67 protein-coding genes (1 of these 67 cut by a window edge) are annotated in these 90,359 nt (G+C 57.7%); 29 read left to right on the top strand and 38 right to left on the bottom strand.

Going from position 1 to position 90,359, the window contains the following annotated elements; translation table 11 throughout:
• On the top strand, positions 1–637 hold a 637-nt coding region (locus XX99_RS26630), incomplete at its 5' end, for an IS481 family transposase (protein ID WP_082125370.1).
• Here the strand turns inward: XX99_RS26630 and XX99_RS28595 are convergent.
• The 3 genes from XX99_RS28595 to XX99_RS08025 all read right to left on the bottom strand — a co-directional run bounded on the left by XX99_RS28595 (position 592) and on the right by XX99_RS08025 (position 2,774).
• A complete protein-coding gene (locus tag XX99_RS28595) occupies positions 592–834 on the bottom strand; it encodes a bestrophin family protein (protein ID WP_050058846.1) in 243 nt (80 codons plus the stop codon). The two genes, XX99_RS26630 and XX99_RS28595, sit on opposite strands and share 46 nt — an antisense overlap.
• 204 nt (positions 835–1,038) lie before the next feature.
• Positions 1,039–2,094 (bottom strand): aldo/keto reductase, encoded by a 1,056-nt coding sequence (locus XX99_RS08030; protein WP_050058845.1) that lies wholly within the window; start codon positions 2,092–2,094, stop codon positions 1,039–1,041.
• Between the two features lie 287 nt (positions 2,095–2,381).
• A complete protein-coding gene (locus XX99_RS08025; protein WP_156185860.1) occupies positions 2,382–2,774 on the bottom strand; it encodes a hypothetical protein in 393 nt (130 codons plus the stop codon).
• A gap of 254 nt (positions 2,775–3,028) precedes the next feature.
• Between XX99_RS08025 and XX99_RS28755 the strand changes: the two genes are divergently transcribed.
• Complete coding sequence (locus XX99_RS28755) at positions 3,029–3,418, top strand: hypothetical protein (protein ID WP_050058843.1); 390 nt, start codon at positions 3,029–3,031, stop codon at positions 3,416–3,418.
• Here the strand turns inward: XX99_RS28755 and XX99_RS08015 are convergent.
• Together XX99_RS08015 and XX99_RS08010 are read right to left on the bottom strand one after the other, a co-directional pair.
• Positions 3,406–4,815, bottom strand: a complete 1,410-nt coding sequence (locus tag XX99_RS08015) for a glycoside hydrolase family 30 protein (RefSeq protein WP_082125369.1) — start codon at positions 4,813–4,815, stop codon at positions 3,406–3,408. The genes XX99_RS28755 and XX99_RS08015 overlap by 13 nt on opposite strands.
• Before the next feature lie 457 nt (positions 4,816–5,272).
• Complete coding sequence (locus XX99_RS08010; RefSeq protein ID WP_050058842.1) at positions 5,273–7,636, bottom strand: winged helix-turn-helix domain-containing protein; 2,364 nt, start codon at positions 7,634–7,636, stop codon at positions 5,273–5,275.
• A 753-nt stretch (positions 7,637–8,389) separates the two neighbouring features.
• On the opposite strand from XX99_RS08010, the gene XX99_RS08000 reads away from it, so the two are divergent.
• Both XX99_RS08000 and XX99_RS07995 read left to right on the top strand, forming a co-directional pair.
• Positions 8,390–12,736 carry a protease pro-enzyme activation domain-containing protein gene (locus XX99_RS08000; protein WP_184084653.1) on the top strand — a complete coding sequence of 1,449 codons (4,347 nt, stop codon included), beginning with the start codon at positions 8,390–8,392 and terminating at the stop codon, positions 12,734–12,736.
• Between the two features lie 166 nt (positions 12,737–12,902).
• Positions 12,903–15,263 carry a kelch repeat-containing protein gene (locus XX99_RS07995; protein ID WP_050058839.1) on the top strand — a complete coding sequence of 787 codons (2,361 nt, stop codon included), beginning with the start codon at positions 12,903–12,905 and terminating at the stop codon, positions 15,261–15,263.
• Positions 15,264–15,770: 507 nt separating this feature from the next.
• Here XX99_RS07995 and XX99_RS07990 read toward each other — a convergent pair.
• The 7 genes from XX99_RS07990 to XX99_RS27665 form a co-directional block, all read right to left on the bottom strand.
• Complete coding sequence (locus tag XX99_RS07990; protein ID WP_050058838.1) at positions 15,771–17,201, bottom strand: NapC/NirT family cytochrome c; 1,431 nt, start codon at positions 17,199–17,201, stop codon at positions 15,771–15,773.
• An 8-nt stretch (positions 17,202–17,209) separates the two neighbouring features.
• On the bottom strand, positions 17,210–17,533 hold the full coding sequence (locus XX99_RS07985; RefSeq protein ID WP_050058837.1) for a c-type cytochrome: 324 nt from the start codon (positions 17,531–17,533) through the stop codon (positions 17,210–17,212).
• A 56-nt stretch (positions 17,534–17,589) separates the two neighbouring features.
• A complete protein-coding gene (locus tag XX99_RS07980; RefSeq protein ID WP_050058836.1) occupies positions 17,590–20,181 on the bottom strand; it encodes a hypothetical protein in 2,592 nt (863 codons plus the stop codon).
• Positions 20,182–20,275: 94 nt separating this feature from the next.
• The gene (locus XX99_RS07975; RefSeq protein ID WP_082125367.1) at positions 20,276–21,202 is read right to left on the bottom strand and encodes a DmsE family decaheme c-type cytochrome; all 927 of its coding nucleotides are present in this window, start codon (positions 21,200–21,202) and stop codon (positions 20,276–20,278) included.
• Between the two features lie 507 nt (positions 21,203–21,709).
• Positions 21,710–22,624, bottom strand: a complete 915-nt coding sequence (locus XX99_RS07970) for a universal stress protein (protein WP_050058834.1) — start codon at positions 22,622–22,624, stop codon at positions 21,710–21,712.
• A gap of 123 nt (positions 22,625–22,747) precedes the next feature.
• Positions 22,748–23,350, bottom strand: a complete 603-nt coding sequence (locus tag XX99_RS27670; protein ID WP_184084656.1) for a Crp/Fnr family transcriptional regulator — start codon at positions 23,348–23,350, stop codon at positions 22,748–22,750.
• 505 nt (positions 23,351–23,855) lie between these two features.
• A complete protein-coding gene (locus XX99_RS27665; protein WP_231581201.1) occupies positions 23,856–24,509 on the bottom strand; it encodes a M15 family metallopeptidase in 654 nt (217 codons plus the stop codon).
• A gap of 247 nt (positions 24,510–24,756) precedes the next feature.
• Here XX99_RS27665 and XX99_RS27660 point away from each other — a divergent pair, with 247 nt between their 5' ends.
• The 3 genes from XX99_RS27660 to XX99_RS07950 are packed head-to-tail and all read left to right on the top strand — an operon-like array spanning position 24,757 to position 28,053.
• Positions 24,757–24,930: a hypothetical protein gene (locus tag XX99_RS27660; protein WP_184084659.1), complete on the top strand. Its 174-nt coding sequence runs from the start codon at positions 24,757–24,759 to the stop codon at positions 24,928–24,930.
• Positions 24,923–25,276: a PadR family transcriptional regulator gene (locus tag XX99_RS07955; protein WP_050058832.1), complete on the top strand. Its 354-nt coding sequence runs from the start codon at positions 24,923–24,925 to the stop codon at positions 25,274–25,276. The genes XX99_RS27660 and XX99_RS07955 overlap by 8 nt, the downstream gene beginning before the upstream one ends.
• On the top strand, positions 25,273–28,053 hold the full coding sequence (locus tag XX99_RS07950) for an ABC transporter permease (RefSeq protein WP_231581200.1): 2,781 nt from the start codon (positions 25,273–25,275) through the stop codon (positions 28,051–28,053). Before XX99_RS07955 ends, XX99_RS07950 begins: the two co-directional genes overlap by 4 nt.
• A 220-nt stretch (positions 28,054–28,273) precedes the next feature.
• Here the strand turns inward: XX99_RS07950 and XX99_RS07945 are convergent, their stop codons facing one another.
• From XX99_RS07945 to XX99_RS07935, 3 genes are all read right to left on the bottom strand, one after another.
• Positions 28,274–30,880, bottom strand: a complete 2,607-nt coding sequence (locus tag XX99_RS07945; protein ID WP_231581199.1) for a zinc-dependent metalloprotease — start codon at positions 30,878–30,880, stop codon at positions 28,274–28,276.
• Between the two features lie 372 nt (positions 30,881–31,252).
• Positions 31,253–32,353 (bottom strand): glycerophosphodiester phosphodiesterase family protein, encoded by a 1,101-nt coding sequence (locus XX99_RS07940; protein ID WP_231581198.1) that lies wholly within the window; start codon positions 32,351–32,353, stop codon positions 31,253–31,255.
• A 142-nt stretch (positions 32,354–32,495) separates the two neighbouring features.
• Entirely contained in the window at positions 32,496–32,936 is a 441-nt protein-coding gene (locus tag XX99_RS07935) for a MarR family winged helix-turn-helix transcriptional regulator (RefSeq protein WP_050058830.1), read from the bottom strand.
• A gap of 61 nt (positions 32,937–32,997) precedes the next feature.
• Between XX99_RS07935 and XX99_RS07930 the strand changes: the two genes are divergently transcribed.
• The gene (locus XX99_RS07930) at positions 32,998–33,729 is read left to right on the top strand and encodes an SDR family oxidoreductase (RefSeq protein WP_050058829.1); all 732 of its coding nucleotides are present in this window, start codon (positions 32,998–33,000) and stop codon (positions 33,727–33,729) included.
• 44 nt (positions 33,730–33,773) lie between these two features.
• Positions 33,774–34,379 (top strand): protoglobin domain-containing protein, encoded by a 606-nt coding sequence (locus XX99_RS07925; protein ID WP_050058828.1) that lies wholly within the window; start codon positions 33,774–33,776, stop codon positions 34,377–34,379.
• A 45-nt stretch (positions 34,380–34,424) separates the two neighbouring features.
• Here the strand turns inward: XX99_RS07925 and XX99_RS07920 are convergent, their stop codons facing one another.
• Positions 34,425–35,315, bottom strand: a complete 891-nt coding sequence (locus XX99_RS07920; RefSeq protein ID WP_050058827.1) for an SDR family oxidoreductase — start codon at positions 35,313–35,315, stop codon at positions 34,425–34,427.
• 112 nt (positions 35,316–35,427) lie between these two features.
• Between XX99_RS07920 and XX99_RS07915 the strand changes: the two genes are divergently transcribed.
• Positions 35,428–36,465, top strand: a complete 1,038-nt coding sequence (locus XX99_RS07915) for an AraC family transcriptional regulator (protein ID WP_231581197.1) — start codon at positions 35,428–35,430, stop codon at positions 36,463–36,465.
• Here XX99_RS07915 and XX99_RS07910 read toward each other — a convergent pair.
• Both XX99_RS07910 and XX99_RS07905 read right to left on the bottom strand, forming a co-directional pair.
• The gene (locus tag XX99_RS07910) at positions 36,462–36,959 is read right to left on the bottom strand and encodes a methylated-DNA--[protein]-cysteine S-methyltransferase (protein WP_050058826.1); all 498 of its coding nucleotides are present in this window, start codon (positions 36,957–36,959) and stop codon (positions 36,462–36,464) included. The genes XX99_RS07915 and XX99_RS07910 overlap by 4 nt on opposite strands.
• Before the next feature lie 184 nt (positions 36,960–37,143).
• Positions 37,144–38,661 carry an alkaline phosphatase family protein gene (locus tag XX99_RS07905; protein WP_050058825.1) on the bottom strand — a complete coding sequence of 506 codons (1,518 nt, stop codon included), beginning with the start codon at positions 38,659–38,661 and terminating at the stop codon, positions 37,144–37,146.
• Between the two features lie 136 nt (positions 38,662–38,797).
• On the opposite strand from XX99_RS07905, the gene XX99_RS07900 reads away from it, so the two are divergent.
• The 7 genes from XX99_RS07900 (at position 38,798) to XX99_RS07870 (ending at position 44,882) form a co-directional block, all read left to right on the top strand.
• The gene (locus XX99_RS07900; RefSeq protein WP_231581196.1) at positions 38,798–40,576 is read left to right on the top strand and encodes a multicopper oxidase family protein; all 1,779 of its coding nucleotides are present in this window, start codon (positions 38,798–38,800) and stop codon (positions 40,574–40,576) included.
• Between the two features lie 29 nt (positions 40,577–40,605).
• Positions 40,606–41,181: a shikimate kinase gene (locus tag XX99_RS07895; protein WP_050058824.1), complete on the top strand. Its 576-nt coding sequence runs from the start codon at positions 40,606–40,608 to the stop codon at positions 41,179–41,181.
• Complete coding sequence (locus XX99_RS07890; RefSeq protein ID WP_050058823.1) at positions 41,178–42,260, top strand: AI-2E family transporter; 1,083 nt, start codon at positions 41,178–41,180, stop codon at positions 42,258–42,260. Before XX99_RS07895 ends, XX99_RS07890 begins: the two co-directional genes overlap by 4 nt.
• An 82-nt stretch (positions 42,261–42,342) precedes the next feature.
• Complete coding sequence (cyoE, locus tag XX99_RS07885) at positions 42,343–43,365, top strand: heme o synthase (RefSeq protein WP_082125363.1); 1,023 nt, start codon at positions 42,343–42,345, stop codon at positions 43,363–43,365.
• 58 nt (positions 43,366–43,423) lie between these two features.
• Positions 43,424–43,969, top strand: coding sequence for a DUF420 domain-containing protein (locus XX99_RS07880; protein WP_050059333.1), 546 nt, complete (start codon positions 43,424–43,426; stop codon positions 43,967–43,969).
• 7 nt (positions 43,970–43,976) lie between these two features.
• Positions 43,977–44,318, top strand: coding sequence for a hypothetical protein (locus tag XX99_RS07875; protein ID WP_231581195.1), 342 nt, complete (start codon positions 43,977–43,979; stop codon positions 44,316–44,318).
• Positions 44,319–44,411: 93 nt separating this feature from the next.
• On the top strand, positions 44,412–44,882 hold the full coding sequence (locus tag XX99_RS07870) for a single-stranded DNA-binding protein (RefSeq protein ID WP_050058822.1): 471 nt from the start codon (positions 44,412–44,414) through the stop codon (positions 44,880–44,882).
• 45 nt (positions 44,883–44,927) lie between these two features.
• Here the strand turns inward: XX99_RS07870 and XX99_RS07865 are convergent, their stop codons facing one another.
• Together XX99_RS07865 and XX99_RS26615 are read right to left on the bottom strand one after the other, a co-directional pair.
• On the bottom strand, positions 44,928–45,635 hold the full coding sequence (locus XX99_RS07865) for an SDR family NAD(P)-dependent oxidoreductase (protein WP_231581194.1): 708 nt from the start codon (positions 45,633–45,635) through the stop codon (positions 44,928–44,930).
• Positions 45,636–45,741: 106 nt separating this feature from the next.
• A complete protein-coding gene (locus tag XX99_RS26615) occupies positions 45,742–46,893 on the bottom strand; it encodes a helix-turn-helix domain-containing protein (protein WP_184084662.1) in 1,152 nt (383 codons plus the stop codon).
• Positions 46,894–46,926: 33 nt separating this feature from the next.
• Between XX99_RS26615 and XX99_RS07855 the strand changes: the two genes are divergently transcribed.
• The 6 genes from XX99_RS07855 to htpG all read left to right on the top strand — a co-directional run bounded on the left by XX99_RS07855 (position 46,927) and on the right by htpG (position 55,141).
• Entirely contained in the window at positions 46,927–47,178 is a 252-nt protein-coding gene (locus XX99_RS07855) for a helix-turn-helix transcriptional regulator (RefSeq protein ID WP_050058819.1), read from the top strand.
• A gap of 178 nt (positions 47,179–47,356) precedes the next feature.
• Positions 47,357–49,123: a sensor histidine kinase gene (locus tag XX99_RS07850; RefSeq protein ID WP_050058818.1), complete on the top strand. Its 1,767-nt coding sequence runs from the start codon at positions 47,357–47,359 to the stop codon at positions 49,121–49,123.
• 438 nt (positions 49,124–49,561) lie between these two features.
• Positions 49,562–50,074 (top strand): beta-class carbonic anhydrase, encoded by a 513-nt coding sequence (locus XX99_RS07845; protein ID WP_050058817.1) that lies wholly within the window; start codon positions 49,562–49,564, stop codon positions 50,072–50,074.
• 140 nt (positions 50,075–50,214) lie between these two features.
• A complete protein-coding gene (locus XX99_RS07840; RefSeq protein WP_050058816.1) occupies positions 50,215–52,500 on the top strand; it encodes a nitric-oxide reductase large subunit in 2,286 nt (761 codons plus the stop codon).
• A gap of 3 nt (positions 52,501–52,503) precedes the next feature.
• Positions 52,504–53,037 (top strand): hypothetical protein, encoded by a 534-nt coding sequence (locus XX99_RS07835; RefSeq protein WP_050058815.1) that lies wholly within the window; start codon positions 52,504–52,506, stop codon positions 53,035–53,037.
• A gap of 238 nt (positions 53,038–53,275) precedes the next feature.
• Entirely contained in the window at positions 53,276–55,141 is a 1,866-nt protein-coding gene (gene htpG / locus XX99_RS07830; RefSeq protein ID WP_050058814.1) for a molecular chaperone HtpG, read from the top strand.
• Between the two features lie 803 nt (positions 55,142–55,944).
• Here the strand turns inward: htpG and XX99_RS07825 are convergent.
• Positions 55,945–56,340, bottom strand: coding sequence for a DUF3592 domain-containing protein (locus XX99_RS07825; RefSeq protein WP_050058813.1), 396 nt, complete (start codon positions 56,338–56,340; stop codon positions 55,945–55,947).
• A gap of 362 nt (positions 56,341–56,702) precedes the next feature.
• Here XX99_RS07825 and XX99_RS07820 point away from each other — a divergent pair, with 362 nt between their 5' ends.
• A complete protein-coding gene (locus XX99_RS07820) occupies positions 56,703–57,593 on the top strand; it encodes an aldo/keto reductase (protein ID WP_050058812.1) in 891 nt (296 codons plus the stop codon).
• 64 nt (positions 57,594–57,657) lie between these two features.
• On the opposite strand, the gene XX99_RS07815 is transcribed toward XX99_RS07820, so the two are convergent.
• Positions 57,658–59,013: a hypothetical protein gene (locus XX99_RS07815; RefSeq protein WP_050058811.1), complete on the bottom strand. Its 1,356-nt coding sequence runs from the start codon at positions 59,011–59,013 to the stop codon at positions 57,658–57,660.
• Positions 59,014–59,146: 133 nt separating this feature from the next.
• Positions 59,147–59,359, bottom strand: coding sequence for a hypothetical protein (locus XX99_RS07810; RefSeq protein WP_156185859.1), 213 nt, complete (start codon positions 59,357–59,359; stop codon positions 59,147–59,149).
• A gap of 393 nt (positions 59,360–59,752) precedes the next feature.
• On the opposite strand from XX99_RS07810, the gene XX99_RS07805 reads away from it, so the two are divergent.
• Positions 59,753–68,419: a discoidin domain-containing protein gene (locus XX99_RS07805; protein ID WP_082125361.1), complete on the top strand. Its 8,667-nt coding sequence runs from the start codon at positions 59,753–59,755 to the stop codon at positions 68,417–68,419.
• A 65-nt stretch (positions 68,420–68,484) separates the two neighbouring features.
• Here XX99_RS07805 and XX99_RS07800 read toward each other — a convergent pair whose 3' ends face one another.
• Positions 68,485–69,249, bottom strand: a complete 765-nt coding sequence (locus XX99_RS07800; protein WP_050058809.1) for a fused MFS/spermidine synthase — start codon at positions 69,247–69,249, stop codon at positions 68,485–68,487.
• A 2-nt stretch (positions 69,250–69,251) separates the two neighbouring features.
• On the opposite strand from XX99_RS07800, the gene XX99_RS07795 reads away from it, so the two are divergent.
• On the top strand, positions 69,252–69,443 hold the full coding sequence (locus tag XX99_RS07795) for a hypothetical protein (RefSeq protein WP_050058808.1): 192 nt from the start codon (positions 69,252–69,254) through the stop codon (positions 69,441–69,443).
• Here XX99_RS07795 and XX99_RS28585 read toward each other — a convergent pair.
• Positions 69,434–69,922 (bottom strand): anti-sigma factor family protein, encoded by a 489-nt coding sequence (locus XX99_RS28585; protein ID WP_082125360.1) that lies wholly within the window; start codon positions 69,920–69,922, stop codon positions 69,434–69,436. The two genes, XX99_RS07795 and XX99_RS28585, sit on opposite strands and share 10 nt — an antisense overlap.
• Before the next feature lie 428 nt (positions 69,923–70,350).
• Here XX99_RS28585 and dinB point away from each other — a divergent pair, with 428 nt between their 5' ends.
• Both dinB and XX99_RS07785 read left to right on the top strand, forming a co-directional pair.
• Positions 70,351–71,448 carry a DNA polymerase IV gene (gene dinB / locus XX99_RS07790; RefSeq protein ID WP_231581193.1) on the top strand — a complete coding sequence of 366 codons (1,098 nt, stop codon included), beginning with the start codon at positions 70,351–70,353 and terminating at the stop codon, positions 71,446–71,448.
• A 501-nt stretch (positions 71,449–71,949) separates the two neighbouring features.
• Entirely contained in the window at positions 71,950–72,381 is a 432-nt protein-coding gene (locus XX99_RS07785) for a response regulator transcription factor (RefSeq protein WP_156185858.1), read from the top strand.
• Positions 72,382–72,540: 159 nt separating this feature from the next.
• Here XX99_RS07785 and XX99_RS07780 read toward each other — a convergent pair whose 3' ends face one another.
• The 10 genes from XX99_RS07780 to XX99_RS07735 all read right to left on the bottom strand — a co-directional run bounded on the left by XX99_RS07780 (position 72,541) and on the right by XX99_RS07735 (position 83,912).
• The gene (locus XX99_RS07780; RefSeq protein WP_082125358.1) at positions 72,541–73,386 is read right to left on the bottom strand and encodes an amidohydrolase family protein; all 846 of its coding nucleotides are present in this window, start codon (positions 73,384–73,386) and stop codon (positions 72,541–72,543) included.
• The gene (locus XX99_RS07775) at positions 73,383–74,810 is read right to left on the bottom strand and encodes a dipeptidase (RefSeq protein ID WP_184084665.1); all 1,428 of its coding nucleotides are present in this window, start codon (positions 74,808–74,810) and stop codon (positions 73,383–73,385) included. Before XX99_RS07775 ends, XX99_RS07780 begins: the two co-directional genes overlap by 4 nt.
• Before the next feature lie 117 nt (positions 74,811–74,927).
• Complete coding sequence (locus XX99_RS07770; RefSeq protein WP_050058806.1) at positions 74,928–76,100, bottom strand: hypothetical protein; 1,173 nt, start codon at positions 76,098–76,100, stop codon at positions 74,928–74,930.
• Positions 76,101–76,147: 47 nt separating this feature from the next.
• A complete protein-coding gene (locus XX99_RS07765) occupies positions 76,148–77,389 on the bottom strand; it encodes a hypothetical protein (protein ID WP_156185857.1) in 1,242 nt (413 codons plus the stop codon).
• A gap of 20 nt (positions 77,390–77,409) precedes the next feature.
• Positions 77,410–78,399, bottom strand: coding sequence for a hypothetical protein (locus tag XX99_RS07760; protein WP_156185856.1), 990 nt, complete (start codon positions 78,397–78,399; stop codon positions 77,410–77,412).
• A 288-nt stretch (positions 78,400–78,687) separates the two neighbouring features.
• A complete protein-coding gene (locus XX99_RS07755) occupies positions 78,688–79,251 on the bottom strand; it encodes a hypothetical protein (protein ID WP_050058803.1) in 564 nt (187 codons plus the stop codon).
• Positions 79,252–79,253: 2 nt separating this feature from the next.
• Complete coding sequence (locus XX99_RS07750; RefSeq protein ID WP_050058802.1) at positions 79,254–80,594, bottom strand: hypothetical protein; 1,341 nt, start codon at positions 80,592–80,594, stop codon at positions 79,254–79,256.
• Between the two features lie 27 nt (positions 80,595–80,621).
• The gene (locus XX99_RS07745) at positions 80,622–81,575 is read right to left on the bottom strand and encodes a hypothetical protein (protein WP_050058801.1); all 954 of its coding nucleotides are present in this window, start codon (positions 81,573–81,575) and stop codon (positions 80,622–80,624) included.
• Positions 81,576–81,621: 46 nt separating this feature from the next.
• The gene (locus XX99_RS07740) at positions 81,622–82,611 is read right to left on the bottom strand and encodes a hypothetical protein (RefSeq protein WP_050058800.1); all 990 of its coding nucleotides are present in this window, start codon (positions 82,609–82,611) and stop codon (positions 81,622–81,624) included.
• A 269-nt stretch (positions 82,612–82,880) separates the two neighbouring features.
• Positions 82,881–83,912 carry a YncE family protein gene (locus tag XX99_RS07735; protein WP_050058799.1) on the bottom strand — a complete coding sequence of 344 codons (1,032 nt, stop codon included), beginning with the start codon at positions 83,910–83,912 and terminating at the stop codon, positions 82,881–82,883.
• Positions 83,913–84,099: 187 nt separating this feature from the next.
• On the opposite strand from XX99_RS07735, the gene XX99_RS07730 reads away from it, so the two are divergent.
• Positions 84,100–84,861, top strand: coding sequence for a ThuA domain-containing protein (locus XX99_RS07730; RefSeq protein WP_231581192.1), 762 nt, complete (start codon positions 84,100–84,102; stop codon positions 84,859–84,861).
• Positions 84,862–84,885: 24 nt separating this feature from the next.
• On the opposite strand, the gene XX99_RS07725 is transcribed toward XX99_RS07730, so the two are convergent.
• From XX99_RS07725 to XX99_RS07715, 3 genes are all read right to left on the bottom strand, one after another.
• Positions 84,886–87,834, bottom strand: coding sequence for a glycosyl hydrolase family 28-related protein (locus XX99_RS07725; RefSeq protein WP_050058798.1), 2,949 nt, complete (start codon positions 87,832–87,834; stop codon positions 84,886–84,888).
• A gap of 81 nt (positions 87,835–87,915) precedes the next feature.
• Positions 87,916–89,115 carry a tetratricopeptide repeat protein gene (locus XX99_RS07720; protein WP_050058797.1) on the bottom strand — a complete coding sequence of 400 codons (1,200 nt, stop codon included), beginning with the start codon at positions 89,113–89,115 and terminating at the stop codon, positions 87,916–87,918.
• Positions 89,116–89,211: 96 nt separating this feature from the next.
• A protein-coding gene (locus XX99_RS07715; RefSeq protein WP_050058796.1) for a carboxypeptidase-like regulatory domain-containing protein crosses the window boundary here: on the bottom strand, positions 89,212–90,359 show its final stretch. The gene runs 2,278 nt beyond the window's last position; 1,148 of the gene's 3,426 nt are visible here — the last part of the coding sequence; its start codon lies off the right edge, out of view; it ends in the stop codon at positions 89,212–89,214.

Below are 90,359 nucleotides of genomic sequence, written 5' to 3'. Positions count from 1 at the left end.
TCCCGCGTCGGTCAGCCGTATCCTGCGCCGGGCCAGGCTGAGCCGATGGCGCGATCTGAATCCGCCGCCGCCCGTGGTTCGCTATGAGCACCCTTGCCCGGGGGATCTGCTGCACCTGGACATCAAGGGCATGACGCGCTTCGGGGAGGTCTCGCTGCGTGGCGATGGCAGGCTGCGGGGCAAAAAACAGCATCCAGGCTTTTTGGCACTGCACGTGGCCGTGGATGACCACTCCCGGCTGGCCTTTACCCAGATACTGCCTGATCAGAAGGCACACACCACCATCGGCTTCCTGCGCGATGCCCTCGCCTTCTTCGCCACACACGGCGTCACCGTCAGATCGCTGCTCACCGACAACGGCTCCAGTTACCGCTCTCAGATATTCCGCCAGGCCTGTGCCGCCATGCAGCTCACTCACCGACGCACCCGACCCTACACTCCAAGAACAAACGGCAAGGCGGAACGCTTCATACAGACCGCCCTCAGAGAATGGGCCTATGCAAAACACTGGCTCAACTCCGCTCAAAGAGACCTACACCTCAAACCATGGAACGACTTCTACAACCTAAAAAGACCCCATGGTAGCCTCAACTACAACTCGCCCATCAGCCGTATCGGTAATGAAACAACCTCTTGACCTTCTACAGGCACGCCAAGCAGCGTAAACGGCGCAACCGTCCATCCGCGTAGCACCACCGCATATCGGCTGTTCGCCCATGTTACGAAGAAGGACCACACCAGGACGCTCGCGATCTGAGGCGCAATGCGGCGAAGTACTGAAAGCCGCCACATGGCAACTAGCTCCCAGAAGGTTGGCCTATCCCGAACGATCATCAAACACTCCTCATTTGAGGATAGCCAAGATAGGAGGCGGCAGCCAGGAGCGCGTTAGAGTCGCTGTTTACTACCGGCCGGCTTGAACCAAGCCGGCCGGCATCTTTCATTCAGAATCAACTATTGTCCTGGGTCGCCTTGTTCGAAAACAAGAAGACCCAGTCTTTCTAGCTGGTAGAAGACGCGTCCTTAACCGGACCTGTTTTATTTGGTTTCGGTGCCGGGACGCACGACGTTGGGGTCGAGCCGGTTTGCTCCTTGAAACGGCAGCATCCACCCAGGGTATTCCGGCGGGAGTTGGCTGACCTGGTTGAGCTGCTGCAATTCCTCAAGGCTGAGCTTCACATTCACCGCGGCGAGATTGTCCTGGAGCTGATCCGGACGCTTTGCTCCGATGATCACAGATGTGACGACCGGTTGATGTAACAGCCACGCGAGCGCAATGCGAGCCGGTGAGCAGCTGTGGGCTTCGGCGATCGGTCGCATGATATCGAGGATGCGCCAAGCGCGCTCCTTGTCGACCACGGGGAAGTCAAACTCCGACCGGCGCGAATCTTCAGGTTTCTGATTCTCACGGCTGAACTTTCCGGAAAGCAATCCGCCGGCGAGCGGACTCCAGACGAGCAGGCCCGTTTTGGTGTGCTGGAACATGGGTACGAATTCGCGTTCCAGATCGCGGCCAGCGATCGAGTAGTAAGCCTGCAGAGTGTCTAAGCGAGCGTAATCTTTCAGTTCAGAGATGGTGATCGCGCGGGATAGTTTCCACGCCTCCCAGTTGCTGGCCCCGATGTAGCGGACCTTGCCCTGCTGGACGAGGGTGTCCAAGGCGCGAAGTGTTTCTTCAACAGGCGTGACGGCGTCGTTTCCGTGGATCTGGTACAGGTCGATGTGATCCGTGCCGAGTCGTTTGAGGCTGCCCTCTACCGCGTCCATTATGTGGCCGCGGGAGGCGCCCACGTCGTTGCGGCCGGGGCCGGTGCGTCCGAAGACCTTGGTCGCGATGACGACGTCTTTGCGGGCGATGCCGAGATTCTTGAGCGACTGGCCGAGAGTCTTTTCGCTTTCGCCCTCGGAGTAAACGTCCGCGGTGTCGAAAAAGTTCACGCCAGCATCGATGGAGCCTTTAATGAGTGCATCTGCGCCTGCCTGATCGACTTGGCCAATCTTGCTCCAAAAACCAGAGCCGCCGTGAAACGTCATGCAGCCGAAGCAGATGGTGGAAACAAGCAGGCCGGTGTCGCCGAGTGTCTTGTATTGCATGTAGGAGATCCTTGAGCCGATGAAGTCGGCTGGCTAATTCGATGCCAGACGGACGCCGACGATTCGGTAGCTTTGAGAGCGATAGCTGCCGCCGTTCAGGGCGTCTCGCCGGTCGACGCGATCGGTCCAAGCACGGCGAACCCATGTCGCAACATATCCCCACCCGTGAGGATGCTACATTATCGTGAATTGAAGTCAGGTTCGAAGGATCACTCGTTGGCCGTATCAAAAAAAAGGGCCTGCGCCGGAGCATGCCGGCACAGGCCCTGTGACGAGTGTTATTGTACTTACTGGCCGCTCACCAGAGCCACTAAGCTGCCCGCATCGTGGCGTCTTGCGGGAGCGTCCAGTCTTGAGGTGATCCGGGACCCGAGCTGAACGGTACGCAGCTCATGGGTGCCACCGAGATCATCGAACTTCATCTGAAGGGGTTTCTCGATCGCCATTTCATCGGCAGGCGAGACTACCCAGACAATGGCTTCCTTCGGATCTGCAATGTTGCGCAGTGTGAGAACGCTCTTGTCCATATCGAGCGAAGCGTCGTACTCGCCGGCAGGAAACCAGATGCCGTGAGTTTCGAAATTGAAAGGGACGTTCACCACTGCTCTATCTGCAGCGAAAGCAGCAGTAGCGCAGAGGGCGACGGACATGAAAGCGATAGACCGGAGCATAGAACGCATAGCGTTTTCTCCTACGAGAAAGACACTAGCGGTTACACAACAGAGCTGTCGTTAAATCCGCATCCAATAGCTATCAAATTTGCAAACTTCTGCGATTGCGTCAGGCAATGCGAATCAATACCTACTCGGAACATCCTCCTTCCGAAAAAAGCTACGTGCTCCCATCGACATTGGCGCGCTGGCCTGCAACCGTTTGCACGAAGTCGATGAAGGCCCGCAGCTTTGCCGGAGGCAATGTGCGCGAGGGATAGAGCATGTTGAGAGGGAATGTTTCATCGGGCCAGTCTTGGAAAAAGATTGATAAGCTTGCCGGCTTTGAGCAGTGGCTGAATTTCAAGGTTCATCACTCGCGCGATTCCGACGCCAGCAAGACAGGCCGCCAGCAGAGTGCCCACGTCCGTCAACGTAAGACGGCTATTGGTTTTGACTGGAACGACTTTGCGGCCCCGATGAAACTCCCATTCATACGGTTGTCCGGTGGCGGAATTCCCGAATTGAAGACAATTGTGGTGACTAAGATCTGCGGGCCGACTGGGGCGACCGAATCGTTTGATATAACCGCCCCTCGCGCTCACGCAGAACAGGTAGCAGACCTGTTCTGCGACATGCTCCGATCATTTACACGGCAGCCTTACCAGACATAGGTGCCGACAGCTCCCGACTTGAGCGACGTTGCAACGGATCTGCCGTGGTAGCGGATTTCAAAATCCTGCGCGGTGCTCCCTGGGTTCGCGACGATCACAACACGCTTTCCATTTGGAGCGCTGAATGCGACGTTAGGCAAGTCCACCGAAGAACTGGAGGCGATGCGAATGGAACCGGGAGGTACAAATTTCGAAGCCTGCGCGACGGTATAGTAGGCGAGGTTGCGTGTAATCCTGTCGCCGTCCAGCGTGATCGCGCCCTCACATACCGGGCAGCCTCCACTATCGGTGTGAGGGCCAAAACCGGGATCCGCAGCGAGATTCCACAAGAGCACATTGCGGCTCCAGTTACGCGGAGCCGCAACTATAAGCCGCGCAACCGCTCGCGCAACTTCAAGGCTCGGATCATCTTTCCGATCGACGGTCATCTGCTCGGTAAAGTAGAGGTTCTTCTTTGGATAGGCCTCATGCACTTGAGTCAGCGCACTCATCTCGCCTTCATAGAGATGGAAGGCCGAACCATCGACATAAGCCTGCGCTTCTGGGTCCTTCAGAATAGTGAGCGGATAGTCGGGCCGGTCGCAGTTGTGATCATAGACATTGATCTTGGTCTTGATGTCTGCTTTGTGAAAAGCCGGTCCAAGCGCTGTTTTGATGAAGACGGCCTGATCTTCTGCCTGCATCACCATACTGGGCGTGTTGTGCGGATTCAGCGGCTCGTTCTGCACGGTAATTGCGTCGATGCGAATTCCCTGCTCCTTCACCGTCTCGATGTACTTCACGAAATACTGAGCGTAGGCGGTGTAATACTCCGGCTTGAGGTTGCCGTTTTTAAGAGCGCCATTGGTCTTCATCCACGCGGGCGCAGACCACGGAGAACCGAGAATTTTGATAGAAGGCTGAATGCCAAGGATTTCCTTCAGGATCGGGATAACAGTCGTACTGTCGGGACCCAGATTAAACTTTGCCAGCGAGGGATCGGTCTCTCCCGCAGGCAGATCGTCATACGTGAAGGCGTGGTCATTCATGTCAGAAGAGCCGATGCTGACACGCAGATAGCTCACCGCAATGCCGTTGTTTTCCGAGCCGAAAAGCTCATGCAACAGATCGTTTCGCTGCGCAGCGCTCATGCGCATGAGCAGTTGCGCGCTGCCTCCGGTAAGTGCGAATCCGAAGCCGTCCATCGATTGGTATTTCTCCTTATCGTTCACCTCGATAACTTGCAGATTCGTGCCCGGCTTGTGGAAACGCAGAGGCTCCGGCTGTTTCGCAAGCAATGACGTTCGATCTGCCGTGGTAAGCCATAAGGAGACGGTTTTTCCATGTTGCGCCTGCAACGTAATCACCGAGAGCATCCAAACCGGAAGCGCAATCCAACGAAGAAACCTGAAGCCCATTCGCCCTCCTTGAACAATGGCTGTTGATCGGCTTTATTTCCATGTTAGTGCCAGTGAGATTCTGACTCTCTTTATGCAAAGCCAGAGATCCTCTTGAAACAGATAACGGGAAGAGACGGCGTTCTTCCGCCGTCTTTTCCCGGAAAGATTACATTTTATGAATGAGAAGAATCGGCCATAGAGCTGAATCTGTCTTCCACCGGAAAGGCAGGCATGTAATTTTCCTCCGATATCTGTAGAGTGGCAGCGATCCTGCACGTCTACCCCTTCAATATCGAATGAATCGCGAGGCGAAGCAATTACCTCGCAGGTAATCGTCGATCAATGAGCAGGCATGCCTAGATATTCACGGTAGGGCTGTCGAAACTGAGAAGCCACCTCAGCGAGCGCTAAATCGCCAAATGCTTCATTGCTTCGCCAATTCCTCGGCGCCTTCCTGCTTCTCCAAGCCGATTCGCTATGAGGTTCCTTTACGCAGAGGGAGGAAGTCCGGGTCTGCGTGCTGCCACGCTTGCTTCGCCTGGCGTTCGGCTTTGGCCGCGTTCGGTGCGTCACCCATCCGGTGAAGTACTCTGGCCAGCTGAATTGCGGCCAGCGGGATATAAGGCGAGTCCGGCATCAGCCCGAGGTACCCGATTACGCTGCGAAATTCAGCCGCAGCCTTATCGGGGTGCCCGGCATCCTGGTAGGCCAGACCGCGATAGTACGCCGGAGCCAGGTTCAGAGCGCTGCACGCGTCGTAAGGCCGCGCCCGCTCGAGCGCTTGAATCGCTGCCTGCGGGTTATGCTTTGCAAGCTGGACCGCGGCTCGTATCGAGGGCAGCTGGGCATCGTTGAGAATGGTGTCGAGTGGGGCTTGCGCGGCGGCCTTTGCCGCTTCGGATTCAGCCAAAGCGGTGTCCCCGCTGCGACCCAGAGCCAGCGCCGCCCCGGCCTGGATGCTCAAACTCTGCGGCGCCAACCGCAGCGCGTCGAGCGCCAGCATGCGCGCTTCGCGCCGATAGCCGCAGTCGACCTCGAGAAGTGCTTCATCCACGTCGATGGTTGCCGCCAGCTCTGAGAATCCCTGGGCCAGCGCCGTCTGCCGGGCATGCGCGAAGAGCTTTCTTCCCGCGTTGAGCTTTCCCTGGTACATCGCAACCCATGCCACGTCGTCCAGCAGTTCGCTCTCTGCCGCGTTCCCGCGCGACCAAAGGATCTGCTCCTGCATTGCGGCCTCGTCGTTGCGCAAAAAAGCGAGCAGGAAACAGGATTCGTGCAGCATGGCGCTGTCGCCCTTCCCGCCCTGCACATGGCTGCACAGGGTTTGCAACTGCCCTTGTTCGCCGGTCTCGAGGTACATGCGTGCCAGCGCGGCCTGCGACATTGACGACGCTCCATCAAGCTGCACCGCGGTGCGCGCCACGTCCGCTGCCTTTTCCGGTTCGCCCAGGTCCAGATACTCCAGCGCGAGATTCTGGTACGGCGAGGCGTCCCGGGGATAGAGCGACCGCCACAGCTCGTAGGCTTCGATCGCCCGCTGGATCTGCCCTGAGATCAGGTAGTAGTGCGCAGCAATGTAAAGCCGTTCACGGTCGGTAGTATGCTCCCGCAGGTCGAATGCCTTCTTGAAATAGTCGGCGCTCTGCGTCTGCTCGGCGGCGTTCGAGTAAATGGCCCCCAGGCGAGCATAGGCCATCGCAAACTGCGGGTCGAGATCGACCGCAAGCTTGTAATCCGGGATGGCCTCAAACTCCTGCCCGCTGTCACGCTTCTCTTCGCCGAGCGTAAAGGCCCTGAGCGCCGCCAGGGACGAGGTCGTGGCCTGAGCGAGCGGCATGTTGAACCTCTGCAGAGAAGCGCCGGATTCGCCGAGGCTTCTGCGCATCCGGTTCGTCGCCTGGTCCAGGGCCGCAAGCACCGTTTCCCGGCTCTCTGCTTTCGCTTTTTCAGTGGTCAGCAAGCTGCCGTCGGTGCAGCTTCGAGCCGCCGTCGTCACTTCATATCCTGTCGATCGGGCCATAATGGCGCCGGTGATCAGCACCTTGCCGCCCAACGACGCGCAGCCTTTGAGGAGTTGCTTGAGCGGAGCGGAGGCCGGCTCGGGAACAGTTCCCAGGAAGCTTTGTTCGGGTATCAAATTAAGGTAAGGCGACTCTTCAAGCTTGACCCGGAAAGCATGTCCCATGCCGTTGTAGGAGTCGTCCCCGGAATTGTTGATGAAGCCGCCGAGCACGACCGGGTCCGAGCTGTCGGCCAGCGGCCTGTGCCGGTGAGGATAAAACCAGACCAGCCCGGCCGCCGATACGATCAGCACGGAGAGAGCAAATGCGGCGATCCGGATCGAGCGCCGGTGCAGGAAGCTTTCCGTCTTTGCCGCTTGTTCCAGATGGTTGGGTGGATCGTCACGCCCTGCATCGTCCGGCACAGCCTGACCCGAAGCGACGGCGGCATCGCCGAAGGCGGTATCGGTCCCCATCCCGAAAGCTGGTGAGAAGATGGGCTCTACGCTGCCATTGAACCGATACCCTCGCCCCCGGATGGTCTCGATATGCCGTGCGGTTGCGCCAGCCTTTTCTCCGAGCGCTTCACGCAGCTTAGCGGCGGCCACGTGCAAGCCATTGTCCAGCTCCCCGAAAATCCGGTCGCTCCACAGCCGGCTGCGCAGCGTTTCTTTGGAGACCACTTCGCCCGGAGACTCGAGCAGTACCAGCAGAAGCTGAAAGGGCAGCTCTTCGATTTTTATCCGCTTTTCGTCGCGCAGCAGCACGCCGTTCCTGATTCGTACCTCGAACCGGCCGAACCGGTAGCCGTCGTACGCGGGTTGGATCGTTTCAGTCAAAAATGGCGATTTCAGGATAACAAAGCGTTAAAATTTCTCCCCCCGCCGGCAGGTAAGGAGATCGAGGTCGTTCTCCAGGTTTCGGTGGGTCGGTTACAAGTTGATGAAATAAATGAGCTTATTGGTTAAGAATTGCTTAAGCATAAGTTTTGTTGACTTTGCTGCAACAAAACGTTTTTCTGGCTTCAGTTTCCTCCCTGCTGGCACCTCGTAGTCTTCAATTCGCTTTCCGCCCTCGGTTTCGGGAGGTGGAGTCGTTCGCCCGGTCTTTTTGTCATTGTTCATACGCCTTTGCCCAGCCAGTCAGACTGGTTTGCGTTGGGGTGTTTCTTCAGAGCTTCGCAGTCCTTCACGGAGATCAATGTGACGTATCCGAGATCCATCAACCTTACCCTGGCGTCCGCCCGCGTCTGCCGGGCACAGGATGTGGTTCAGGGTATGGAGACTTCCCAACCCAGCCAATCTCCCCGGCTGACGCGGCGGTACATATCCGTCGTGCGCCCGATGGACTAGAAGCCGTCTCGTAATCCGCGACTCGATGACTGCGCAGAGCCGGCAGTTTCCAGGCATCGTGGGAATTTTCACCTGGCCATCCCGGCCTCTTTAGAACTCACGCCGCTTTTACGGATGGATGCCGCTCCGTCATACGGAGTTCCATCCTCCGAAAAAGCCCCGACTCCAACATCGCTTCAAGGCGCCTGTTCCCATCTCCAGACGACGCCGAACACTTATCTTTCGCCGAGGATCAACAACGTGAAGCCTGCTTTCTTCAGTGTGCGATTTGTCCGTTTTTATATGGGAATGGCGTTGTTTGCCGCTTCTGCCCTGGCCCAATCCAGCGCTCCGTCTCTTCAAACCGCCGCTGCGGCCGCCGCCCCGCTTGATCGCGTACGCGGGCCTGTGACTGTCGCACGCACGCCATTAAAAGGGCAGACGCGGCCGCTGGATCGTTCCGCCATCGATCTCGGCCAGGTGCCGGACTCCATGTCCACCGGACGCATGGTCTTGTGGCTTCGCCGAAGCGCCGTGCAGCAGGCCCAGCTCAGCCAATTTCTCAGCCAGACGCAGAACAAGAACTCGGCAAGCTATCGCCATTGGATGACGCCGGAAAGTTATGGCGCGGCGTATGGAATCTCGGATCACGATCTGGCCGCGGTGCAGCAATGGTTGGAGGCGAGCGGTCTCAAAGTGGAGCGGATCTCCGCCGCGCGCAACGCCATTCTGTTCTCCGGCACCGCCGGCTCGCTGACCAGCGCCTTCAACACCAGCATTCACAGCTACCGCGTTGGCCAACAGACGCGATTCTCAAACGCTGCGGACCCTGAAATTCCTGCCGCGCTCGCCCCGGTCATCTCCGGTGTTTCGCCCATGAACGATTTCCATGCCCGGCCCCTGCATGTGCTTGGCAGCCCCGCCCACTACGACGCCACGACCGGGCATCTTCGCTCGGCCTTGACCGTCGGTGGCAGCCAGCTCTATGTGACGCCCGCCGACGCCTCGATCATCTATGACACCCCGAATCAGAACTTCAATCCCGCGGCGACGCAGACGCTGGATGGAACCGGGGTGACCATCGGTATTCTCGGCTATTCGGCGCTGGCCATGGCCGATGTGCAAAATTACCGCACCGCCTTTCTGCCTGCAAGCGCGGCTGCCAATCTGCCTCAGCCAATCCTCGACGGCGGCGTGGACCCGGGTGTCATGCCTGGAGATGCCGGCGTCGAGTCTCTGCTGGACGTCGAAATCGCAGGCGGTCTTGCGCCCGGCGCCAGCATCGACTACTACTACGCTGCTTCCACCGATCTATCCGATGGACTCATCCTGGCCGGTCTGCGCGCTCTCGAAGAGAACAAAATCAACATCCTGAGCGTGAGTTACGGCAGCTGCGAACAGGATCTGGGAGTGGGCGGCAACCTATCCTGGTCAGAACTATGGCAGCAGGCTGCGGCACAGGGAATCACGGTAACGGTATCCACCGGCGACTCCGGCTCGGCCTCCTGCGACGGTGATAACGAGGAGCCGCCGCTATCGGCATCGCGCGGGCTTTCCGTCAGCGGAATCGCATCGACCCCGTACAACATCGCCGTGGGCGGCACCGATTTTTACTCGCTGGCCGGGAACAACTTCAGCACCTATGTCAACTTCACCGGGAGTTATCCCTACTACGCCAGCGCGCTCGGCTACATCCCTGAGAACCCCTGGAATGACTCGTCGACGGTAGTGGCTAACAGTTACCAGGAGAACCTTCCCACATACAATCTTGCCGGGGCAACGAACATCATCGGCGGCGGTGGCGGGCTCAGCAGCGCGGCGGTATGCCTGGGATCGGTGGACGACCAGGGAGATTGTATGCAGACCCCGACGGGCTACATTCAGCCTCCCTTTCAGACCGGCTTCCAGGGACCGAATCTGGTCCGCTCTCTGCCCGATGTCTCCCTGCTTTCGGCTAATGGATTCTACGGCGCCGGCTGGGTCTACTGCTCCGATTCGACGGTCGACGACCAGGGCGGTCTTTATACCGACTGCCAGGTAGACGCCAATGGCCAGCTGATTAACGATCAAAATGTCGGAGTAATCGGCGGTACTTCGGCTGCGGCTCCCGCCTTTGCCGGCATGCTGGCCATGATCTCGCAGTCGCAGGGCGGCGCTCGTCTGGGACAGGCCGATACAGTCCTCTATAACCTCGCGCAGGACTACGATCCCGACCCCAACAATCCCGGCAAATACCAGCGGTCGTTTCACGATATTTCCATCGGCAACAACTCCGTCTACTGTGCTACCGGCTCGCTGGACTGTTTCAGCAACAACTTCCTCGAGGGCTACGACGCCATACCCTTCTATGACATGGCCACCGGCCTCGGCAGCGTCGATCTTTCCCAGCTGGTCAGCCTCTGGACATCAACCAATTTTGCCAGCACCAGCAACACTCTCGCAGCCGGCACTTCCTCCGGAACGCTCTCGGCTGCGCCGATCAGCGTGGTGCATGGCACACCCTTATATTTCGGGATGACCGTCACACCCAGCGATGCAACCGGTCAATTCAGCCTGGTCGCGACCAACAACGAAACCGCAGCTAGCTCCTCTGACTTCGCGCCGCTGTATAGTCCCGGCGCCGGCAGCCTGACCACCAATGACCTGCCCGGTGGCACCTACACGGTCAACTCCTACTATGCCGGCGACACCAGCCATACCGGCAGCCAGTCGTCGAGCGGCATCAACGTCACCATCACCGCTGAGCCCAGCACCACCACGCTTTCCTTCAGCGACTATGATCCGATCACCTTACTCATTAGCGAAGGTGTCAGCACGCTGCCGTATGGCGTGAACTCGTTCCTCAATGCGCAGCCTTTTGGAAACAACTCCGCCGTTGGATTTCAAGGAAACCTGATCCCCGACGGTGTCGCGACCGGCAGCGTGACCTTCACCTCTAACGGGACGACGCAGTCGGCTGCCATCAACAGCCTGGGGATCGCCCAGATATCGGCCAGCTCTTTTCCGCCGGGAACCTACGCCTATCAGGCGTCCTACCCCGGTGACGCGAGCTTTGCCCCCAGTACCAGCTCGACTCAGACGCTGACCATCACCAAGGGGACCACCACTTTCGTGGTGCAATCCAATGGAGCGGCGGTAAATCCGGTTGGCCAGGTGAATTTGACGGCAGTTCTCGAAACCGACAGCGTTGCGCTCTATCCCACCGGAAGCGTTTCGGCGACCGCCAATGGGCATACTTATCAACCAATTATTGGCACCCAGACGCAGGCAAACGGTGCCAATGCGATTGTCTTCACCTTTTATATTTCTGCCGCCGATTTGGCAGCCGGCTCCAACACCGTAGGCGTCAGCTACAGCGGCGATACGAATTATCTGGCGTCCAACGGCAGCACCAGCGTAACCCTCGCCGGCGTGCAGGGCAGCTATACCCTGACCGGACCCAGCCAGCCGGTAACCGTCGAAGCATCAGGGGAGGCCTCGGCCGTCATCTCGATTGTCCCGGCGAATGGCTTTACTGGGATTGTGAGCATGGCCTGCACCGTAAGCGCGGCCGCTTCGGGACATACGCCAACCTGCGTAGCCCTTCCCGCCACGGTGTACGGAAGCTCCGGAGCAACATCGGCGGTTACAGTCGCCTCCTATGCCGACACACCAGCCGGTACTTACACCATCACCGTCACCGGAACCAGCGGTCAACTGAACCAGTCCGTGCAGGTACCGCTGCAGGTGACCTCAGGCCCGGGCTTCACTCTGGTCGCCGCCAATAGCTCGCTTTCCATCGCCGCGCCCGGTCAGGCAGCGACCGACGCCCTTACCATCACGCCCACCCAGGCCTTCACCGGAACCGTTGCCCTCAGCTGCTCGGTTGCGCCTGTGCCTGCCAATGGCACCGCGCCTGCCTGCACGCTGCCCAACAGCGTTCTCTTCGGGACGGCCGCTTCGACCGCCTCACTGCAGGTGACCACTGACAGCACGACTCCACCGGGTTCCTATAACGTCTCGGTTTCAGCGATATCCGGAGTTCTCCAGCAGACGCTGACCGTCCCGGTCACCGTTCAACAGGTGGCCGCTACGCCTACCTTCGGTCTGACAGCGGCTAGCAGCGCGATGTCGATCGCGGCCTCCGGCCAGTCCGTAACCGACACGCTGACCATCAGCCCTGCCGGTGGGTTTACCGGCGCGGTTCAGCTGAGCTGCGCCATCTCAGGCGGAGCTTCCACCCCCGCCCCGGCGTGCGTTGTCCCCGCAACGGCCTCGGTAACGGGAACAGCGCCAGTGAACGCGATGCTGACAATCGATACCACCGGCGCTACAGCGGCCCTCGTTCCTGCAGACAGGCGGCCGTTGCAGGAACGCCTCGGAGGGGTTGCGCTGGCCTGCCTCGTTGCGTTCATGCTTCCGCGGCGCAGGGTCTGGGCTGCTCTGGCATTTCTTGTTCTCACGCTGGGAACGCTGGGTATCACCGGCTGCGGTGGCGGCTCGCACGTGACGACCGCGACCGGAACCAGCAGTTCCCCGGGAACCCCGGCCGGCAGCTACACGGTGACGGTCACCGCGACCAGCGGCTCAATCAGCACCACCACCCAGATTGCGCTGACGGTGCAATAGCAGACGAGTGCGGCGGACGGCCAAATGCGGTCGGGAGTCTCATTCTCGAGCCTCTCGCCCGGGAAGACCTCAGGTCTGGCTGGCCGGAACAAGACAGGGATGGACGCTCACAGCCCCTCCGTTGCAGCGGTCGAATTGAATTTCTTTGGGAAAGGTCATAAGCGAGATGAGAAGTGGGACAAGGTTCGGTACCTCCACCCTGTTGACGATTGGCCTGTCGGCGATGGCATTGGTAGCAGCGACCGGCTGCGGCGGAGGGGAAAAATCGACGCCCCTGCCGCCCGCCAGCTTTACCATCGGCGGTACGGTAGCCGGGCTTACCGGCACAGGGCTGGTGTTGCAGGATGACGGCGGCAACAATGTCACCGTGAGCGCCAACGCCACCAGCTTTTCCTTCGACACGCCGGTCGGCAGCCACGCCCCCTACAGCGTGACCGTGCTGGCCCAGCCTGCCGGCGAGAGCTGTACGGTAAACAACGGCAGCGGCATGGCCTCGGCTAACGTCACGAATGTGAGTGTCGCCTGTATTCAGCTTTATGCCATTGGCGGCACGATCTCTGGCCTCACAGAGTCGGGACTGGTCTTGGAAGATAACGGCGGCAATAGCCTGGCGGTGAATGCCGGCGCTTCCAGCTTTGCTTTCCCCGCTCCGGTCGTCGCTGGCAGCACGTACGCGATCACCGTTCTCACTCAGCCGCTCGGGGAGAACTGCGCGGTGACCGGCGGCAGCGGCACGGCTACAGGGAATGTCACCAGCGCGAGCGTTGCGTGTACGCAGCAGTACGCCGTCGGCGGCACCATCAGTGGGCTCGCCCAAATGGGACTGGTCCTTCAAAATAACGGCGGCAACAATCTGATCGTGAATGCCAACGCGGCCAGCTTCGCTTTCACCGCTCCGGTCGCCAGCGGAACCCCATATAGCGTCACCGTATTCGCGCAACCTGCCGGCGAGAACTGCGCGGTGGCCAACGGCAGCGCCACGGCCATCGCCAATATCACCAATGTGAATATTGTTTGCACCGGCGACTGGATCTGGGTGGGAGGCAGCAGTTCTGTGGGCCTCAACAGCGGCCAGCCCGGTGTCTACGGCGCCCTCGGCACACCCGATCCAGCCAATCTCCCCGGAGCCCGCGAGGAATCCGCCATCTGGAAGGATGCTTCGGGCGTTATCTGGCTTTTCGGAGGAAATGGCCAGGATTCGCTCGGAACGATTGGGGATCTCAACGACCTCTGGAAGTTCGATCCCAGGCTGGGCGCAAGCGGTGAATGGACGTGGATAGGCGGCAGCCCCACCGAGGCTTCCCCGGAAACAAGCTACGATACCCATGGTCAACCCGGCGTCTACGGCACCCTGGGCGTGCCCTTGTCTTCGAATAGTCCCGGTGGACGGGAGCAGTCGGTGAACTGGATCGACGCGGCCGGCCATCTCTGGCTCTTCGGTGGAATTGGCGTCGATGCGGCCGGAAACTACGGAGTTCTCAACGATCTGTGGGAGTTCGATCCGAAACAGGGTGCGTCCGGCGAGTGGACGTGGATGGGCGGCAGTTCTACCGTTCCGCCCGTTATTGAATCTCCACAAGGCGTAGCGGGAACGTATGGCACGCTGGGTACGCCATCTCCGACGAATATTCCCGGAGCGCGATATGGCGCCTCCGCCTGGACGGATGCGCAGGGAAATTTCTGGCTCTACAGTGGCAACGGCTACGACGCGAACGGGACCAACGGATATTTGAACGACCTGTGGAAGTACACTCCGGGCACGAACTTGACTCCGGGGAGCTGGACATGGATGGGAGGCAGCGCTACCGTCCCGCCCAATCACTACCTTCCTGGCGCTCAGACTGTTCTGCCCGGGGTCTATGGCACGCTGGGTACGGCAGCCTCCACGAATATCCCCGGAGGAAGATCCGCCGCCGTGGCCTGGACCGACGCTTCAGGAAACTTCTGGCTCTTCGGCGGCACAGGCGGCGACTCCACTGCAACGATTGGATTCCTCAATGACCTGTGGAAGTTTGACCCCACGCTCGGCGACACCGGCGAGTGGACCTGGATGGGCGGCAGCAGCACCATTCCCGGAGCCAATCTCGGCCAGCCTGGCGTCTACGGCATCGTGAAAACGGCATCCTCCACAAGCACCCCCGGCGGACGATACAGTCCCGCAAGCTGGATCGATGCATCGGGAAATTTCTGGATCTGCGGCGGACAAGGTTACGACTGGACCGGCAAGGTGGGATATCTCGATGATCTGTGGAAGTACACGCCGGGCGCCGCTGGAAACATAGGCCAATGGACCTGGATGGGTGGCAGCAACGCCGTCCCGTCGATTTCCGCCCTGGGCACTGAATATGGCCCATCCGGTGTCTACGGCACGCAGGGTGTGCCCGCTGCCGCAAATATTCCGGGAGGACGATACGGCGCAGCAGCCTGGGTCGATGCGTCAGGCAATGTCTGGCTCTTCGGCGGCCAGGGTGACGACGCATCCGGAGCGCTAGGGTATCTCGACGATCTGTGGAAGTACCAGCCGTAGAAAAGTTGTGTCCAGAAAAAACAAACGTTCGCAGCGCACAGATAGCAGATATACGGCGTACTGCAATCTCTCGACTTGGGCGAGGAAATCAGCAGGCAGCAGTACGCCGTCATCGGGCACAGACAATCATGGAAGCTCCGGAATGAAGCTCAAAAGATTCGCGGCTTAGCCTACGCCAGATCGCCGGATGCCGATGCAGACCAGGTCCTTAGAATTCTGGTGCGGTGGACACCATCGGATGTTCCTTTGATTCCCAAGCAATTCTACGCAGGACAGAACTTTTACCACTTCGATCCGACGCCAGGGCGATCATTGCAGCCGGCATCAAGTAGAAGCGTTCCGGCAACGTCACCGCATCAAAAGTAGCATTGCAAAGAAAGAAAGGCAGAGCTGTCTCGCGAAAACTGCAAACCTACCCTACGTCGGGATAACCTGCTTCCGGCCTTCACAGATTTTGTTGAATTGATTCGTCGCGAAGGGATTGAAGCCCGTGAACGATTTCAGGCCCTACTGCAGTCCGAGGTCTGCCATCTGTTTTGGGTTCGGCTCGTCGGTTGCGATTAGGTTATGGCAGGTGGAGCAGTCGTTAGTGATGCTCTTCCCTCCCTTCGCATTGTGCCCCCCGTCATGGCAACGGAAGCAGCCCGGATAATTATTGTGGCCGATATTGTCCGGGTGCGATCCCCAGGTCACCTTCATGAAGGGAAAAACATTCCTGCTGTAAATCACGGAGAGCGTCTTCGCGGCCTGATCGATCTGCGCACGCTGACCGTTCCATATGGCCGGATACTGCGAGCGGTAGAAGCTCTCAAGTCCCGAACCGATTTTGGAGGCAGCGTCCTCCTGAGACTTGTAGTCAGCTTTGAGAAGAAGAAGCCCTTGTTTATGGATGAATGGCAGCGACGCGCTGGGACTGCCCTGCGACATGTCTCTGTTCAGCACCTCTTCCGGCGTGTCGAAGGAGTGGGCCGCACGATTGTGGCAATCGATGCAATCCATCACACGCTTTTTGCCTGTAATCGGCCCCTTCGCGTCGGTTGAGACGAACTCGGTCACTGAGCCATCGTCATTTGTTTTGCCGACCCAGGGAATGGTCTGATGGGTTGAATCGGTCGCGATGTACTCGATGTGCCCCATATGGGCTCCATGAATCCCGCTCAGGCGAGAGAAATTATCGCGGCCTCCCACATGCAATAAAATGAGCGAGCGCGTCATCGAGTTCTTCTCGTCATCCCCGTAGGACGTCTTCACGAGGAGCTTGTCGCCGATGTATCTGGCCGGATTGTGGCAGTTCAGACAAGTGAATTTAGCTGCGGGAAGTTTGTCATCTGCCATGATCGGTGTCGGATAGTTGTGAGACATCACCATCATTAGCTGTTTGGTCCCATTCACTTTCGCATGAACGAAGCCTGGAATTCCCGGAGCGATATGGCACTCGGTACACGCCACGCCTGCGTGGTTCGAGACGGGATAGGCACTCGCCTCCGGCGCCATGACGTGACAGGTCCGGCCGCAGAAGTTCGGTGTGTCCATGTAAGCGACACCGCGGTAGGTCGCGGTCCCTACGATCACGAAGTTGATGAACGTCGCGACGATAACAAAGTCGATGCCATGACGGAAAACCGGATCGCGAAGGTCAATCTCCGGATAGATCGAAGGAACTTGTCCAGCCGTCTTCAGCTGCCGCTGCCTCAAGAGCATGCCGAGCGGGATGAGAACGAGCCCGAAGATGAAAACTCCGGGCAAAACCAGATCGAAGATTATGCCGAGATATGGATTCGCCGACCCGCCATGTCCGAAGATGTCGACGACCCAGAAACCAATCAAGACGAGAGCCGAGGCGCTGGTGAGCGCCCCGCCGATCAAGCTGATGCGATTGTTTCCGTAAAAGAAAAACGGCCGCAGCCAGTTTTTCCGCAAATCTTCGAGACCCGCCATCCTCTCCTCTATTTCTTCTGCAACGTGCGAATGTAGGCGATCACGTCCTTAATCTCCGGATCGGTAAGTTTGCCCGAGTATGCAGGCATCTTCCCTTTTCCACTCTTGGTAGCGGATATCAGATCCGCGTCTGCGGCCTTGATCAGATCCGGCGAACTGAACGGTGGCACCTTCATAGCCTTCCCTGCGGGCGTGCCTGCGCCGCCATCTACACCGTGGCACATTGCACACTTGGATTTGTAAGTGTCTGCTCCCGCGGTCTGTGCGAAGACAGGACTCGCTGCGAGCGCAATTGTGATTCCCACGACTGCAACTCTGATTCGATTTTTCATTCGACGATCTCCTTCTTTGATTTGCTAGCAACAACTCAACTGTTCAGCCCCTGCTCTCAAAACTCATAGTGCATTCCGAGGGTCAGGTTATTTGCATGGAAGTTCCGGGGCGCGGTTTCCCCGGCGGGAGATAAGGTAAGACCCGTTTGAAGACCGGCCAGTGTGGGAGAGTTGCATGGAACGACAGGCGCTGGAGAGGCCGGCGTGGGATTTGAGGTACTACAGAATGGAGCCCCGGAAGAACCACCCTCGCCGTAGCCGTAGAATCGGTATTGCGCTTTCCATATCCACCCTTTGTGGACGGTCCAAGCAAGACTCACTTCGGGAGATTGATACGTGGAGACTAGCGAGCCGTTGACATCCCGCGCGTCATTGAAGAAGCGGCTGCCGTTTACAGCGCTGATGGTGTAGCCGATGCTGGAATGGATCGACGTGATGGGAGAGTAGTTGAAAGCGACCGAGCCATACTGCGTAGGAGCGGACATGAAATCTTTGACAGGCCCGAACTCGTAGTAGGTGGTCCCGCGCACGGTGGCTCCGGGACACGCTGTACCAGTCGGAGACGCAGCACCAGGAAAAGCGCTTGATGCCTGGGCGTCGTAGCAGATGTTGGTCGAAGCATAAACATCGCTATAGCCATAATTCAAATCGAATCCATAGCGCTCGTTCGGCAGAAGCTGAGCTCCCACACTCACCAGGCGACTACGATCGACATGGCTGATCGGGCCGGCGTAGGTGGCATCGCCCGCGGCAACACCGGCCTGGTTGTTGTTCGTGTTGTTGTGCCGCTCCAGGTCATTGAATACTCCTGAGAGGGTTACCCAGGGCTTTGGCCTGTACATCGTATGAACTCTGTAATGCTGCGTCTCTCGCGGCGAAACCGGAGTAAAAGCGTTGTCGGCGTAGAGCGTCTCGACGGAGCCATTGATATCCCAGTGAGTCCTGGGACGAACGGTGACGTTAAAGACGGCGCCGTTTTCATGAATGGTCACTGTTCCGTCTGTATCCTCGCCGACAGGTAATGGAGTGTCATGAGGAATGCCCTGGCCGATAGTATGCAGGCGATAGCGCCAGGTGAGCGAGAAGGTAGTACGAGACCAACTATCCCAGGTCGCGGTCAGGTCATTGGTCAGATCCCTCCGGCCAAAGAAATCAGGCAGGGGAACACCGTTGGAGCTTCCTTCAAATGAGACGCTTCCTGGCGTCAGCGCCCCCGCGTAGTTGATCGTCTCGTTTCCCGCAGTCGTTGGAGTACTCGCAGTGATCCCTTTTGAGATATTGGCTGTTCCCGGCTGCTGAACATTCGAGTAGTCGACTTGTTCAGAGAATCGGACTTTCGTTGAAGCATCCCAGACAATCCCGTAGTCGACGGCAGTGACCTTTCGCTTAGCGCTCGCGCTGCCCGTATACGTTGTAGAGCGAATGGCCCCGTCTAAGCCCTGAAAATTCTCATAGTAGTTTGGAAGGTTCATGTTGGCGTCGGTATACCGCACGTCGCCATTCATCGATACATTCCTGATGCTTGAGCTCTGAAAACGAAAAATCTCTGTTGGGTAGAGAATGCGGGTCGGCTGCGAGCGAAGATAACTTGTCGCAACGGAACACGCCGGGTTGATGATTGGTTTTCCGCCCGGAGTTTGCGGCGGCGAGAGGATCGTATAGGTCGCGGCGTTGGTATATCCGCTTCCCATGCTGCTTGTATTGCATGCACCAATTCCGTAGGGCTTAAAGCCGTCCCAGTTGCCCAGAGCCACCGGCGTTCCATCCGCCTCCTGCGCCAGAAAGCTGCCCGGAGCCAGAGTGAAAGACGAGTCGATCTTAATGTGATCGACTTCCTCCTCGAAGGTAAGCCAGGTGTCTCGCACCGGCTTCCAGTCGATCTCCCCCACGAAATCATCACTGCTGTTGCGTTGATACTCCTGAAGCAGAGCATCGTACATGCCAACAGACTCACCAGGACTCAGGCTCGGTCCTTCCATGACATTCTGCGAGTATCCCGCCCGAAACGTCACTTTCGATATTGGAAAAATCGTGAGGCTGGTGTCCGTCATACGGCGTACCGTATTGAAGAGGAACGGCGACTGCTCAACCTGCGGCCATGCAAGAGAGCCCGTAGGGGCGATGGACGAGCCGATAGGAATCGACAGCCCTGAAGGAAGATTCGGATTGGCCAGCAGATCGTAATCAAAATACTCGCGATGTCTGCGGAACATTCCTGAAAATTCATAGAGCTTGCCTTTATGAAAATTCAGCTTGGCGAAGTTGTTCGGATCGCCGCCAAACCCGCTGCTGAAGGCACTCAAAGAATCGACCAGCGAATTCTTCGTTCCAGGAATCGCACGCAACTCAAGCGCCTCACCAAGCACGCGCGGTCCGGACTGAATATTGACTAGCGTGCTGTACATGGCTTCGCTGCCTGTGACGTTGGCAATGTGGCCACCCAGATCGACGGACTCGTGAAGGGTGTAGCCATCCGGAGCAGTCAGATGTGTATCGGCGGCTGGAGCCTGCACGATCGCATTCTGTGCGGTAGCAGCGACACCGGTCATCAACAGGATGGCTACTCCGATGCCTTCAGCGAAGCGTTGCGCCGAGACGGAGTATGACCGTTGATTGGAAAGCTGAAAGAAACAACTCGCCTTTTTCATACAAAGCCTCGCTTGAGAACGTCGCCGCAGCAAAACTCCGGCCTCGATCCGATACGCATCACCCGGGACAGAAGAGGAACCCTATCTTGCACCGTCATTTGAGGAAGGCCGGATGGAGATTGGAGCCATGGATCATGGTGTGGCAGCTGGTGCAGGGCGTCAGCTCTTGAGACCCGGCGTTCATGCTGTGAAACGTGCCTGCGGCAACCTGGCTGTGGCATTGATTGCATAACGTGTTGATCGACGGCATGTTTAGCAGCCGCGCGTTCTGCGAACCATGCGGGGTATGGCACCCAAGGCATCCTTCGCCCTTGACCGCAGCGTGCTCATAGACGAAAGGTCCGCGCGTCTCCACATGGCATTTCGTGCAGATCTTGTTTTGATCGACCGTCGACTTCAGATTATTTTTTGTGAACGTCCCATGCGCATCATGGCAGTCACTGCAGCTCAACGCGCCTTCGTTCACCGGGTGATGGAACGGCATCGCGAACGTTGCCTTCACATCACTGTGGCACTGAAAACATAGCTGCGGCTGGGATACCTTCAGCAGTGCATCCTCACTCTTGAAGCTGTGGACGCTGTGGCAACTTACGCAGCTTACGTTGGCTTTGGCGTGCTCGGAACGTGCGAAGTCTGGATGTGCGCCCGCGTGGCAGCCGAGGCATGTGCCATCGATCTGCTTGGCCGATGCCTGGCTGAATCGAAATATCTTCGTGATGTCCCCGCCGCTCTCGACGTGCGCCTTCCCTGGCCCATGGCAGCTTTCGCAGGTCGCGCCCTTGCCGCCATGCATCAGCGCGAGACTCGAGTGCGGATTGGTGCTGAACTTCTTGGCTTCATCCGCATGGCAGGTCTCGCACATCTCCGACCCGACAAAGTCAGCAAGGTTCGGAGCAGTGGCTCTTTGCGAAAGCGTAGCTTGAGCCTGTGGCTGAGCTTGACCCGCAGCTTCGGCTGGCATGGCTTTCCGAAGCCCGGCGAGCGACGCAATCAACGTCAACCACAAGAGAGAGCGCTTCATTCAATACCCCTAAGGGAAAGTTCGTATGGACGTTTTTGTTCCGCTGATTCGCTAAGCGGCTCATGGAGCATTTGGTTGAGTTCGAGTCAGCATAGAACGAGCTCTTCCCTTTCTTCTGTGACACGAATCACAATCGAAGACTTTTTCACTTTGGAAGAGAAGATATCCGTGTGTGAAGTGGAGCCAGCTAGATCACAAACTATCGGGCACACTGTTCGATCGGGACGATCGATATCACGATTTCGCGCTTGTCTTTCTTGGCAGTGAAAATTTGAGGCAGTGACACAATCGCAGACAAGAGGCCTGGTCGATGCTGATGTTGTATCGGGTAGTTTGCGATATTGCCTGGTAGTTCATCTCCAAGATGGCATAGGAAGAGAATCCGAGTGTTAGTCGTGAACAGGAGCCGGCATCGCGTTTATCAGGAATGCAGAGCTCACCGGCCACTCAGGCGAGATAGTCCGCACAGAGCACGGCCTCTCGCCATGATTGGGCGAGTCATCTCCACTACGCCGCAGGAAGACGGGTCGACCTTCGATAAGCCTCTTCATTGAGCACCAGCACAGGGCACGGCGCCCCACAGATCACGCCATAGGCAGTGCCAGGCATAATATCCGTTCGAAACGAAGCTCCGGATACACCCGCCAGAATAATCAGGTCAAAGCGTCCCTGCCCGGCAATCCGAAGGATCGTCCCAACTACCGAACCTGTCTCAACCATGCAGGAAACAGGTGGTATTTCTCCGGCAATGCTGGAAAGAATCTCCTTGAACCTGCTTTCTGCATAGGAACGAATTCGTATAGCCGATGGATGAGCTTCCGCAATCTCGGGAATGACATGCAGCATCGTAAGTTCGGCATGGTGGATTCTGGCGAAGCGCACAGCAGACTCTGCTATAGACCGTGATTGGCGATCGAGTGCAGTTGCCAGCAAAATTCTGCGTTGCATGGAGGGTTGCATGCCGCGGCGTGCGGCGTGACCAATGGCGAGAACTGGAATATCGATCTCGCGAAAGATGGACTGTGCAATCGAACCCAGGATTTCCTGCCGAAACTTCCGTGGGCCATGAGAGCCAACCATAACCCGATCCGCCCTCCATTCCTTAACCATTCGCACGATGGCCGGCGTAACCGGTCCGCTGCGCACGACCCATGTGCATTTCACGCCTGCTTCCCTTGTCTTCTTTGCAGCCTCTTCAAGAATCTTCTCAGCGCGTTGCCGCGCGTTCTCACCATCATCAGGAACCACGCGGCCGGGATCGGGTGCGCTTAGGTCAGAAAGAACATGGATGAGCTTGATGGCGGCTTTGCATCGCAGCGCGTAGTCGACTCCTTCGGGCAGAATCTGTTTCAGGTCCGTGAGGTCCGTGGCCAGAAGTATTCGGGATGGCAGTATATGAATTCGGCCGGATTGTGCCGGCATAAGGTGTTCCTCCTGAAAGAGGATTCTTGCATGACCCGGCCGGGAGCAATGTGAGCCTCAGCACAGTACCCTGTGACCTGCATCACTATCATGCCGCGGCGTGAACCAAATCACTCGCTGCACTCAGAGCAGCATCTCGAGCGACTCTTTCTTGAGGATCGTCAGTTTCGTCCCTCGAATCGATATGGTGCCGCTACGTCGAAGATTGTTGAGTGCCCTCGTGATAGATTCCCGCGAGCTCCCGAGCATGGAAGCGAGGTCTTCGTGCGTGAGTGGCATGTGAATCTCAGGATGTACATCCTGATCCGTGCCACCCTCAATCGCTAGTTCGAGTAGAAGGTGGGCTACTCTGCCAGCAATGGAACTCGAGAGCGCCAGGCGGCAGGCGTCACTCAGAGCGGTCCTATATTCGTTGCTCAGGCTTTCGGCGGCATGCAGACTGCCCTCCACATGGCGTTGAATAAAGTGAAGAAAATCGCTCTGTTGAAAGTTCTTAATCTGTGCGTGTTCGATCGCCTGTGCAGTTACCTCGTGAGGCGTCTTTGAGAGCGCGGCGCTTAAGCCAAGCACATCACCCGGCTTCGCTATCTTCACCAGCAAAGTTTTTCCATCCTGTGACGACCGCGACAGTTTGATCCGCCCCTCGCAGACCACAGACACGCTGCGCGCTGCTTGGCCCTCTGCGAACAGTATGCTGCCCATCGGCAACATGACGTGAGAACTCATCGCATCATATTCAGCGAGCGCCTGAGGGGCCAGATTGCAAAACCATCCTGGCTTCCTCGCTTTGCATAACAGGCAGTTTTCAGTATGCGTCGACATCGGGCACATTTGCACTACGGTCTCTCTCCTTCTTGAGCGAGGCCGGGCACGCCCATTCGATAAGCACCGGCAATGTTGTACACATTTTCGAACCGTGCCCGTAGATAACCGCCGGAAGCAAACGCTACAGAACCTGTTCGTAACGGCAACGGAACATATGGGACGGCCGCGATGCATTTGGTTCCACCCAACCTGCGTTCCACGGCTCGCCTCTATTCGCAACTTTATAGCGATTGAGGAAGCAGCTGTGTGATGTGCATCACATGTCAATGTGACACACATCACAATTGCAAAATGTAATTTGCTCTGGATCGATCATCAGCTTGGAAATTGGAAACTTCATAAAAGCTCGTGACGGAAGTGGTCGGAAAACAATTCCGTCAGCGAGTGATAAATCATAGGTGGCGCGCTACTGGCCCAGATCCTCGAACTTTACGTTGATGATCGGGTAGAGCTTCCAATCCTTGTAGTCAAAGTGCCACCACTCATCTGGGATCACTTTGAACCCTTGCTTTTCCATGGCCTCACGCAGTAGCGCACGACGGGCGCGCTCATCGGCCGTGCCGCCCGGATAGTCGGCGTAGGCACGATCGGTCATCTCGTCATAGCCGCTCGGCATCTGTACTTCCTCGCCCGTCTTCAGGTCATAGAGCGATAGATCGACAGCGCATCCGCGATTGTGTTTCGATCCATCCGCCGGGTTCGCCACAAACTTCTTCTTGTCGTCCGGCGTTGCATCCCAGAAGATTTTGGTCACATACCACGGACGATATCCATCATGAATAATCAGTCCGTATCCCTGCTTCCTCAATCGGTCATTGACGATCACCAGGGCCTGTGCGGCCGGCCCCTCAAGAAAAGCCCGTGCCTGCGTATAAACCGGAGTACCTAAAAAATTGTTGGCCGTCGCATACCGGACATCCAGTTTTATAGTCGGATCGAGCTTCACAAGCTCCGCCAAGTCCGGTTGCCGAAAAGTCCCTTCTTCCACCGGAGGCGTGGCCTTCAGCGCTTCGACACGCAGTTCTTCCACCGGGCGCAGCGGTGTAATGCGAAAACTCACCTGCTGAGCTTCACTCGGTGGCGTCAGGGAGACCCATAATAGAAAAAGAAACCCAAGAGGTGTGAGGAGCGCGTGCCGAATGCGAGAGTAATCGAGAAATTTTCTCATCGGTTTCATAGGTCCCTTCACAACTCGTGCGATCGGGTCGAATGTATCACCAATCCGAACGCCAAAGTCTCCGGTTATAGAACACAAGTCTGAAAGTGCCGGTTGATCACCTTCTGGCCGCGGAGCAATCCGTCTCTGGTTGCAAATTCGCGTCGATGAGCGCATTGCCCTGCTGAAGTCGATTGAGGTCTCGGTGCTCGATGCGCAGTTTACCCGCAATTTCATCCAGAGCACGATACAGAATGCATCTTCACTTGACATCCAAGTGAAAACGCGCGATTCTGCCTTCCTGGGAGACTACTCGGATGCCTAGTGAAGAAAAGGAACCCCTCCAACTCCTGCAGGGAACGTTGGACCTGATCGTTCTGCGGACGCTGTCGGCCCTGGGAGCTCAGCATGCTTACCAGATCTCCACCCGACTGCAACAGGTCTCGCAAAATCACCTGAATCTCAACCAGGGTACGCTGTACCCCGCTCTTGTTCGCCTCGAACAATATGGGTGGATTAAAGGTGCGTGGGGCCGAACGGAGAGCAACAGAGAAGCGAAATTCTATTCGATCACTAAGGCGGGTGAGCAGGCTCTCAGCAAAGAAACTTTGCGGTGGCGCAGGATGGCGGGGCTTGTGGATCGCCTACTGGTAGAGGATTTTCAATCGTGAGATATCTCCGACGCTTTCTGGCCAAGTGCATCTCCCTTGTTCGCAACCGTTGCGCGGAAGAGGAGCTGAACCGGGAGATCAATGGGCACCTTGCCCTACTGGAAGATGATTATCGCGAAAAAGGCATGAGCGCAGACGAAGCGCACTTTGCCGCGAGACGCGCCTATGGCAACGTCGAGCAGGCAAAACAGTCGCATCGCGAGGAGCGCTCGATTCTCTGGCTCGAACAATTCATGCAAGACATTCGGTACACGATACGGCAGTTCAGAAAATCTCCCGGGTTCGCCATCACCGTAATTCTCACGATTGCCTTGGGAATTGGCGCTAATACGGCAATCTTCACACTCATTCACTCGATCCTATTGAAGTCTTTGCCGGTGGCCGATCCAAAATCGCTCTATCGCGTCGGCGATGTCTACACAGATTGCTGTCTCACCAACGGGCTTGAAAACAGCAACGGGGATTTCGACATCTTCTCCTGGGACAATTACCGGCAGCTTCGCGCCTCGACTCCTGAATTTGAACAACTGGCGGCGATGCAAGCGGGAGAGCAACTGCTGAGCGTCCGTCGCGGCACCAATCCTGCACATTCCAGGCAGGCTGAATTTGTGTCGGGAAACTACTTCAGCACCTTCGGAGTAGCGGCATTTGCCGGCCGCATGTTCACCGACGCTGACGACCAGGCGACGGCGCAACCGGTTGTGGTCATGAGTTACCGGACCTGGCAATCCGACTATGCCGGTGATCCTTCCGTTGTCGACAGTACGTTCTATTTGCAGGGCCAGCTTGTAACTGTAGTTGGCATCGCAGCGCCTGACTTTTACGGGGATCGGATCAGCGCGAATCCACCGTCGTTCTGGGTTCCGTTGTCAGACGAGCCGCTGCTGAATGGCGCGAATTCTGTTCTACATCAACCGATTGCATGCTGGTTATATCTGCTGGGGCGTCTACGCCCCGGCGTTTCAATCGACACGCTACAACAAAAAATTTCGGCCAACCTCCGTCAATGGTTGACAACTGTGGACGGCTATCAGCGCCATGGTTTTCCGGCCCTCATCTCCAAGGTGCATGTCGTGCTGGCTCCGGGCGGAGCTGGCATTGAGCGCCTGCAAGAACAAACCGACAAAAAACTCTATCTGCTGCTTTCCATCTCGTTGCTCGTTCTACTCGTCGCGTGTGCGAATGTAGCGAACCTGATGCTGGCGCGCGGTATGAAGCGGCGGGCAGAAACGTCAATGCGCATGGCGCTTGGTTCCGCGCGATCCAGACTGATTCGTCAGATGCTCACGGAGAGCGTGCTGCTTGGATGCCTTGGCGGCCTTGCCGGGCTTGCCATCGCATACGCCGGAACACAAACCATCTTGGCGCTCGCCTTTCCGGGCGCGCTGCATAGCGCCATCCGAGCTACGCCCTCTCTCGCGGTGCTGGGATTTGCATTTCTGCTCTCGCTTGCAACGGGCATGGTATTTGGCAGCGTGCCGGCATGGATTACCTCCCATGCCGATCCGGCGGAAGCACTGCGCGGCGCGACACGATCGCTTGGAGACCGCGCATCGCTGCCGCAGAAATGGATGATCATCCTTCAGGCGGCTTTCGCCCTGGTGCTCTTGATGGGGGCGGGGCTGCTGACGAAGAGCCTGCAGAATATGGAACGTCAGGATTTCGGTTTACAGACAGCCAACCGGTACGTACTTCATTTTGACCCAATGGGTGCGGGTTATTTACCTGAGGGAAAACTTGCTGATCTGTACAGGAGGCTGGAGCTGCATTTCGCCGCGATCCCCGGAATGCAGAGCGTTGGGCTCGCCATGTATAGCCCTCTGGACGGAAATCAATGGACTGACGGTATCACCCTTCCCGGCAGGCCGCTTCCAGATCCGAACGACGATAACGATGCACTTCTCAATCGGGTCAGCGCGAATTTTTTAGACGCCACCGGACAAACTTTGATCCGAGGCCGCGGCATAAGCCAGGCAGACAATGAACATGGCCCCTTCGTTGCCGTCGTCAACGAGGCCTTCGCCAAGAAGTTTTTCCCCCATGAAGATCCGATCGGCCGCCGCTTTGGCACCTACGAACGGGAGGACACTGGCGCTTACGAAATCGTAGGTGTAGTTGCGAACGCGAAGTATACCGATCCACACGAAGACGCTAAGGCCATGGCTTTTGAGCCGCTCGCGCAGTGGCAGCACAACTTGAAGGATCCAATCTTTGTCTATCTCGAAAAGCAAACGCATATCGCCGGTGCAGTGGCGATGAACTACCGAGGGACGCGGCAGAGTCTTGAACAAGCGATACGCAGCGCCCTGGCAGAAGTCGATCCCAACCTGGCCATTATCAACCTTCGATCACTCGATTCTCAGCTTGCCGGCAACTTCAGCCAGGAGCGGCTGGTTGCCCGCTTGACCGTGCTTTGCGGCCTGCTTGCCCTCGTCCTCACATCTATCGGACTATATGGCACGACCGCCTATCAAACTACACAGCGCACGCGTGAGATAGGACTCCATATGGCGTTCGGCGCGGACCGGTCGCAGGTGGTTGGTATGGTGATGCGCAGAACATTCGGGCAATTGATTTTCGGCCTCGCTTTGGGGATCCCGATTTCTCTCATGGGCGGCCGCATGATGGAGAGCCAGCTCTATTTGGTGAAGTCGTACGACCCCTGGAGTCTGGTTGTTGCAATCTTCGTTCTCGCTTTCGCCGTCGCTGTTGCAGGCTTCATTCCCGCGCGCCGCGCAGCCTCTATCGATCCCCTGCGGGCGCTTCGCAACGAGTGATCGCGGGACAGCATGCTACGGTCGAGTGATAAGTGTCGCTTTCACACTTTCTATGCTCTTGGAAGGATGCATATCTCTGCCTCTCAATTTGTGCTGAATCGCTAATGCAGTCTTTGAGCGGACTGATTGCTTCCGAGAAGCCGGCTTCGGCGGGCTAACCCGGAGAATCCCATCTCAGACGTCACAGACGTGCCTTATTGGATGGAGACTCGAGAAGGCCCTATTCGAAGTCGTCGCCGTCATCGCCGATGGGCATGCCGGGTGGCGCGCCCATCGGTTTCGCGGGGATGAACTTGTCAGGGTTTTTATTGAACTCGTTGATGCGATCGATCATCGCGAGGCGGTGAATCGCTTCGGCAGAGTCGGTCGGTGGCCGGCCGCCGGACCACTGCTTCAGCAAGTCTTCCACGTGATAGCGGGCTATAGCTCGGGCCTGCGAGCTGGCCTGCGGATTAAGGGCCAGGCCGAGCATCCACTCGAGACCACGGAACTCGACGGCGCGCTCGACCTCGGAGCCGACGCTGTGACCAGCGTCAGGACGCTCGGCGGTGGTCTTTGAAACTTTCTCCATCATCACGCGAAGTGATGGGCCCTTGCTGCCGTCGGCGGTATCGCGCATGTGGAATTGCAGCAGGCGTGATGCGCGGGCGGGATCGAAGAGGACCTGGTACGTGAGGTCTGCGGCGGACTCGGCTGCGGAGATCGGGTCAAAGGTGAGGCCGGTTTCGGCCGGGAACGACTCCTGTGTGCGGCCGTAACCCGGCGGTGCGGGCGGCAGCAACTTCAGAATGTTTTCCGGCAGCGTGAGCGTCTCAAATGCGAGCGTCTTGAGCACAGCGTCGAGTGCGGCGTCCTGCTGTTTGAGGCCGACGATCATGGGGCCGGACTGTCCGTCGCCGCGTAGGTTATAGCGATAATCCACGCCACCAATAAGCTTGATAGCGGCCTCTGTCTGGTAGCGGTGCAGCAGGTAGAGGGGCACGAGCGTGTCGGCGAGTTCGGCCATCGGCTCGCCGAGTCTGATGTTGTTTTCGCCGAAGCGCTTGAGCGCGGCTGCGCGAATGTCGAGGACGCGGTTCAGCTCAGCGACGGGGTCTGTGCCATTGTCCCAGAGATGATCGATGGGCGAGGCGGAGCTAAAGGGGCGAGCGTCTTCGTCGGTCATGAAGACAAGACCGGCTTTATCGGAGTCGGCGAGGATTTTATTCAGTGCGGTGGGATCTTCGACCGGCTTCTTGTCCGTATCGAACTCTCGATAACCGTAGCTGATCGCTACTTTGTCCCACACACCGATGCCGACCGGGTAGGCGTGCGACAGGTCAGGAACGCCGCTCTTATCAAGAGTAATCCAAGGGTGAGGATAGTCCATCACGCTAATCGTCTCGTCGGGGTTGGTGTGAGGAAAGGTGGATGCGGCGAAGTTGTGCGCGAGGCCGAGCGTGTGTCCGGTTTCGTGTGCAGCGAGTTGGCGGATGCGCGCCAGGACCATCATGAGCATGGGATTGCCGTCCTTCGCCGAGGAGACATGCCCTTCGGGACCGGCGATGGTTTCACTCTCGTTGAGGAGATTGCCTGCCTTATCGTAAGGAGCAAGCAGTGCTTCGGCGATCATATAGTCCTGGCGGGCGCGGAGACTGCCCAAGGTGACGTTGCCCTTGAGAATCTCGCCGGTGCGCGGGTCGGTGATAGTCGCGCCATAGCTCCAGCCACGTGTGTAACGGTGAACCCATTGGATGATGTTGTAGCGGACGTCCATCGGGTCGGCGCCGGATGGCAGGATGTCGACTTTGAAGGTACCGGGCGCCCAGCCTGCGGCCTGGAAGGCCTGATCCCACCAGCGCGCGCCTTCGAGCAGAGCGGAACGAATGGGCTCAGGTGCGCCATTGTCGACATAGTATTGGATGGGCTTGACCGCGACGCAGGCCTGTGTGCAACTGGGGTCACGCTTGATGAGGCGATGACGCTCGATGAAACGCTGTGTCATATCATCGCCGAGAGGGACGTTGTAGTCGCGGTAGGAGAAGTCGAAATAGCCGGCGCGCGGGTTGAAGCGCCGCGGGACAAAGGTGCCATCGAGCGCGGGGAGCTGCACGAAGCTGACGCGCTCATGCACGGTCATGGCATGCGGGTCGGGTGTGACATCGCGGACGAAGCGACCAGCGGGAGGCACCTCAGTGGTGAAGGTAAGCGTTGCTTCAATCTCGGCATTCTGGGGAAAGGATTTTGTGTCGTCGGGGCTGATAGCAGAGCGCGTGGGGTCGACCTTATAAGTTCCCTGCTTCGTGCTCGTGAGCGTGTCGGCAACCTGGAAGGGATCGTGTAGCAGAAGGTCGGTGGCATCGATGAGTATGGTGTCGTTCTCTTCGGCCGCGACGGTGAAGCCTGCGAGCACAGACGACGGGAACGATTGCGTGACAGGCAGCGCCACAGCGGGTTCCACGTTGCCGGGACGGAAAGCCTGATTCGGCTCAACCATGAGCACTTTGGGACCGACACGTTCGAAGCGGACCACGATGCCGCGCGAAGTTTTGCCACGGTCCAGGCCGAGATCGTTCGAGCCGGTGCCGAAGGGCAGCGAGCTGGTATAGAGCAGATCGGGTGTGCGGCCTCGGGCGTCGACGTGGAGTTCCACGAAGATGTGGCCTGTCTTCGCATCCCAATCGAGCGGCAAGAATCCAGGCATGCGCTGCATACCGTCCGTACGAACCTTGGCCGTGCTCAAAGCTGTTGGTGAATGCGCTTCTTGTGCAAGCAAACAGAACGGCATCGCGACCGTGGCGACGAATAGAGTTAGGTTGAAGCTAAGGCGCATGAGTGTTTTTATCATGCGGAGCGATTAAGCTCCGGCATCTAATTCTCATCAGACAAAGGACGTTGTGGCCTATCCGATCACAACGGCCCCTGGACACCGAGTCGCGTATGACCCCTATTCAACAGACCTATATCGTCCGACTCCCTCCGCTTCCACCATAAATGGCTATCTATTTCCATATCTATCAAGGCAAAGCCGCAGCTCGTACGATCTGCTCGAATCCGGGGCTGAAGCACGATCATTCCAGAGCTCGAGGTGGCACAGCTGAAGCCGTGCCCTCCCTCCCAATACAAAAACACTTTTGTTGAATTCCTACCCTGACCAGACGACTGGGGAGTGGTCTAGCCGTTCGTCTTTCATTCCATTTTCGCGAATCATTTCCGTGAATCAGGGATGGAGAGGTGGGTTTTGCGTGCGCAGCCACTTAAGCAGACCGGCTGGGTCGTCGGTGATGATCGCGTCGACATGTGCATCGGCCAGCTTCTGCCAGCCTTCCGGAGTATTCACAGTGTAGGGCGCGACCTGGAAGCTGTGTTCGTGCGCCCACGTCACTGCATCCGCTGTGGCTAGACTTGCGTCGGGGCTGAAGAAATCCCCTGGACGAAGCTGCGCCGTCTCAGCGATGTGGGCGAAGGTCTTGTCAGTGTCGGTCAGTCCCATCATTTTGTCGTACTGAGCCTGGCCGAAGAGCGCAGAGAGGCGAATCGACGGATCGAGCATGCGCATGGCGCGGAGGGTGCGGAAATCAAAGCTCTGCAGGATCACGCGAGACTCCAGGTGGTGACGCTTGACTGCCTCATCGATCATGGCGACGAAGGCCTCGGGCGTGGGAGTGATCTCCGGCCGGTTGGGGAAGATCTTGGTCTCGACATTGAATTGAAAGGAACCCTGAGGAGCGAGATCGAGCACCTCGTCGAAGGTGGGAATCGGGGTGTGCCGCACGGCCACTTGCGTTGGAAAGGCCGGCAACGCGCGCGCACCGCAATCGTACTGCCTGAGCTGCTCCAGCGTGAGCGAATGGATGTAGGTGCCCGGCGGCAGCGGCGGCCCGTCACAGTGCCGCTCGTTCGCAAGTGCAGCTGAGATTGCAGCCGCGATGCGCGGGTCTTTGGAGATAGTCTCCGGCGCGGGCTGGGTCAGAAAAGGCGAGTGAGAGACGACTAGCACGTTGTCCTTGGTCACGGCGAGGTCAAGCTCGAGAACGTCGGCTCCAACGGAGATGCCGTACTGAAACGATGGAATGGAATTTTCAGGCCTGTAGGCGCGGCCTCCTCGATGAGCATGAACAAGGATGATGCGCGGAGCGTTGGAATCCGTCTGCGCTGCGAGCGAAAGAGTCATGAGAATGGACAGTGCGGCTACTTTGAGCATGTGATCAGCTTCAACGCAGGGAGTTACTGGAGAATGAAAAGGGCCGCCATTGTAGTAGCGGTACAAGATGATTCTCAGTCCTTCCACACCATTGGCCGTGTACGGCAATTGCTGCACCAGTGCTTGTCAGCCTGCCGCATGGCTCGCTCCGCACCCTGAGCTTTAATTGCCTTTAGCACTGCGCGTACTGTCTCGATTTTAGTTTTGTCGAGACTGGCCAGATACGGGCGAAGGTGACTGCAAGCGACGGCCATAATCTTCAGACATCTTCGCCCAGGAGATTGCTCACGCGCACGATGGTCTCAATCTGTTGCTGGCTGAGCCTTGCGAGCAGATTGCGTCGTATGGATTCCGCGTGGATTGGCCTTGCAGCGTCCAGTTTCGCCTTGCCCTGTTTGGTCAACACCACGAGAACGACTCGCTGGTCGGCTTCCTGGCGTTCGATCAGCTGCCTTTGCTGCATGCGCGTCAGATGATGCGAGAGGCGGCTTTTGTCCCAACCCAGGGACTGCGCCAGCACCTGCTGTCGCATTTGTCCCTTTCCCAGGTCGGCCAAACGAGAGAGAACGCCGAAGTCCGCGCCGGAGAGGCCTGTGGCGTCAGAGATATCCCTTCCAACCCGCTCCAGCACATCTTCCCCCATCATCTTGAACGCGTGCCAGATGCGGAGTTCCTGCGGCGACAAAGGCTTGCCGGACATGGGAACAGATTATCAGCCGAGTGGTTGACGCGACAACCAAGCTGCGCATATCCTGGTTGACATGACAACCCACGCCAATAAGAAAACCGCTCTCGTTACCGGCGCCAACAAAGGAATAGGCAAAGCCATCGCTGCGGGACTGGCGCGGGATGGCTTCACCGTCTTCCTTGGCGCTCGCGACTCTGAAAAGGGCCACGCTGCAGCTGCGGAGCTCAAAGCGGAAGGAGACGTACGCTTTGTTCTTCTGGATGTGACGGATTCCGCGTCGGTGCAATCCGCGCGGGAGGCCATCGAATCAGAGACTGATCGGCTGGACGTGTTGGTGAATAATGCCGGAATTGCCTCTGCGCCCGGTTCCCGATTCAAGGAACCTGCTGAGGAGATCGCCGCAAGTATGCGTATTGTCTATGAGACGAATGTTTTTGCCGTGGTTGCCGTTACGAATGCGTTTATGCCGCTACTTCTTAGGTCTGACGCAGGCCGCATCGTGAATGTCACGAGCAAGCGCGGTTCGATTGGCGAAGAAGGAGCGTGGGTGGGAAGGCCCAACATGACGTACTCCAGTTCGAAGACCGCGCTCAACGCAATTACTGCCCATTACGCTCGCAGCCTGTCGGCGACAAACATCAAGGTGAACGGAGCCGCACCCGGCCACGTCGCTACAGACTTCAATGGCTTTCGTGGCACGCGCACACCAGACAAGGGAGCGGAGGTAGCCATTCGACTGGCGCAGTTGGGCAAGGATGGACCGACCGGTGTTGTTTTCGAGGATGACCAGCAACTCGCGTGGTAATGCATTGCGGAGAAACGGTACCTTATCGAACTTGGGGATTGAAAATGAAACAGATTGCGGGTAAGCAAGATGGTTATACCTACGGGGATGAGTCCGTTGAGGTTTCGCCGGTCACCATGGATGAGCTCGAACGACTGAAGGTCTCGGTGGGGTTTACCGATGAGGACCGGCAGTGGCTGAAGGCGGCGGGTGAGGTGCTGGCCGATCAGGTGAAGGCGATCGTGACGCGTTGGCGCAGCGAGATTATTGCGAGCATTCCGCACCTTGCACGGCATTCGCGGTCGCTCAAGGGCGACAAGCTGCCGGGATATCTGGCGCAGAGCAATTTACGGTTTGAGCAGTGGATCTTAGACACCTGCCTGCGTGAGTACGACCAGGAGTGGCTGAACTATCAGCATGAGATTGCGCTGCGGCATACGAGCGCGAAGAAGAACAGGACAGATGGAGTCGAATCTACGGCGTTTGTACCTTACCGCGATATTGCGGCGTTTACGGCGGTGCTGGTTGAAACGATGAAACCGTATCTGGCGGCGAAGGGGCACTCCGAGATTGAAGTGGAGGCGATGCATCGAGCATGGGGGAGATCCTTGCAATTGCAGATTGCGCTCTGGGCACAAGTCTACATAGCATCGCCAGGTAACGAATGGTAAAGCGCACCGGCGCTCCGGGGACGGCGCCGGTGCGGTGCCGCCTACTCAGGCTTGCGTATAGTCCATGTCGTCCAGGTCTGCGATCAGGCCACGCCCTGTTGGCTTCCAATTCAGCTTCTGTTGGGTGAGTGCGCCAGAGGACGGCATATCGCGGCCGGCGAAGTGGGAAAGCCAGCCGAAGTGCGCTTCCGCCTCCCCGGGCTGGATGCTGACCACCGGCACCTTCAGTCCGCGACCGTGCGCTTCGACGATGGCTTTCATCGGTACGCCCTCCTCGTCGACTGCATGGTAGATTGCACCCAGTTCTGCTTTCTCGAAGGCCAGGCGATAGAGCCGCGCTACGTCAGAGACGTGCGCTGCGGGCCAGCGATTGCTGCCGTCGCCGACATACGCGCAGACACCCTTTTGGCGAGCCACGGCGAGGAGATAGGGCACCAGTCCCTGCTTCCGGGTGTCGTGTACCTGCGGCAGCCGTACAACGCAGGTATTCACGCCGCGCGTCGTCAACACCTTCACTGTTTCTTCCGAAGCGACGCGCGGATTCCAAGCAACGCTCGCGCTATCCTCGGTCGATGACTTGCCATCCACATTGGCCACCATCCCCGTCGCCGAGGTGACGACGAACGGCCGGTTCGAACCCAGTAGCACTTCGCCGATCGCCAAAATGGCTGCGCGGTCATCGTCACAGTTCTTCTGTAACTGCGAGAAGTCGTGGTTGAAGGCGAGATGAATGACGCCGTCGGTCTTCCCTGCTCCCTCGCGCAGGCTGTCGAGGTTCTCCAGGTTGCCGTGCTGCACCTCGGCACCGGCCTTGCGCAGAGCTTCGGCTCCGGCCTCCGATCGCGTCAGCCCCAGCACATGGTGTCCTGCCTGAATCAACTCCGGAACGAGCGCCGAACCGATGAAGCCCGTCGCCCCGGTCACAAAGATACGCATGATGATGTCTCCTAAGTCCCACGAATAGGCGGCGAATCTGGTAAGCGACCAACCAGGGCCGTCTTTCACTAGATGGGCTTGGGTCCTGGGACGATCTATACTGAGAGTCCGCATGATCGGTTCAATCGTCCTGCCGCTACACCGCCCCGAGATTCAGGGATTCGAGACGCCGCGTTTGCAGCCGGCTTCAGGATCGAATCAACGTATGGATCCGCTGTCTGAAGTTCTTGCCCTGATGAAACCGCAGGTTTACGTTGCTGGTGGATTTTCGGTGCTGGGCGACGTGGCCGTTCGCTTTCCGAAGCATAACGGCGTCAAGTGTTATGCCATGCTTGCCGGGGATTGCTGGCTGGTTGTTGAAGGCGTGTCCGAGCCGGTGCTGCTTCATGCCGGAGATTGCTTTCTGCTTCCGCGCGGACTGCCATTCCATCTCACCACCGATCTCTCGCTCGAACCGCTTCTCTATTCCGAGGCCTGCGTCCGGCAGCGCATGAGGCACGAAGCCCCGGGTGTTACCGAAGACGCGCGATACATCGCCGGAGGCCACTTCGCTTTGAGCGGCGGCCACGCCGAGATGCTTCTGCAATCATTGCCGCCTATCGTCCATATTCGCCGCGAGTCGGACAAGACCGCGATGCGGTGGTCGCTCGAGCGTATGCGTGAGGAACTCCGCGATCCGCAGCCTGGCGGTTCGCTGATTGCACAGCAGCTTGCCTACATGATGCTCATCCAGGCGCTGCGCCTGCACCTGGCGGACACTGCCAGCGCTCGTTCAGGTTGGCTCTCTGCGCTGTCTGACAAGCACATGAGCATTGCCATCGCCGCCATGCACAATGATCCCGGATATCCCTGGACGCTTCAATCGCTGGCCGAACGCGTCGGCATGTCACGCTCCGTCTTCGCGCTGCGCTTCCGCGAGACGGTCGGCGCTACGCCGATGGAATACCTCATCCGCTGGCGCATGCTGCTGGCTGCCGATCGCCTGACGAACTCCTCTGATGGCCTCTCGTCCATTGCGCAGTCGCTCGGCTATGAATCCGAAAGCGCCTTCGGCAAAGCCTTCCGCCGCGTGATGGGATGCTCTCCAAGGCAGTACACCCTGCCTGCGACACCATGCGCCATCTCTGCGAATCACAGGGTTGAGGACTAGGACGAGAAATCGAGAGTGGGTTTCTCAAGATTCAACAGAAGAGCTTTGGCGTCGAGGCCGCCGGCGAAACCGGTGAGCTTGCCGGATGAACCGATCACCCGGTGACATGGAACGACAATCGAGATTGGGTTGCGGCCGTTCGCTGCACCTACAGCGCGGCTTGCGGCTGGTCTGCCGAGCTGTTTTGCGATCTCGCCATAGCTCAGCGTTTTGCCAAAGGGTATCGCCTGGAGTGCCTGCCATACATCCTTCTGGAACGCCGTGCCGCGCATGTCGAGCGGGATCGAGAATACGTCGCGCTTGCCTGCGAAATATTCGTTCAGTTGACGCTCAGTCTCAACGAGGATGTGCTGATTTTCGTCTTCCACGAGATCGGTGAGTGGAACACGCCGGGAATTGTCGTTTTCCCAGAGAATGGCAACGAGTCCGGTCTCGCTGGCGACGAGTTTCAATCTTCCAACGGGTGAGGCGACATGTTTATAGGACAAGCTCATGACGATCTCCTTTCGACTTCACCTGGACGTTCCATCTTCTCCCGTCGGGTGAGATGTTCTCCATAGACATGGTAAGACGCATAAAAAATTACAGCCAGGAGCGACATGCTCCCGGCTGTTTGTTTTAGGTGATGCTTCAGGCTGTGTTCTCAGGGCGTCGAAACTAGATCGAGACACCTGATTTTTACCACTGGCGCTGCGACTCTCCCGTATTCGGATCGAGAATCAGCGTGCGATCATAGCCGCGGTTGTTCGCGTCGAAATCGAAGAGGTTCAGGATCGATCCGGAGATGGCGTCGAAGGATTGATCGCCGATACGCCCCACCTGCCAGTTGTCTTCGATGAAGCGCAGAATCGAAGACTGGTCGGCGACCGAATGGCCGACGAAGTTTTCCCGGGCAAAGGGCGAGATCACCAGGAAAGGCAGCCGTGGACCATATCCGCAGCGATCGAGGTAGGCGCCGGACTTGGCTGTTCCGCAGAGACCCGCTGCGCCGAGCAGCGCATCGTTGCTGGGATCGCTCGATGGGTTAACGATGGGTGCGAGCACATGATCGTACCAGCCGTCGGAATCGTCCCACGCGATGAGGATGGCCATGTCTTTCCAATCCGGGCTCTCCTGCAGACGGTTGATAGTGTCGACCAGGAATGTCTGCTCGGCGAGCGGGCTGGAGGTCGATGGATGACCTGTCTGGTCGGCGGGGGCTTTCAGGAAGCTGACTGCGGGGATGTTATTCGCCGAGACCGCATTCCAGAAATCGGTGAGCGCGTACTGATGGTTGGCCTGGTCCGTGGTTCCGATGGTCTTGACCGAAGTTGGCGGCAGGTGGTGGGGATTCGCAGTCGAAGCGTAGTACTGGAAGGGCGTGTAATGAGGATCGGCTTCGGTGATGCACTGGGCCTTGCCGCCGGTGGTGCTGGACGGGGTCCAGTCGCCATAGAACCATCCCCACGTGATCTTCTTCGCGTTGAGCAGATCACCGACGTTCTTGCCGGACATCTGGATCGTCGTGCCGGTCGAGCAGTCGTCCGCGGTGGGATCGATGTTGGCGATCACGCTGCCATTCACTACCTTGCCGGAGACGGTCGCCGGAGTTGCGCCGTGGGTCTGTCCGGTAATCAGGTTCAGATGCCCCATGACGGTGGTGCCGAAGGTCGAGGCGAAGAAGTTGTCGCTCATCGCATAGTGCTGCGCGTAGTTCCAGAGAGCAGTGACGGTATTGCCGTCGTAATATCCCATGGCGAGGTTGGGCGTGCAATCGGTTCCGGTGCCGCTCAAGAGCTCGGAGACCTCGTTGATGAGGCCGCCGTTGTAGGCCTTCTGCTCGTCGGTGTAGTGATTGTCGTTGTCGCAGGTCACGGCCTCGGAGCGATCGAGACGAAAGGGCGCGGCCGAATCCGGGTTGTTGTTGAGCAGCGTCGAGGTCAGGCCATTGATGGCGAGAGTGGACGGGCTCGCGTGGAAGCTCGGCTCACCAGCGGGATTCGCAGCGTTGGGATAGGTTCCGAAATAGTGATCGAAGGAGATGTTTTCATCGAAGATCACCACCAGGTGCTTGATCGGGGTGGTCGTCGCAAATGAGTTCGCGCTGGAATGCTGGTTCGAATTGCCGTACTGGTAACCGTATTGGGCGAAGGACGAGGATGGGTTCGAGATCAGGGTGACCAGAACGGTCGCGAGGAACGCAGAGTACCTTTGCATTTTTGAATAACCTTTCGGCGCCGGTTTGATGTCTGAACAGAGCGGCGCCTGTCGAGGTAACAGCGAACTCACGCTAGTCCGGCTTTGTTGCACATGCGTTAAATCATCAAAAAAATGCGGATGCAACTGTTGTGCGATGCTTATTCAACGATTCATGTTTGAGCGATTCTCCATCGCAGCACCGCGGCGGCCGTTGTGCAAGGCACGGATATTGAGCGCCGCTCTTCTAGCACTGGCTCCGCTTTCAGCTTCCACTTCGGCGCACACACAGGCGGATGCGCAGAAAGATTGCGCGCGTCCGCTTCCCGGCAGCGTTGTAGCCGACCCGCCGGAGGTCCGTAGTCACAATGGCGTTCTGCAGGCGGATCTTACTTACTCGAACTTCAAAGCCGCGAACGGGCAGGAACACTATTGCTACTGGGATACAAGCGGCGCGGATTCTCCCACGCTGCGGATCTCTCCGGGAGATCTGCTGATCCTTCATCTGAAAAACGAGCTGGTGGCCGCTTCGAGCAACACCTCGAAAGACCACGAAACGTCGATGGCAGTTTCCGATCCATGCGCGAGCGCGCGGATGACGGCGCTCTCGACGAACCTCCACTTCCACGGCCTGACCGTGCCGCCCGTGTGCCATGAAGATGACGTGCTGCGTACGATGGTGCAGCCGCAGGACGCGCCCTTCGAATACCGTTTCCGTATCCCTGACGACGAGTCGCCCGGCTTGTACTGGTATCACCCGCATACGCATGGATTCAGCAATCCGCAGGTGCTCGGAGGCGCGTCCGGGGCGTTGATCGTCGAAGGCATCGAGCGCGCGAACAAGGAACTGGCCGGACTTCCGCAGAGAGTCTTCGTTATTCGCGATCAGGAGCTGCTTCATCCCGATGCCGAGCCGGCGGCCACGGGCTCCATGCCGCCTCCACCGGTCCTGCGCGACGCCGAAGGGGAGATCCTCAATAACGGAAGCGGCGGGGGCAAGCCGGCCAAGGATCTTTCCATCAATTTTATTCCGGTGCCCTGGCCCGATTATCCACCCGCCATCATCAGGGTGCGGCCTGCGGAGCGGCAGGTGTGGCGCGTGCTCAATGCATCGGCGATCACATATCTCGATCTCCAGATCCTGGTGGAGAACAAGCCGCAGTCGATGGCAGTGGTCGCGCTCGATGGCGAACCCCTCGACGAGAACGGCATGACGCCGGACCGGATTCTGTGGGCCGATCACGTCTTCCTTCCGCCCGCGGGACGAGTGGAGTTCCTCTTCAAAGGCCTGCCGCAAGGAGCGCAGGCGCGCCTGATTACGCGCAGCGTCGATACCGGACCGGCGGGTGAGAACGACCCGGTGCGGCCTCTGGCGACTGTGATAGCCTCCGAGGGCTCGCCGGAGCCTGCGTCGCGACTCGGCGCATCTCCCGCGCCGCTTCCGCATTCTGCTGCGGTCTGGCTTGGCAATGTTCCGCCGGTGCGGACACGAAAGCTTTATTTCTCCGAGAGGCCCTCCGATCCCGGCGCGCCGAATAGCCCCACGGTTTTCATGATCACCGTCGACGGGCAAACACCCGCGCCCTTCGATTCACACGCAGCACAGCCGGATATCGTCGCGCACCAGGGCGATGTGGAAGATTGGGTAATCGAGAATCGCACGCAGGAGATGCATGCCTTCCACATTCACCAGGTCCACTTCATGCTGACGCGATGGATGGGCGTGCAGGTTGACGAACCATTTCTGCGGGACACGATTAATGTGCCGTACTGGGATGGCAAGAGCGCCCGCTATCCAAGCGTGACGCTACGCATGGATTTCCGCGATCCGAATGCGGTGGGAACGTTCGTCTATCACTGCCACCTTCTGGAGCATGAAGATGGAGGAATGATGGGCACCATCCGCGTTCTGCCGAAAAACCGGGATTCTTACTGAAGTAAAAATTTATACTGCAGTAAGGACAAATGCCGCTGCCATCGACAATACGACGCATTGTGCTCACCGGGTTCATGGGGGCGGGTAAATCGACCACTGGCGCTCTGCTCGCACAGACACTGGGCTGGCGCTTCATCGACTCGGATGCGGCGATCGAGGCGCGTACCGGCCGCCCCATCGGGAAAATCTTCGCCGAAGACGGCGAGGCCGCCTTTCGCGTCGTGGAGGCGGACACCATCCGCGAGCACACCCGCGGCCAGGACCTGGTGCTCGCCCTGGGCGGTGGTGCAATGGAACACTTGCGGACTCGCGATGTCTTAAAGAGTCTCGACGAAACCCGGGTCGTCTTTCTGGACGCGCCTCTCGAGGTAATGGTGGCGCGCTGCGTGGCTCAGCCCGAGGCCGCAGAACGGCCGGTCCTCGCCGACCGCGATGGCCTGCTGGTTCGGCTGACCAATCGCCTCCCGCACTATCGCACCGCTCATCTGACCGTATCCACGGCCGATCTTACCCCCGAAAAGGTGGCAGAGCGCATCCTATGGGAGTTGTCGGGGACGCACTCGGAAGCGATGCGCACCGACGAGAAAGGCCTGCCCAAGCAATGAGCGGAACCACGGAAAACGAGCAGCCAAAGAACAAATCCAAGTCGGCCCACGGCAATATCCTCTTCGCCTTCGGTGTGGCTCTCGCGCTTTACACCGCCTGGCACGTACGCGAGGAGCTGGTGCTCATCTATGTGAGCGCGCTATTCGCTGTGGTGCTGATGCCGGTGGTGCGGAGCATCACCAGCCTGCGTATCGGCAAATGGAGCCCGGGACGCGGTCTGGCCATCTTTCTGCTGCTGCTTGCCGCTGCGGGAGCCGCAGCGCTCTTCTTCGTCTTCGCACTGCCGCCGGTCATTCGCGATCTGCACGAGTTCGCCCTGGAAATGCCTACGCGGGGTCCGCAGCTGCTGGCCCGCATCCGCCAGCTGCCCTTCTCGCAGCGCGTGAACGTAGCGGCATTGAATGCCAAACTGCAGGACTTCGCCTCGAACTTCGCGACTTATCTTCTCTATTCGATCAAGAACTGGGCCAGCACGCTATTCAAAATCATTACCGGCGTCGTGCTGACCGTGTACTTCATGATGGAGGGCGAAACCGCTTATCGCTGGCTGCTCTCCTTCTTTCCGGTTGAGCAACGGCAGCGACTCGATGTCACGCTCGCCCGCGCCGAAGTCCGCATGGGCAAATGGCTGCTCGGGCAAGGATCGCTCATGCTGATTCTCGGCCTCTCCAGCACGATCGTCTTCGTCGCGCTGAAGGTTCGCTACGCTTATGCGCTCGGAGTGCTGATGGGTCTGCTCAACATCATCCCCATTGCGGGCGCGCTGGTTTCGGTGGCGCTGGCAATTCTGGTAGCCGCGATCGACTCCTGGGGACGAGTGCTGGGCGTGGCCATCTTTTACGCCATCTACTCGCAGGTGGAGACGTCGTATCTTACGCCCAAGATCATGCGCACCAGCGTCGACCTCGCAGGCCTGTCGGTTTTGATTGCCCTGTTGCTGGGGGCAGCGCTCGCCGGAGTAATCGGCGCCATGGTAGCTGTGCCCACCGCGGTGCTGGTCGCGGTCCTGCTCAATGAATACGCGGTGAAACCCGAGTCCATCATCGTGGAGGGCAAGCCGCCGAGCGAGATCCGGTAAGGCCGCTCATTCCGCTCGGTCATTTTCCTGGACCCGGACGCTCTCTGCATCGATCCCTGTATCATGGAGAGTCCACCCCGTAATGACTCCTGTCTCGTCCAGTTCCGCGTTGCCCGCCGAAGCCCAGCCAGCCGACTTGGCCGCTGCGCCGCCCCCTGATGTAAAAGAGGCGGCGGAACACCGCTCCCTTCGCGCTCCCCGGGCTGGGACGACCGCTTCTCGCATTGCCGACTACCGCGAGCTTTTCAAGGACCGCGTGACGTTGATGGTAATGCTCACCGCGTGGGCGGGGTTTTATATGGGCTCGATGCAGTCGGGGATCAGCAGCGTGCAGCCGGGTCTGCTCGAAGCCCTGTTGGGCATCGGGATGGTCTCGGCCGGCTCGGCCGCGCTCAACGAGTGCATGGAGCGCAAGCTGGACGCGAAGATGATCCGCACCGCGCAGCGGCCGCTGGCCTCGGGACGCATCAGCCTGCTGCACGGCATCCTGCTCGGCCTGGGCGCCATCGCCATCGGCGCCATCTGGCTGGCTCATTCCACCAACCTGGTCACCAGCACCCTTACGCTCATCACCGCGTTCAGCTACGTCGCGATCTATACGCCCCTGAAGCGCTACACCAGCCTGGCTACCTTCATCGGGGCCTTCCCCGGAGCGATGGGACCGCTGCTGGGCTGGACCGCGGCGCGGGGACGCATTGAATGGCCGGCCGTCGCGCTCTTCGGCATCCTTTTTGTGTGGCAGTTTCCGCATTTCATGGCCATTTCGTGGCTCTATCGCGAGGACTACGGACGCGCCGGTATCCGCATGTTGCCGGTGGTTCAGCCGGATGGGTGGTCGACGGTTCTGGAAGCTCTGACCTATGCCGTGCTGATGATCCCGGTGAGCCTGACGCCGGTCTATCTGCACATTGCCGGACCGGTTTATGGGGTTATCGCCGCGGTTCTCGGGCTGGTGTATCTGGGGTACACAATCCGTTTCGGACGCATCACCCGCGCCCGCTCTACTACCGAATCGAAGATGTATGCGCGCGACCTGTTGAAGGTCAGCGTGATCTACCTGCCGCTGCTGCTCACCGCGCTCATGCTCAACGCCAAAGGGAAATGAAACCACCGCGGAATTGAATAAAACCAGTTCGAAAGTGTTAGTGGAGTACGAAGGATCGATGCCAACTGCCATCCAACCGAAGCAATCCAGCGGAAAGACGATCGCCGCCATCCTGGTCGTAAGCGCCCTGGCCAGCGCGCTCATATGCTGGCTGGTTTACTTCCACGCTCCCACCGACGTGTCAGGCACGCACCTGCTGTTTTTGCCCGCGGTCAATGCCCTGCTGAATGCGCTCAGCACCGTCGCCCTGCTGATCGGCTTCTACTTCATCCGCACGCGGCAGATTCCCAAGCACCGCGCGGCCATGCTGACGGCTTTCTTCTTCTCGTCCATCTTTCTGGTCTCCTACCTGACCAACTTCACGCTGCACGGCGAGACGAAGTTTCCCCGCCTCAATCCCTGGTGGCCTTTCTATTGGAAGCTGTTGCTCTCGCACATCCTGCTGTCGGTAATTGCGCTGCCCATCATTCTTATTACCTTTTTCTTTTCGCTCACCGGCCGCTTCCCTGCCCATAAACGCATCGCACGCTGGACTTTTCCGATCTGGTTGTACGTATCCGTAACCGGCGTGATCGTCTACGCCATGCAGGCCGCCTGCCGCTAACAACCTCATGCCCCTATTGATGGAAAAAGAACCGGAAAAGCAGCCCCACCGTGAGATTCATCTCACGGCGACGGCCGGTTCGTTGTCCGATCCGAATGACGATGGAACGCGGCAGCTGCTCCGGGCGGGCGCTTGGATTCTGCTGGTCGGCATCGCCGCCGCGATCCTCACCAAAACCGTCTTCGGCGGCATTGGAACGCAGGGCCCGCACACCAATTCCGGATGGCTTTCGCTGCTGGTGGCCATGGGCTGCCTGCCCTTCGGCTTCCTTCTCTTTCTGCTGGGATTCGCCAAATGGCTAAGGAACCTGAGCATCCAGAGACGGGCTGGGAGATTACCAAAGGCCTAATAACGTGCGTTTCGGCGCGAGGGGCGATTCGCAGGAGGCGCGGTCCCCTGTTATTCTTCTCAAGATAAATGCGATTGGAGTACATCGACACCCATGGCTAAGAGCGTCAACAAGGTCATTCTTCTCGGCAACGTAGGCAAGGATCCCGAGGTCAAATTTCTGCCCAGCGGCTCGGCCGTGGCCAATCTCACCATCGCCACCTCGGAGCGCTTCAAGGACAAGGGCGGCGAGTGGCAGGACCGCACCGAGTGGCACAATCTGGTGGCCTACCAGCGCACCGCGGAGATCATCCGCGACTACGTCAAGAAGGGCAATAAGCTTTACATCGAAGGCCGCATCCAGACCCGCTCCTGGGACGACAAGACCAGCGGCGAGAAAAAATACCGGACCGAGATCATCATCGGCGAGCTGGTGCTTCTGTCTGGCCGCGGCGACGGAGAGAGCGGCGGAGGCGGAGGCTACAACCGCAGCAGTAGCAGCAGTTCCTACGACCAGCGCAGCTCAGGCCCCTCCGACGATCTGGTGAACTCAACCGAGATCACCGACGACGATATTCCGTTCTAGGGAACTATCCCGGTAGAGATTTGCGCGACGGCGCGGGCTTGAAAATCAGCTATTCCCATAGACCGGAATTGCCGCGCCGTGGATCGTCTTGGCACCCTCACTGCACAAGAACAGTACGACCATTGCGATGTCCTCAGGCTTTGGCCACGTTGCAAAGTTGGCGTCTGGCATTGCCTTTCGGTTTGCGGCTGTGTCGATGATGCTGGGAAGAATGGAGTTCACGCGCACGCCTGTTCCCTTGCAGTCGCCTGCCAGGGAATCTATGAGCGCAACTGCGGCAGCCTTGGACGCGGCATATGCTCCTGCGCCCGCTCCGTGATCGACGGCTGCCTTCGCAGCCACGTTCACGATAGATCCATGGCCTGATCGCAGCATGGCAGGCAGCACCGCGCGGGCGAGAATGAAGCCGGAGCGCAAATTCAGCGACAGCATACGGTCCAGAACAGTGGAGTCCGTGTCCCACAGTTTTATGCCGCCGGCATAACCCCCTATTGTGTTTACGAGAGTGTCCAGCTTGCCGTGAGCCACCAAAACTTTATCGATGAATTTTGCGGTGGAAGATTCGTCGGTTACGTCGACCTGATATCCCTCCAGCAAGCTCTTGTTTGAACCAGCCGCATCCTTCAACGAGAGGAATTCCTCTTCTCTACGGTAGGTCACCACCGTTTTTGCACCTTCGTTGAGAAATGCGAGGCTGACCGCTTTGCCTAAGCCACCGGTGCCGCCAGCAACCACAGCGATTTGTCCTGACAATTCAATCTTCATGTAGCCGGATTAAGCCTGAAACGCAGAGGCGATACCATTAGACAAAGGTATCGATCGATACTTTAGCCAAGCGACAGCGTTCGGCGGCTTCCTTTCAGGCGTCGGCGTGCTCGTGCTCGGAGCCAATCTTGCCGCGGAATCTCATCGGCGTGACGCCCACGATTCTGCGGAAGACCTTCGTGAAATGACTTTGATCGGCAAAGCCAACCGCCGATCCAGCGCACGCCAAGGACATCTTCGGATCGCGCAGGTATTGTTTCGAGCGTTCAATTCTGCACCTCAGGATGTATTGGTAAGGGGGCAGGCCTGTGCTTAGCTTGAAAAGTTCGCAGAAGTAGTTAGGACTCATGCCAGCAATCTGGGCAAGCTCCCACAAGCGAATATCCCGTGTCAGGTTCTGGTTAATAAACTCCAGGGTCCGATTCAAGCGCGTCGTCGGCATGCTGCCCCGGTAATCAAGCTTGGCGCAATTGCGTACAGAATAACGGCGGACCAGATAGGTGCCGAGCGCCAGGCCGAGAGATTCGCCGTAGAGCGGACCTGCCGGCGAGCCATCTTCCAGGTCGGCATGCAGAGCGAGCATCAACGATTGAATATGGCGGTCACGCAAATTCCAGTGGGTGGTCAGTTCCACATCGTCGAGATGCGCGGTGTCTTCAAACGATCGCGCGAGGAAGCGTGGTTCCATGATCAGGATGATACGAGTGGTCGGGCCGGACCAGGTGAGGCGATCGCGGGTTCCTGCCGGCAACACGTAGATCGTCCCGGGGCCATTGTCCGCGCTGCGGCTCTTGCCCTCCGTAGTCCACTGCGCCTTGATATTTCCATGGGTAAGAAGATTCAGGAAATGAGTCGGATGATCGTGATCCGGAATCGAGACGCCCGGCACATCGCTGAACGATTCCAGGGCAATGCCGTCCCACCCGGCCCGTTTACTGCTTAGAGAAGATATCGCGGGAATAGGACACACCCCGCATCCGTTGCGCATTACCTCAACAGCCTTAACAGGAAGAACCCCAGAGATATCCATCGTGTTACCTCCGTCGAACAGTGGGCCCAGTAGGAGAATCATACCGCCGTTGGAGCAACCCTGTTTTTTTTGACCATTTAATCGGAAGAACTGACCAAAACCGGAGCTTTCGACCAATGTTCTCGAGTATTGTTTTCTCGCAGAGGCTGATAAGCGAAGAGAAAGGATGCGCATATTGGCAAAAAGAGCGTAGCTATCGTCATCGACTACATCCACGCGAACCCTGGGGCCAACATAAGCCTGGTGGCCATGGCCCAGATCGCCGGGGTGTCGCCGAACTATTTTGTATCCTTGTTCACCAAGGCGACTGGCCTGACCCCACATCAGTATGTTCTGCGGGCCAGAATCGACAGTGCGCAGCTCCATCTGAAGGATCGAGCGCTCAGCATCGCCGAGGTGAGCAGGCTGACCGGCTTTTATACCCAGGAGCATTTCACTAAGGTGTTTCGGAAGATCGTTGGCGTGACCCCCCGCGAATTCAGAAGCACGATGGAATGCTAGCGAGTTTTCAAATCAGCTACACAGTCCCCTGGGACTCATTGGGCTCTTGCGTTCGATACTCATTGGCCGTACTCATATCGCTGCACTGGGATTCGCGTTTGTGGGAGCCGCTGGATCTGCGCTCCGACAGCATTAGTCATCGCTTCTTACCTTATTTTGCTCGAAAGGTGGGTCTCCCATGCAGGCTCTTTATCGCGACACTGCGATCGCTTCCACTCCGCGCCACCCATACAGTAACCATGTACCCTCATCGGCTCTTGACCATGGCGGAACTGAGAAGGCCGGAAAACCGGTTCTTGGAGTTGCCGCGAATCAAACAGCAGCCGCACTGCGATCTGCACTCTTCCTGAGCGAACAGAAACTGGGAGCAAATGAATTCGATCGCCGGGAACGGACGAGAGAGCACGCCGAAACCAACGAAGAGCTAAAGCTCCAGGCAGCGCTGTTGCAGCATCTTCCTGTATCCGCGTGGACACTCAAGCCGGATGGGACACCGGATTTCGTGAATCAAGGCTGGCTTGACTATTCCGGTCAGACCCTGGAATTTGTCCGCTCGCATCCCGAGGCATGGATGACCGCGGTTCACCCCGAGGATCGACAAAAAGCATCGGGAGCCTTTTGGGAGGGGGTGCGCTCGGGACAGGGTTTTGCGATGGAAGCCCGGTCTCTTCGCGCCCTGGACGGAGTTTATCGCTGGCATCTTAACCAGGCCGTGGGCTTGCGCGATGCGGAAGGAAAAGTTCTCAAATTCGTCGGCACGTCTACTGATATTGACGACCGGAAGCGGGCGGAAGAAGCGCTGCGCATACGGGAATTAAATCTGCTCGAGATAACAGAAACCATACCGGAGATGCTTTGGAGCGCCTCGTCAGATGGAGTGATTGATTACTGCAATGGGCGCTTCCACGATTACACCGGTTTTAGTCCCGAACAAGTTATGCGCAATGGCTGGACGAACCTTCTGCATCCGGATGATGTGGAATCGACAGCGGACGTCTGGAAGTCATGCGTGAAAAGCGGCGCTCCCTATCGGGTGGAAGTTCGCATGTTTCACGCAGCTGACCATACATACCGGTGGTGTGTGACGAGTGCGCTGCCATTGCTTGACCAGGAAGGGCGCATCGTAAAGTGGCACGGCACGGTTGTAGACATGCACGATTGGAAGCAGTCCCAGGAAGAGCTGCGCAATACTCAGGCGGAGCTCGCAAGAATGATGCGAATCATGACAATCGGACAACTGACTGCTTCGATCGCACACGAGGTGAGCCAGCCCCTGTCTGGAATCATTACGAATGCGAGCACCTGCCTGCGGATGTTGAACAGCGAACCTCCGAACATTGACGGCGCACGGGAAACTGCGCAACGTACGATTCGCGATGGCACACGTGCTACCGATGTGATTACCAGGCTGCGAACGCTTTTCAGCAAGAGGCAGATCAATGTCGAGCGAGTGGACTTGAATGATGCGGCTCGAGAAGTAATCGCGCTCTTGTCGGATGAGTTGCAGAAACACCGGGTAATGGTGCAGCACCAGTTCAACGACCGTCTGCCAGCGGTGGACGGTGATCGAGTTCAACTGCAACAGGTTCTTGTCAATCTATTCCGCAATGCTTCAGATGCGATGGTCATGGTCAACGACCGGCCGAGGCGGCTGCTCATCCGCACGGACGTAAATGGCAATGCTGCCACCGTCTCTGTTCACGATTCCGGGGTAGGTTTTGATCCCGGGACGTGTGACCGGCTTTTCGAGTCTTTTTTCACTACGAAACGGGATGGAATGGGCATAGGGCTGTCGCTGAGCCGCTCCATCGTCGAAGCCCATTGTGGTCATCTCTGGGCAGAAAAAAACGATGGCCCAGGCGCGACCTTTGTGTTTTCCATTCCTTGTGATTCGGGGCTTCGGCCCAGCGCCGGGCTGCAACAGGCTTGCAATCCTCTCGTCTGAGTCCGAAAACAATACCGAAGCACGAGAGAAGTTTTTCGCGTGGATGGTCGAGCGAATCGCGAGAGTGATTCAACCTTCCCGCTGTAGATTATGCCTCTAATCCGCTGCTGATGACCGCCCATTGCGCCTTCGTGTCATACAACTGGATGGTGGTTTCCAGATCGCCTGTGCAGTTCGAAAGTGATGCAGGACAAGTTCTATCAGACGAAAGTATCGATCGATACCTTCGTCTGATTGTTGTAACGATCTTCCTCTGGCTTAATCACCACATCAGCCTCGCGCCCAAGGTCGCGTGAGCCGATGCGAACAATCCTCGTTGAACTTTGACAGCAGATTGCCGAACCCGGACGAGAGGGTTCGGCCTGCATCAACAACATTCAAGCACGCACCGGTGCAAACCGCATCCCGGACTTGCAACGTTATTCAGGGAGAATCGAAATGAGTTTGATCGAACATGCCATTGCGGCAAGCCGTAAGAGCGCAGCGCACCACGATCCTTCGCTGGCGAATAAGCCGGCTCCGAAGGTTGCAATCCTCACGTGCATGGACCCGCGCGTGAACCAACTGCTCGAATGGCTGGACATCAAACCTGCCGACGCAGATGTAATTCGTAACGTGGGAACCGCAGCAACAGATGACGTCGTGCGGTCTCTCATGTTTTCAATTCACGTTCTGGGCGTGCGAGAGCTCATGATCGTTGGGCACACCGGCTGCGGGATGGAAATATTTTCGGAAGAAGATTTCGAGAAACACCTTCACAAACAGACCGGAACGTGGGCAATATCTCCGGATAAATTCCATTGCTACACCGACGTGAATCTACAGACACAAAAGCAGGTGCTCAAGCTCAAGTCGCATCCGTGGATTCCCTCGAATGTAGTAATTCGTGGATTTGTTTTCGATTTAGCGACAGGCGAACTAAGGGAAGTAACGCCGAAGGACGGCAAGTAGTCATTTGGATGGGTGGAGACTCGCGCGCTCGCGCTCCGCAAAGATGAATGCATCTTTGCGGTTGCGTGATCGCGATTGACGAAGAAGACCCGGGTTGGAGTGGTCCAGCGCCATCTGGAAGTGGCGCCAGGGAGCGATCTATGAACACGATCGACAAGCGTCCGCTGATGATCTCGCGCGGTTGGATTCAGGCAGCGGCCATCGTCCTGATCATTGGGTTTTTCATCATGGGCGTACTTACCTATTACACCTACAATGACGAACCGCCCATTCCTGAGATTGTCAAAGGCGCGAACGGTGCAGCTCTGTTCACTCGCGCCGATATTATGGGCGGTCAGCAGGTATTTCTAAGAAATGGCCTGATGGAATATGGCTCGATCTTTGGCCATGGGGCATATCTTGGACCCGATTTCACAACGGAATATCTGCATCGCGCGGCCCTCTCGAGCATTGAGTTCTATGGCGGCCAGGACTCCGACAGAGCGCGTGGCCGCACCATTCAGGATTTCAAGTCGAATCACTACGACAAGGCCACAGGGACGCTGGTATACACCGCGGCTCAGGCACATGCATTTGAAGAGTGCCGAGCCTATTACGCATCCTTCTTCGGAGAACCCACCACAAAGTTCGGGTTGAGACCAAGCGCCATTCATGATCCGGAAGACATTCGCCAGCTGACGGCCTTTTTCAGTTGGACTGCGTGGTCTGCCTCTACGGCTCGTCCGGGGCATCCTTACTCCTATACCAACAACTGGCCTCCTGAGCCCCTCGTCGACAACCATGCGACTGCCGATTCTATCGTGTGGAGCGTGCTTTCGCTTGTCGTTTTGCTGGGCGGAACCGGGCTGCTCCTCAGCGTCTTTGGTCGCTGGAACCTGATGGGATGGCATGGACGCGAACAACAGAGCATGTCCTTTCGCGCTCCGGACGAAGTACAGCTTACTCCAGGTCAGAATGCGTGCGCATGGTTCTTCTTCGTCATGGCGGCGCTGTTCGTTGTGCAGACGCTGCTCGGTGGAGCGACCGAGCATTATCGCGCCGACCTGCAGAACTTCTTCGGCATCGATCTGGGCCGGCTTTTGCCATTCAACGTAGTCAGGACATGGCATCTCCAGCTGTCTATCTTCTGGGTGGCGACTTCCTATCTCGCGGCGGGCATCTTCCTCGTGCCTATGATTGCGGGAAGAGAGCCGCGCGGACAAAATCTCCTTGCCTATGGTTTGCTGGGCGCCCTTGTCGTCGTGGTTGTGGGCAGCCTTTTGGGCGAATACGGTGGAATCCAGGGATTGATTCGCAACGCATGGGTGGGCGATCAGGGGTTCGAATGGCTTGATCTCGGTCGACTCTGGCAAATTCTGTTGACCGTGGGACTGTGTTTCTGGGTCGTAATTCTCTATCGTGGGCTTCGCGGCCGGCTCGCGGGCGAGCATGCAGGAAACATGCCGTGGCTGTTTTTCTACTCTGCTCTCTCCATCCCCGCTTTCTATGGGGTAGGACTTCTTGCGAATCCCGGAGAGCATTTCACGACCACGGACTTCTGGCGCTTCTGGGTAGTGCATCTCTGGGTTGAAGACTTTCTTGAGCTGTTCACAACGGTGCTGGTTGCGTACATCTTCGTTCTGTTGGGAGTGGTCCACGAGCGCACCGCGGTGCGCATGATCTATCTCGACGTTATTCTTTACTCGGCTGGCGGAATCGTTGGCACAATGCACCACGTATATTTCTCCGGCGAGCCGGCTCTCCACATGGCGCTTGGCGCTTTTTTCTCGGCTGCCGAGGTTATACCGCTTACGTTCCTCACGGTTGAGGCGTGGAGCTTTCTGCAATTGGGGACGACACAACAGGCGCGATCGACAACACCGTTCCCGCATTACTGGGCTGTGATGTTCCTCGCTTCGGTCGGGTTCTGGAACTTCCTTGGCGCGGGAGTATTCGGATTTCTGATCAATTTGCCCATCGTTTCCTACTACGAGATTGGCACCGCCCTGACCGCGAACCATGCGCACGCCTCGTTTATGGGCGTGTATGGAATGTTATCGGTCGGGCTCGCGCTCTTATGCCTGCGCTATATCATCCCGCAAAAGCATTGGCCGGATAAAGCGGCCCGGCTCAGCTTCTGGTCGCTCAATCTGGGCCTCGCATGGATGGTCTTCGCGACTCTGTTCCCGTTGGGAATTTTGCAGCTCTATCATTCGATCAGCGTGAGCTACTATGACGCGCGAACGTTGAACTACATCAGCAGCCGCTCCAACTCGGTGCTTGAGTGGCTTCGGATGCCGGGCGATGTCGTCTTCATTCTGGGAGGAGCGCTGCCAATTCTCTACCTGACATTCCAGGGTATTCGGCACATGCGCACCAGTGTCACGACGGAAGAGCCGAAAGATGTGCTGTTTACCGATATTGTGGCGCAGCCGCAGAAGCGTTGAGCTATGGCTGGCCTGTCTCTTGAATTTATCCTGATGCTGGCCTATGCGGCGTCTCTTGCCGTCATCGCGCTTCTCCTGGAGTGGGTCGCACGCCATGCTCACCGGCGGTCTCTTCGATCGGCAGCAAGCGGCTTTACTTACGATCCGAGCCGCGATATCTGGAGGTGCCCTCAGGATCAGCATCTCTTCCCGATCTTCTCGGATTCGGCAAAAGGTGTCGTCATTTATCGTGCTCCTGCGGCGGCCTGCAATTCCTGCAGAAGCAAAGAGGCCTGCACCGATTCCGATCACGGCCGCGAGATCGAGCGAAGAGATCGAAACAGCGTGGAATACGGAATGAAACAATTCCATCGCGCCATATCGATCACATTGCTGCTGCTGGGCATCCTGATCCTCGTCGTAGAACTCTTTCGGGCTCGTGACCTCTATCCGCGGATTATTCTTGTATCGGTCTTAACGTTGTTTTGCCTGGTCGTTCAGCGTCTCTGCGCAAGCCTTTCTCAAAGCGCTTCAAAAAATGTCCAGCACCTCACCTGATTGCCCAGTATGAGAACCGAGGCTATAGCGCAGCGATATTGCGTCTCAATGAATGCCCTGCTTCTCCAATGATGCGGATGACGCGCCCGACGGCTGACCACGGGCTACAAACGAACCCTGACACCAATCGTTGGTGAGGGAGCGCCTCGCATGCTCACCGGCGTTGGTGCGTGACTTTCATCGGAAGCGGCAGCCCTCGGCTGCAAAAAATGCTGATTTTCGCCATAATTAATTTGTTATGTCCAAGCGCGAATTTCAGACTGAAGTCTCTCAGCTCCTCCAGCTCATCATTCATTCCCTTTACTCCCACCCCGAAATCTTCCTGCGCGAGCTCATCTCCAACTCCTCGGATGCGCTCGACAAGCTGCGCCACCTTACCCTGGTCGATGAAGCCTACAAGTCGCTTCCCTTCGATCCCCGCATCGACCTTGAACTCGATGAGGAAAAGAAGACCCTCACCATTTCTGATACCGGCATCGGCATGAGTGAAGAGGATCTCGTCTCTCACCTCGGAACCATCGCCCGCTCGGGAACCAAAAATTTTCTCTCGCAGCTCTCCGGCGATGCCCGCAAGGACTCGAACCTCATCGGCCAGTTCGGCGTCGGCTTCTACTCAGCCTTCATGGTCGCCGACAAGGTCGAGGTCGTCTCGCGCAAGGCTGGTGAGGACCAGGCCTGGCGCTGGATTTCCGATGGCAAGACGGGCTTCGATATCGAACCGGCCGAACGCGCCGTTGCTGGAACCACCATTCTTCTGCACTTCAATGAAGAAGGCGCGCAGTACGCCAACAGCTGGCGGCTGCAGGAGATCGTCAAGAAATATTCCAACCACATCGCCTTTCCGATTTTCCTCACCTATGACAAGAGTGAGTGGGATGCGGAGAAGAAGGAATCCATCAAGACCCGCGTCACCGAGCAGGTGAATGCGGCGTCGGCTATGTGGCGGCGCTCCAAGAGCGAGCTGAAGGACGAGGACTACAAAGAGCTCTACAAGTCCCTCACCGGCGGCGGAGAAGACCCTCTCTTCTGGTTCCATACCCGCGCCGAGGGCTCTCTAGAATACACCACTCTGTTTTATATCCCGGCCAAGGCTCCGCTCGATCTTTACCAGGCCGACTACCAGACCGGCGTCAAGCTCTACGTCAAGCGGGTCTTCATCATGGACGACTCGAAGGAGCTGCTGCCGCAATATCTCCGCTTCGTGCGCGGCATCATCGACAGCGAAGATCTTCCGCTCAACGTCAGCCGCGAGATTCTGCAGCAGAACAAGGTTCTTGCCAGCATCAAGACGGCGAGCGTGAAGAAGATTCTCTCGGAGCTGAAGAGCATCTCGACCAGCGATCCGGAGAAGTATCAGAAGTTCGTCGCCGAATACAATCGTCCGCTCAAAGAGGGCCTCTACAGTGATTACGCCAATCGCGAGACGCTGCTGGAGCTGGTGCGCTTCAAGTCGACCAAGGCCGAAGGGATGACCAGCCTTGCCGATGCGAAGTCGCGGATGAAGCCCGATCAGAAGAGCCTTTACTACATTACCGGCGGCACCGAGGCGATTCTGCGCACCTCCCCGCTGCTCGAGATCTATAAAAAGAAGGACATCGAAGTCCTGATCCTCGACGACGACATCGATGAGATCGTGTTCTCCGGCATCGACAAGTATGACGAGATCGATCTCAAGGCGGTGAATAAATCCTCCGCCGGCGACGATCTCAAGGACGAAGCCGAGCCGGAGAAGGCCGAGACCCTGAAGCCGCTGCTCGAAAAGCTGAAGTCGACGCTGGGCGACAACGTGAAGGATGTTCGCGCCTCCACACGCCTGGCCGACAGCCCCTCGTGCATCGTCTCCGACGAAGATGAACCCTCCGCACGCATGCGCCAGATGATGCGCGCGATGGGACAGAAGGAGATGCCCGAGCTCAAGCCCACCCTCGAGATCAATCCCGATCACGAGATCATTACCAAGCTGCTCGCACACCCGGACAATGCCCGCGTCGAAGATGCCGCATGGCTGCTCTTCGATCAGGCGCTGCTGCTCGAAGGCATCCAGTTGAAAGATCCGGCCACCTTCGTTCAGCGCCTGAACCGGGTGTTGAGCCAATCAGTCTAACGGGCGGCAAACGGTCAGCTGCAAGCGGTTGCGAAGGCCGCTTGCAGCGCCGATGGAACATTTATTCGTCGCAAAAATCGATAACTTCATTCCTCAACTCCAGAAAATCGACGAAGAACTTCACGGAGAAGCAATCCTCGAATTCCCCAGTAACGGAAAGTCGTAGGTTACTCCTCACAAGTCGGCCTCTCGGAAGTAACGATCGCGACTTCAGCAGGCTCTGGCGCGAGTGGCTCAGCGTTGTGATTTCCGTGAAAAATTTAAGAGGGTTTTGACCCAGTCATTGATTTTATTGGGCTTTCATTCCTTTGGCTGGCTGTAACTCATTCACTCCATGCGGTTTTCAGAAATGTCCTTAAGAATGTGCTATGTCGACTGCGGTGATTGATTCCGTTCGGGTTGCAGTTCGGTCATTGAGGGGGCTCGACTTAGGTTTATGGCGATGGCAAAGAGATCCGGTGCGAAGAGGCGCCGGCGGCAGAGGCCTCCATCGAGCAGAGGGTATTCGCAGAGCGCGATGATGTGCGTTGGTCTTCCTCTTTTGGTGAACCGGTATGCCGGAAATGGAAAAGGACCGTGCCGTGGTTCGTTGAGCAGCCCAGGAAGCGGTCCTTTTGTTCTCTCTCTCTCTATTTTAGCGAGTTAGCGCCTAGTTATGCGCCAAGTATTTTTTTGGTTTCGGTTAGGCGGTTCACCGTCACCCTTCTGTATCTCTTGTCGCCGACGTGAATGCGTTCAGGTGACGATAAGGGCGTTTATCAGGAGTAATCTTCTAGCATTGGCACTGCGCTCGTATTGTGCCGTCAGCGGCTAAGCCAGCTATTCAACGCGATAAATAGGGAGAGGATCACCAAAAAGAGAATGGTGTATCCAATTCGTTGCAGAACAGTGGCTATGCGTGTGCGAAAAAGATCCGGATAATAGAAGCGATCTGGTTGATCGGGATCGTACCGTATCGTGGCCTGGTTTCTATCGACCAGCTGATAGATCGGGGAGTCATCGGGGACTTTAAATTCTGCGCGGTGAGTTGCCCCGCTCTGATCTGTCCATGAGATCGTGTCAAGCGAGTTGTAGGTATAGCTAACGCTGCCATCGCGCCCATTATGGGGCGTTTTTTGGACTTTTGCAGCTTCAAAGGTTGCGGCGGTTTCGATCCATTTGTCGTAGCCGCGCACGCGTTCCCAGAGTTTTGTCATCATGGCCGAATCCTTTACAACATACTCAACGCGCGAGCAGTTGTCAGCAATGCGGAAGTTTGAAAAGGGATGTAACCCAGAGTGTCGAGCCCTTCGCAAGACGAGTTTTCTGCAGCCATAATCGGCTTACTCCTCATAAGTCGGCTTTTCGTCAGCAATTCAAGTCAGAGCGCTTTTGGGGGGTTCATAACCCAAAGGGCACTGGACCTCGGCTGTAATGGTGGTTTCAGTGAGTATACGAAGAGCGCTGCCGTCCAATGAAACATACATATGATCGATGCGGGTCTATTGCTTTCAATGTCACCTGAGCGTGCTAACATCCCATCATCCAGCTCGCCCATCGGCTCGAGCTGCGGAGGTCAAAAATGAGTCCAACGACACGGCGTGATTTCCTCAAAACAGGTCTGGCTGCGGGAGCTATGGCGGCGGCAGGAACTCTTCCGCTGGGCGCCACCACGCGCACCGCGACCGATACCGTGGTGCTGGGCCGTTCCAAGGTGGGAGTGACGCGGCTGGCCTTTGGAACCGGGACGGACAGCGGCGCCGTGCAAGTCGCTCTGGGGCAACAGGAATTCACGCGGCTGATCCATTATGCGTATGATCGCGGCATTCGCTTCTTCGAAACGGCTGAGGCCTACCAGACGCCGGGCATGCTGGGCGAGGCTCTGAAAGGTTTACCGCGCGATAGCTACACCCTGATGAGCAAGGTCTCTACGTTTCACCAAGGCACGGACGCTCGAGCCAAGTTCGACGAGCTGCGGCGTATCTCCCAAACCGAGTACTTCGACATCATGCTGCTGCATTGGCAGCACACGGCCGACTGGCCGGAGACCACCAAACGCTGGCAGGACGGTATCCTCGAAGCGCAGCGAAGCGGGGTCATCCGCACGCATGGCGCCTCGGTGCACGGACTGCCGGCGCTGCGTCAGATGCCGGGCACCCAATGGCTCGATGTGGGCTTGATCCGCATCAACCACAACGGGGCGCGCATGGACGGACCGACCTACGAGGACACCAACCACCCCGATAACGTAAGCGAGGTGGTCGATCATATCCACCAGCTGAAAAAAGAAGGGCTGGGTGTAATCGGAATGAAGCTATGCGGCGGAGGTCAGTTCCAGAACAGCCACGACGACCGCGCGAAGGCGATGAACTTCGCTTTCCGGAATGCGGGAGTGGACTGTGCCACGGTCGGATTCAAGAGCACGCAGGAGATCGACGAGGCCATCAGCAACATGAATCGGGCGCTTGCGTAGACTCCTCCTCGACCACGGGTTTGATGGGCCCGCAGTGCTGTTCGTCCACGCTACCAGCCCGGCGCTACCATATATAAGACGCGACAACGTGGGGCGGTCCGTGCTGGCCTTCGATGACGTCGGTTGAAACCACGACCTGCAGGTTCGCGCCCGATGGTGGATGCGCGGACTGGAACCAGGCGTCCAAACCTTTTTCGCTGGTGAGAAAGTCGACAGCGGCCTCCGTCCCACTTTTGCCGATGCCGGCGGCGAGGATCACATTCTGCTCGGTCTGGGGATCGAAGAAGCAGCTGATCAGGCCGTAGTCCCGGGAGTTGGCCAGCGCGTTTCGCGTGACATCCAAAGTCCAGACAGCGGCCGGATGCTGGTTGTCTTGAATGACGTTATCGCGCCCGTTCAGGGATGTGAAACGAAAGCGCAGATCCTGGGTCAATCTCCTGGTCCAGAGATTATTACCGCCGCCGATTAGCAGAAAAGGTCCGCGGCGCAGCTGTTCGAGTGTGGTGTCCGCCGCTCCCTGGGTGTGAAAGGGATGAGCATGGCCAGTGAGTAATTTCACCACTTCTCCATAACTGGTGAGGTCGCTCAGATGAACCATGTCGGATCGGGTCATGGCGAAGAGCAGTGTCTGCTCCGGGCGCGGCATGCTGGCGTGGCTGAGCGCAGAGATATCGGTCCCATGCTCGTCGAAGGAGTGGACGCCGAGGACGATCAGGGTGGGCTCAGGCGAATGCAGCGTCTTTCCCCAGAAAAAAGAGACGCCGGGCGTCAGCCGCGCATTGACGGATGCCCGCCACACGGACACGCCCCACCCCACAAGCAGGACAAACAGGGCCGAGTAAATCACGGCGAGGTGCACGCCATCCCGAGATGGGCGAAGCTCAGGAAACGGGACCGCTGGGAGAGTTGGCCGGCTGATCTCCGCGGCATGAATCACAAGGGGCGCCACGGAAACGGGCGCGGCTTGCTGATCCTCCGGGTCTTCCTGAAAACCCTCCGCCTCGTTTGGAACACCATCCCCAACGATGTACGACGGACGAAAGAAGCGAGGAGCGTAAGAACCCCGCGGTATCTCGATGCGCAGCTCGTGTTCATGTCCGGGCGACTGGTAATACTGCGCGATCCGTTTTCGGACTTCCCCGGCGGTAATGCGCACCACCGGATCCAGGTTCGTATCGTAGTCGGCGGCGCGGCCTAAGACACAGGTTCCGAGGGTTCTTTCCTTCAACACTTCGGCTCTTCCGGCCAACGCTTCGTAGACGATGTAGCGCAGGAAAGAGGGGTAGCGCTTGCTATTTCGAAAATGCAAACTGCCCGTAATGCGATCAAGCTGCTGAAGAACTTCCCGTCGCGTCGATTCCTGTGTGAGCTCATCTTCCAAGACTTCGACCGTTCCTGCCACGGGAGTGCGAGTGTCCATCGATTTCGAACCTTTCAAACGCAAGGCTGGAGAGAGACCGGAATTCGAGCTTTCCGCTTCCAGGCAAAGAACCACATATCGGTAAAACAACAGGAAAATACGGACTGATTTGTCTAAAACCCGAAAGTTGCTTTCATATTCCCGCAATACCGCCGACATCGCGGTCGGGATTCTCGTTGCGGCAGATCCCCTGCTCCGGATCGAAGATCGATACTCCAAGGCAGTTCCCAGGAGCAGATGATTCGACGTTTGCGGTGCTGGATGCATCCGCCTGATGCGCACGATGAAGCGAGAGTCTGTAAGTCTTTCCTACCGCCTGGCCGTCGACCGGCGTTGAGGGTGACAACTTGGATATCCCGATGATCCCGGTCACGCGACAAATCGCACTGTTCGCCTGCGGGTTCCGGATTCATGGAAAAGCTTAGGCGCGATGTTATGACGCACAAAAGTAACCGCGATAACTAACACATAAGCGGGTCGGAAATAACGTTGAAAAAACGTAACATCAACGTAGCATACATTATGTGAATGGACTGTAACTGACAGAATTTAGATTACTTATTTAACATTTTTGATTCGATACCGTAGCATGCTTGTATACCTTGAGTCCCTCCCCTAGGGTGAGTATGTCCCACCGCCCCGACATTACCATAGTAATAAGTCTTTCCCAGCTGTCTTTTACCAACTGTGCAGGTGCCGGAACATGGGCACTGAACGCTGCGAGTGATAAAGGAGCTTCATGCAGATCGTCGCCAGCCCTCCCCACGACATAACCATTTCTCCAACCCCTAGCAATCTGAATGCCGTCCGAAAACCTTCGGCGAATCTTCGGACTTCGTATCTCCTGAAGAGCGAGGCGCGAACCGGCATCGTCATGCTTCTCGTCCTGTTCGCGGCGTTCTTTTCGACGCAGGCGCGGGCGCAGCAGATTGAGACGTCGCTGCCCCTCTCGCAGCGGATGTCGATCAATCTGGCGGCCGGAGTGCCGCAATATATATCGAATGCGACCGCCGGCTCCAACGCGCCGCAGAGCCAGTGGCTCTTCGAAAATACGAATAACTCGACGGAGTATTCGAATCCGTCCTTCGTGGAAAGCTCAGACTCCACTGCCAAGTGGCAGCCGGTTGGGTTGCCTTATGAAGCGAACGTACCGCGCACTTTTATTAACCAGACATCGGGCGGCGGCCAGGGATCACTGACCGGCAACGAGAACTGGTATCGCCTGCACTTCAAGGTAGACCCCAAATATGCGGGCCAGAAGTTCATGCTCAATATCGAGGGCGCGCACACCGGCGTTCAGGTATTCATCAACGGCACATTGCTTCCGGGTATCAGCGCAGTGGCGGCAAACACCCAGGCCACGCACGTGGTCGGATTCATTCCCGTGGTTGTCGACCTCACGCCTTACCTGCACACCGATGGCGCCACGGACAACGTGATCGCCGTGGACGTATCCAGGGGAGATTCCTGGTTTGAACAGCCCGGTTTCTCCGGCGCCTTTCGTTTCGGCCAGGCAATGGCCGGTTTGTTTCGAAACGTCTCTTTGTATGTCACCAATCCTGTACACATTCCCCTGAACGTGTACTCCAATCAGAAGACCTGGGGCACGTATGTGGGAACGGTATCCGAAGTTCCCGCGGCCGAAGCGACCGCAACCGCAGCCTCAGCTGTAGTCGAAGTACAGACTAACGTCCTCAATGAGACAACGACGGCGCAGCAGGTTACGCTGACCACGCAGATTGTGGACGCAAAGGGAAATGTGGTGGTGACCGCACCGCCGGTCACGCAGTCGGTGCCTCCGATGACGCCGAACACCTTTCCTTCGACAGCGCAGCCGATGTTTCAGCAGATGATCACGGTTCCGAATCCGACGTTGTGGTATCCGAACAACTCGATCTTCGGAACACCGTATATGTACAAGGTCTACCACATCGTCAGCGTGAACGGCGTCGTGGTCGATTCGGCGCAGAGTCCGCTTGGTATCCGCACCATCACGTGGGATAGCAACTTCCCGTACTTCAACGGTCACCAGCAATACATGTGGGGCGGCGCGGCACGCTACGACTATCCGGCGCTCGGCTCCGCTGTTCCGGACGAGCAGGTGTGGCGCGATATCGCGCAGCAGGCGGCGCAGGGCGCCAATGTGATTCGTATCGGCCACTCGACCAGCAGCGAAGAACTGGTGGAAGCGGCGGATGCTTACGGTATCATGATCGACCAGCCCAGCGGCGACGGTGAGGGTAATTTCACCGACCCCTCAGCTGACGACACCACCCTCAAAGAAGAGCTGCATCGCGACATGATCATCCGCGACCGCAGCCATCCTTCGATTCTGGATTGGGAAGAAGACAATGGCGGCAACAATCCGACCCTTGCGGACTTCCTGGGAAACCTGGGAGTGGAATGGGACAACATCAACCCACGGAAACAGGCGACCCGCTCCGGAATTCCCTCGTATGCCTACATCAATGAGTGCGATGGCGCAGGCTGCGAGGTTTCAAACAAGCAGAACAATCCTCAATTCCCCGCTTTTGGAGCGGAGTATTGGGATAACGTTGGAACTGGCCGCGGTCTGGCCTGGGATTTCGAACTCGCGTTCGCCGCGCCCTATTTGAAGGACTGGCGCGATGGCAGGGCGGCCAACACCATGGGAATGGCGCAATGGTATTTTGCCGATTCGCCGGGTGAGGTGAGCCTCTACGCGGAGTTCCAGAACCAGCCTAATATGTCGAACTTTGTCCGCTCGCTGGGATATTCGTCGGTGGACATGAACAGGTTTCCCCGTGGCCTCTTCTACATGTATCAGGCCAACTGGGTTCCCTTCTCCGTCCAGCCGGTCGTTCACCTGGCCCATCACTGGAATCGTGCCTATGAATACACTCCGGGCACGCCCATCCAGGAGAATGCCTTCAGCAATTGTCCCTCGGTGCGCCTGCTTATCAACGGCGCGGCGAAGGATCCAGTTACAGGCGAGGGGCTGGCGGATCTGATACCGAATTCGTGGGACATCGATCCGAGTTCCAACCTTACGCAAAACTCTACGATTTTGCCTGGCCAGGTATCTTGGCCGGTGAACTGGGCTTCGGGTACGGTCACCGCGGAATGCCTCGACGCGAATCATAACGTCGTTGCAGGTGTAACCGATTCGCGGACCACAGCCGGTCCCGAAAACAAGATCGTGCTGACCGCCGTTCCGGAGCTTCTCAAGCCGGATGGCACGAGTTTTCAGTGGACTTCGAACGGATCCGATGCGGCCTTCGTCGTCGCCGAGGTTGAGGATGCGCAGGGCAATATCGTGCCCACCGCAGCCGACAACGTTACTTTCTCGGTGAGCGGCCCGGCCAGCTATATGGGCGGCAGCGAGCAGTATGTTGCCGATCCTTCTTGGACGAACTACTACCAGGACGCGTTCTCCGAAGCCAACAGCAATGTGATCCAGGGCGTACCGTACGCTTTCTTCCACGCACCTGGGGACCCTGAGCTGAACTTCGAGGGCGGATTGACCAAGATCGCCCTGCGCAGCACCTTTACTCCCGGAACTGTAACCGTGACTGCGACAGCTCCCGGTCTGCTTCCCGGCACTGTGCAGTTAACCTCCGTCACGCCGCCGGCTCCTGTGCAATCGCAGGCGCCTTCCATCATCGTTCCCCCGGTCAGCACTTCCACGACGATTGGATTTCCCGCGACCTTTACCGTTGCCGCTAGCGGCTCGGGCACCCTCACCTATCAGTGGTTTGTGAACGGCGGCATGGTTTCGGGAGCAACGGACACCACCTTCGTCACGTCCGCAGCGACCGCCGCAGAGAACAACGAGAGCATCACCGTGGTGGTCTCAAGCAGCTTCGGCACGGTTACGTCGAATCCTGTCACGCTTACGGTAAGCGCTCCGGCCAAGGTCGCCATCACGACACAGCCTGTGTCGCAGATCGCCGTTGTGGGTCAATCGGCGACACTGACGGTGGTTGCGTCCGGTTCGCCGGAGATCAACTATCAGTGGTTTGAAAATGGCACACCGGTGGCATCCGGACCGCAAAACAGCTACACTACCCCGGTTCTGACGGCTGCCGGAACACAGAACTTCTATGTCATCGTCAGCAACCCCCTCAACCAAGTGCAATCGTCGACGGCAGTACTCACCGTCAACGCTGCAACGCCGGTAAGCATTACAACTTCGCCGATCGGCGAGATCGTTGCAACCAACCAGCCGGTGCAGTTGACGGCGACTGTTGCCGGTTCTTCGCCCTACACCTATCAGTGGCAGTTCACCCCCGCAGGTGGCGCCACAACCATCCTTGCCAGCAACACGTCACTCTCCAATACGGACAGCTACACGGTGCCGGCGATGAGTGCGGCCAATGTGGGCGCGTATACGGTGATGGTCAACAATGCCGCCGGCGTTCCCGCCACCAGCGCCGCAGCACAACTCACTCTTGCACCTCCGGGGATCAATCTGGCCCTGGATAAGCCGGCTACCTCCAGCAGCACACAGAACGCGTGCGGCGACGGCACGACGGCTCCGCCCTTCAGCGGGGTCAATTGCCTGGGACCGGAAAACGCGGTCGATGGCAACCTCGGCACCCGCTGGGGATCGGCAACGGCAGGCGCAGCTCCAACGCCTCCGGTGGCAGGCATCGATCCGTCATGGCTGCAGGTCGATCTTGGTTCGGTGCAGTCCTTCAACACCGTCATCATCAATTGGGAAAATGCGTACGCGACGCAGTATCAGATTCTCTACACGAGCGCCGATCCTGCGACCAACCCAACCTGGAACGTAGCTAAGACCAACGACACCGGACTAGGTGGAACGGAGACGCTGAACTTCCCCACGGTTCAGGGCCGCTACATCCGCATGCAGGGCATCCAGCGCGCGACTCAATACGGCTACTCGATGTATGAGTTCCAGGTCTACGACGTCCCGCAATGCGGCGACGCAAGCGAGCGCTTTACCGTCAACTCCTCCAACCAGAACCTGGTCTTCGATAACCTGCTCGGCCTGACCTGGACACGCACCGTCCAGACAGATACCGCTCCGGGGTCGCAATTCACCGGGATCAACGCCGCGAGCTACTGCTCGAGCATCAACATGCGTCTTCCCAGCCAGGCTGAAGCGCTTAGCATCAGCGGCAACAACAACGCTTCCTGCGCGTTCCCCGGCGTCTGGAGCAGCTGGACTTCAACCGTGAATCCGAACGATTCCACCGAGACCGCGATCGTCAACTTCGATGGCACGTCGACCTGGAATGTCACCAACAACTTCCCCGGTGCAACGCTTTGCGATGCGGGTACGTCTGCGGCGCAGCCGCCGGCGATCCAAACACCACCCCAACCTGCGACGGTGACCGTCGGAACTGCGGCGACCTTTACCGTTGCTGCGTCCGGAGTTCCCGCGCCCACCTATCAGTGGCTTGAAAACGGCACTCCCATCCAGGGCGCGACAGGGGCAACGTACATCACGCCGCTGACCGCCGATACCGACAACGGCGAGCTCTTCAGCGTGGCCGTTACGAATGGAAGCGGCACCATCACCAGCAACGCAGTCTCACTGACGGTCAGCGACACCCCGACCGGCGGCAACGGCGGCGGAAACAATGGTGGTGGCAACAACGGCGGCGGGAATAACGGAGGCGGAAACAACGGCGGCGGCGCTGCAGCCGTTCCGGTGATCGCACTTCCACCCGTAAACCAGTCTGTCGCAGTTGGAGCAACAGCAACCTTCACGGTTGATGCGACCGGCGGCGCTCCCTACACCTACCAGTGGCTGCAGAACGGCGTTGCCGTTCCGAACGCCACCTCTGCGGTCTTCACCACGCCCGTACTGGCAGCCAGCGCAAGCGGCCAACAGTACAGCGTCACCGTTACCAACTCGGCCGGCAACGTCACCTCGACAGCGGCCACACTCACCGTCACTGCCGGTTCAGCCGCGCCAGTGATCACCGCCCAGCCCGCGAGCCAATCCGCGGCGATCGGGGCCAACGCAACCTTCACTGTCAACTTCACCGGTGCGGCTCCATTCACCTATCAGTGGTTTAAGAACGGCACCGCAATTCAGGGAGCTACCGCTGCCTCCTTCACCACACCTGCACTGGCCGCCACCGATAACGGCGAACAGTACAGCGTCACTGTCAGCAACCCGGCCGGCTCTGTCACCTCGACTGTGGCTGACCTCACGGTCTCCGCTGCGGGAATCGACAACACTAACAGCACCGACACCGCAGTGACTGGATTCGGCACAGGCCCCGTTCCGACAGGAGCGAACCTTGCGCTGAACTGGCCAACAACTTCCAGTGGAAACGAGAGCGCTGCCTATCCGCCAACCCAGGCGACAGACGGCAACCTCACCACGCGCTGGTCTTCGTCCTTTGAAGATCCCACGTGGATCCAGGTCGATCTCGGCTCGGTGCAACCTATCGGACAAGTGGTTCTCCGCTGGGAGCGCGCCCACGGTCTCGTTTACCAGATTCAGACATCCACTGACGCTGTGAACTGGACTACCGCCTTCCTGCAGACCAACGGCGCAGGTGGCGCTGAAAACCTGGTCTTCTCTACGACCAACGCACGCTACGTCCGCATGTATGGGACGGAGCGCAGCTCACAGTACGGCTATTCGGTCTTCGAATTCGAGATCTATGGCCCCGTACTTCCGACCATCGTGACTCAGCCGGTAAGCCAGACCGTTGTGGATGGCGCGCAGGCGCAGTTCTCGGTGGTAGCCAACGGCAATGGACCACTCTCGTATCAGTGGATGCTGAACGGAACTGCCCTGCAGGGAGCGACCAACACCAGCTATACAATTCCGGCAACCTCGTTGTCGGATAGCGGCAGTATCTTCAACGTGATGGTCACCAATGCGAGCGGCTCGACAAAATCCGCAGCCGCCTCGCTGACGGTGACCGATCCAACCTCCACGACCCCAGGCGTCGCAGTCAACCTGGCGCTCGGCAAGACAGCAACGTCGAGCGGCAACGAGAGCAGCGCACTGGGGCCTGAAAACGCTGTCGACGGCAACCTGACTACGCGTTGGTCTTCGGCTTTCACCGACAACCAATGGATTCAGATCGACCTCGGCTCGCCGATGACGATCAACCAGGCCGTACTGCGCTGGCAGACAGCATACGGCCTGGTCTACCAGATCCAGGTCTCGAGTGACGAGCAAACCTGGACGACCGTCTACACGCAAAACAACGGCAAGGGCGGACAGGAGACGCTGGACTTTCCTTCAGTCACCGCTCGTTACATTCGCATGATCGGAACGAAGCGGGCGACTGTCTATGGTTACTCACTGTGGGAGTTCGAAGTCTACGGAGCCAGCGCTCCGCTGATTGCGACTCAGCCTGCAAGCCAGACGGTGAATGCCGGAAACACGGCGACGTTCTCCGTCTCGGCAGACGGCAACGGTCCCTTCACCTACCAGTGGCTGCGCAACGGCGTCGCCATTCCGAACGCCACCGCCGCCAGCTACATCACCCAGGTCTTGGAGTCGGGAGATAACGGAAGCATCTTTACTGTCGCCGTCACGAACGGCAGCGGTACTGCGACTTCCACGCAGGCGACTCTCACCGTCAACTCGGTCACACCTACCAGCCCGAACCTCGCGCTCAATCAACCGGTCGCGGAGAGCGCCGGACAGAACGACGCGTTGTACGGCCCAGCCTTCGCGGTGGACGGAAACCTCACTACGCGGTGGTCTTCCGCCTTCGTCGATCCCTCCTGGATCAGAGTCGATCTGGGAACGGCGCAGACGATCAACCAGGTCATCCTCCACTGGCAGACCGCCTACGGCAAGGTCTACCAGATCCAGGTCTCGCCCGACGCGCAGAACTGGGCAACCGTCTTCACTCAACCCGCAGGCAAGGGCGGAGTTGAAAACATCACCTTCACCCCGGTCAGCGCCCGTTATGTCCGCATGTATGGAACGACGCGAGCAACGCCGTACGGCTACTCCCTGTTCGAGTTCGATGTGTACGGCCCGGTCACGGCGCCGACCATCGCCACCGAACCGGCGAGCGTAACCGCCAACGTCGGCGCCACCGCAACCTTTACTGTGGTTGCGGGCGGCGACGGACCCTTCACCTATCAGTGGCTCAAGAATGGCGTGGCCATCACCAACGCGACATCCGCGAGCTACATCACTCCAACGCTTGCTGCCACCGATAACGGCGAGCAGTTCAGCGTCACCGTGGGCAATCCGAGTGGCACCGTCAATTCGACGGCTGCCACTCTGACGGTCAACAATTCCGGCGCAGGATATACGATCTATCCCGGCTTCATTGGTGTCGACCTCAACAACAACACCAACGGAGCATGGGCCAACAATCAGATCTATGTCACCGTGATCGGCATGGACCCGGCCAACGGCAAATTCGCTTACCTGAATTTCGACGGAACGATTGTCGATTTCACGCTGAACGATGCGGCGGCGGCCAATCACTTGACCGGCCCGGACGGCAAGAGCTACGGCAACTACTCCTTCACGCTTGCACAGAGCACGCTGCTGAAGATTCCAACCTTCCAATCAGCCCGCGCGTATATTTCGCTCGGCAATCCCCTCTACGTACAGGTCAACGGAGACGGCAACGGCAACGTGACCGGCTACGCTGGACCCAACCCGCAGAACGGCACCGATCCCAACATCAACACCCACTTCGATTGGTACGAATTCAATAACCAGAACGGCATCTTCATCAACACCACCCAGGTCGATGAGTTCGGTCTGCCGCTGCTGCTCGACGTGTGGGGCTCGGGTGCCACCTTCCATCAGCAGGTGGGCATCACCGAATCCATCGCCCAGATCGACAGCGAATTCACCAGCGAAGTGCCGGCGCAATTCCAACCTCCCACGATGTCCAACCTTCGCATCTTCTCGCCTGCCAAGCTCTCCCTGGGTACGGGCGGCGCGAACGCGAACTACTTCGCCAGCTATATCGCAAGCGCCTGGGCGCAGTGGAGCACGACTCCCCTGGTGCTCACCCTCAACGGACGCCAGTTCAGCGGCACCGCTTCGGGATCGACCTTAACCTTCACGGAGATCAACCCCGCCGCAGCCAATGCGGGCGAGACCTTCCTCGTGCAGCAGCCATCCACGCAGGACATTCTGGAGTGCGCGGGAACCATGGCAACTGGCGTTTCCGGCAGCACCGCTCAGCAGCAGGATGAAAATGCCAAGCAGTTGCAGCTGGAAAACCAGATCTGCTCGGCGACCAACCGTGGCGTTCTTCTCAATCCTGCGAACTGGGCGAGTGTTCCGGCGTACTACCAATCCACGCCGGCCAACTTCTACGCGCAGTTCTGGCACAAACACTCCGTTGGAGGACTGGCCTATGGCTTCTCCTACGACGACAACAACAACCAGAGCACAACCATCACCACCGGACAGCCGGAACACATGGCTTTCGGAATCGGCTGGTAGTGCGATAGCGGAGCATGGCGCTCGGATCGGGCGCCATGTCTCTGCAACCACAGTCAATCCACAATCTAACTGACCGGCGCCATAGCCTTTGCTAATCCATACTTCTTCTCAAACTTCCTGAGCTTCATCTGAAGCGAGCCCGGGGATTCACCTTTCGACCAGAGAAGTTTCCCCTTGCAGGCAAAGACCACGGTATTGCCATCAGAGTCGGGAGATAACAACACCCGTCCGTTGAAAGTCTCACGAATGCGGGCGAGGATCGGCCGATTGTCCTCTTCGCATAAGTTGACCACCATCAGACCCGATCCCCTCAGCGTTTGATAGCAGTCGTCGTAGAAGCGTTGCGAACATAACTCCGGCGGCAGATGATCTGTCGCGAATGCGTCGACCAGCAGCACATCGAACTTCGAAGAGATTCGCTCGACGAACTTTGTGCCGTCCTCACAAAGGATGCGGAACCTGCGATCATCCTCTGGAATCTGGAACCTGTCGCGCAGCGCGATGACATGCGGGTTGATCTCAACTACAGTCAGATCCGCCTGAGGATGATGGCGGTAGCACCACTTGGCCATCGAACCGCCCCCCAGGCCAATCATGGCGATCTGCTGTGCATCCGGAACGAAGAGCTCGAAGGCCATCATGGTGCGGGAGTAGGCGAGTGCCAGTGAGTCCGGTTCGCCGACCAGCATCTGGCTCTGAACGTAGTCTGACTGGAAGTGGAGCGTCAGAACCCCGGCATCTTCAGAAACTACTGGAACGGGAACGTGTGCAGGGACGGAAGGTTCTTCCTCGGCGGGGGAGGCCGGCGAAGGGGCAGCAAGTGAGTCCATACATGATTTTTATCTTATTGCGCGGCCCTTTGCATCGCACTCTCCACCGACTTGGCAACAATGGAAAGAGCGAGAGGCCGATCGGCGACGCCTGGAAGCTGTCTCATGAGGGCGTGCACCCGATTGCGCCGTGGGTGGAAAGCGCAATCGAAGCGGGCACCATGCTCTCGATCCAGGCCGCTGTCTATCGATAGAACAGTTCCCAGTTCCCTGGGCCTGAAGCGCACCCGCTCAGACATCCGAGGTGAGAGGTCACGGAAGCCACATCGTAACCTGCGCCGCTTACCCGTCGAAGCGTACTCGGGAGGAGACCAAGACACAGAATGATTGCGGCGGCCACACAGGCTACCCTCGTGCCCAGCAAACGTTTAATTTTGGCCATCAAAGAATGCATGCCGGTTGGACGTGAGCAACGGATACGACATCTCTTCGTGCAATCCACGTCAGAACAATCGAGGACCTGTCCAAGTACGCGATTGCGAAGCTTTGCGGGCGCAGAATACAGAGGATGGTGCTGACGCAAGAGGCGCGATAATTCCTGCTCTTCATAAAGTCGTTCCCGGCAATCCTGACAGGCAGCCAAGTGCGCTGAAAAATTCTCCAATTCTTCACCGGTCAGTTCGTTGTCAAGGTAGCACCCGATCTTGGCGGAGTACTTGTTACAGGATTGCATCTAGGGGCCTCTCTTCCTAGTGGTTGAACGCGTTGAGAATAGTAGTTAAGAGTACTGGGCGATTTACACTCGCTTGCGCTGCTATACGGACGTAGTTGCCATACCTCGGATGACCAACTGGGACAGGTTGGAAATATTTCCGATTCACAACGCGTTCGCTTGTTGGTCCAAACACTCTGTATTGGGAAATATTCCTCGCGCGTCTAAGGGCTCTTAGGGGCGGCGCGATAGCGGACTTTGACTTTTTTATCCCGTCCACGAAGCTCTGATCGCACCCTCAAACTAAAGCAGCGGCGTCAGTTATTCCTATCTCTTTTGTACGAAGGTAAACTCACCCATGAGCCAATTTCCTTTATATTCGCCATCCATTCGCCTACAATCTGTCCAGGCTTAACCGATTGCATGGACAGCGAAGATAGGTTCATTTCATGACGATGAAAGAGACCACCACCGATGTTGATTCCGCAAACAAGCTTCGAAAGATCGTGCACGTCGACATGGATGCTTTCTATGCGTCGGTCGAGCAACGTGACGATCCGGGCCTGCGTGGCAAGCCGGTGGTTGTCGCATGGCGCGGCAATCGATCCGTGGTTTGCGCAGCTTCGTATGAAGCGCGGCAGTTCGGAGTGAGGTCGGCGATGCCGGCGGTGCGAGCAGAACGGCTTTGTCCCAACGCCATCTTCATTCCTCCCGATTTCGCGCGATATAAAGCGGCGTCGTCTGCAGTCAGGGAGATCTTTCGAAGGTATACCGATCTGGTCGAGCCTCTTTCGCTGGACGAAGCCTATCTCGACGTAACGGAAAACAAGCTCGACGTACCGACCGCGACACGAGTGGCCAAGGCGATTCGTGAGCATATTCGCGAAGAGATTGAACTCACCGCATCCGCTGGAGTGGCGCCAAATAAATTCCTGGCAAAGGTCGCATCCGACTGGCGCAAACCGGACGGCCTCTTCGTGATCCAACCTGCCGAGGTGATGGAATTTCTTCTCCCGCTTCCCGTGGGCCGCATCCCTGGCGTAGGAAAGGTGACCGAGTCGCGATTGAAGCAAATCGGAGTGAACACCGTGGGAGAGTTGCGTACGCTCGACCTGGCATTGCTTGAAGATCAATTCGGACGATACGGCCGCCGTCTCTACGAACTGGCACGAGGCATCGATCACAATCCAGTCGTTCCCAACCGGCCTACTCAATCCATCTCTGCCGAGGATACCTTCGAGCGAGACCTTCCCTTGTCCGAGACCGATGCACTGATCCGGCGGCTCGCCGAAAAGGTGTGGCTGGTATCGCGAAAGGAGACACGTGTTGCCAGAACCGTGGTGTTGAAGCTGAAGACGAGCGATTTCAACATCATTACTCGAAGCCACACGCCCATCGGACCTCCGGCGACGTGCGATGAGCTCACGGCCATTGCGTTGTCATTGCGCGAGCGAGTGAAGGCGGAGCCAGGCCATCGATTTCGCCTGGTGGGCGTTGGTCTCAGCAACTTTCGGGATGCGGAAGGGCTGCCGGCCCTGTTCGATTAAAAACATTCCGGCTCTTCAGCCCAAAGCACCGGTACAATTTCCTTTGAATTAAATCGGAACGGCCATGCCCTTCGTAATTAAGCACGCCGTTAAATGTCTCGCATCCCGCGAACGCTGTTCACGCTAGCCGGTTTAGGGGTCACACAAAGGTGTGACTGGCCTGCGTCGAGGTTCAGCTATAAAAATACCGTTGCAATCCAATATTAGTTGCAACGAAAATCGTGTTCAGAACACGATTCAACAGGCAATGCATTGAGACTTCGGTTCGCTGCGAATCTGTAATCCAACCGGGGTGTTCACCAAAACCACTTTTTTCGAGAGTACTATTACAACTCCAGCGATCCGAATGCTCAACCCACATGAAAGGCGCTTCGCACCTGTTGGTTAACCTGGTGAGTGACCCTGAACTAGACATTTATCATCCGCTGAGATTTCGCGGTGAGGCGCTGCCTACACGGTTACCATGCGATCGACAAACTCCCCATGCCTGTCAGTCCATCAATGGCTTCTATCTCTTCTGAGGTTGATCGTGGGCGAACTCGGGTCACGGATGCTCTGCAAACGCTGGTTGGCCTGACTCAAGAAAAGCTCTCTGCAAGAGAAACCGGAAAACTCCTTGAGGAGTCCGGCGAAACGATTCTCCTGGATACCGAAATCAACGGCCATCGCTATCTTCTGGTGAGGATGCCTCCACCGATCGCCGACATGATTCACCTCAGCCCCCGCGAGCAGGAGATTGTGCGCATGGTGGCCAAGGGACATCCGAACAAAGTGATCGCCGATGTGCTCAACATCAGCTCGTGGACGGTGTGCACTCACCTGCGGAGGATCTTCGCCAAGCTCGGCGTGGGTTCGCGAGCGGCAATGGTGGCGCGCATTCTGGAGATGAGATCGTTCAACGACGATTCAAACGCACTCCATCACATGCGATAGAGGATTATCATCGTTGATTCAGAGCAAGATTAGCGGTGACACCTTTTGCTCGTCATTCTGAGCAAAGCGAAGAATCGCAGTTGAGCATTCCCGATCTTCGGGATTCTTCCTCCCGTTGGTCGTCAGAATGACGGAATAGTGCAAAATCAGCGAATGATTTTAGAGCCTGTGTTCCCACTCGCTCTCCGGTCTTTCGTCGCTTCGTTCCGGCGACATTTGCAATTGTGAATGCCTCTCACTCGCAGCGTTGCGCCGGAGTGCAGCTGGTGTGCCCGGACTCCTTCTCGCCAGCAAACGCATCGCATTCCCGCCTAGTACCAATCGCTCCTGCTCCTCCGGCAAATGCAACAGGCGAATCTTATGCAGTTCCAGCCCAGGATGAATCCACGGTCCATCGGAGCCGAAGAGAACCTTACGCGCGCCGCCGCGTTTGATGGCCTCGATGACGTAATCGAAGCGGCGAACGCCGGAGGTATCGGAGTAGACATTGGGATAGCGGGCAAGCTGATAGGCCACCTGCTGATGCGCGCGCCAATCGTCAGTGAAGCTGCCCAGATGCGCGACGATAAAGTTGACGTCAGGAAACTGCGGGGCCAGCATGTCGATCACCTCGGCTTTGCTGGCGACATCGACCAGCATCGGCAGGCGAAAGGCTCTTGCCGCCTCGCAGACTTCACGCGTCGGCATGGATTCCGAGCCGTGAACCTTGATGCCTCGGAATCTCCACTTGCGAACGGCCTCTTCGACCATCTTGAAGATGCGTCCGGCGTCGCGGCGCGTATGCACGAAGGCAAATCCGATGAGCCGGCCGGGATGGCGGGCAATCAGTTTCGCCAGGCGGGCGTTGGCTTCGGCGTAATCCGTGTTGAAAGCGGCCATCACTATGGTCTTGTGAATCCCGGCGGCCTTCGCGCGCCGCAGATAACTCTCGATGGGCGCGTCGGTGTTCCACGGGGCGGTCATCTTGTCGCCCTTTCCGGCATGGCAATGGCAGTCGATGATCATAGGGCAATCCGTTCGCGAATGCGTTCGCTGGGACGAGAGCGCTGGTCGGGACTTCGATGCGCAAACGCGGCGAGATGCCAGATGCAGGTGTCGATCGCGCGGAAGAAGGTGGGTAGATGAAAGCTTTCGTTGGGAGCGTGAATGTTGTCGCCGGGCAATCCAAAGCCCATGAGCACTACAGGCACGCCGAGCTCATCCTGAAAGCTATTGATCACAGGAATGGAGCCACCCGAGCGCAGAAACAACGGCGACGTGCCGAATCCTTTCTTATATGCGAAGGCCGCTGTCTGCATTGCCGGATCGTTGCGGTTCATCAGCGCGGGCCTTATCGGAGATTGCACGCGGACAGAGCTGCGAACCGTTACCGGTGTGACTTCCGCAATGTGATCGCGGAAGAGTTTGCCGATTTTTGACGGGTCCTGATTCGGCACCAGGCGAAAGCTTAGCTTGGCTACGGCGCGCGATGGAATGATCGCCTTGTGACCATGCCCGGAGTGTCCGCCGGCAATTCCGTTCACGGTCAATGCGGGACGTGTGGTAATTCGCTCATACAGCGTGTGGCCTGCCTCGCCCCACGAGCCTTCCACTCCAGCTTCCTGCCGAATTTTCTCATCGGATGGTCCAGAGCGTCTCATAAACCTGCGCTCCTTCTCGCTCCACGCGACGACATCGTCGTAGAAGCCGGGAATGGTCACGCGTCCTCGCTCATCATGTAAACCCGCGACCATTTCGCACAACACCTGCAGGGGGTTGTGAACCGCACCTCCGAAGCTGCCCGAGTGCAGCTCGTGTTCGGGCCCCTCGATTGTTATTTCCGCGCGTAGTCCGCCGCGCTGCGCATAGCTGATAGCGGGACGCCCCTGCGCAATCATTCGCGTATCGGAGATGATCGCGGCATCCGCACGCAACGCGTTCTTGTTGCGCGCGATGAAGGAGAAGAGATGAGGGCTGCCGATCTCCTCTTCCCCTTCAAAGAGGCACTTCACGTTGATGGGCAGCTTGCCTTCAGCTGCCAGGAAGGACTCGATTGCCTTGATGTGGCAGAAGAGCTGGCCCTTGTCATCGCTCGCGCCGCGCGCATAAAGGCGATTGCCCCTCACCGTGGGAGCGAAAGGCTGCGTCTTCCATTCGCCGAGCGGCTCACCGGGCAGCACATCGTAGTGGCCATAGATGAGTAATGTCGGGTATCCGGCTCCACGCTGCCGTGATCCGTAAACGATGGGATTGCCCTGCGTGGGAATAACATGAACGCGGTCGAGCCCGACCCTGCGCAGATGAGCGGCGAGCCACGCAGCACAACCGGCTACATCCTTCTTTCGCGCCGGCTGCGAGCTGACGCTGGGAAGACGCAGGAACTCCTTCAGTTCCGCAAGGAATCGGGGACGATGCTTCCGAGCATAGACGAGAGCACGATGCGGTTCCATGTTGGTCTTCGCCATGGTGCGCGGCCAGCAGAGGCAAAACTCTATCCTCTACTGGCCGCTCTCTTCAACGTCTCCGTTCCGGAAAGGTTCATCTCTGACTTCCCTTTTCGAGACCGGTTATAGCTCGAACTCATACTCCCGCGCCGGCGTGCGCTGTGCCGAGACTCCCGCCTTCTGGCGCATATTCGGCCGCACTGGTGTGGGCTGAGTCTGATCCCACGGCAGCACGCGATGGGAGCCTGTCCGCTTGCTCAGGCCCATGGCCTGCGCACTCGTGAGCCATTCTTCCGACTGCTCGGCGATCTCCAGCAATAGCGTCTCGAATTGCGCACGCGTGGTCTGCAGGATGTGCGGCTGTGCAAGCCAGCGAAGCACTTCGCGTCCCGTCACCGCCATGCGCTGGCGAGGCGAGGTGACCAGGCGTTCGTTGAAGTAGCGGATCAGAACTTCTTCCACCACATCCCACGCGTTGTCCGCGCCGAAGAGCCGCTTCACATCGTCTGAATCCAGGATCTTGAAGGCCTCCTCGAGGAGCTGCATCACTTCCACGCGCAACACGTTGAGATGACCGAAGGACAGCCACTTGAGATTGTTGCGCAGATCGAGTCCGGCACGGCGCACGATGGCAATGGAGCCGAAGCTGGGATCGTAAGCACGCTCGCGGATCACATCCGAGATGCGCTTGTCGCGCCAGAACAACGTGACCTGGTGAACGAAATGTGAGAAGAGCTTGTGAAAGTCGGTGTTGGGGCGAGATCCGGTCGGAACCGGCGCTCCTCCATAGCCAAAGATCCTCTTGTAGGCAGAGAGGCGGTCGTTACGGGTGTAGCGCAACACATCGCGGCGATCGAACTGGTAGAGAAGGAACGCGCCATTGCCATCCGAAAGACGAACCGTGCCGGCTTTGAACAACTCCTGCAGCTTCTGAACTGCGCGAAACACGCCGATTCTTTCATGCTGATGGAGGTAGTACACGTCACCAACGGCAATGATCCGCTCCGACGTGATGGTTTCGTCGTAAGGCTCGACACCCTGCGGGATGCGCGTAGATCCGAAGTCTTTCGCGGCATCCGGGCCGACACCGGCCAGGGCGGCGAGCCCTTTATCCGGTGGCGGCGGAACCTTGGAGTCCGCATCCAGCACCGACGCGAGCATGTCGTCGATCTGCTTGGTCAACGCATCGGCCAGTTGCGGATTGGCAATCAGGTCCGAAGAGAGCCGGCTCGCCACCTGCTCCCGTAATGCGCCGATGCGGTCAAATAACCCTTGATAGTCTTTCTCTGTCGCCATGGTTGTTCCTCCTAATGGCAGTCCCTGTCACTCTTCATTGCAACGGTCTAAGTAATGGCGCTCACCAGCGTCAGCAGTTGTGCAAGATCGTCGCTCAATTGCTGCAGTGCGAGCTGCACGCGGGGCGTAAAGAAGCCCGCAGGCAGGCCGGGGTTCGGCGCGGTCATGCATCCGGCCGCGAGCGTTTGCAGCTGCGTGATCACCGGGACCACAGTGTAACGAACCGCATAGATGCCGCCTTCCTGAACGAGCGGCGGCGCCTCATCCGCCACAAAGCCCTGCACCCACTTGGCGAAATCCTCGAAGAAGAGGATGTTGCCGCCGCCAAAGTTGACCTGCAGAGTCTGCCGCTCGGAGGGACCGATGAAGACAGAGTCCATAGTGAAGCGGACCTCGTCCACATCTTCGGAGATGACCGACAGCTGCCGGGAAATGAGCACCAGTTGTGTTCCGAAGAAGGGAGTTGTTGTGCCTACTCCAAAGAATCCGTAGTTGTTGATCCAGCTTTGCGCCAGCGAGGTGACATAGTCGGAAAGGATACGGAAGTTGGTCGTATTCTGTTCGTCGTCGACCGTGTTCACGAACGAATTTTGCGCGGCCGTTACGGAATTTACGGTGTAGACGCCATAGAGCTGACGCAGCTGGCCCAGGCTACCGTTGATGAGGTCGGAATTGCTCTGCACAAGTGCGCTGGGATTGAAAATCGCCGGGCTGTTGAGCAGGAGGCCAAAGTAAGTATTCACTCTCGGCACCCTCGGGCCGCCGACGAATCCGAATTCATCCACCAGCTGCGTCAACTGCGTGCGCACAACATCGCGATAGGCGACAACGTCTTCCTGTTCCGCAGTCGGATCGAGAGCATACAGGCCGTCGAGAAGGGGCAGCGATTGATCCATCGCCTCTTTTGCGCGTGCGTAGAGACTGGCCTGCGCTCCGGTGATGCCTCCAGATAAGTCGGTCTGCACGGCATAGCTGCGGGCGATCCATTTCGATTCGACGTGTCCTTCGACTTCAGTCAGCGTGAAGGATTGGGTGAGCGCACCGAGAAAAGCTTTTGGGTCGTCGCTGCGCGGCTTCCATCCCAGCACCGCGGAGATCGCATGATTTGCTATCTGTCCGATCGACGACGCGCCTCCGCCGCCATCGATCCTTCCACCGCCGGATGGCTTGGCCAGTGGCGAAGGTGGATAGCCAACCTCTTCGGTGAGGATCGGGTAGGCGGAAAGGTCCGCCATGGGAGTCGGCGCACTCGGCGTGGGCTTTGCTGGACCGTGAAAAATTGGTGGCATACTTCCTCCTGAACTCTGCTTTAACTCACAAGAAATGCGGTTGGATATCCGAAGGCGTCATCGCTCGCGGCGACCGTAGCGCCGCTGGGCGCATCGAAATAGCCCTGCGAATCGGTCCAGATCGTGTACGCCGCCGTGCCCGGAAGCTGGACGGTGAGCTTACGGTTGGCAAAGGGAACCCCTGTATCACTGAGGAACTGTCCCTTCACCGGAGCTGTCAGTTGCTTCTGCGTCTTCTCGGCTACAGAGATCTGTAGAACCGCGGAGTGATCGCTGGAAAGATCGATGAAGTTCGGCGAGAGCGTCTTGCCGGGCGCGCTCAGTCCCACCGTGCCCGTGAGTCCGCGCAGTCCGCTCCAGATGCCATCGAAGGTGGACAATTGCGGCTTCCCGTTGACTTCGAAACTCAGGCTGCCGCAGCGGACATTGGGGCAATCCTGGCGGACGAAGACCAAGGTCCGCTCCGGTGTCTGATTGCAGGGGCAAAAAAGAGCCGCCATTTCGATGGTTGCATCGCCAGCTATATACCGATGACGCGGACCGGGTGAGTCGCTCATGTATCCCGGCGGATCGATGAATTCGACGGCGTATAAACGGTTCGGCGGAAGATCGTTAATCTCAGCGACTCCATTAATAGTCTTCGTGGTGAATATTTGCGGTGGAGTGAAAAGCGATTCTCGATTGCCCGGCGACTGAACCGTGACTGCGGTTACAGTCACGCCCACGCCATTGAGGAAGGATTTCGCATTCTCGACAAAGTCAGTGAAGCTGCAATCGTAGGCGCGCACTCGGAGCGTGGCGGACTGCTCGATTCGATAGAGAGGCATGGGAATCGGAGTGCAGAAGCTGCTGCCGGCTCGCATGTCGAAGGTCACTGGCTGGCTGATGAAATAATCGCAACCGATTTGGCAAAAGCGCTGGACCGACACCTCGATCGTCGTTGGTACGTAGGTTTCTCCCGTTTGCCTTGACTGCTCTTCGATGGCCTCCACGACCAAATGATCTTCCATTCGCTCCAGCGGGACACGGAAAGCTCCATGCTCAGGCGAGGACAGTACTCCCGAAGACCAGGACACGTCTGCGGACCGAAAGTTCAGCTCGAGGGTTTTGGGAAACAACATGATCCCACTGGATGCATCGAAAAAAGTGAAAGACACATAACTGTCGATGCGTCCTTGCCGAGCCCTGGGCGCGTCCTTTGCTGCCGTGCGTCTCGAAGCGCTTTTTGCTGCCGTCCTTTTTACTGCAACCATAATGTCCTCCTGATGCACTTTCGAAAGTCCCGCTCGTACTGTTATTCAGGTTGCCGATTTACTGAAGACGTCCGCCGTTTGAGGATCTTTCACAACGATCTTCTGCCCGAGATTCGTGCTGTGAATCACGATGGAAGTCGTTCCGCTATGCTCCGCAAGCTCCTGCCAGCAAGCGGCCAACGCTTTACTCGCTCCATCCAGCGGATCGCGACATTGCTCCAGGCCATGCTTCACGCTGCCCGTCCACGAAGCCCACTCTTTGCCGCGCGCCCCGCCGAAACTGGCCAGGTCTCTCAATCTCTCGTAGGACACCAGCTCGTCACCGAACCGCCGCTCTGCCGCGTGAAACTGCTCCTGACACCTGACCAAGGCACGCCGGGCGCGCTCGAGGTCGGGAAGAGCGACCGCCTTCTGCGCGAGGCGGGATTCAACCAGGCAGCGATCGAGAGATCCCATGGTGTCAGTCACGCTGTCTTCCAGCCGATCCACGAGCACCGCATCGCCATACCTCGGCTTGTCTTCCGCAACCGTTAACCGCAACGCGACCAGGTTGTCCTGCAGCCGCTTGAACTGCTTGTATAGCTCCGCGAAAATCGTTTCCAGCGCCACGGCTATCTCCGGACCAGTTCTTTATAAAAGTTTTTCGTGATAACGCCCGGCCGCGCCAGGCGATGATTGAGTGCGTATCGAGCAGCGCTGATGAGGTATCGCTCCGAAATGATTCCGGGGTCATTACCGGCCGCCATCCGGCCCGCCGCCTCTTCAATCATTTCCTGATCCTTCTTCTCGAAGCGGATCACCTGCGACAGGCTCTTGTTTCCCAGCGATGGGTAAGGCTTAAAACACATGGTGTCGACGGCCAGCGCACAAGCCCGCGAAAACGTATCGATCACATTCTTCGGGATCGTCCCTGCCCGCGGATTGGGATAGATCTTGTTCCATGCCCGCGCATATGCTCTCGCCTCTTTCTCGAAGCCCAGACGACGCAGCATTTCGGCGCTGATGAGCAGGCGAAGCATCGGAGTCGGATGCACACCGCCGTCGCGGAAAGCCATTACAGCTTGCGGCGCGCGGCCGATCACATCCATCAGCGAGCCGACGACTTCAGGACCACCCAGCAGCAGCGCACCCATGTCCGCGAACATCTCGCGATTCCAACGCACCCACACCGACACCGTCGAACGCGGGATGCCTGCTTTGAGCAACCGCATGGCAACGTGCTTTGGGATATCCCGGCTGAGTCCGAGATCGCTCTGCAGGTTGTGCATCACTTCGTGCATAACCGCGCCCAGCGTCCACGGATTCACGAGGCGGTGGTAAGGCAGCTGGATCAGAGGAAAAGGGTTTTGCTGCTTCCCCAGTCTCCTCATGCGAATCCCGCGCCGGATGGTGGCCGGCGCGAAGCCGGTCTTCATATAGCAGAACGGAGGAGGAGACGGGATCGTTCTTGCCGTACCCAGCCCGGTGTACGCGGCCTGATAGCAATCCATCGCGATGCGATCGCAACTCAGCAGCCAGTCGCCATACTTGCCCTGCCGCTGGCCGAAGAGCTCAAAGTAAAAATCCCAGATCTTTTCGATCCCCTGCACCCAGCGGTGAGCCTTGTCCTTGCCGGTCACCACCCTCTGCAGCTCGCGCGAAGTGGGACTCTCGCCCGCTGCGCCGATGGCGTTGTGGACCTTCCGCGACATCTTCAAGAGACCGCCGCGCAGACCGGTGATCAGGTCGTTGACGACTTGAATATGTCCTTCCGAGGGCGCTGCCTGTCCGGTGCCGAACTCTTCCCTCTTGAAGGGCCGCAGCGCCGCAGCGTGGCGAGTGACGTTGATCGATTGCGCACGCAGCCAGCTTGGCAACACCGCACTATTGGTTCCCGGCTTCGTTCGCGGTTTTTGCGGACGAGAGCTTGGCTTTACCGTAGTTCCCCTCGGATTTTCAGCGAGTGTTGCCATGACCTTTCCCTCGGCCGCAAAAAGTCTCTACCGGATAAACTGCCCGCAGCAGCCGCAGCGAGAAACCCCGCATTGGCAGTGGCCGCCAGCCGCGTGTCCCGCTCGTGCCGGATGGCCGGCAACGCCACCGATCCCGCGCACGCCTCTCCGATGCACTCCGGGTACGCCGCCAACTCCACGGCGCCCTGGAACCACTCCGAAGCCTGGCCTGCCTAGATGACGGCCGGTGTGGTGATGACGCCTGCCGTGATGAACACCAGTCATGCGGCGGCCCAACCGGCCGTGAAGACTGCGCTCCAGATGATGGTGCCGGCGCAGTGCGTGGGCACGATGGTGAGGTGTGCCGAGCACATGCTTGGCCTGCCGGGCAAGCGCGCGCACCGCGTGATGCGGGCTGACTGGCCGGCCATGCGCAGCGCGGCGAGCGATCTGTCCGACGGTGCGGCGTGCGATTCCCGGTACGGTGCGCAGCAGATGCCGTGTCTTCGGATTGTGGTGAAGGACCCGCGCCACCTTGCCCACAGCTTTGGTTAAGTGAGGAGTGGCCCGGCTCACCGCCTTTGCAATATGAGGAAGAGCTCTCTTGGCCGACGGCGCGATGGCTCTGGCGACAACCGGGAGCAGCTTGCTGGCCGCCATGCCGACCAGAGGCAGAAAGTGCTCGGCCGCCTCGTCTTCGCTTTCTGCTTCGGCCGCGAGCTCTCCGAGGTGCTCCATCATGGCATCCGGATAGATCTTTCGAATGGGACTCAGCTCCGCTTCGTCCTCGTCTTCGAATTCATCTTCCATCTCGAGCTCGCCTTCGAACTCGTCTTCGCTCTCTCCGAGCAAGCTGCCAGCGATGTTGCCGATGGTGCTCAGCCAGCCTTCACCCTCCAGGCCGGCTTCGTCCTCCATCTCTTCCTCGAATTCGCCTTCCATCTCGTCTTCGAGTTCGCCTTCGAACTCATCTTCGAGCTCGTACTCGTATTCGTAAGCCATGGTGCATCCTCCTTGTCGGAATTGGCCGGGCGTTGGGAACCAGTGTTTACCGCACGCTGCTGCGACGGCGCCGAGGGGTGTTGTAACTGCGCCGTACCTTCGGCGTCCGCTTCGCGATCCGACTGACCTTGACGTTGCGACGGATAGCTGTCGTGGAAGCTTTGGGACTGGCGAGCACGCGACGGACATGTTTTGCCACGGTGCGGGCCGCGCGGCGACGAGTGATGGGAACTCCCTTGGCGGCCTGGCGCTTCAGGTCCTTGACGGCACGCCGCATGATGGTGGGAACAGTTCGCACCGCGTGACGCGTATGGCGATGGCGGCGGAGAATGCGCGTGAGCACAGCTGTGCCGCGCACCATGTGGCGCAGGACGCGACGCAGCGCCCGGCGATCTCTCGGCGAGAGAACGGTGGCGAAGGCGGCTCCAGCCATGGCCTCGGCTTCGCTCTCCGTTGAAGCGTATGCGGCGGCCTCAGCCAGCATTTCCGCGACGGCTTCATTGTGAGTAAGAGGATGGGCAGCGATCTCGTGCACCATCTCGCTCTCGGATTCGAACTCATCCTCGTCTTCCAGCTCTTCCTCAAATTCACTTTCATTGAGGAGCGCGCCGGCAGCCTTGCCGATCAGTTGACCACCCGCAGGTCCCAGAATGGCGGTGCCGACAAGAGGCGCAGCGATCTTGGCAGCCTTCTTCAGAAACTTTCCGACGCCGCCCCACGAGAACTGTTCGGTCTCGTCCTCATCTTCGCCTTCGTACTCGTCTTCGCTCTCGCCGAAGAGGCCTCCGGCAATATTGGCCGCGGTTCCGAGCCAGTTTTCCGATTCGTCTTCGAACTCGCCCTCGAGTTCGAATTCACCTTCGTCCTCGAATTCGTCTTCGCCCTCGGATTCGCCCAGCAGACTGCCCGCGACGTTGCCGATCGCACTGAGCCAGCCCTCGCCTTCGAGGCCAGCCTCATCTTCCCCTTCGAGTTCGCCCTCGTGGAACTCGTCCTCTAGTTCCATTTCCAGCTCGTGCTCATGTGTGTCCGCCATGGTTCTGACCTCCTCAAGGTTCCTGACGATGAGAAGAAGTTAGAACCACAACGAAAGCGCTGCCAGTCACATTTTGTGGTGAGCTGATTCGGGTGTCGCTCGAATGGGTGAGGAGGGATAGAACCTGAAATGGCTAGACACGAGCGGGCTGCGCGATAGAGAACGTAAAAAGGGGCCAGGAATGCCCTGGAACCCTCTTCACGAAAGCTGGCCGCAGCGCTAGTCAGCAGACAATGTCATTTGTACCGAGACGCTGTCCCAATCAAGCGTTATTTAACGCCCGATGCATCAACACGTGTGACCGCGGGCTGGCCATAGTTGGCGGCATAGATGCGATCGGTATCCGGATCGACAGCAAGAGCGTAAGGATTTCTTCCCGCGTTAGCGGTGCCGATCACGATATTCTTTGCACCGTCGATGACGGTCACACTATCGCCGTGAACATTCGCGACATAGATACGGTTATGTACCGCATCGACTTCCACCGCCTGCGGATGCGTCCCGACGTTCAGCGTTGCGATCACTCTGCGCTGTTTAGCGTCAATTACGCTGAGGGTTCCATCTCCGTAATTCACGGCGTATATCGTATGTGTGATCGGATTGACGGCGACCGCGCAAGGAATCGATCCGACAGCAATCTTGGTCACTTCGTGCGTATTCTCATCCAGAGCAGCGATATCTGCGGTTCCGGTGTGCGCCAGATAGAGAGTCTTCGATGACTCATCGAAAGTCATCCCCCAGATGTGGGGACCAACCGCAACTTTGGTGATGGCGCCGGTCGCAGCGTTCACAATCCGGACGTCTCCAGCCTCATACGTCATCAGGAAGAGCGTATTGCTTGCAGGGTCGATTGCGATTCCATCGGCGCTGCCTGTCTTGATCGATTGAGTTGCATTGGTTACGCCGTCGACGACGGTCACTATATTGTCGTAGGTATAGGTCAAATAGGCTTTATTCGTAGCCTCGTTCACGGCCAGCGTGTAAGGGTGAGATCCGCCCTTGATTGTCGCAATCACCTTATCGTCGCGACCGTCGATCACGCTGATTGCATCGCTGCCGGTGTCGACGACATAGATTCGATTGGTGAGCCTGTTGATAGCCAGCGCAATCGGCGACTTCCCTACTGCCACGGACTTCGTGGAGCCAGTGCGCTCGTCGGTGATCGAGACCGAATCCTCGCTTTCGTTCACGGCATAAACCTTGTGAGTGCGAGAATTGACAGCAACTCCGAGGCTGGTGATCAGCCTGCCTTGCACCGCTTCATTTTGTCCATGCGCGCCGCAAATCGTACCAGCGATCATCACTGCAATTAGCGAAACACGGAAAGTCCGAAGACACTTGATGCGGCAACTCGGCATAAGCAACTGGCAACCACGGGCAAGCTGATTCATGTTGTGATCAGACCTCGTCATCCACTATATTATTCACCATTACAAAGTACGATACTATCGCGATTTAAAAATTATTAGCTCGTCCGGAAGGCTTATTGTGATTCGATTTTCGCGCGCTCTCTGCTGCTTCGCCGCCTTTGCCCTCGCCACATCCACCGGCTTCAGCCAGAGTGAAGCTTTTCACGTGCTTGCCTTCTACTCTACGAATGTGGAACAAGATCACGTCGATTTCGCCCAGCAGGCGATTCCCTTCTTTAAAGACCTGGCTAAAAAAGATCATTTCGACTTCGAAACCACTTCGAACTGGGACGACATGAATCCCACCGTGCTGAAGCAATATCAAGTTGTCCTGTGGCTGGACGATGCACCCTCGAAACAACCGCAGCGCGCAGCTTTTCAAGATTACATGGAGCATGGAGGAGCGTGGTTAGGCTTTCACATTGCCGGCTACATGGACAGCCGCAAGACCTGGCCCTGGTTCGCGGATTTTCTTGGCACCATTTTCTATGGAAATAGCTGGCCTCCGCTGCCCGCGAAACTCGACATCGACGATCCCACACATCCTGCAATGAAGGGCCTTCCCGCGACTTATGTTTCGCCGGCCAACGAATGGTATAGCTGGAAGCCCGATCCACGGCATAGTCCCGACATCAAAGTGCTGATGACGCTCGATCCCTCTAACTACCCATTGGGTTTTAAAGACACTCTCTACGGTGGAGATATCCCCGTTACCTGGACTAATACCAAATACAAGATGATTTACACGAACGTGGGTCACGGAAATAAGATCTTCACCGAACCCACGCAGAACATCTTTATTGAAAACGCGCTGCTTTGGCTAGGAACGCCAAAGAAATAATCTGCGTTAAACAGATCCGTCCTTTCAGCGTCCGCGAAAGCGAGTTTCTACAGAATAGAGGCCGGAATGGGTCAGCACGTAGAGGGTCTTCCCATCTCTTCCCCCGAATAATAACTGGATCGGCCTCTCCGGTATCTTGATTGTGTCAATTAACGTACCCGAGCGGCTGTACACAAACACCTGACCTGCGGCGAGATATACATTGCCTTCAGCATCGACAGCCACACCCTCGCCACCCTGTTCAGCAAAAAGCGTCGGATTCGAGATCGATCCATCGGCTCCGATGGTGACCTTCCAGGTTTTTTCCTCAGACTCGTCGGAGACATAGAACGGCTTGCTTGGATCGGCCGGTGCGAGCCCAAAGGCGCGAACAACATCCTGCATTCTGATTCCGTAATAGAGATCGTTATTGATAAAGTCCTGCTTTACGGGAAGGAAGACGCTCTTATCTGGAGAGACGAATTGCCATGGACGCGGAGTCACGATTGCCTGAGCGAAATCATTCTCGCTGCGCCAATAATTCACAGGAATCACCGGAGTTAGTCCGGGTCGTGGCGCAGAAGGTTCAGCTTGCAACAGCGTAATGCTTTCGTCGTCTGATTCAGGCTTAAAGGAGTAAACCGTAGCCTTCCCCGCATAGGAGACAACCAGCAGGTCTCCGGATTTGTCGAAGGCCAGATTGACAGGCTCCAGAGGATTTTTGCGGACCTCAGTCAGATGATGGGCCGCGGCGTTCCAGCGATAGATGGTGTTCCATTTCGCTTCGACAAAATAGGGATCGCCGGAGGGGCCGATTGCTCCGCCCGAAACATTGAAGAATCCGCCCGCAAGTTTCACGACCTTGGCGTCGGGATCGACCACGACATGCGGCTTATCGCCAGTAACGGCAAGCGCTCCGCCGGAGATGTCGAGCCAGGAAAACTCGCGGTCTCTGATCTCGATGTTGTGGGTCTGGTCATAAATCCCATTGTCGAAAGACGCCTTGCTGTCGCTATAGCAGTGGAAATTGCGGAAGTGGATATCCTTCGAGTCGGTGATCTTCGCAGCGTAGGGGAACGGCTGGTAGGTGCTGACGACGCGATACGAATGATAGTTTGCAAAGGTGATGTTGCTGGAATCTTGAACATCAATTGGCAGCGCAAACTGCCCTTCGCCGCTTTCTTCCTCGGTCTGCAGCGCATAGATGTTCCAGTTAGAAGCATGCCGCAACATTATTTCGTTGCGAACATGATGCTCACTCGACAGCTCATAGATTCTTCCCGGCGTTGACGTGTCTGAGATATAGAGACCAGCCTGCGCGAATGTGCTTGGCGTCCAGATGCCCACAAAGGTTCCCCCGCCGCCGTTCGTGATCCAGAGGCTTGGATATTGAGCGTTCCAGCGCCGTTGGATATTCGAGTCGGCGGTGTGCGTGTTGTTATAGATGCTCCACGACCGATGATCCTGCTTCGGTGTTGGGCTCAAGTCGGAGGTGCCGTGACCACCCAGGAATCGCACGTCGCTCATCATCGAATTAGTTCCCGCCATCCACTTCGCAGCGACCGCCCGGGGGTTAACGCCATTGGTATATAGGCCAATGCCGGTCACGATGTTCGTTCCGCCTTGCGGCGCTTCGATCAACGGTTTGGCCTCGCCAACACCCTGAAACGCCGGCGTCGAGTCGGCAATCACAAAGCGCGTAATGCTGGGATGCAGACCAATTAGCACGGTATCGGGCTTCAACTCGATCGTGTCGGTTACCAGATACTCTCCAGCAGGAAAGTAAATCGTGCGATGTTCGGTGATCGCCTTTTTTAATGCCTCGGTGTCATCTGTAACTCCATCGCCTTTTGCGCCCAGGCTGCGGACATTCACCCAAGTATTCATCGGCGGAAGATCGAGGATATCGGATTTGACCGGTAGCGGCGCGCTTTTTAGAGCATGACCTTGATACACATCCTTGATCGCCGGCGTGTCACCAATGTCGTCGAAGTGCAGACCGTGCGAGAAGGTACTTACCTCATAGAGCGTGCCTTCTCCTGCGATCTGCTTTCCGCTTTCGCGATAAGAGGCAAAGAGTGGAACATCGCGGCAGATCACACCTTCCATGTTGATTTCGGTGTGAGCATTCTTTTCATTACTGATCACAAATGCAGCGCCACTAATGTGGTCGAGATGGGCATCTTTCACCCAAAGCTCGTCGGCGTAGCCCTCGTCGATTGAGATTGCTGTTGGGACATCTTTGAACTGTGGACGAATGAGTGTCAGACCCGCTTCATGCTCGCGAATCGCCGAAACCCGCTGACCTTCGAAGGTGGCGTCGATGACGGAGAATTGCCATCCAGGAGAAGGCTTGCGCGTCCAGATGCCATATTGACCGCCGTAGAAATGCACGTCCTGCGCGACATTGCCGCCGTCATGAATTCCAGCGAGGCCGGAACCGATGTGAAAGTCCATGTGCGATAGATAGCAATGCTGCGCATAGCGTGCGCGAACGCCTACCGCGCCAGGATTTCCATCCTGTATTTCGATATCCACATTGCTCAGCGCGGAATAAAACGTGCCAGGATTTGCATCATGAATCACTCGAGTTCCGTCGGGTGCTGCCGTTTTCGCCGGACGGTTGCCGGTGAACATCACCATATATGCCGGGCCGTTCTGAAAATATGGTGTGTTCGGAGCGACTATGAATACAGGCCGCGTTGGGCCATAACCGATCACGCGAATGCCAGGCCACACATAAACGGTCTTCGTAAGCCGATAGGTTCCGGAAGGAATGAAGACGACACCTTCGCTATTCCTTTCCTGCTCGATATCAATAGCCTTCTGGATTGCTTCGGAATCATCCGCTTTTCCATCGCCAAGCGCCGAGCCCACTCCGAGAGTGAGATAGAAAGCCTTTGCATCTTCAAGACGCTCAGGATAATAAGACGTCGCGAATGCGGCTTTCAGGGAGAAGATCGTGAGCAGGACTAAGAGCAACCCTTTAAACATTGATTTCCTGTGATCGAAGTGAACATCACTGAATTTAGCGCGGGCGATTGGTAGTCTCCCAAGCCGCGAACGTAGAACGGCTTACTTTTCCTGATCGCCACCATACATATCTGGCTTTTCAGGATCGAAATGCAGATCCTTCCAGGTATCCCGCAGCTTCTCTTTCAAGGCTTTATATTTCTGGTACTCATCAGCCTCATGGTCGGCATCGGCGTTGCGTTTCAGCCGGTGATAGACCGTGGCTAAGCGAAAGTGAACGATCGCATTCGTTGGATCCAATTGAACGGCATGCTCCAGAAGCTTTTCAGCCTTCTCGGGTTCGTCCATGTTGAGCAGAACCTTTGCGAGTTCATAGTTGGCCGCAGGATCATCGGGCTGAAGCTGAACTGCTTTCGCGTAGAGGTCATACGCCTTCTTCTTGTCGTTGCCATGCGTCGCTATCTCGGCGAGCTTGAGGTCTGCCTTTTCGTCGAAGGGATTCTGAGCCAGCGCGGCTTCATATTCCGATTGAGCTTCGGCGTGGGCCGTGGAGGTGGGCGGCAGGCTGTTTAGCATCTCCGCAAGCTCATAGTGCAGACCGGGCTGCTTGGGGTTGATCTTCAACGCCTGGCGATAATCCTGAATTGCGCCGGCTGTATCTCCCCGCCGTGCCGCCTCGTGGGCTGCGGCCTGATACATCAATGCCGATTTTGGAGCTACCAACGACAGACTGAGAATTGCCTCGCGGGCCATGTCGGAATGAATACGATAGGCTGCGTACAAGACTTCTTGATTCTCAGGATCGAGATTGCGAAGTGTGCTCACCACTGTGGCAGCCTTGTCCATCTCTTCCGCAGCCGTGTAGATCTCGATCAGCTCGAGACCGGATTCGATGCGAATTTTCTGTTCCTGCAGCTGAGGGAAAGAGGCTTCAAGATCGGTACGCGCGGCTACATTCTCTCCTAACCGGCGTTCACCCATGCCGAGAAGGGCCTGTATCTTCCACAAATCTGGTTTGCGGCGCAGTGCCTCGCGCAGCTCAGGAACCGCTGCCGTGTAGTTCCCCTGAAAAAAAAGAAGAACACCAAGATTGCCGTGAGCATCGATATTCGAAGGATCGAGAGCGATGACCGCTTTGAATTCGGGGATCGCCGCCGCCGGCTTGTTCTCGCTCAACAGGCGATGCGCTTCCCGCAAATGCGTCTCCACTTGCTGTTGCGCATCGGGTGCGGGCTGGCAGAGACATGGCATCGCAAAGAACGATAGGAGCCACAGCGAAGCAGGCACATACTTTGAAATCATTTTGAGATCGTATCGTTAATAGGCAAACTCGTCCTCGAGAAAGAGAAACCTGAAGGACGACAGCCGAAACTGTCGCCCTTCAGGCCAGGAGGCTCCTTAAAACGCGATACGTGCGCTGAGTTGCATATTACGGCCGCCTACGGTGGTGCCGCTGATGGTTCCTGCACCCTGTGGCCTGCCTGGATTAGACAGGTTCACAGGATCGTTAAAGTTGCCATCCGGCGCATCGAAATCCGGATGATTGAATACGTTGCTGGCGTCGGCACGGATCTGCAAACCAATGCCTTCGCCGAAGTTGAATGTCTTTCCCAAGGAAAGATTGGTCGTATCGATTCCCGCCGCGCGTAGCGAGTTACGCCGGGAGTCGCCGAAGGTTCCATTCGCCGCCACGATATACGCAGTCGGATCGTACCACTCATTAAGACTCTTCTTGATGCCCTTTTGTGCAGGACGCAGGACGTTGGGATACCAGCTGCCTGCCTGCGAATAAGAGTTGTTGGCGCCGTTGTAGTTGATCGTGAATGGATTTCCAGTTTGATTGATCACGATCGCCGAAACCTGCCATCCGCCGACTGCCTCATCTAAGAAGCGGTTTTTGTTCAACCAGGTGCGCCCTCTCCCGAACGGCAGCTCGTATACGACGCTGCTCTTCAGCGAAGTACGAATGTCGAAGTTCGATGGTGCGTAGTTGCTTGCGGGATCGTGAGCATTCTGGAAGTTGATCGTGCCGCCTTGTCCGTTGAAGGGCGAGACGTCCATGTCGTCCAGGAACTTGGAGTAAGTGAAGGCACTGCCGAAGGCGATACCACTTGAAAGCCGTTTGTGTATTTGCGCCTGGAGCGAGTTGTAGTTCGATACACCGTTGAAAGTACTTCCGCCGATGGACTCGAATTGCGGATAGGGCCGCCCAGTGGGGTCGTCAGTCGGCGATAGGTTTTGCACCGGGACCTGGTTGATGTCGGCCTTGAACTGCATATTCGCGCCGTGCTTGCCAACGTAAGCAATCTCCGACGTGATGCCGTGAGTGAATTCATGCTGCACACTCAGCGACCATGAGTACAGGAAGGTCAGCGGCGTGTGGTAAGGATCGTAATTCGGCGCATTCTGGCCGTTGTATGCGGTTGGTGACGTGGACGCGTTGACGTACGGCAGCGGAGTATTCGTGCCTAAGAAGACGCCAGGGCCGGAAAGTGTTGTGAGCGGAGTGACACCGTTCGTCTGGTCCTGAGCGCTACCCGATTGGC

Origin of the sequence: Silvibacterium bohemicum (assembly GCF_001006305.1) — a bacterium.
Classification (GTDB): Bacteria; Acidobacteriota; Terriglobia; order Terriglobales; family Acidobacteriaceae; genus Silvibacterium; species Silvibacterium bohemicum.
Note: the sequence above shows the minus strand (reverse complement) of the source record. Positions and strands in the feature narration are given on the sequence as shown.

Excerpts from the sequence above, each read along its gene's own strand:
- XX99_RS28595 (WP_050058846.1), bottom strand. The coding sequence starts at position 834 with ATGATCGTTCGGGATAGGCCAACCTTCTGGGAGCTAGTTGCCATGTGG.
- XX99_RS08030 (WP_050058845.1), bottom strand. The coding sequence starts at position 2,094 with ATGCAATACAAGACACTCGGCGACACCGGCCTGCTTGTTTCCACCATC.
- XX99_RS08025 (WP_156185860.1), bottom strand. The coding sequence starts at position 2,774 with ATGCGTTCTATGCTCCGGTCTATCGCTTTCATGTCCGTCGCCCTCTGC.
- XX99_RS28755 (WP_050058843.1), top strand. The coding sequence starts at position 3,029 with ATGTTGAGAGGGAATGTTTCATCGGGCCAGTCTTGGAAAAAGATTGAT.
- XX99_RS08015 (WP_082125369.1), bottom strand. The coding sequence starts at position 4,815 with ATGGGCTTCAGGTTTCTTCGTTGGATTGCGCTTCCGGTTTGGATGCTC.
- XX99_RS07995 (WP_050058839.1), top strand. The coding sequence starts at position 12,903 with ATGAGAAGTGGGACAAGGTTCGGTACCTCCACCCTGTTGACGATTGGC.
- XX99_RS07990 (WP_050058838.1), bottom strand. The coding sequence starts at position 17,201 with ATGGCGGGTCTCGAAGATTTGCGGAAAAACTGGCTGCGGCCGTTTTTC.
- XX99_RS07985 (WP_050058837.1), bottom strand. The coding sequence starts at position 17,533 with ATGAAAAATCGAATCAGAGTTGCAGTCGTGGGAATCACAATTGCGCTC.
- XX99_RS07980 (WP_050058836.1), bottom strand. The coding sequence starts at position 20,181 with ATGAAAAAGGCGAGTTGTTTCTTTCAGCTTTCCAATCAACGGTCATAC.
- XX99_RS07975 (WP_082125367.1), bottom strand. The coding sequence starts at position 21,202 with ATGAAGCGCTCTCTCTTGTGGTTGACGTTGATTGCGTCGCTCGCCGGG.
- XX99_RS07970 (WP_050058834.1), bottom strand. The coding sequence starts at position 22,624 with ATGCCGGCACAATCCGGCCGAATTCATATACTGCCATCCCGAATACTT.
- XX99_RS27670 (WP_184084656.1), bottom strand. The coding sequence starts at position 23,350 with ATGAGTTCTCACGTCATGTTGCCGATGGGCAGCATACTGTTCGCAGAG.
- XX99_RS07955 (WP_050058832.1), top strand. The coding sequence starts at position 24,923 with ATGCCTAGTGAAGAAAAGGAACCCCTCCAACTCCTGCAGGGAACGTTG.
- XX99_RS07945 (WP_231581199.1), bottom strand. The coding sequence starts at position 30,880 with ATGATAAAAACACTCATGCGCCTTAGCTTCAACCTAACTCTATTCGTC.
- XX99_RS07935 (WP_050058830.1), bottom strand. The coding sequence starts at position 32,936 with ATGTCCGGCAAGCCTTTGTCGCCGCAGGAACTCCGCATCTGGCACGCG.
- XX99_RS07930 (WP_050058829.1), top strand. The coding sequence starts at position 32,998 with ATGACAACCCACGCCAATAAGAAAACCGCTCTCGTTACCGGCGCCAAC.
- XX99_RS07925 (WP_050058828.1), top strand. The coding sequence starts at position 33,774 with ATGAAACAGATTGCGGGTAAGCAAGATGGTTATACCTACGGGGATGAG.
- XX99_RS07920 (WP_050058827.1), bottom strand. The coding sequence starts at position 35,315 with ATGCGTATCTTTGTGACCGGGGCGACGGGCTTCATCGGTTCGGCGCTC.
- XX99_RS07915 (WP_231581197.1), top strand. The coding sequence starts at position 35,428 with ATGATCGGTTCAATCGTCCTGCCGCTACACCGCCCCGAGATTCAGGGA.
- XX99_RS07910 (WP_050058826.1), bottom strand. The coding sequence starts at position 36,959 with ATGAGCTTGTCCTATAAACATGTCGCCTCACCCGTTGGAAGATTGAAA.
- XX99_RS07905 (WP_050058825.1), bottom strand. The coding sequence starts at position 38,661 with ATGCAAAGGTACTCTGCGTTCCTCGCGACCGTTCTGGTCACCCTGATC.
- XX99_RS07900 (WP_231581196.1), top strand. The coding sequence starts at position 38,798 with ATGCTTATTCAACGATTCATGTTTGAGCGATTCTCCATCGCAGCACCG.
- XX99_RS07895 (WP_050058824.1), top strand. The coding sequence starts at position 40,606 with ATGCCGCTGCCATCGACAATACGACGCATTGTGCTCACCGGGTTCATG.
- XX99_RS07890 (WP_050058823.1), top strand. The coding sequence starts at position 41,178 with ATGAGCGGAACCACGGAAAACGAGCAGCCAAAGAACAAATCCAAGTCG.
- cyoE (WP_082125363.1), top strand. The coding sequence starts at position 42,343 with ATGACTCCTGTCTCGTCCAGTTCCGCGTTGCCCGCCGAAGCCCAGCCA.
- XX99_RS07880 (WP_050059333.1), top strand. The coding sequence starts at position 43,424 with ATGCCAACTGCCATCCAACCGAAGCAATCCAGCGGAAAGACGATCGCC.
- XX99_RS07875 (WP_231581195.1), top strand. The coding sequence starts at position 43,977 with ATGCCCCTATTGATGGAAAAAGAACCGGAAAAGCAGCCCCACCGTGAG.
- XX99_RS07870 (WP_050058822.1), top strand. The coding sequence starts at position 44,412 with ATGGCTAAGAGCGTCAACAAGGTCATTCTTCTCGGCAACGTAGGCAAG.
- XX99_RS07855 (WP_050058819.1), top strand. The coding sequence starts at position 46,927 with ATGGCCCAGATCGCCGGGGTGTCGCCGAACTATTTTGTATCCTTGTTC.
- XX99_RS07850 (WP_050058818.1), top strand. The coding sequence starts at position 47,357 with ATGCAGGCTCTTTATCGCGACACTGCGATCGCTTCCACTCCGCGCCAC.
- XX99_RS07845 (WP_050058817.1), top strand. The coding sequence starts at position 49,562 with ATGAGTTTGATCGAACATGCCATTGCGGCAAGCCGTAAGAGCGCAGCG.
- XX99_RS07840 (WP_050058816.1), top strand. The coding sequence starts at position 50,215 with ATGAACACGATCGACAAGCGTCCGCTGATGATCTCGCGCGGTTGGATT.
- XX99_RS07835 (WP_050058815.1), top strand. The coding sequence starts at position 52,504 with ATGGCTGGCCTGTCTCTTGAATTTATCCTGATGCTGGCCTATGCGGCG.
- htpG (WP_050058814.1), top strand. The coding sequence starts at position 53,276 with ATGTCCAAGCGCGAATTTCAGACTGAAGTCTCTCAGCTCCTCCAGCTC.
- XX99_RS07825 (WP_050058813.1), bottom strand. The coding sequence starts at position 56,340 with ATGATGACAAAACTCTGGGAACGCGTGCGCGGCTACGACAAATGGATC.
- XX99_RS07820 (WP_050058812.1), top strand. The coding sequence starts at position 56,703 with ATGAGTCCAACGACACGGCGTGATTTCCTCAAAACAGGTCTGGCTGCG.
- XX99_RS07815 (WP_050058811.1), bottom strand. The coding sequence starts at position 59,013 with ATGGACACTCGCACTCCCGTGGCAGGAACGGTCGAAGTCTTGGAAGAT.
- XX99_RS07805 (WP_082125361.1), top strand. The coding sequence starts at position 59,753 with ATGCAGATCGTCGCCAGCCCTCCCCACGACATAACCATTTCTCCAACC.
- XX99_RS07800 (WP_050058809.1), bottom strand. The coding sequence starts at position 69,249 with ATGGACTCACTTGCTGCCCCTTCGCCGGCCTCCCCCGCCGAGGAAGAA.
- XX99_RS07795 (WP_050058808.1), top strand. The coding sequence starts at position 69,252 with ATGATTTTTATCTTATTGCGCGGCCCTTTGCATCGCACTCTCCACCGA.
- XX99_RS28585 (WP_082125360.1), bottom strand. The coding sequence starts at position 69,922 with ATGCAATCCTGTAACAAGTACTCCGCCAAGATCGGGTGCTACCTTGAC.
- dinB (WP_231581193.1), top strand. The coding sequence starts at position 70,351 with ATGACGATGAAAGAGACCACCACCGATGTTGATTCCGCAAACAAGCTT.
- XX99_RS07785 (WP_156185858.1), top strand. The coding sequence starts at position 71,950 with ATGGCTTCTATCTCTTCTGAGGTTGATCGTGGGCGAACTCGGGTCACG.
- XX99_RS07780 (WP_082125358.1), bottom strand. The coding sequence starts at position 73,386 with ATGATCATCGACTGCCATTGCCATGCCGGAAAGGGCGACAAGATGACC.
- XX99_RS07775 (WP_184084665.1), bottom strand. The coding sequence starts at position 74,810 with ATGGAACCGCATCGTGCTCTCGTCTATGCTCGGAAGCATCGTCCCCGA.
- XX99_RS07770 (WP_050058806.1), bottom strand. The coding sequence starts at position 76,100 with ATGGCGACAGAGAAAGACTATCAAGGGTTATTTGACCGCATCGGCGCA.
- XX99_RS07765 (WP_156185857.1), bottom strand. The coding sequence starts at position 77,389 with ATGCCACCAATTTTTCACGGTCCAGCAAAGCCCACGCCGAGTGCGCCG.
- XX99_RS07760 (WP_156185856.1), bottom strand. The coding sequence starts at position 78,399 with ATGGAAGATCATTTGGTCGTGGAGGCCATCGAAGAGCAGTCAAGGCAA.
- XX99_RS07750 (WP_050058802.1), bottom strand. The coding sequence starts at position 80,594 with ATGGCAACACTCGCTGAAAATCCGAGGGGAACTACGGTAAAGCCAAGC.
- XX99_RS07745 (WP_050058801.1), bottom strand. The coding sequence starts at position 81,575 with ATGGCTTACGAATACGAGTACGAGCTCGAAGATGAGTTCGAAGGCGAA.
- XX99_RS07740 (WP_050058800.1), bottom strand. The coding sequence starts at position 82,611 with ATGGCGGACACACATGAGCACGAGCTGGAAATGGAACTAGAGGACGAG.
- XX99_RS07735 (WP_050058799.1), bottom strand. The coding sequence starts at position 83,912 with ATGATCGCTGGTACGATTTGCGGCGCGCATGGACAAAATGAAGCGGTG.
- XX99_RS07725 (WP_050058798.1), bottom strand. The coding sequence starts at position 87,834 with ATGTTTAAAGGGTTGCTCTTAGTCCTGCTCACGATCTTCTCCCTGAAA.
- XX99_RS07720 (WP_050058797.1), bottom strand. The coding sequence starts at position 89,115 with ATGATTTCAAAGTATGTGCCTGCTTCGCTGTGGCTCCTATCGTTCTTT.